Here is a 115,343-nt window from a genome sequence, read left to right as displayed (position 1 = left end):
GATTGTGCCGCTACGATGGCCGTGCCTTCCGCACATATGGCAGCGAGAACGGACTGCCGAACAAGGGCATCCACAGCCTGCTCGAGGATCCGCGCGGCGTGATCTGGATCGGCACGCGCGGCAAGGGGCTCAGCCGTTGGGACGGCAAGGCCTTCCGCACCTTCACCGAAGCCGATGGCTGCGCGGCAGAGCATGTGTATTCGATGGGCATCGACCGGCATGGCCTGCTGTGGCTGGGCACGGAGAAGGGCTTGATGCGCTACGATGGCATACGCTTCACCACTTATGGCAGGGAAAAGGGCGGACCGTTCAACGGCGCGCGGGTGCTGTGCTTCACGGCCAACGGCGACCTCTGGCTCGGCGCCTGGGACGGCAAGGTGGTGCGCGCCCGCATGCCCCAGAGCACGACCGATGCGCCCGTATTCGAAGAGGTGCTCGACCTGGGCGATGGCGCGCGCAGGATGAACCGCATCGCTCAAAGCCCGGATGGCGACCTGTGGTTCGCCACCGAAGGCGCAGGCGTCGCCATGATCGAAGCCAGCGAGTTGCAGAGCGCTGCCCCGAAGGCCACGCGCTGGTCCACCGCGAATGGATTGCCGATCGATGCGGTTGAGGACGTCATCACCGACGCCTATGGCGATTGTTGGTTCGTCACCAGTGGCGGCGGCGTTTGCCACTACCGGGGGCGTTCCTTCACCACCACGCCTGGGCTTCACGTCTACGGCATTGCAGGCGCTACGGACCAAGGACTGTGGTTGGCGGCGGAGAAGGGGTATCAGCATTGGGATGGCAGCACCTTGAGCACGGTGGGCGCAACAGCGAGGAATACGAACGTTGCTTACGCAGTGAGCACGGATCGGCATGGGCGCATGCTCTTCGGTGATGACCCCTTCGATCCGAAAGGCACAGGGTTCGCGATGGTGGAGAACGCAACGTGCACGACCGTCCACTCCGCCCCCGATGACAACTTCAGCTATGTGTTCTGGGTGATGGAGGACAGCAAGGGCCACGTCTGGAAGGCGGGCAATGGCGGCGCCTGCCGATTCGAGCGCGATGCCTCGGGCAAGTTCACGCGTCGGGTGAAGTTCACGGAGAAGACGGGGCTGCCGAATCCCATCGTGCTCGGCATGCTCGAGGACAGCAAGGGCAACCTCTGGTTCGGTACGGATGGAGGGGGCATCGCCCGCTACGATGGAACAACCTTCACCACCTACGATGAGCGCGACGGCCTGCCGAACGCCGTGGTCTGGAGCATCGTGGAGGATGCGGGCGGCAACATCTGGTGCAGCACCTTCAAGGGCGTGTGCCGCTTCGATGGCCGCTCCTTCCTTACGCTCGATTCCGGTGACGGGCTCCCGGAGAACACCGTGACGCAATTGCTGCTCGCCGGCAGCGAGGGCCGAAAGGAGCTATTGGTCGGCACGCTGCAAGGCCTTGCCGCCCTTACGGGTTGGAAGGACGCCGACGGCCGCTCCATCCCTTTCGATGGCGAGGCCGCACGCCTATCCAATGAGCAGCTGCATGCCCGCATCCCGGTCTTCGCCATGTACAACAGCGCCACGGGATATCCGGTCAAGGATGTGGAAGTGGGCCAGAACGGCCTTTTCGAGGATCGCGAGGGCGTGCTCTGGATCGCCAACGGCTCCACGCGCACGGGCCTCGTCCGCTTCGACCGCAGCGCTCTCCATCCCGACACTTTGAAGCCCACCGTGCGCATGCAGGACATCGCTGTGAATAGCGAACGCATCTGCTGGTACGCGCTGATGGGAGGCGCGACGGACAGCCTCACGCTGGCGCAGCAGGAGTCGGGCCTGTATGGCAAAGCGCTCTCTGAGGAAGAACGACGCGCCCTCGTCGCTTCCATGGAAGGCGTGTCGATCACGGGAGTGTCGGCGGGCTTCGCGGTGCCCGAAGGACTCACGGTCGATCACGCGCACCGGCAGATCACCTTCAGCTACATGGGCAGCGGAGCCGCGCAACCTGAGCTGCTCGAGTACCAGTACCAGCTCGATGGCTACGATGGGCAGTGGAATCCGCCCACGCTGAACACGAACGTCACCTACGGCAACATCCGTGAGGGCGATTACACCTTCCGGGTGAAGGCGCGCACGCGCGACGGGGATTGGGGGCCGGAGCTCACGTACGGCTTCAACGTGCTGCCGCCTTGGTACCGCACGTGGTGGATGCTGCTCGTTTACATCGTGGGGTCGGCTGCAGCGATCCTCGCCTTCGTGCGGCGCCGCACCGCAGCGCTCACGGAACAGAAGGAGAAGCTCGAGGCCACCGTGAAGGAGCGGACAGCGGAACTGATCGCTGCCAAGGAGCGCGCTGAGGAGAGCGAGCAGGTGAAGCAGCGCTTCCTCGCGAACATGAGCCACGAGATCCGCACGCCGATGAACGCGATCATGGGCATGAGCGGCATCCTCAGGCGCAAGCCCCACAACGAAGAGCAGAAGCCCTACCTCGATGCGATCGCCCAGAGCAGTGAGAACCTCCTGGTGATCATCAACGACATCCTCGACCTGAGCAAGATCGAAGCGGACCGCATCACCTTCGAGCAAGTGCCTTTCGCGCCCCGCGAGGTGATCGCCAACGTGGAGCGCATCATGCGCTTCAAGGCCGATGAGAAAGGCCTGTCGCTGAGCGCGCAGGTGGACGATAGCGTGCCCCTGCAACTGATCGGCGACCCAACGCGCCTGAGCCAGATCGTGCTGAACCTCGCAGGCAATGCGGTGAAATTCACGGAACAGGGCAGTGTCATGATCCATTGCACCTGCACCGTCGATCCCATCATCCCGGCCTCGAGCCGGGAAGGCCGACCTGCCGGACTCATCATCGACGTCACCGACACCGGCATCGGCATCCCCGAGGACCGGCAGGGGAAGATCTTCGAGGAATTCACGCAGGCGTACAGCGACACCACGCGCAAGTACGGCGGCACGGGCCTCGGCCTCACCATCAGCAAGCGCCTGGCCGAGCAGCAGGGCGGCAGCATCAGCGTGAAGAGCGCGCGGGGCGAAGGCAGCACCTTCACCGTACGGATACCGTATGGGATCGCACTGCCCACCGTCAGCGGTATTCCCGCGGATGGTCGTCCGATGGCGGTGCTCCGCGACCTCCGCATCCTGCTCGCCGAGGACAACGAAGCGAACATCATCGTGGCGCAGGACGCGCTACGCGAGGCGATCCCTGGGGCTTTGATCGACGTAGCGCGCGACGGTCGCGCTGCGCTGCGCATGGCCACGGCGAATCCGTACGACGTGATCCTGCTCGATGTGCAGATGCCCGAGCTGAACGGCTACGAAGTGGCGCAGGCCATCCGCGCGCTCAGCGGGCAACGGTCGCGCGTGCCCATCCTGGCCATGACGGCCAACCCGATGCAGGAAGAGATCGATCGCTGCCGGGAAGCAGGCATGAACGGCCATGCGGCGAAGCCCTTCAAGCCGGAGGAACTGATCGCACGGATCATCGAGCTGGTATCGGCGTAACTCGAAACCGCCAACAACGAATGAGGCGGGGCCGCGAAGTGATCGCTCCATCGCGCAACGCTGATCGAGCACTTGCCCGCTGCATCACCGGCGCCGCCACCAGAGCACCAGCAGCACAGCGGGCAGCAGCCACCAGATAGCGGGCTCGCTCATGTTGCTGATCTCCTGGTCCATGGTATCAAGGCCCTGGTTGCTGCTGAGCACCTCTTCCTGCTTCTTGAGCAAGGCGTTGCGCTGCGCTTCGTCCTCCAGGCACACCCAAGCCGTCTGCGGTGTGAGCACTTGGGATCGGAAGCTGCCGCGCACCACATCGCGCCAGCTCACGCCGCTGTGCAGCGCCCGTAAGGCCAGCGCGCGCTGACGCCCCTCGAGCGCCAGTGCATGCCTCCAATCGCGCTCTCGCGGAGGGCTATGGCCACCCAGATGCGCGTAATCGACCGACACGCTTCCGTGCGGCGTATCGGGCAGGTACGCCAAGGGCTTGCTGGCTTCGGGCCACACACGCACTTGCGGATGCTCAAGCACCACCGGCTCCACGTTCACGCTGCGCACCGGGTCGCTGAAGCGGCGCTCCTCGAGCATGCCGGTATCATAGAGCATGAAGAACCGATCGCCTTCGGGCATCAGCGCGGCGAGGTCGGCGAGGCCTGCGAGCCAGATGCCCCGTGAACGCTCGTCGTGCGGCGGCCAACTCGGCACCACAACGATGAAAGGCGCTGCCGGGCCCGGCTCGGTCAGTGCGTCGGCGATCACGCGCCTGATGGGGCGGTCGGTGAAGAAGCCGCCGTGGCCTGCGTGGTGGGCGAAGGCATCCAGGGCATCATCACCGTAAGGCATGCTGCTTCCATATCCATCCGTGATGTGCAGCGTGGCATTGCCCGTATCCAACCCATGCGTTGCCGCGAACCGATGCACCCGCTCGATCACTTCTTCGCGCATCCCGCGCTGCGCTTCCGTGGCATCAACAATGAGATGCACGTGCGGCACCCTGCGGATGGCATCCAGCCGCTGCTTCAGTGCAGCAGGCATGAAGACAACTCCGGGCTCACCGCTCCCGATGGGCTCAGGCGCGGGTTCGCGCGAAGCATCGCCCAGTTGCACGACGCGCTCACCGAAGCGCATCGGCAACGCTTCGCGGTGCAAGAGCTCGAAGCCCGTTTGCCGGACCTGCTCCGCCTCGAAGGGGAACACCCTTAGCTGCACGCGATTGTGGCCCGTGTAACGCAGGATGCTCGGATCGCGCCGGTAGGTGACGATGTTGTTGTACACCCACAGCGCGGCCTTCTTCTCAGCAAGGATGCCCTTGGCCGTATCGCCTTCGATCACCAGGTAATGGTCACTGATCCACGCGCCATCGGGCAGCCCGATCTCGGTCACGTACTCCTCCTGGGATTGCGATGTGTTGCGGATGCTCATATGGACCCAAGACCTCCAAGCCTGCTGCTGCTCATCGAAACGGCTCTCGGACCAGGCGCTGTCCAGCACCGTGTGCACGCTTGACGGCATGCGCGTGCGCCAGCGATCGCTGTGCTCGGCCGGCTTGCCAAGCACCACCTCGCTCAGCAGCCCGGCCTTCTCATCGCTCAGCGTCAAGTGGTCCAGGACGATGCGGTTGTACAGCGGCGTGAGGAAGGGCGTGTTCCCGGGAAGGTCGCCGTTCCCGCGCCAACGGTTGCGCGACCGGTTGGCATCGACCCGCTCCAGCACCTGCGCGAGCGCTTCCGCATCGAGCGGCTTCATCGGCTCGTGGGGGTCGCTCTCGTACAGATACCGCATGGCGCCGTGCAGCGTGGATCGGTGACCGAGGTAGCTGATCACGATCGATGCCGGGAGCACGCTCATGGCCACCGCGAAAAGGCCCGCCACGAATCGCCATGACCGATGCCCCATCAGGAAGCGCGCATCCTGGAACAGCATGGCGCCCTGGAGAGCGAAGAGCAGCACCGGCGCCAGGAGCAGGAAGCCCATGCCTACCGCTATGATGGCCACGATGCTCAGCGGCAGCAAGGGCACGAAGAGCACGAAGAAGTAGATAACGTACGGGAAGAAGGCGGCGCGCAATCCGAATTGCACAAGCCGCACCGTATGGTCCGTGCTCGATGGCCAGATCACCGCTGCCGCATTCATCACGCAGATGATGTAGAAGGCCGGATGGGAGAGGTCGCCGAAGATGCCGACGGCCTCGCGCGTGAATCCGCCGAAGAGCCCGTTGTTGAGGGCAAGTCCCCAGAGCGGGAGCACCAGTGCCACCAGCACCCGGGCCGCATGCGCAAGTGCCGATCCGCCGCCCACGCGCAGCACCAAGGCCGTCACGCCCCGGAACAGAAGGAAGAGGAACCCGATGGTGAGGCAAACCATCACCACCGCCCAGGCGTGCTCCTCGAAATCGCTTGCGCCGCGGAAGGGCTCCACCACTTGCACGAAGAGGAAGACCGCGAGCGGGATCGCCGCCGCGATGAGCATATCGCGCACCGGCCTGCTGCGTTCGCCCTCGGGCAGCGAGCGCGCCACCATCACGAAGAGCGCATGCACGAGCGGGATGCTCAGCAGGCGGAAGGCGTAGAGCTCAGCGTCCTCAGGCACCATCCAGCGCGGGATGTCCCACGGGAACAGGACGCTCATGTTCTCGCCGATCATCCACAGCAGCGGCACGTATGCGATGAAGATCAGCGCACTGTAAGCCGCATGCACCTGGCCGCGCTTCCACCAGGCCAATGCCGCATATGCCGTTGAAGCCAGCACCACGCCCCCGAGGCTAAAGCCGAGCAAGCGCCAAGCCTCGATGCTCTCCGCATTCAACAGCGGATGGATCACGCCCAGCGCATCGGCGTAGAGCATGGTCAGCACCAGCGAAGGCAACGTGTGCGCGATGAAGATGCCGACGGGGTGAAGAAGTGCGCGCATGCGGATGATGGAGGTGACTGATCAGGCCGGATCGGTGCGGTGCATGAGGCGGTTGAGCAGCAGCACGGCCACCAGCAAGGCGCCCAGGAAGAAGAAGGCGCCCACCGCCTCATGCGCTCGTGGAGCCAAGTGCAGGCCGCCCTGTTTCGCGAAGGCCATGACGGCGATGCGCCCGCTGTTCACGGCGATGGTGAGCAAGTAGGCTCCGCCCGCCGCGAGCACGGCCAGCAATGGGCGCGCGCAACCTCCATCGGACCGCTTGAGGATCACCAGTGCGAAGCAGGCCGTGGCGATCGCCAGGAAATTGATGCCCGAGCACGAGCGGTCGATCCGGATGGCCAGCTCAGGGAAGAGGTAGCTCCCATCGGCTTCGGGCATCGAGGAAGCACCCGTGAGCGCTGAGACCAGGATACTCACCGGCTCCAGCACAAAGGTCAGGTCTTCGGCGGTGGCACTGCGGTACCACCACTTCAGCGCAAAGGCGGCCCCCACGAGCAAGATGGCAAGGGCCATCGTTGCGCGGCGATCGCGTGGCGAAGGGATCATGGGACCAGGATTGCGGATGCTCAGCGGCGAAGTAACCGATGCCTGCAACGGGGCGGGGCTTCACTTGGTATGGAAGCCTTAGGAATCGTTGTGAACAAGATCGAAATGGCGGGGTCGGCGGGTTCTGGCCGCAGGGGTAAATTCGCCGCGCCATGCAACCAGCCACCTTCGCCAAGACCGCCCCGGTCTTCTTCCAGCGCCTCCGTGAGGTCACAGAGGCCTACTTCAAGGAGAACAACATCCGCAAGACCGGCGATCTGCGCCTCTACACCAAGACGGCCGTGCTCGCAGCAGCACTGGTGTCCCTCTACGTGGTGCTCGTGTTCTTCACTCCGGCCAGCGCCTGGCTCGCACTGGGCCTTTGCGCGGTCATGGGCCTGGTGGTGGCCAGCATCGGCTTCAACGTGATGCACGATGGCGCGCACGGCAGCTACAGCCGCCGCAAATGGGTGAATGAGACCATGGCGCACAGCCTCAACTTCCTCGGCGGCAACGTGTACCTCTGGAAGCTCAAGCACAACGAGAACCACCACACCTTCACCAACGTGGAGGGCATGGACGATGACATCGACATCAAGCCCTTCATCCGCGTGCATCCCGGCCAGAAGCGCTACTGGTTCCACCGCTTCCAGCACATCTATAGCCTGGTGCTCTACGGCAGCACCTACCTGTTCTGGATCTTCTACAACGACCTGCGCAAGTACTTCGGCGGCAAGATCGCCGACCACACGCCGCTCAGGCCCATGAACCGCAAGGAGCACATCCTCTTCTGGGGGTCGAAGGTCTTCTACATCGGCCTCTTCCTGGTGCTGCCCATGCTCATGGCAGGCGTGCTCCCCGTGCTCGCGGGCTACGGCGTCATGGTCTTCGTGGCGGGCGTGGTCATCAGCGTGGTGTTCCAATTGGCGCATGTGGTGGAGCCGGCGGAGTTCGTGCACCCGCCCACGGACGGAAGCACCATCGAGGCGGAATGGGCGGTGCATCAAGTGGAGACCACCGTCAACTTCGCAACGCGCAACAAAGTGTGGAACTGGCTCTTCGGCGGCCTCAACTTCCAGATCGAGCACCACCTGTTCCCGCGCATCAGCCATGTGCATTATCCCGAGCTGAGCAAGCGCCTGAAGCAGGTCTGCGCCGAATTCGATGTGGCCTATCGAGAATTCCCCACCATGCGCAGCGCTCTGCTGAGCCACCTGCGGCACCTGCGGCAGGTAGGCATGGCGTGAGGCATAAGGACCTGCGCGGCTCGAGCAGCCGAGATCATCAACGCCCTTTCGGACCGCTCCGGCGCAGCACCGTTCGCTCCCGGCACTGAACTTGGTTACTTCGTGCCCAACTCATCCGTTGACATGAAAACCGCTTCCATCGCCCTGCTCCTCCTCATCACCCTCAGCGCCAACAAATGCGTGAAGAAGGCAGGACCCGACCTCGCTGCCATGAAAGAGAAGAAGTGGGTGGTGGAAACGCTGAACGGCTTGCGGCCCGAATTGCCCGATGGCGCTGAACGGCCGTGGCTGAAGCTTGCAGGCGATCAGCTGCAGGGATTCGGCGGGTGCAACAACCTCATGGGCAGCTATGTGCTCGACGGCGGGAAGCTGAGCTTCTCCGGCATCGGCAGCACCAAGAAGTACTGCGAAGGCATCCAGCCCACCGAGAATGCGGTGAAGGAGATGCTCGGCAAAGTGGACAGCTTCAAGCTCGATGGCGATCAGCTGCGCCTGCTCGGCGGTGGAAAGGAATTGGCTGCGCTTCGCGGGGAGTGATCCCAGGGGTGAATTCTGGCAATCCGTGTGGTGGCGCGGCAACAGGCGATCTGATTAATCTATGCCCATGCTTCTGGGCCTCACGCCGCCCCCAGGCTGGGAGCGTAACCGCCAGAATCCGTATACTTTTGATGCAATCCCTTGGGGTTGTGACGACCTCGGCGCCATGAAAACAGGTCTTGCCCTTTCATTCGCCTTTTCAGCGGCGGTCTCGAGCGCCCAATTCACCTATCACCATGCATTCGCTTTGAGCAGTGGGGCTTATTATCCTTATGTGGCCGTAGACGGGAGCGGGAACATTTATGTGGCGAGCTCTTTCGAAGGCAGTTTCGATGTTGACCCAGGACCAGGCGTCCATACCCTCACTCAGACTGGCGGAACGGGCCCCGACCTCTTTGTAGCCAAATACGCGGACACTGGCACCTTGATATGGGCTTTCAAGCTGGGCGACTTAGGCCAACAAAGTGCTGTTGGCATCGCCGTCAATAGTTCGCAGGTGTGCATCCTCGGCACAACGAACAGTCCTCTAAGCTTCGACCTAGACCCCGGACCTGGCGTTACCAATGCATCCTCTGGCTACGTCGATCCGTTCGTAGCGCGCTATGACCTCGATGGCAATTTCCTATCGTCGTTCTCGGTAGGCGGCATCGAGGTTGATTTCAGCCATGACCTGGTACTCTACCCGAATGGAGACGTTGCCATTTGCGGCAGCTACCATAGCAACGACTTCGACGCAGATCCGGGGAGCGGGAGCACGGTGCTCCCTCCGGCCAACAGTCTTAACGCCTTCGTCCTGAAATACAATGCGAGCAATGAGCTCCTTTTCGCGCAAGGGATTGGCGGAAACATATCAACGGAGTCTGCTGTAGCACGAGCGCTTCATCGCCCGGTGAGCAGCGGCCTTCTGGTTACAGGCCAATTCGGTGGTGCCGTCGTGGATTTCGACCCAGGGCCCGACACCTTCACATTCAACTCGGCTGGCGCACATGACATCTTCGTGCAGCGCTTGGACGCGAATGGTGATCTGCTATGGGCCAAGAGGATTGGTGACATCGACACCGATATCGGCTATGGCGTTACGACTGATAGCAACGAAAACGTCTACCTGTGTGGATCGAGCAATAGCGCGACCATCGATTTGGACCCCGGACCCGGTGTCCAAGCCTTCAGCGGCTCGAGTGGAGATATCGTGGTAGTGAAACTCGACTCAGATGGCGACTATGTCTGGGGCATGCGAATCGGTGGTGAAGCGAACGATAGAGGCAACACTATTGCAATCGACTCTGAGGACCACCTCTTCATCGCTGGAGTCTTCGGTGACATCAATGTGGATTTCGACCCTGGTGCAGGCCAGGTATTGCTCAGCAGCAGTTCAGCCTCCGAGAATGACATCTTCATCACGCAGTTCGACACGGATGGCACCTTCGTGGATGCGTTCGATATCGGCGGCACCGGCATTGATGATATCGAGAGCATGGCATTAACAACGACTGGCCGACTGTGGGTTGTCGGCAGGAAACGAGGCATTGTGGACGCCGATCCAGGGTCTGGCTTGGCGCTTCTCGATTCGCTGAGCTCGATGGATTTTTTCGCAGCCGCATACGATCACGCGCATCCTGTCGGTGAGGTGGAACATGAAAAGCCACTGCCAACGCTGCAGCCAAATCCGGCATTCGACCACGTAGTCCTGAATTTGCCTTGGCAGGGACCTGCGCTGATCGAGTTGTCAGATTCCAACGGGCGGTTGCTTAGAACACATGCAATCGGTGCATTCCCCGCTGAAGTGGATTTGCGCGATGTACCATCAGGTATCCTTACCGTAACAATCACGACCGCCGGCAGAACCGTTACCCGCAAGCTCTTGAAACTGCGGTGAGGGCAATCGGCAAGGAATTGGCGGCGCTGCGCGGGGAGTAGCGGCTCAGTCCTGATCCCAAGTAGTGCTCACGTTCCCGGGCCGCTCTGCACGCTCGGCCAGCTTGCGCTTCCACGCTAGTTCGTGCTCGTCCACGGCATCACCGGCATCGTCCTCGAGGTAGGGCGCGGGCGGCTCATCCTCCTCTTCATCAAGGAAGGCCGGGCGCGGATCGCTCACCGCTGGCGGCACCTGGCGGTGAACGAATGCGAGCACCGATCCAACGAAGGCGCCGCACAGGTGGCCCTCCCAGCTCATGTCCACAAGTATGGGGAAAATCCCCCATACCAAGCTGCCGTAAAGGAAGACCACGAGCAGCGAGAGGGCCATGAGCGTGCGCTGCCCGCGCAGCATGCCGCTGGTGAAGAGGAAGGCCGCCATGCCGTAGATCACGCCGCTGGCGCCCACGTGCGGCGCACCTCCCCGGCCAATGAGCCAAACGCCGATGCCGCCGAGGATCCATGTGAGCAGCACCACGCGGCCCGCCATGCGCGGGTAGAAATACATCAGGCACCAGCCGAGCATGACCACCGCGGTGCTGTTGTTGAAGATGTGCTCCCAATCGCCGTGCAGCAGCGGCGACGCCGCGATGCCGATGAGGCCCTTCACCTCGCGCGGGTACAATCCGAATTGGCGCAATTGCAGGTCGAGGCCCTGATCGAGCAGCCAGATGCACCAGATCAACAGCGCCGCCAGCGCGGGAAGCACCAAGGCCGTGGCCATGCGGTTTCGCTTCACGGGCGCTTCAGGGATCAGGTCATCGGCCATGCAGCGAAGGTGGCAAGCATTGCGCCCGGAGCGGCGGCCTGACGGAACGGCACCTGCGGCCTGTCATGGACCCATGCCCTCGTGCGGGCTTTCTTTGCGGCTGAAGCCAATCAGCACCAAGCCCATGCGCAACGCACTCATCGCCTTGTCCGTTATCGCCATTGTGGCTTGCGGGGCACGGAACGCCCAAGAGGATGTGGTCAGCGGCGACCAGGACCTTACGCCGCCCAGTGAGCTGGCGTTGCTGATGCGCACCATGGCCGCGCACGCCGATAGCGTGAAGGCCGGGCTCGCGCGCGGCGATAGGAAGCTGCCGCCCTACCCCGCTGCCATCAAGAAGCTGCTCACGGCCACACCCACCAAGGACATGCACATCGACCCCATCACCTTCCCCACTTTCGGCACGGACTACCAGGCCAAGGTGAGCGCTCTTTACAAGGCCGCCCGGAAGGACCGGACCCGCGCCTACAATGCATTGGTGCTGAGCTGCGCGAACTGCCACACCACGCATTGCCCGGGGCCGATGATGCGGATCAAGAAGATGTACGTGGCCTTGGAAGAGTGACCGGCGCCTGTCCTGAAGCCGGATCCGCGGTTCTCGTGCAACGCACAGGATCAGCTCCTCAGCAGCACCAGTGAATGATCCTTCAGTTGGAAGTGATCGCAGAGCAGCGCCGTGCGGAACGGCCTATCCGGAACGCTTCGCAGCAAAGCCTCCGATGGTAATGATCCTGTGGTGAGCGCGCTCCACGCCAACCAGGTCCCGAAGGCATTGGCCGCGTAGAACTCCCCGCATAAGTGCTTGAAAGCCGCCACGGTGGCATCCGGGAAGAGCGCCTCAACGGGCACGTAGGCCTGATCCAACTCCGCATCGCCTCCGCGACCGACCATCAGGAGATCGATGTCCGCTGATCGCAACCCGTTGCGCTGCAGGAATCCCTCGATCCGATCCGTCATCCCTTCAGCGCCGCCGCGATACGCGATATCCGCATCGGCTAAGCGCACCGGCCGCTCGCCCTTCGGCTCCGCATCGAGCACGAAGAAGGCCGCACCTTCGCCGCAGAGTGCTCCACGGTCCATGCTGCCGAGCACTTCGAGATTCGTGACGCTGCCCTGTTTCCAGATGCCGGAATGGCGCTGCGTGATGAAGTAATCCTCCGTGATCACTTCGGCGCCCCCCACCAGCACATGGCGCGCGCCTTCCAGGCCCACCTGCACCAGCCCGTCGAGCAGCGCGCTGGTGAACGAGAGCCCGCGGTGCAGGTAGGTGAAGTTGGCACCGGTGCATTTCACGGCCAGCGCCAGCTGCCCCGCCACATTGTTGTGCGTGCTCTGGATGAAGGCCGTGGGATTCGGCAGCATCTCGTCCTGCTGGATCATGGATCCGAAGAATCGCTCGGTGCTCTCCATGCAGCCAAGCCCGGTGCCCACGATGATGGCCTCCGGCACCTTCACGCCGGCCCGCTCCAGTGCATTCAAGCCGCAGCCTATCCCGATCCTGGCCACCTTGGCCATGCGGCGCCCGCGCATGGGATCGATGTAGCGCTTCAGATCAGGCTCGATGGCCTTGAGCGGATGCGCATCGTAGCGCACCACGCGCTCCAAGCAGTCACGATCGAAACCGGGCTGCGGACCGATCATGCTCGCTCCGGTGATGTACACAGGCTCTTTCATGGAGCAGAGAGGACCAGTGCCGTGTTGTTGCCGCCGAAGCCGAAGGAATTCGAGAGCACGTGCCGGATGCGATGGCCGCTGGATGAGCGAAGCACCGGGGTGAGCGGGGCCTCTTCCAGCGGCTCACCGAAGCGCAGCGTGGCGAAGTGCGCGCCTTCCATCAGCGCGAGCACGCTGTAGATGGCCTCCACCGCGCCGGCGGCGCCGAGCGTATGCCCGGTGAAGGACTTGGTGCTGGTGAAGGGCGGCACCGCATCGCCGAAGAGGCGCACCATGGCTTTCCCTTCCGAAGAATCGTTGTTGTGCGTGCCGGTGCCATGCACGTTCACATGATCAATGTCCTTGGCGGTGAGCCCGGCCTGATGAATGGCCCGGGTCATGGCGAGGAGCGCACCCTCGCCATCCGGTGAAGAAGCCGTGGCATGAAAAGCCTCGTTCGTGTTCGCGAAGCCCGAGACGACGGCCAAGGGCCGCGCAGCTCGAGCCCGTGCGAGGTCTTCACGCTCGAGCACGAGGTAGGCGCCCGCCTCGCCCAGATTGAGCCCCGCGCGCCTGCGATCGAATGGACGGCACGGCCCGCGATCCAGGATCATGAGGCTGTTGAAGCCGTTGACGGTGAAGCGGCACAATGCATCGGCTCCGCCCACGATGGCTGCATCCAACAGGCCAGCGCGGATGAGCCGGGTCCCGAGAATCATGGCATTCGCCGAGGAGGAGCACGCCGTGCTGATGGTTGTGACCATGCCGCTCATGCGCAATTCGCGCGCGATCCGCTCAGCATGCTCGCCGGGGTCATGCGTGCCGATGTATTGCCGCACCTCGTCGGGCGGGTCCTCCTCGAAGAAGCGCGTGTAGATCGGCTCGCTCTTGTCGATGCCGCCAGCCGTTGTGGCGGAGATCAGTCCCACACGCGGAGACCGGTGATCGATGCCTGATTGTCCGAGCGCCTCCTTGATGGCGGCCAGGCCGAGCAGCGCGGTCCGGGTCCAGCCGCGCATGGACGATGGCGCAGCCGATTCACCCAATGCATCGTCGGTCAATAGGACCTCACCAGCGGGGATCTCGCCGCGGAAGCGCGTGTTCAGGCGTGTGATGGGACCGATGCCTGAACGCTCTTCCATAAGCGCGCGCAGATTGCTGGGCGCATCGAGCCCGATCGCGGATACGATGCCCATGCCCGTGATGCAGACCCGATCCTGGCTCATCGCGATGAAGCTATCCGTTCGGAGGCAATGGCCAACCCAATGCACACGGCGGCAAAGAGCACCAGCGGCAAGAACAACGGCAGCAGATCGCTGATGCCGCCCCCGCGCAGCAGCACGGCGTTGTATGCTTCCATGCCCCAGTGCAATGGCGACAACCGGCCAACCACTTGCATCCCGGCCGGCATGATGTACAAGGGCACCCAGATGCCGCCGATGGCCGAGAGGATCACCACGCAGGTGGAACCGAGCACCGCGCTCTGCTGCTGTGAACGGCTGAGCGCGCCCACCAGCACGCCGAAGGAGGTGGCCGCAAGAGCAACCACGCCCGATATCATCAGGAGCAGCGCCAGCATTCCCGGGCCTTCGATCCACAGCTGTGGGAGCCCGAGCAAGGGGAGCACCCATCGTCCGACGATGCCCAAGAGGACGGCTTGCATCAGGCAGACCAGCAGGTAGGCCATGATCCGGCTCGCGATCCGTTCGGCGGTGGCACCCGGCATGGTGAGCAGGCGCACCATGCATCCCGATTGGCGCTCCTTCACCAGGTTGCCGCCGAGCAGAACCACCGTGAAGAACATCGCGAAGACCGTCCACGCCGGGACATTGTGCTGCGTGGAATCCTGCGCCACGCCGACGCCGATCAATTCGCCCGCCGCGATCTCTTGCCGGATCGTGATGAACGGATCACCCAAGGCGATGCGGGGCAAGGGATTCCCTGTCGCCGATTCAAGGCTGTTCCGGATCTCGTCCAATAACCGCTCCGCGCTCAGTTCGGTGATGATCGCGCCAACCGACGCCTGCACCAGCTGGCGGAAAGCGTGCTTCACCGTGGGATCGATGAGCAGTGTGATGGCTGTGCTGTCTGCAGGACTCCGCTCCGGCAGCGAATCGAGGGGCGCCGCCGGGAAGAGCTCCATGATCGCTGACGTGGACCGGGACTCAAGCGCTGCGGAGGCCTCGCGCGGCACGATGATGCCCACCTGCTGATCGCCGCGTCGTACGGCATCGCGGAATGCGCCTCTGGAAAGGCCTTGCGCATCGGTCACGATGAACGATGAAGAATCGAGGCGATCGCGCAACCGCTTCCCAACAGGGCCGCCGTCCTGATCGAGCAGCAGCACCTTGATGCGGTGCTCGCTGAAATCGCGGAACGGCGCATCCTGCACCACCGCCATGATCATCACCAGTGCCACGGGCATCAGGAAGAGCAGCGCAAGTCCGGCGCGATCGCGCAGCAAGAGCAGCAGCTCCTTGGTGATATGCGCGCGCAGCCGTTGCAGCATCGGTCAATCGCGAAGGGCTTTGCCCGTGATGCGGAGGAAGGCCTCCTCCAATCGTTCGTGACCGGTGAGGGCGCGCGGATCGGCCACCTCGCCTACCAAGCGACCGCGGTCCATGATCACCACGCGCGAGCAGAGCCGCTCAGCTTCTTCGAGATGGTGCGAGGTGTACACGATGGTGGTGCCCGCCGCATGGATCTCCTGCAACAGGTCCCAGATGGCCGACCGCGACTGCACATCGATGCCCACGGTCGGTTCATCCAAAATGAGGATCGACGGTTGATGCAACAGCGCCACCATCAGGTTCAAGCGGCGCTTCATGCCGCCCGACCATTCCTTGACTTGATCATGCGCGCGTGCGCTCAGCCCCGCGCGTTCGAGCAATTCGGCTCCGCGCTCCTGCACCGCTCGTCCATCCAATCCTTGCAGCGCACCGAAGAAGGCCAGGTTCTCCCAAGCGCTGAGCGACTCGTACAGTGCGGGCTCCTGCGGCACCAGTCCGATGATCCGGTGCACCCGCCCAGGATCGGTGAAGAGGTCCATGCCGTTGATCGCAACGCTGCCTGCCGTGGCGCGCATCACACCGGTGAGGATCGAGATGAGCGTGGTCTTGCCCGCCCCATTCGGACCGAGCAAGCCAAGGAACTCACCAGCGCCTACGCGCAGGTCAACGCCATTCAACGCAGGCTCCGCGCTCTTCCTGTAGCGCTTCACCAAGCCTTCGACTCGGATGATCGGATCGCTCATGCCTTGCCGGAGCGGGCCAGTTCACGGAACAGCGCGGTCTCCATCTTGCCGAGCTCCACGAGCCTATCGGCCAGCGTATCGTAGGTGCTGCCCGCTTCTGCGCGGCCCTTGCACATGCGGCCAGCCTCGAAGGCGAACTCGCGCCACTGATCACCGATGCGTGTCATGGCTTGCGCTTGCTCGCGGAGCGAGGGCCGATCGAGCAGCGCAGCCGCCTCCTGCAGGAATGCCGCGAACATGAACCGGAAGCCTGCGCCGCCGGTGCCGATCTCCTCCTGCATGCGGATGAGGTTTCCCAGTGCGAGGCGTGCATCGCGTTCACCCAAGCGGCGCTCGTAGTTGCGCAGCTTGCCGGCGAGGTAGGGAATGCCCTTCGCGCCGAACATGGGCAGCGGCGTATTCACCATATCGCGGGCGGTGCGCCGCAATCCCTTGGCGGCAGCAGTGCGCAGATCGGCATCGGTGGGCACGCGCACCGGGTAGTACATGCGGCCGCTGGTGTTGGGCATGCCCTTGGCGAAGCGCGCGCGCACCAGCGCATTCCGATGGATGCGCGTGGTGGCGTCCATCACCGGGTCGCTCACCAGGTATTCATCGCCCTCACGGCCGAAGACCACGATGTTGTGCGCATTGAAATGGAAGCGGAAGGCCTTGGGGAGGTAAGGCAGGTAGAAGACGCTGGTGAGCATGCCCACCGGGAGCCCTTGGTCGAGCACGCGGTCCAGGGCATCCATCGCCGTGGCCGGATCGCGGAAGCGCATCCTCCGCATCTCCACGCCCACGCTGCGCGAGAACCGCTTGAAGATGTGGCCGGGCAGGATCCGGTAGCTGGTGACGGGGATGCCGTTCATCTTGATGAAAGGCATGTGGCTGTAGAAAAGCCCTGATCCAATGCCGAAGGCCATCGGCTCAGAGACGCGCAGCCCGTGGAAGCGCATCAGGTTGCTGATCACGCCGGTCTCGCAGTGCGCGCTCTGCTGATGCTCGAAGGGGATGATGAGGTCCTTGCTCATCGCGGCACCTGTTTCAACTCAGCCACGCTCACCAACAAGGCTTCTGCATAATGCTCCAAGGTCGATTGGTCCAAGGCGTTGAAGCCTTCAGGCTCCAGATGGCGCTTCACCTTGCGTGCCGGGATGCCCACGTGCTTGGCGAGCAGGGCCGCATCCATCATGTTCTTCTCCATGTGGTAGGCCAGCGATGAGGCTGCGCCGCGAAGCACTTGCTGCCGGGCCTCTTCCACGCGCTCGTTCACCACCTCCCAGGCCTGTCCGAGGGCGACGTTCTCCGGCTCCCAGCCCACGCTCGGCACCTTCTCGTACTCGCCGTTCTCATTCACGGCGTACTTCACCACCTTGAACTTGCCCTCCAGCAGGTTGGCATCGTCCTGGGGCACTTCCTCCTTCTTCATGAAATCGCGGTTTGTGCCGATGGATGCGGCGAAGTGCTGGCGAAGGTAATCGGGGCCTAAGGACGTGGCGGATCACACCGCCGTGAACAGCGCGACTGCATACGAAAAGCGCGCGCTCTCGGGCACCGCCAGCAGGATACGCTGGCCCTTGCGCACCTTGCCTGAACGCAGTAGGCCATCGAGCATGAGGAAGGCCGACGCCGCGCCCACGTTGCCCACCTCGGCGAGGTTGATGAACCACCGGTCCTGCGGAATGTCGAGGCCTTGCTCTGCCAGCCCCAGGGCGAGCTTGTCACGGAAGTACATGGAACTGATGTGCGGGAGGATATGATCGATGTCCTTCGCGCTCAACCCATTCTCACGAACCACCTCACTCACATAGCGTGAACCCACTTCGATGATGTGGCGGCCCAAGAGCTTCACGTCCTGCTTCATGCTGAAGACCGATCGGCCCGCCAGTTCCTCTGGTGCGAATCGCTTCCAGCCGAGGAATGCCCCTTGCTCATCCTTATCTCCTCCTGAATACATGCAGACATCGAGCTCATGGGCGAAGGACCGCGACCTTATCCAATCCACCTTCAGGCTCATCGGCCCCCGCGGGGCATTCTCCACCAGCACGGCGGCAGCCCCATCTGACAGCATCCACCGCAGGAATTCCTTTTCGAAGCCGATGATCGGGTCGGCCTCCAATTGACGGAAGCGTTCCGTCTCGCGCTCGAAATTGGAAGCGCGCATCATCGGCCCCACGAGCTCGCTGCCGGCGGCTATGGCATTGGCCGAATTGCCGCTGGCCACGCTCATCCACGCGTACTTGAGCGCATGCATGCCCGAGCAGCAGGCGCCGCTGGGCGACACCACCTCCATGGCGTGGCCGAGCTCTCCGTGCACCTGGCTGGCATGCGAGGGCAGGAACTGATCCGGTGAGGAGGTGCCGCAAGCGAGCACCTGCATCGCCTGCAGGTCGATGCCATCGCCAGCAAGTCCCTCCACCGCGCGCGCCACGAGCTGTGCGTTGGTGTGCGTGATGCGGCCCTGGCGATCGAGCGCATAGTGCCGCTTCAGGATGCCATTGTTGCGCAGCACGATGGACCGGGCGCGCGATGGCTTCCCGTCGATCATCCCCAGGAAATCGGTCATCTCGTCATTGCCGATGGGATCGTTCGGCAGATAGCCCGAGACGCGTGTGATGAATGCTTCTTGCAAGGCGACTGGAAATCGGTGCGAAGACGAAGGGCGCCAAAAGTAGCGCACGACCAATACCGGCGGGCGTTTCTGATGGAGCGTGCGCAGCTCAGTAGCGCAACAGCGCGTCGATCTCCTGGCGCAAGGCGCGGCCTTTCAGTGCCCCGAGGATCCTCACGGAGAGCGCGCTCAATGGGGCCACCAGGAAGATGAGCACGGGCAATGCGATGGAGAAGAACTTCACCCGGCGGATGCGGCTCTGGGGATCGGTGCGGGCGCGCGCCAGGATGAACCGGCGCCATTTGCCGAAGACGAAAGTGGCCCTGCGCTCAAGGACCAACAAGGTGGGCTTGATCCGCGCCGATCCCAGCCTCAGCAACCCCTCGTTGATGCCTTCGAGTGAACCGCGCTCCAAGCGCTCGGCGATCAGGTCCCCGAAGCGCGAGGCGCCTTCGATGTCCGCAGCGCGGATGCCTGCATGCGGGAACACGAGGAAGGGATCCTTGCGGCCCCAGAACATCCACCGGATGATCGTGATCACGCTGGTGAGGTTGCCGCTGCGATCCACCACGGCGATGTTGCCCACCAATGACCCGCCGAGAGCGGCGATGCGCTCACGCACGTACTCCTGCGCCATCACCCACATATTGCGCGATCCGATCACCGTGAGCACCGGTCTGCCCTGGATGATCTCGCGCGCCTGCGGATGGAGCAGGAAGGATGTGATCGGGATCGAAGGATTCAGGTACCAGATGGTGTAGCCGAGGATGATCAGGTCGTAAGGGCCCTCCGCAGCACTGAACGGACGCAAGGGCATGGGCTCCCTGCCCGTGGATTCCGGGAAGGTGTTGAAGAAGGCCACGCGCGACCACGGAAATGGAAAGGGCACCAGCGGCTCAATCGGCATGTGATCAACCTGCATCCCCGCATCCACGAGCGGGCCGGTGATCCGCTGCAGCAGCTCGGTGAGCTGGCCCGTCTGGCTGTAGTGGATGACTAGGACGCGTTTCGGTGCCATGCGCTGCGGGTGGTCGGAGGTCGGCCGATTTCAGATGGCGTTCAAGGACGCGCCACGCCCCGCACGCCTTCCGGGAAAATCACGGCATCATTCTCACGTTCACGGTCGGCGGTGCGCTCGAAAGGATCGAGGGTGATGCCCGCGAGCGATGCGATATCGCCCTTCACGCTGAAGGTGTAGCGCGGATCGGTCCATTGCCAGGAAGGCAATTGAATGAATGGCGCACGGTCGCGATCAGGCCGCTTAGCTCCGCGTGCCAGGGAGAGCGGCACATGGAAGAGCTGCTGGCCACCGTCGCGCCCGACAAGCATCACATCCACCGGCATCAGCATCTCTCCCTTGCGGTGCAGGGTGATCCGGATGGAGTCGCCTGCCTGCATCACCTCGGCGATGGCGTAGTCGAGCGCACGCGTGGTGCCAACCCATTCATCGAAGTACCAATCGAGCTCCAGGCCGCTCTGCTTCTCGAAGGCGCGCTCCAGATCAATGGGCTCGGGGTGCTTGAACCGGCACGCGGCGTAGTACCGCTTCAATCCTTGCGCCAGGTCCTTCTCACCCACTACCGAGCCGAGCTGGTGGATGAGCATCTCACCGAAGCTGTAGGCCGTGGCGCCATAAGCTGCATTGGTGATGAAGTGATCGGCATGGATGCTCGCGGGCTCGTGCTTCCCGCTCTCAGCAAGGCCGAGGTAGCCATCGATGGACGATGCATGCGGATCGCCATCGCCGCCGAAGAGGTGCTGCATCACCTTGCTGCTCGCGTATTCGGTCATGCCTTCATCCATCCACGCGAAGCGGCCCTCGTTGCTGGCCAGCACGCCATAGTACCAGCTGTGCACGCTCTCATGAACGCTCACGCCCACGAGGCTCCCGATGCGCCGGTTGCCGGTGATGAGCGTGAGCATCGGGTATTCCATGCCGCCATCGCCGCCTTGCACGAAGCTGTACTGCGGCCATGGATACCGCCCGAATCGCTCATTCATGAACCGGAAGTTCTTCTCCATGTAATCAGGCAGCTGGCGCCAGACTGCTTCAAGCTCTGGCGTGTCCTTGTAGAAGAAATGCAGCTCGGGTCCGTCATTCATTGGGCGCACCACATGCTTGTAGTCCTTGTCCGCTGCCCAAGCGAAGTCGTGCACATCCTTCGCGCTGAAGCGCCAGGTAAGGGTATTGCCCGCAGGTCGCTTCAAGGTCTTCTTCGAAGGATAGCCGTGGCCCACCTGCTCCGGATTCTGCAGCACGCCTGTGGCGGCCACGGTGTAGGCGCTATCGAGCGTGAGGCGCACGTCGAAATCGCCCCACACCCCATGGAACTCGCGGCCGACGTACGGTATGGCATGCCAGCCGCGGTGATCGTACTCCGCGAGCTTCGGGTACCACTGCGTCATGCTGTACGCCACGCCCTCAGCGTTGTCGCGGCCGCTGCGGCGGATCTGCACCGGCACCTGGCCCGCGAACGCATACGCCAGCGTGGTGCTCTTGCCCGGGAGCAAGGGTTGCGCGAGCGTCGCGCGAAGCACCGTCCCGAGATGCTCGAGCTGCATGTCCTTGCCGCACTGAGCCATGCGCTGCACGCGCAATTCGCCCACTTCATCCGGCTTCAGTGCGGCAATACGGTCCGCCACGCGCGCGTCGGGGTCGGCGATGGTGCGTGACCGCACATCCATTTCGCTGCCGGGCCTGAAGGCGTTGAAGTAGAGGTGGAAGAACAGCTCGCGAAGCGTATCGGGGCTGTTGTTCGTGTAGGCCAGCGAGGCCTTGCCGGTGAACCGGTGCGTGCTCGCATCGAGGGCGACATCCATGTCATATTTCACGCGCTGCTGCCAGCGGTCGCATTGCGCGTGAGCGAGGAATGAAGCGGAAACGATGGTCAGCAAGGTTGCTGCGCGGAGGGCTTGGCTCATGGTGTCAGGCCGCGCAAGATCGCACGCGCGCACCGTCCGTCAGCGCACGGCTTGAGCCGGAGTGCATTGATCGGCATCCTCCCATGGGATATGCCTGCCCAATGTGCCGCGGAATCGCCTCCAGAACGACTCGCGCTCCACGATGGAAACGAAATCGGGCACAAGCGCGACTTTCGGATCGAAGTCGGGGTTGGTGGCCGCGAAAAGGTCGGAAACGCTATCGCGAACCAGCGGCAGAAGATCGATGTGGACCCCCAATTCGCGCTTCATCCGCCGACGCATGGGCTTCAGCATCTTCACTTGGAACTCATCGCTGGCAAGAGCCACATCCCTCAGCCCTGCAGCACAGGCCATCTGATAGCCGTAATACATGTTCTCCGTGCTATGCTCAGCGCACTCATCCAAGATGATATGCTCGCGCGGAACGCCCATGGCCACGGCGTACTCGCGCATGATCCGAGCTTCGCTGTAAGGCGTGTATACCGCAGCGCCCGACATGATCAAGCGCTTGGCGAAGCCCTTCCTGTAAAGATGAACGGCCCACACCAGACGTGCCTTCAGTCCGATATGCACACCGCCTTCGTCGGTGTACGGCATTCCCGGCACTATCAGCGCGTCGTAGGGCATCTTCGCTTCCGCCCTGCTGTAGTATCTGGCTGGATTGGCAACGGTGCAGCCGGTGAGCAGCAGGATCAGCAAAGCGGAGGAATGGAGGAGCGTCCTGGAGCTCATGGAGCAAAGTTGTGCTGACTGAACAACATTCGCGGCAGAAGGTTCGGCGGGACGGGCTGCCGTATCGTCAGGAAACCGGACGCGGCAGTGGAATTGCCGCTCCGGGCGCCAAACAGAACAGGCCATGCTGATGGGAGGCAATCCGATGATGGGCGCGTATGTGATCGGCATCGTGATGATGCTGGTGAGCTGGCTGGTGAGCAATCAGCTCAAATCGCGCTTCGAGAAATACAGCCGAACGCCGTTGCGCAACAACATGAGCGGGCGGGAGATCGCGGAGCAGATGCTGCGCGACCACGGGATCGCCAATGTGAAGGTGGTGAGCGTGCCCGGCGCGCTCACCGATCATTACAACCCGGCGAACCGCACCGTGAACCTGAGCGAACCCGTATACCATGCGCGCAATGCCGCCGCCGCAGCGGTGGCCGCTCACGAATGCGGCCACGCCGTGCAGCATGCCACGGCCTACCAATGGCTCAACATGCGCAGCAAGCTGGTGCCTGTGGTGAGCGTGGCCTCGCGCTTCATGCAATGGGTGATCCTCGGCGGAATCCTGCTGCTGTCGGCAGCCTCACCGCTCGGTGAGCCGGTGCTGCTGGCAGGCATCGTGCTCTTCGGCGCCACCACGCTCTTCAGCTTCATCACCCTGCCAGTGGAATACGATGCGAGCAACCGTGCCTTGGCGTGGATCCAGCGCACCGGCATCGTCACCCAAGGCGAGTACGAAATGAGCGCCGATGCGCTGAAGTGGGCCGCGCGCACCTATGTGGTGGCGGCGATCGGATCCCTGGCCACCTTGCTCTACTACATCATGATCTTCATGAACCGCAGGCGCTGACCGTTTGGATCGGCGCATGAGAGCCCCGGCGATGCCGGGGCTCCGTGTTCAATAACGCCTGCGTCGCGCGGTGGTGCGGATGCCCAGCACGCCGAGCAAGCCCCGCGTGAGTTCCCGCACGATGGTGTTGCCGACCTGGCGCGCCATCGGGTTCTTCGTCATTCTCTCCAAGGTGCTCGGCTCTTCGCGCTCCGGCCTCGGCTCCTCCACCCCTTTCTCCTCCTTCGCATCATCCTCCTCCCTGCCCTTCATCCGCTTCTCCAGGATCTCGAACGCGCTCTCCCGGTCGATCGCTTCGTTATAGGTCCTCACAAGCTCGCTGCGCGCCACCAATCCATCGATCTCCAGTGGGCTCAGCACATCCATGCGGCTGATGGGCGCACGCAGCAAGGCGTGCGCGAGCGGCGTAGGCGTGCCCTTCTCGCTCAGCGCGGTGACCAGTGCTTCACCGATGCCGAGCGAGGTGATCAGCTCCTCGACATCGTAGAAGGGAGTGAGCGGATAGTTCTGCGCGGTCTTCTTGATGGCGGTGCGGTCCTTCGCCGTGAAGGCGCGCAGGGCATGCTGCACCTTCAGACCCAGTTGACCGAGCACGCCCTCCGGCACATCGCTGGGATCCTGGGTGCAGAAATAAACGCCCACGCCCTTGGAGCGGATCAGCTTGATGATGGTCTCGATCTGCTCGAGCAGCGCCTTGGTGGCGGTGCTGAAGATCAGGTGCGCCTCATCGATGAAGAGCACGAGCTTGGGTTTCTCCGGATCGCCGACCTCCGGGAACGTGCTGTAGATCTCCGCCAGCAGGCAGAGCATGAAGGTGCTGAAGAGGCGCGGCCGGTCCTGGATATCGGTGAGGCGCACGATATGCACCACGCCTTTGCCATCGCGCGATTCGAGCAGGTCGTTCACATCGAAGCTGCGCTCCCCGAAGAAGCGGTCGGCGCCTTGCTGTTCGATCTCGATGAGCTTGCGCAGGATGATGTTCACCGTGGCGCCGCTCACCTGGCCGTAGACCTTCTTGATCTCGTCCTTGCCCTCATCGCTCACGAACTGCAGCATGCGGCGCAGGTCCTTCAGGTCGAGCAGGGGCAGGCCGTGGTCATCGCAGTACTTGAATACGAGCGCCAGCACGCTCTGCTGGGTGTCGTTCAATTCGAGGATGCGGCCAAGGAGCACAGGTCCGAACTCGCTCACCGTGGCGCGGAGGCGGGCTCCCGGCTCCTTGCTCAGGCTCAGCAATTCCACCGGCAGGCCTTGCGGCTCATAGGGGATCCCGAGCTTGGCATGACGCGCTTCGATCTTCTCATTGCTGGCGCCGGGCGCCGCGATCCCGCTGAGGTCTCCCTTCACATCCATCAATAGGGAAGGCACGCCGTTAAGTGACAATTGCTCAGCGAGCACCTGAAGCGTCTTGGTCTTGCCGCTGCCCGTGGCGCCGCAGATGAGGCCATGGCGGTTCATCGTGCGGAGGGGCACCTTCACGGCGCAGCCTGCGGGCACTTCGCCGTTGTAGAGCGCACCGCCCAGCTCGATGGCGCTTCCTTTGAACGTGTTGCCTTCTGTGATGGCGCGGATGAAATCGTCTGGTGCGGGCATGCGTGCGGGATTGCCCGCAAAGGAAAGCGCCTCGGCCGATGCTTACTTGAACGAGATGCGGTCCATGGCGAAGCGGCCGCTGCCCGTGAAGAGCAGCGCGAGGTAGCCCATGAGGTAAACCAGCGCCAATTCGCTCTCGCCGAATGGCTGGCCGCGATCAACCACGAAGATGATCACGCCCATGGCGATGATCAGCGGGACCAATGAAACACGCGTCCACAGGCCGAGCACGACCAGTGCCGAGCAGATCACCTCCGCGAATACGATCAGTGCCAGGCTCACCGGACTGCCCAGCCCGATGGGGTCCGCGAAGCTGTCCATGCGCTCTCCGAATCTCATGAGCTTGGGCCAGCCGTGCTGCCAGAGCATGGTGCCTCCGAAACCGAGGCGCATCAGCAAGTAACCAAGGTCTTCGGAAATGGGTTGACTGTTGAGGAGCATGGTCGGAGCAGAGGTTGGGCGGTGAGCAGCCACAGCTGCATTGCGCGCCGAAGGTGGCCCTCCGGATTGAGGGCTCGCTCGCTCAGAGCATGCAGTTTTCCACGAGGCGTTGGGAACCTTTCACTGCGCCGTCCGTTGCACGCCCCGCCATGAAGACCTTGACCACATCCTTCCTGCTTGCCGTAACCGCGCCCTTGCTCGCCCAGCAGAATTCAGACATGCTCGCAGGCATGAGCGCCATGCGCGCCCAGATGCATAACGAAGCCGAAGCTTCCTTCACCAAGGCCGTATCGGAGGCGCCGGCTGACATGAAAGCCTGGTACTACCGCGCGGTGAACCGGATCGGCATGAACGACCTCGGCGGTGCCTTGAAGGACCTGGACCAAGCCCTCGCGCTTAGCCCCGACGATGCCCATGCCCTTCTGCGTCGCGCTGAAGTGAAGAGCCGCCTTGGTGCTGATCACAGCGCCCTGGCCGACCTGACGAAGATCCTCAGCGTAAGGCCCACAGGACCCGCCGCCGAGCACGCCCTGCTGCAACTGGGCCACTTCGCCATGAGCAGCAACGACTACATGGGCGCCAAGGCTCACTACGACCAGCTGGTGCGCATCGCGCCGTACAACGCGCTGGGGTGGTGCGACCGCGGTATCGCACTGGCTGCCATGCACGAGGACGACCTCGCACTGAACGACCTCGACCATGCTGTGGAAATCGACCCCGACCTGGACCAGGCCCACGTGCAACGCGCCATCGTCCTGCTGCGCATGGACCGCAAACAAGAAGCTTGCGCCGCTCTGCATCAGGCCCATGACCTAGGCAACCTCAGCGTGGAAGAGATGCTGCTCATCTACTGCGAATAACCGGCCTTCCTGTGCCGACAGCCCGGATGGACCCCCGGGCGGCGACGGGGCTTCCGCAAGGAGGCCCCGCTGCGTTGCTGATCATTGCTTCACTACACGGCTTGCGAAGCTCCGGCCATCGGCCATAGCCGTTACCGTGTAAACCCCGCCAGGGAGCGAACTCAAGTCGAGCGGATGCTCACGGCCAACCAAGCCGTTCCGCAACAGGACCACCCTGCCCTGCGGATCACTGATGGCGAGATCGACCAGGGCGCTCAAGGGAACACGCAGCAGCACGGTGCTTGAGCCAAGTGTCGGCGATGGGAACAAGCGGAAGTCCGATTCAATCAGCTGGCGGAACTCAACCGCCTTCGCCGAGCTGCGACCTTGTCCGGAGAAGGCGATGCGGAAGTGCACCGTGCTCAATTCAGGCGGTGCCTCGTCGTACCAATCGTAGAGCACAGGGACCGCGGGGTCGCCGCAAAGGCCATCGATGCGATGCACAACGCTGAAATCGACCCCATCCGTGGAGCGCTCCACCTGTGAGCCATCGCAAGTGCTCCCGCCGGTCATCACCCACTCCACATGGATCCGGCCATCGAGCACCGTGAGCGTGAAGGATTGGATGAACGGATGCTCGCCATCCTGAGCGCGGCTGGCCATGCAGGCCGCCAAGGCGAGGAACAACGAGAGCGCGCGCATGGTCCGAAGGTAATGGCAACGAATGCCGAGCTTCGTCGCATGCCCGCTCACGCCCTGACCGGATGACCACGCTCGCCGACCGATTGCTCGACCTCACTTTCAGCTTCAAACCCGAGCGCGTGCGACTGCCCCTTGGCGTAAGCCTGCTGGATCCTTTCGTTGGTGGGCATGGCTTCGAGGTGCAACGCCTCGTCACCGCTTTCCACCGCAGCTACTTCGACGACAACAATCCGCGAACGCTGCTGCTGGGCATCAATCCCGGGCGCTTCGGAGCAGGCCTCACCGGCATTGCATTCACCGATCCGAATGACGTGCGCGAGGTGCTCGGCATCGCACATGACCTGCCCGACTCTCGACCGGAAACCAGCAGCCGCTTCTTCAAGCAACTCGTTCTTGCCGCTGGCGGGCCTCATCAGTTCTACGGTCGGGCGTATGTGCATTCAGTGTTCCCGTTCGGATTCATCGCCGCAGGCAAGAATGGAAACATGGTGAACCTGAACTACTATGACCGGATGGACCTCTCAACTGCTGTTCGTCCAATGGCCGCCGAATGGCTGAAGGGATTGATCGCCGCCGGTTGCCGGAGCGACCATGCGCTCTGCCTGGGCAAGCGTGAGAACTTCCGGTTCCTGGTTGAGCTCGGGCTATTCAAGCGCATCACGCCTTTGGACCATCCGCGCTTCATCATGCAATACAAGGCGAAGAGCGTGGAGCGATACGTGGCGAGTTACCTTGATGCGCTCCAGGATGCGTGAATGCCAGGGCCAACTATTCGTCCCAGGCCCGTAACCTCTCCTTTGCTTCGGCGACATTCCTTGCACCGAACCCGCCACCGTGCCCGAAGACAAGCGCAGCGCATTCATGCAGGCATACCAGCCTTGCCACGAGCCCTTCGTCCGGTATTGCTCGGCGCTGGCCCATGGAAAGATGGACGCTCAGGACCTCGTGCAGGACGTGCTGCTCAGCGCGTTCCAGCGATTCGATTCCATCCGCAAGAAGCATGAGCTGCTGCATTACCTGATCCGCGCGGCGAAGAACCGGGCGGCAAGTGCCTGGCGAACGAACAAGCGCAGCTCCGATCTCTTTGAGAAGCAAACGGCACGCTTGCAGGCGCGGGGCGCCAATGCCGAGATGCTCCTCGATGTGGAGATCCTCTACGCCACGCTTGAGCGCCTTCCCACCGAACAGCGTGACGCCCTCGTGCTCTTCGAGGTCAGCGGATTGTCCATGGCAGAGATCGCTGCGATACAAGGCACCAACGAGAATGCGATGAAGACCCGCGTGAGCCGAGCGCGTGCGGCTGTCCGCGAAATGCTCGGTCACGGAACTCACCAGAAGACGGACGCTGCGCTCGACGCATTCAAGACCCTGATGCTATGAAAGGCCCCATCGATGAAGCGCCCGTTCTGAAGCCGCTGCGCGAGTTGCCGGCGGAGCTCTCCTTGGATCAGGTGGGGCTCATGGTGCTCGCCTTCCCGCTGGCAGGCGCTGGTGCGGGCTGGCTCGCTTGGTGCAAACTCCACATGAACTCCATAGCCATGACAACCACTGGATCGATCATCCTGGCCGGCGGCCTTTACCTCGCTTCACCAAGCGAATCGGCCATGCCCAGAGCCGAAGCCGCAATGCCGGAAACCGCACCTGCAGAACTTCCGATCACTGAGCCAATGGCAGAGGAGGCCGCAGCCGTTGTGCTCGATCTGCCTAAGGTCAATGCGCTCCCCGCCAAGGAGCCTGAGCCCACCAAGGCACCGCCCGCTCCAATGAAAGCCGAGCCAATAGCGCCTCCATTGGAATCCGAATCCCAGGAAGGAGGAGTTGTTCTTCTGGCAAGCCTGAACACCGAGACCGCCGGGGGCTTCCCTGCCGTAGTGCTCACTATCGACCGGAACAGCCGTAGTTATGATCTGAAGGGATTCACCGGAGTGCAGCTCGCGACCAGCATCGACGTGACGGTAAGCGAAGGCGAATTCTCCGTGACCGCAATGGGCGATCAGCAAGCCCTGGATCGACTGAGGATTTCCGTCGAGAAAGGTCTGTTGCGGATCGACAAGGACCATGAGAAGTGGTCGAAACTGAACTGTGAGAGCTCGGTCAGCGTGTCCATCCGAATGCCCGTGATCGATCGGTTCGAGGTGCTTGGATCCGGGAACCTCGCTGTGGGTGAGTTCAAGCGGGCGGAAGAGCTCACGCTCGGATTGGCCGGCTCCGGCGATATGATCGTGGCGGCCATGGGCGAAGCCCGATCGCTTCGCATGAACATCGCAGGTTCTGGCGATATCGTGCTTGGCGAAGTGAACGTATCGGGCGCCACCACCATCCGCATCGCCGGCAGCGGTGATGTGCGCGCAGCCGGCCGAACGGGCAGCCTTGACATCGGCATATCCGGTTCGGGCAATGTATCCGCGGGTGATCTTGAATCCGGCACCTGCAAAGTGCGGATCTCCGGTTCGGGTGACGTGATCGTGAACTGCAGCGGCGAAATGGACAGCAGCATCTCTGGCTCCGGCCAGGTCGTGCAATCCGGGAGCGGCGGCGCCCGGCCACGAGGGGTTGGCACCATGAGTTATTAGGTCCAATCGGTTCGGCGGCCGCGCTCCCGGTAGCGCATCAGCGAGGCGCATGATGCACGGGCACGCGCAATGAGCGCGCTGCTATCTTCGTCGCATGCCCATCGAACGCCTTTTCGACATCCCGCGCCACCAACTCGCCCACTACCCGAAGGCCGACGCCATCGCCACGAAAGAGAACGGCCAATGGCGGCCCTACTCCACCCAAGAGCTGATCGACATCAGTGAGCGGCTGGCGCTCGGACTGATGGCCTTGGGCGTTGCGCCAGGCCATAAAGTGGCCATCTGCAGCGGCAATCGCAGTGAGTGGGCCCTAGTGGACCAGGCCATCCTGCGCATCGGCGCAGTCACCGTGCCCATCTACCCCACGAGCAGCAAGGACGATTACGCTTTCATCCTGAAGCATGCCTCCGTGAACGTGTGCTTCAGCAGCAACAGTGATGTGCATGCGAAAGCAGCCGGTGGAGGGATCGCATCGCATTGCTTCACCTTCGACCGCATCGGTGGAGCGCGGCATTGGAGCGAGGTGCTCGACCTTGGCGATGCCGCGCAAGCCGGCACGCTGCGCGCCTATGAGGCCGGCGTGAAGGGCGGCGACCTGGCCACCATCATCTACACCAGCGGTACGACGGGCAAGCCCAAAGGGGTGATGCTCACGCACTCCAACGTGATCAGCAACCTGCTGGCCAGCATCGAGCGCTTCCCGGTTGACAGCAATGCGCGCTGCATCAGCTTCCTGCCGCTCTCGCACATCTATGAGCGCATGCTCATGTACATGTACCTGTACGTGGGCGTGAGCATCTACTTCCAGGAATCGCTCGAGGACCTGGGCGATCGCATCCGCGAAGTGCAGCCCGATGTGTTCACCGCAGTGCCGCGCCTGCTGGAGAAGATCTTCGACAAGATCATCGCGAAGGGCGAGGCGCTCTCGGGAATCAAGCGCAAGCTCTTCTTCTGGGCGCTGGAATTGGGCTTCAAGTATGACGTGCATGGCCGCAGCTGGTGGTACAACGTGCAGCTCGCCATCGCCCGGAAGCTCATCTTCAGCAAGTGGCAGGCGGCGCTCGGCGGCAGATGCCGCGTTGTGGCAAGCGGCAGTGCTGCCTTGCAGGAGCGGTTGGCGCGCGTCTTCAATGCGGCAGGCGTGCCCGTGATGGAAGGCTATGGCCTCACCGAGAGCAGCCCCGTGATCAGCGTGAACGACTTGCGCAACGATGGACTCCGATTCGGTACCGTGGGGCGGCCTATTCCCGGGGTGGAAGTGCGCATCGCGCCTGATGGTGAGATCTTGGCGCGCGGGCCCAACATCATGGTGGGCTATTACAACGAGCCCGAATTGACCAAGGAGGCGCTGGACGCCGATGGATGGCTGCATACCGGCGATATCGGCGAACTGACCGCTGAAGGGTTCCTGCGAATCACGGACCGCAAGAAGGAGATCTTCAAGACCAGCGGCGGTAAGTACGTGGCACCACAAGTGCTGGAGAACCGACTCAAGCAATCACGCTTCATTGAACAGGCCATGGTGATCGGAGAGAACCGGAAGTTCCCGGCTGCGCTCATCGTGCCTGATTTCGCTTTCCTGAAGGACTATTGCGCGCTGAAGGGCATCCCCTTCGAGAGCCGTGAGCAGGTAATCGCCGATAAGAGGATCGTTGATCGGATCTTCCGGGATGTGGAAGCCGCCAATGCCGATATGGGCAATTGGGAGCGCGTGAAGAAGATTGCTCTGCTTTCGGCCGAACTCACGATTGACGGCGGCGATCTCACACCATCCTTGAAGCTCAAGAGAAAGCCGATAATGGCCAAGAACCAAGCGCTTGTCGAGAGCATATACGCGGAATAGCCTCAATAACGTCAAGCTCACGCAACCCACTGGTAATCTAAGCGTAACAGGGCATTCAGCCACCTGGGCGCCGGTTTGGCGTCTTATATTTGTCGCGCTCGTTCCATGGATCTGTTTTCATTGCCCCTCGTGAGGACCCAAATGAGCCTTCGCACTGTTGCGCTCCGTTCCTCGTTGGGGTTCCTGTTGACCTGTGCCTGCGCCTTGGCTCATGGGCAGACAGCAGGCGATTATGGCTCGTGGGTGACGGGAGCTTGGAACACCGTCGCCACTTGGAGGGTCTATGACGGGGTCAGTTGGGCAAGTTCGCCAGCGGCGTCCGCCGTTCCGAATGCCAATAACCGGGTCTGGATCAGGACCGGCACCACCGTCACTGCTGCATTCGGCAGCACCTACCATTGCGCAGAGCTGTTCATTGAACCCACGGGGCGGCTCTACAACAACAACACCGGCGCAACCAACCTGAGCTATGTGCACGTGTACGGTGTGGCTCCGGCGCACACCGGCCAGATCCTGGTGAACGGCAACTTGGGCAATGGCGCCACATTGGATGGCATCAGCCTGAGCATCGATGGAGCGAACATCACCATGAGCGGAACCGGGGCAGCCAATGCAGCCCGGATCAGGAAAACGGTGACCACGCATCCCATCAGCGGCGCAGCGCTCGGCACCACGAATTTCACCATCGGCATGAACGTGAACCTGCGCTTCAGCGCGGGCAGCACCACCATGCTATACAATGGCTGCACTGCGGCGAGCAATTTCCATGTGACCATCAACGCGGGCAGCACCCTGGCGCTGGTGGGTGCCGCCGGCACAGGCAACGTGAGCATCGATGGATTGGCAGGCGCCGATGCCGCACAATTGGGGGGGTCTATCACGGTGAACGGCAGCTTGATCATTCCCGGCATCCTTTACGCGACCACGAATAACACGCTCGTGGCGAACGAGTGCCGCATCACTATCGGCCCCGGTGGTTACGTGCGCGCCACCCAAGTGCACGCGGCTGGTTCTGGGACGGCCTGGCACCGGATGTTCGTGAACGCTGGCGCCACGCTCGAGATCACCGGCACCCCGGTAGCTTGGCCAGCGTACATCGTGAACAACAATCAGTACGCCTTCGACGCTGCGAGCCTCACGATCTACTCCGGGGCAGGCATCCAGAATGTTCCGAATGTCGTAGGGGGATATGGCAACTTGCGAATCACCGGCACGGGCACCAAGACCATCCTCGGCACGCTGCTGATCAAGGGCAACCTGGATATCCTCAATGCCACGGGCACGCCGGAGCTCGATGTCACCATCTCTAATTTCCAGGTGACCGTGTACGGGAATTGGACGAACTATGGTACAACCGGCTTCAACGAACGCACCGGGCTGGTGCTCTTCAGTGGCACCACAAGCACACAAGTGATCAACACCGCAGGTGGCGAGGACTTCTTCAATTGGCGCATCGCCAAGACCGCAGGGCAGCCCTTGGTGCAGATGAACTCAGATGTACGTGTGGCGCAGGTGCTCAACCTGAACACTACGGCAGCGATCCTCGATCTGAATGGGCGGATGCTCACCTTGCTGAATTCATCCGTCGGCGCCATCGCATCGAACAGCACATTCGGCACCACGCGGCATATCCGCAGCGAGCGCACCGACAACGCCAGCCGCGTTCGCTGGGCCATCGGCACAACTACCGGTGCGCATCTGGTCCCCTTCGGCACGGCCACGGCGTACATCCCTTTCACCTTCGACCTGCTCAGTGGCGATGCCGGCAGTGTAACCATGGCGACCTACGGCACGCCCCCGGATAACATGCCTTTGCCTGTTACGCCCACCTTGGTCACCGCTTTGCCCAGTGGCTACGGGTTGCTGCCTGATAACGCCGAAGCCACCGTCGATCGGTTCTGGCAGATCGATGTGACCGGCACTCCGAACACGCTGCTTACCTTCTCGTACATGGCCAGTGAGCTGCCGAGCGCTCCTTTGGCCGATCCGCTGAGCCTGCGCGCCCAACGATACAATAGCGCAGTGCCTTATTGGGAAGACCAATTGGAATCAGTGGGCAATGGCTCCTATTGGGCAACGGCGAACAATGTGAGCGCCTTCGGCCCTTTTACCCTCACGCACATCCTGAGCCCGCTGCCGGTTGAGTTGCTCCGTTTCGATGCCATGGCCGACAACAGCCTGGTCCGGCTCGACTGGACCATCGCTTCCGAATTGAACAATGACCATTATGAAATCCTAAGGAGCCGTGATGGCGTGGCCTATGAATCCGTGACGACCGTTCCCGGGGCAGGCACGAGCCAATCGCAACTCACCTATCGCGCCTTCGACCGTGCCCCGTGGCCTGGCCTGAGCTATTACAAGTTGCGCCAATTCGATACGGATGGCCGCTGGTCCGATAGCCATGCGGTGCCGGTCCGGTTCGAAGCCGATGGCCCGGAACCAGCGCTCTACCCGAATCCGGTGCGGGAGATGGCCTTCATCCAAGGCCTTCCTGCCGGCCGGACCGACCTGCGCATCGTTGACGCAACCGGCCGGTTGGTGGCCCAGGCGCGCAAAGAAGGGGATGGCGACCGGTTCGAATGGCCCCTTGGTGGCCTTCGCGCTGGGGCCTACCAGCTCCATGTCATTCAAGGTGAGCGTTCATGGACGCTGCGCCTGCTGCGCGACTGAGGCGCTCCGCATTTCATTTATCAACAAGTTGTGCTCCCCGATTCGCGGTTGAGCGGATTCATTGCACCTTCGGATCCCCTTTACCTGCAGTTGACGCTGCACCATCAATTTCGGCCCGTGAAACCCAACTCCCCGACCATGAGACTCTTCAACCCTACACCGCATCGGCTTCGCGCTGCTTGGGCCCTTTCGGCCTTCGTCATCCTCATCGCATCAGCATCCGCGCAGCACAGCTACACCACGCTCGGCTCACCCTACACGCAGGATTTCAGTGCCTTGGGCACCGCGAACATCTCCGTGGCCGGTGGCGACCTCAACCTGCACAGCAGCGCTGTGAACGGCTGGTATTTCCTCGAATCGAGCGGCAATACCCAGATGGACGCTGGCACCGGGAGCTCTAACGGGGGTAATTCATTCCACTTCGGCCTGAGCGGCAATACGGAGCGTGCGATCGGCGGCCTTCAGAGCGGAAGCAACATTCCGACGATCGGTTTCTTCCTGGTTAACAATACCGGCTCCACCATCACCAACGTGGCCATCGCGTATACCGGCGAAACTTGGCGCATCGGGGCTATCAACCGCTTCGATCGGCTCGACTTCCAGTACAGCACGAATGCCACGAGCCTGACCACGGGCACTTGGAATGATATTGATGCATTGGACTACGCGAACGTGGCCGCCTTGGCCACCGCCAGCGGCAGCATGCTGCACAGCGCGGCCATCAGCCACACGCTGACCGGACTGAGCATCGCCAATGGTGCCACGCTCTTCATCCGCTGGACCGATTTCAACGCATCTGGAGCCGACGATGGCATGGGCGTGGATGATTTCTCGCTCACCGCGACGGCCGCACCTGCCATCAGCACCAACCTTACGGGCTTCACAGGCGCTTTCGGCAACGTGAACGTGGGCAGCAATAGCACTGCGCAGACCTTCCTGGTGAGCGGAAGCAACCTGACTGATGACCTCGAAGTGCTGGCCCCGGCTGGATTCGAAGTCTCGCTTGACGGAAGCGATTGGAGCAATAACCCCGTAGCCATCACACCGACCAGCGGCACCGTGAGCGCCACCACGATCCATGTGCGCTTCAGCCCTGCTGCAGCCATCGCTTACGGCGCCGATGTGACCTGCTCGAGCACGGGTGCATCGAACCAACCGGTGCCAGTGACCGGAACGGGCATTGCGGTCTCTGGTCCTACGCAATTGGCGATCACCAGCATCAATGGCGGCGGCAACGTGATTGAGAACACGGGGTTCAGCGTGACGGTGCAAGCGCAGGACGGAAGCAACAATCCGCAGAACGTTGCGGCTAATACCAACGTGCTCATTACGGTTGATCAAGGCGCTGGCTCGCTCAGCGGCACTTTGACAGGAACGATCCTGGCAGGCACGCACACCGTCGTGATCACAGGCTTGCTCTATGATATCACCGACGCCGGCGTCGTGCTGAATGCTGAGGTAACGACCGGTGATGCGCTCACCGACGGCCTCAGCGCGCCGTTCGATGTGTTGGGAGCCGCGCAGGATCTGAGCTTCAGCAACATGCCGCCCAGCGGCCTCACCAATCAGGTGGTCGCAGCCTTCCAGGTTGATGCGCTCCGCGGGGATGCCACCGTGGCTACCGAATTCGGCGGCGCGGTAACGATCAGCGTTTTCATCGGCCCCGGCAACATCGCCGGAACGCTCACCCAGACTGCGGTGAACGGCACGGCCACCTTCAACGACATCAGCTTCGATGCGCCCGGCACCTATGTGCTCACCGCGACAGCAACCGGCTTGAATGACGGCAACAGCCCGGCGATCGTTATCACCGATGAGCCGACGCTCACGGAGATCATCCTCCCTCAGTATGCCGTGAACGGAAGCACCTCAGGCACGCGCCTCCCATACCTCTGCAGGCTGCAACTGGACAACCTGGTTCCGAACGCGAATTATCGCTACATCGTGGGTGCAAGCACGAATGCGAGCCTGGGCCTGGCCTCATCAGCGGGCAACATGTACGCGATCAACAATACGGCTGGCGCCTTCGGGCATATCACCGGCCAGACCTCGAGCAAGGGCGTGAACGCCCCTGTGCTCGACGGGGATGAGTTCACCACGAACACGCGCAGCGCCGAACTCACCACCGATGGTACCGGCAGCTACACGGGCTGGTTCAGCATGGTGCCAACTGGCAACGCGGTGTTCAATGATGGCAACGACGTGTACTTCTACGTGCAGCTCAACAACGGCTTCGGCGGGCTCGCGATCACCAATTCGGTGCGGACCACGAACACCATCCGCATGATCGTGCCGACAGGCACCGCTCGCGCGGCGCGCGGCGAATCGAGCGCTGCTGCCGAGAACATGGTGTTCCTCTACGACAATGAGGCCGGCACGGGCCGCCCCGTCTGGGGCACTTGGGCGGAGAGTGACGGCATCGACCAGACATACACCACTTGGCATGATGCAGGTGTTGATGGCCAGGTCGGCCGTTGGGGCGCCTACCTGCCCACCACCCTTCCTGATGGCATCCGCCGGATCGAGCAGCGCGATGTGGCAACCGCGGCGCTGGTGAACTGCCCCGGCCTAAGCAGCAACGGCACGTGGTCCGGAGCAGGCAGCACCGTGAACCCGGCCTCGGGCACCACGCCCATCGTGTTCACGACGAGCGATGCCAACTTCGATGCGCCCACCACTTGGTACGCTGATACTGAAGGCGATAACCTTGGCGATCCCAATGACAGCCAAATTGCCTGCGTGCAGCCAGTCGGCTACGTCGCGGACAACACCGACCTCTGCCCTGCGGTGGCAGGCACCGTGGGCTCTTCCTGCGATGATGGCAACAACAGCACGATCAATGACGTGCTGCAAGGCGATTGCAGCTGCCTGGGCCAGACCGTGGATTGCGAAGGAACTCCGAACGGCCCCGCGTTGCCCGGCACGCCTTGCAACGACAACGACGCCAACACCGGCAACGATACATGGAGCCCAACATGCCTGTGCGTCGGCCAGCTGATCGACTGCCTCAACGTGCCCGGTGGCAGCGATCTGCCGGGCTCACCCTGTGATGACCTGGACCCGAATACCGGCAACGACACATGGAGCGCCGGATGCGCCTGCATCGGACAACCGCTCGACTGCCTTGGAGTGCCAGGCGGATCGGCCATCCCCGGATCACCCTGCAACGATGGCCAGGCGAATACCACGAACGACACCTATCAGCCCAATTGCAGCTGCACCGGAGTCCCAGTGCAGTTCACGAATGGCAACATCGTGGTGCTGCAAGCAGGCAACGGCAGCGGCGCGCTCACCAATACGGGCAATCCGATCGTGCTGCGTGAATTCACCGGCGCCGGCGCGAGCACCATCAGCATCGAATTGCCCTCTGGTGCAACTGATCCGCTTGTCGTGAGCGGCACCGCGACCACCGAAGGCGCTCTGTCGCGCTCCGCTGACAAGGCCAAGCTCGTGTTCGCTGGCTATGCGCAAACGCTTCCTGGAGCAGGGAACCTGACCTCAAGCACCTCGGCCTCCGTGAATCGCGCGATCGGCTCCATGGATAACGCCGCATCCTTCGTGCGCGAAGCCACGAGCGCGAGCTTCTTCAGCGGCGGCAGCGTCCGTGGCGCCGCCAGCCAAGGCACCGACTTCTGGAGCGCGGGCGCCAACACCGGAATCGCCTACTTCGGTCCTGGCGCACCGGCTACCGTGAGCACCACGCTCACCAACAACCGCGCGATGGAGGTGCACAACGGTCAACTGTATTTCTCAACCGGCTCCGGCGCAAGCCGAGGGGTTTGGGCCGTTGGAAGCGGATTGCCCACCACGACTGGTCAGACCAGCACCGTTGTGATCAATGCTGGAGGAAGCGCTAGCCCTTATGAGTTCACCTTCAACCCCGCCACCACCATCTGCTACATCGCTGATGACCGGGCATTCTCTTCCGGTGGCGGCGTGCAGCGTTGGGACTTCATCGCAGGCAACTGGGTGCTCAGCTACACCTTGGCGGTTGATGGCACAACAGGAGCGCGCGGATTGGAGGTGGATTTCAGCGGCGCGGATCCAGTGATCTACGCTACCACCACGGAAGGAACGAATCGACTGGTGCGCATCGTGGATACCGGCGCAGGCAGCACAGGAGCCACGATTGCCACGGCGCCCGCGAATACCGCGTTCCGTGGTGTGGCCCTTGCGCCTGAGGCGCCCTGCGTTGCCGATGCCGACAATGATGGTGTTTGCGATATCGATGACAACTGCGTGAGTGTTCCCAACCCTTTGCAAGAGGATGGTGACAGCGACGGCGACGGCGATGCCTGCGACGTGTGCCCCACCGCGGCGAACACCAACCCGGGTGATGCCTGCGATGATGGCGACTCGCAGACCGTGCTCGATGTGATCGGCACAGGGCCAACCTGCGGCTGCGCTGGCGTTCCCTGCACCACCGATTTGGACTTCGTGTACCAGGCTGATGGCTATGACGACCTGACTTGGCAACTGTTCGAGCAAGGCACCAACATCCTTGTGCAGAGCGGTGGCGGCGCCCTGGTCGGCAATGGTTCTGAGGCTACTTGCCTGCCCGATGGCTGCTTCTACCTCGTGGTCACTGATGGTGCCGGCGATGGCATCGTGAACGGCGGCTACCTCCTTAAGGTCAACAGCAGCGTGCGCCTGATCGACAACCTCCACGACCAGTACGGCAACGGCGGCTTCACCAGCGGAGCCACCAGCCAGATCGCGGGCAACGAGGGCTTCTGCCTGCCCGTGGGCACCGACCGCCTGATCTACACCAGCTGCGATAAGCTCGACTGGGCGCCATACGCATGCGGCCAAGCCTTCATCGTGGCCAACGCCAATCCGTTGGCGACCGGTTACCAGTTCTGGTTCTATGATCCGAACGGGGGCTCAGCTTCAAGCGCGCCCAAGCCTCCACGCACTGCTTGCTCAGCACCCTCCCGCTTGCCCAAGGCGTATTGTACAACGTGAAAGTGCGCGCCCTCGTCGGCGGGGTGTACAACAACTGGGGCCCCGCTTGCCGCATGATGCTGAACAACGCTCTGGCATCGTGCCCCCGCACCAAGCTCCTGGACCTGCCCGGCAACCAGTACCTGAGCTGCGGCCAGAGCCGCACGATCGGCTCCACCCAGCTCGTGCATGCGCGTCCGGTGAAGCGCTTGGTGGAGCCAGGCCCCACCTGCTCAAGCGCATTCTGGCAGAACGCGAACCGCTACCAGTTCCGCTTCCGCATCCCATCGGAGAACATCACCATCGTGAAGACCAGCGCCACGGGGCAGTACTGGGTGAACACCAACGGCCTCACCTGCGGCAAAACCTATGAGGTGGATGTGCGCGCGAGCTTCAACAATGGCTCCACCTGGTGCCACAGCAGCGACCCCTACGGCGACATCTGCCTGCTCACCACCACCTGCAGCTTCGGCATGGCTGAAGAGGGCGGCAGCACCACGGCGAGCGAGGCCCGCGTGGCGATGTACCCGAACCCGAACCGCGGCGATCAGCTCTTCTTGAGCCTGAGCAGCGTTGAGGAGGGCGTGGAGTCCATCAACCTGGACATCTACGACAGCTTCGGCAAGCGCGTGGCCCAGCGCACCATCGGGGTGCAGGACGGCTACGTGAACACCGCCATCGCCCTGAACGGGGAGCTGGCCAACGGCATGTACCTGGTGAGCATCGCGGCCGGCAGCGCGATCCACACCGAGCGCCTGGTGATCCAGAAGTAGTCGCGAGCGAGACGCATTGAAGAGAAGCCCCGGCCATGCCGCTGTGCAGCGGGAGGCCGGGGCTTCTTTCGTTCAAGGCTTGAAGTCGGGATACAGCAAATACTTGGAGCGGATCCTCATGAAGCGCTCCAAGCCCGGCTTCCATGACGCGCGGATCGCCTCTTCGCTATCGCCGCGCTGGATCCGCTCGCGCAAGTCCTTGCTGCCGGCCAGCTTATCGAAGAAGGGCGTGAAGAAGCCGGCCTTCTCCGGTGCTTCGGCATGGAGCCCAACGAGCCACTGCAGGTTGATGCGCTTCTCCATGCGGCTCTGGAAACCACCGTAAGCCTCGAGGTCCAGTCCTTTGCACTCATGTCCCTTATGCGGCGGGTCCTTCGCTCCGGGCATAGCACGCGGCGTGAAGCGGTGATCACCTACGGGATTGCCTGGATACCCGATGCACTGAAAAGGCTTCTCCGTGCCGCGGCCCACACTTACCACCGTGCCTTCGAATAAACAGAGCGACGGATACAGGTAAACAGAAGCCATGTTCGGCAGATTCGGCGATGGGCGCTCATCCAGCTTGATGAACAGGTCGTGCTCATAGCCCTCGCACGCGATCACCGTCAGGTCACAGCGCATGCCATCGGGAAGCCAGCCCTCGCCGTTGATCATGCGCGCATACTCGCCGATGGTCATGCCATGCACGATCGGAACCGGATGCATGCCTACGAATGAGCGGTACGCGGTATCGAGCAAAGGGCCATCGACGTAGAAACCGTTGGGGTTAGGGCGATCGAGCACGATCACCTTCTTCTGGTGAGCGAGCGCGGCCTCCATCGCATAGTGCAGGGTGCTGATGTAGGTGTAGAAGCGCGCACCCACATCCTGAATGTCGAAGAGCAGTACATCCACATCCGCGAGCTGCGCGGCGCTCGGTTTCTTGCTCTTGCCGTAAAGCGAAACGATGGACAGGCCGGTGCGCGGGTCTCGGTGGTCCTTCACCTGCTCACCGGCATCGGCATCACCACGGAAGCCGTGCTCCGGAGCGAACACCTTAACCACTTCCACCTTGAGCGCCACCAGTGAATCGACCAAGTGGATGCGGCCAATCCGGCCCGTATGATTGGTTACGACACCAATGCGCTGGTTGGCCAGCAGCGGCAGGTATTCCTCGGTTCGTTCTGCTCCAACGCGCACCTCAGGTTCGCCCTTGGCCACGAGCTTCGGCGCTTGTGCCGTGGCGTCCAAGGCATTGCCGATGAGCAGCACAAGGCCCAGCCATGACGCACGGTCTATCTTCGGCCGCATCGCATCCGCAGTGGCCTTCGCGCACTTCATCGCCCGGCGCATCGTGCGCGGCAGCTCCACAGGCACATCGAGCTTCTCGCGCCCGATCGTGGCCATTGCCATAGGGGGCGTCGTGGTGGGCATGGCGGTCATGATCCTTACTGTGGGCATCACGCGGGGCTTCCAGCGCGAGGTGCGGGCGAAAGTAACCGGAGCCTCGGCGCACCTGCAGATCGCGGCAATCGGCCAGACCGATCCGAAGGAGACCCTGCGAATTCCCATTGAGCAATCGTTCTATCCCTGGCTCGATACCGTTCCGGGCATCGCGCATATCCAAGTCTATGCCACCCGCCCCGGCATCATCGAGACGGAGAACGACATCGAAGGCGTTGTCCTCAAGGGCATCGGCGCCGATTACGACACGAGCTTCCTGTCCGCGCACCTGAGATCCGGCAGCTTGCCGGCCATCGCCGATAGCGCGCGGCCCATCGATCTGCTTCTCTCGAAGCACCACGCCGACCGGTTGCGCATCGGCACGAACGACACCATCACGACTTACCTCGTGCGCGGGCGCGACGACATACGCCCTCGGAAGTTCCGGGTGTGCGGCGTGTACCAGACGGGCCTGGAGCAGATCGACCACAATCTCGCCTTCGTCGACATCGACCACTTGCAACGCTTCGCGCAATGGGGACTGAAGGCGGAGATCAGCGTGGGCGAATTGGAGTACGGCAGCTTCGTGGTGCTTCAAGGGCACGCATTCGGCGGCGATAGGATCTACGAATACGAATGGCCGGGCACTGACCTGAAAGGACCTGGGCCGCACCGCGTGCAGCTCTACGAGCGCCATGTCCCCGATTTCCCGCACGCGCCCATGGGAAGAGCGCCACGCGATACGAGCTTCACCCTTGTGGTGCACGATGCCGACCGCACCATCCCCGATACGGCCATCGTGCTCATCACGCCGGACCGGATCATGCCGCATATAAGCAGCCTCGGAACGGAAATGATCGTGACCAGCATCAGCGTGCAGCGCAGTGGCAGCGGCGGCAGCTACCGCAAGTACTGCGGCGGCTTCGAGGTAATCCTCGAACGCTTCGAGGATGTCACGCGCCTTGACGACCTCGTGTACACCGAGTACCTGCCCAGCAACCTGCGCTCGCTCAGCGTGCGCGATCGCTTCCCCGAGATATTCGCTTGGTTGGAGCTGCTGGATAAGAACGTGGTGGTCATCATCGTGCTCATGGTGATCGTTGCCATCATCAACATGACCAGCGCCTTGCTCATCATCATCCTTGAGCGCACACCGATGATCGGCACCTTGAAGGCCATGGGCGCCAGCAACGGAGCTATCCGGCGGATCTTCCTGGTCAACGCTTCCTACATCCTCGGCATGGGCATCCTGTTGGGCGACCTCTTGGGCATCGGTCTCGCACTGGTGCAGCAGCGCTTCGGTATCGTGAAGCTTCCCGTGGAGACCTACTATGTCGACCGGGTGGTGGTTGACCTTGACCTGATGCCGATCATCGCCCTCAACGTCGGCACCTTGTTCATATGCGTGCTTGCGATGGTCCTGCCCAGCATGCTGGTAACCCGCATCGCGCCGGCCAAGGCGATCCGGTTCGCGTAGCGCACGTCACTCCAGGCAAGCGAGGCTCTGCCAGCGCGACCCGGAATCCCACCAATCACTGCGTTCCGTGCTCCGTGAGACCCTGGATGCGCTGTCGCCCACGGCCCCGCAGTTCCTGCGCTCCGGAGTGACGTTACACCTACGCGACCGGCTGGGCGATCCTACCTTCGCCAGCGCCATGAAGATCCACGAGAACATCCTCACCACCATCGGCAATACGCCCATGGTTCGCCTGAACAAGATCACCAAGGACGTCGCCGCAACCGTGCTGGCCAAGGTGGAGACCTTCAACCCCGGCAACAGCATCAAGGACCGCATGGCCATCAAGATGGTGGAGGATGCGGAAAAGGCAGGCCTGCTGAAGCCCGGTGGCACCATCATCGAAGGCACCAGCGGCAACACGGGCATGGGCCTGGCCATTGCGGCCATCATCAAGGGCTACAAGTGCATCTTCACCACCACCGATAAGCAGAGCCGGGAGAAAGTCGATATCCTGCGCGCCTTCGGAGCCGAGGTGATCGTGTGCCCCACCAACGTGGATCCCGAAGACCCCCGCTCCTATTACTCGGTCTCGTCGCGCTTGGTGAATGAGACACCGAACAGCTGGAAGGCCAACCAGTACGACAATCCGAGCAATGCGCAGGCGCACTACGAGAGCACTGGCCCTGAGATCTGGGAGCAGACCGGCGGCAAGGTGGACCACTTGGTAGTTGGCGTGGGCACCGGCGGCACCATCTGCGGCACTGCACGCTTCCTGAAGGAAAAGAACCCCAAGCTGAAGGTCTGGGGCATCGATACCTACGGTTCGGTCTTCAAGAAGCTGAAGGAGACCGGGATATTCGACAAGAACGAGATCTACCCGTACATCACCGAAGGCATCGGCGAGGACTTCGTGCCGAAGAACGTGGACATGGACCTCATCGACCACTTCGAGAAAGTGACCGACCGTGACGCCGCGATCTTCACCCGGAAGATCGTGAAGGACGAAGGCATCTTCGTGGGCAACAGCGCGGGCAGCGCCATGGCAGGCCTATTGCAACTGAAGGACAACTTCAAGAAAGGGGAGGTCGTTGTCATCATCTTCCACGACCACGGCACGCGTTACGTGGGCAAGATGTTCAACGATGACTGGATGCGGGAGCGCGGCTTCCTGGTGGAAGAGAAGCCCACCGCCGGTGACCTGCTCAAAGGCAAGGACCTGGGGCTGATCTCAGTGGAAGCCGAAGAGCCCGTGCTCTACGCCATCGATCGCATGCGCAAGCACAACATCGACCAGTTGCCGGTGATGGAGAACGGTAACCCGGTGGGTACGATCACCGATGCGCGGCTGTTCGATGCGATCCTGGAGGACGCCGATGTGCGCACGCAGAAGGCCCGTGTGGTCATGGGCCCTGCCCTGCCCGTGATCGGCGCGGATACCACTCTGGAGGACATCGCCAGCAAATTGGGCAATGGCTCACCGGCCGTGCTCGTGCAGATGCCGAACGGCTTGGGGATCCTGACGAAGCAGGATATCATCGGGAAGCTGAAGTAACCGGAGGAGCCATCTAGGTGATGTCTTTGAAGGGGCTTGGACCTTGTTGGACATGCTTGGGGGTTTCGCACGGAAAGGCATAAGCGGTATGCGGACGACTGTCTATCGGGAATGGCGCTCACGTGACAACGCTTGGCTTGGCCTACTTAAGCTCGTATTGATTGTCTCTCTGATGGCTTTCCTCCTTTACCCATAGTCCGGCGAACATGGCACGCTTAATCGACCAAATGGATCGCCAGGTCGAAGCACCAGATATGCCACGGCGCATCATCTCCCTCGTCCCTTCACAAACCGAACTGCTCTACGACCTCGGCCTGGGTGACCGCGTCGTCGGCATCACCAAGTTCTGCGTGCATCCGGAAACCTGGTTCAAGACCAAGCACCGTGTGGGCGGCACCAAGAAGGTGGACATCGAGAAGGTGCGCGCACTGAAGCCGGACTTGATCATCGGCAACAAGGAAGAGAACGAGCGGAAGGACATCCATGAACTGGAGAAGGAATTCCCGGTGTGGATGAGTGATGTGCGTGATCTTGAGGGCGCGCTGGACATGATCCTTCGCGCGGGCGAACTCACCGGAACAACGGCCAGAGCCGTGTCCATCACTGCTGGCATAAGGCAAGCTTTCGCCACCCTTCGACCTTTGGAAGAGCCTCGCACGGTGGCGTTCTTCATCTGGCGTGCGCCCTTCATGGTGGCCGGTCATGGCACTTTCGTGGACGATATGCTCAAGCGCTGCGGGTTGATCAATGTCTTCGATGAAGGCGATGCCCGCTATCCGGAGATCACCGCGCAGGAAGTGGCGGAGGCCGACCCGGACGTGATCCTGCTCTCATCAGAGCCATACCCCTTCATGGAGAAGCACATCGCTGAGCTCAACATGATCTGCCCAGGCACGCCGGTGCGGCTGGTCGATGGCGAGGCCTTCAGCTGGTACGGCAGCCGCTTACTGAAAGCACCAGCCTATTTCAGCGGGCTGATCGCCTCGTTGCGGATCGAAGGGTGCGTGACCTGAGTGGCAACGGCCAAAGGATCACATCGGCGGCAAAGGCACGAATGGTGCAAGGCTACTTTTGCGTACCGCCGCATGCACCGCCTCTTGACCGCCGTCCTGCTCCTGCTCGCCGTTGCGCGCATGCAGGGCCAGCGCGTTGGCGTGGTGCTCAGCGGCGGCGGCGCCACGGCCATGACCCACATCGGCGTGCTGAAAGCGCTGGAAGAGAATGGCATTCCCATCGATTGCATCACCGGCAGCAGCATGGGCGCGTTGGTAGGGGCCATGTATGCATCAGGCTATTCACCGGCGGAGATGGATTCGCTCTTCCGCACCGACCTCTACCGCATCATGGCCGAGGGCGGCCCAGAGGCCAAGCACACGTACTACTTCAAGCAGGACCGTCCAGACGCCTCCCTGATCAACCTGCGCTTCGATGTGGATACGCTGATCCAGACCTCCTTGCCGACCAACCTGCGCAGCCCTGCCCTGCTCGATTTCGAACAGATGCGCGGCTTCGCCCCTGCTGCGGCGGCCTCGGGCTACAACCTCGACAGCCTCTTCGTGCCTTTCCGGTGCGTGGCCAGCGACATCACCGCGCAACGTTCGGTGGTGTTCCGAAAAGGGGACCTGGCATTGGCCGTGCGAGCGAGCATGAGCTATCCGTTCTATTTCAAACCCATCCGCGTCGACGGCCACCTGATGATGGACGGCGGGCTGTACAACAACTTCCCGAGCGACGTGATGTACTCTGATTTCTTCCCTGACCTGATCATCGGGAGCAACGTGAGCAGCAATTCATCGCCCCCCGACGAAGACGACCTGGTGAGCCAGTTGCGGGCCATGATGCAGGAGCCCACCAATTTCTCCGTGATCTGCGAGAACGGCGTGATCATCGAGCCCCGCACCGAAGTCTCGCTCTTCGACTTCTCGGATCCCGGGCGAGCCATCGACGATGGGTACCGTGCAGCTCAGGAACGCATGCCGGAGATCCTTGCGCAGATCCATGCACGTGCTGATCCGGACCGATTGCGGGCACGACGCATGGCCTTCCGCGCGCGCATGCCCAAGCTGCTGTTCGACCAAGTGAGCATCGTCGGCCTGCGGCGCTCCGCCACGCGCTACGCCTCTCGCGTGGTGGACCGCTCCGGAAAACCTCTCGAGGCTGAGAATCTCAAGCGCGCGTACTTCCGCCTGCTCGCGGATAACAACATCGCCTTCATGCATCCGCGGGCCACTTTCAACGCCGCGACCAGCCGTTACGACCTCACGCTCACGGCGAAGCGCCAGAAGCGGCTGGAGGTGCGCTTCGGGGGCATGTTCTCCTCGCGCCCCATCAACACCGGCATGGTCGCGTTGCGCTACAATCTCCTCAGCCGCGCGAGCATGTACGCTCAGGCCAGTTCATACTTCGGCAAGTATTACCAATCGGCCCATGTGCGCGTGCGCAGCGATCTGGCCACGCGCGTTCCCATGTACCTGGAGCCGGTATTCGCCCTTCAGCGCTGGGACTACTTCAGCAGCTTCAGCACCTTCTTCGATGAAGTGCAGCCCAGCTTCGTGGTGATGAAGGAGACCTGGGGCGGCCTGAACGCAGGCATTGGCATGGGCAACAAGGGACTGATCCGCTTCGATGCCAAGGTGGCCGAAACGCGCGACAGCTATTACCAGACCGACGCCTTCACCGGCCGTGATACGAGCGACGTCACTTACTTCGATTACGGAACGAGCGGCCTGTTCCTAACGCGCAACTCGCTCAACCGCAAGCAGCACCCCAATGCCGGCGAGGCCTTGAGCCTCTGCATTCGCGGCTACTCCGGGAAGGAGCGCACGGTTGCCGGGAGCACGCAAACGGAGCCGGGCCAGCGATTCCTTGACCAGCATGATTGGTTCTCGGTGAAGGCGCAATGGGACCAGTATCTCCTTCCGCGCGGGAAGGTGCGATTCGGCGTGCTTGCCGAAGGCGTGTACAGCACCATGCCGATGTTCCAGAACTACACGGCCAGCATCATCCGGGCGCCTGCGTTCGAGCCAACTCCCGAGAGCCGCACATACTTCATGGAGCAGTTCCGCGCCCCCAAGTACATCGCCGGCGGATTGCGGTCGATCATCGCGGTGGCGCGTGAGCGCCTCGACCTGCGGCTCGAAGCGTACGTGTTCCAGCCTTACGAGCCCATCGTGCGGGGCGAAGGCAATGAAGGCACAACCGCCCCTGCCTTCACCGAGCGCTATTACATCGGTTCCGGCTCGCTCATCTACCAGAGCCCGATCGGGCCGGTCTGGTTCAACCTCAGTTACTTCGACCAGTTGCGGGAGCCTTGGGCCTGGAGCCTCAACTTCGGCTACATCCTCTTCAATCAGCGGCAGCACGAATGATCACGCACGACCTGCTCGACGCTTACGAATCCGTGAAGGGCGATTACACGCTGCTCCCTTGGGGCCTTCGGCCGGACGAAGCGTTGTGGGAAGCCGTGGATGGCCTGGTGCTCGAACTGCATCTGATCGAGCACGGCTATGCAAGCGATGGTTACGCGAAGCACGTGGAGCGCGAGCTGCGGAAGCTGTGCGCCGATGCGGGCGTTGCTCAGCGCATGAAAGCGATGCGGCTCTGACCGGAACGAAGAAGCCCTCGGTGAAGGAGGGCTTCGTGACCGGCTATGCGCAGGTCACGCCTGAGCGGCCGGGCCGCCGAAGTTCATCGGGATCTCGGGCATCTCGGTATCGCGGATGGGGCCATGCACCTGCTCGAACTTGCCGATGTTATCGGCGAGGGCGCGCATGAGGCGCTTCGCATGCTGCGGCGTGAGCAGGATGCGCGAGCGCACCTTGGCCTTGGGCACACCGGGCATCACGCGCACGAAATCGAGCACGAACTCGGAGTTGCTGTGGGTGATGATCGCGAGATTGCTGTAAACGCCGTCAGCCACCTCTTCGCTGATCTCGATGTTCAGCTGGTTGGGGCGGGGTTGGTCTTTCTGGTCAGCCATGATGTTCCATTGATGGAGCGGCAAGGTTCAAGCAGCGAGCGGCAAGTCCAGGACTCGCCGCTCGCTGACTCGCTAACTGAACGCTCCTGGGTTACTCATCGATCTCCTGCTCCTCAAGGCGCTCTGACACAAGGCGCTGGTACTCTTCCTTGTTGGCCACGAAGGTGTTCTGGTAGCCGCGGGCGCCGGTACCGGCGGGGATCAAGTGGCCCACGATCACGTTCTCCTTCAGGCCCTTCAGGTGGTCCTCCTTTGCATTCACGGCGGCCTCATTCAGCACCTTGGTGGTTTCCTGGAAGGAAGCCGCGCTGATGAAGCTCTCGGTCTGCAAGCTGGCGCGGGTTATGCCTTGGAGCATGGTGCGCGCCGTTGCGGGCTTCGCGGGGTTGGCTTGCACCAGCTTGGCGTCGCGGCGCTTCAGTCCGCTGTTCTCATCGCGCAGCTTGCGCATGCTCACCATCTGGCCCACCTTCAGCGTGGTGCTATCACCTGCATCGGAGACGACCATCTTATCATAGATGGAATCGTTCTCCTCCATGAACTCGATCTTGTTCACGCTCTGGCGCTCCAGGAAGCGGGTATCGCCCGGATCCTCGATCTCCACCTTGCGCATCATCTGGCGCACGATCACCTCGAAGTGCTTGTCGTTGATCTTCACGCCCTGCATTCGGTAAACCTCCTGCACTTCGTCCACGAGGTACTCCTGGACGCGGGTGGGGCCTTGGATGTCGAGGATGTCACCAGGGCTGATGGAACCATCGCTGAGCGGCTGTCCGGCTTTCACGAAGTCGTTCTCCTGCACCAGGATGTGCTTGCTCAATGGCACCATGTAGGTCTTGCGCTCGCCGGTCCGGCTCTCCACGAAGATCTCACGGTTGCCGCGCTTGATCTTGCCGTAGGAGATGATGCCGTCGATCTCGCTGACGATGGCCGGGTTGCTCGGGTTACGAGCCTCGAACAGCTCCGTGACGCGCGGCAGGCCACCGGTGATATCACCGCCCTTGCCTCCGGTGCGCGGGATCTTCACCAGCACGTCGCCCGCCTCGATCTTCTGTCCCTCTTTCACGATGATGTGGGCGCCCACAGGCAGGCTGTAGGTCTTCAGCTCCTCCTTGCCCTTGGGATCCATGATGCGGATCGTGGGGTTCTTGCGCTTATCGCGGCTCTCGATGATCACCTTCTCAGCGAAGCCGGTCTGCTCATCGATCTCTTCACGATAGGTTGCGTTCTCCTCGATGCTCTCGAACGCCAGCGTACCGGACAGTTCAGAGATGATCACCGCGTTGTACGGATCCCAGTTGCAGATCAGGTCGTTCTTCTTGATCGCCTTGCCGCCCTTGGCGTAGAAGTAGGCGCCGTAGGGCATGTTGCTCGTGGTGAGCACGATGCCGGTGTTTGCGTCCACGATGCGCATCTCGGTGCTGCGGCTGATCACCACCTCGGCGTCCTCGCCCTTGCGGTCCTTCTTCTTCACGGTGCGCAGCTCATCGAGCTCGAGGATGCCGTCGTACTTCGCGCGGATCTCGCTCTGCTCCGTGATCTTGCCGGCCACACCGCCGACGTGGAAGGTGCGCAGGGTGAGCTGCGTGCCGGGCTCGCCGATGGATTGGGCGGCGATCTCGCCGACCGCCTCGCCCAGCTGCACGTTGCGGCCGGTGGCCAGGTTGCGGCCATAGCACTTGGCGCAAACGCCTTGCTTCTGCTCGCAGGTGAGCACGCTTCGGATCTCCACCTCCTCGATCGGGCTCTTGCCGATGATGGCTGCGATGTCCTCGTTGATGAGTTCGCCGCTGCGCACGATCAGGTCGCCGGTCTGCGGGTGGTACACATCGTGAACCGTCACGCGGCCCAGGATCCGGTCGGCGAGCGATTCCACCACTTCCTCGTTCTTCACGAGGGCCGTGGCGATCAGGCCGCGCAAGGTCCCGCAATCGTGATTGGTGATCACCACGTCCTGCGCCACATCGACAAGTCGGCGGGTGAGGTAGCCGGCGTCAGCGGTCTTCAGCGCCGTATCGGCCAGGCCCTTACGCGCGCCGTGCGTGCTGATGAAGTACTCCAGGATGGAAAGTCCTTCCTTGAAGTTCGAGAGGATGGGGTTCTCGATGATGTCCTGGCCGCCGCCGCCGCCGCTCTTCTGGGGCTTGGCCATCAGGCCACGCATGCCGCTGAGCTGCCGGATCTGCTCTTTGGAGCCGCGGGCACCGCTGTCCATCATCATGTAGATGGAGTTGAACCCTTGCTTGTCGCTCTTGATGCGCTCCATCAGCGAGAAGGTCACCTTCGAGTTGGTATGCGTCCAGATGTCGATGGTCTGGTTGTACCGCTCGTTGTTGGTGATGAGGCCCATCTCGTAGTTGTTGGTCACCTCATCCACTTCGGCCTGGGCCACCTTCACAACCGCTTCCTTGTTGTCGGGGACAACCACGTCATCAAGGTTGAAGCTCAGGCCGCCACGGAAAGCGCTCATGAAGCCCAGGTCCTTGATGTCATCGAGGAACTGCGCGGCACGGGCAACGCCGGTCTCCTTCATCACCATGCCGATGATGTCCCGGAGAGCCTTCTTGGTGAGCACGTCGTTGATGAAGCCGCACTCATCGGGCACCACTTCATTGAAGAGCGTGCGCCCGCAGGTAGTCTCGATCATCTCCGACTTGCCCGTCTTCGGATTGTGCCAGCGCAGCTTGAGCCAGGTGTGCAGGTCAAGGCGGCCTTCGTTGTAAGCGATGATCACCTCTTCCGGGCTGTAGAAGGTCATGCCTTCGCCCTTCATGGCGCGCTCGCTATCGGTCTTGCGGCCTTTCGTGATGTAGTAAAGGCCGAGCACCATGTCCTGGCTGGGCACCGCGATGGGCGCGCCATTGGCCGGGTTCAGGATATTATGGCTGGCGAGCATGAGCAGCTGGGCCTCGAGGATGGCCGAGTTGCCCAAGGGCACGTGCACGGCCATCTGGTCACCGTCGAAGTCGGCGTTGAACGCGGTGCAGACCAGCGGGTGCAGCTGGATGGCCTTGCCTTCGATGAGCTTGGGCTGGAAGGCCTGGATACCGAGGCGGTGCAGTGTGGGTGCACGGTTCAGGAGCACCGGGTGGCCCTTGAGCACGTTCTCCAGGATGTCCCACACCACAGGCTCCTTCTTGTCCACGATCTTCTTGGCGCTCTTCACCGTCTTCACGATGCCCCGCTCGATGAGCTTGCGGATGATGAAGGGCTTGAAGAGCTCGGCAGCCATGTCCTTAGGCAAGCCGCACTCATGCAGCTTCAGCTCAGGGCCCACCACGATCACGGAACGTGCGCTGTAATCAACGCGCTTGCCGAGCAGGTTCTGGCGGAAGCGGCCCTGCTTGCCCTTGAGCGAATCGCTCAGTGACTTCAGCGGGCGGTTGCTCTCGCTCTTCACGGCGCTGCTCTTGCGGCTGTTGTCGAAGAGGCTGTCGATGGCCTCCTGCAGCATGCGCTTCTCGTTGCGCAGGATCACCTCGGGGGCCTTGATCTCCACCAAACGCTTGAGGCGGTTGTTCCGGATGATCACGCGGCGATAGAGGTCGTTGAGGTCGCTGGTGGCGAAGCGGCCGCCATCGAGTGGCACCAAGGGGCGCAGCTCGGGCGGGATCACGGGCACCACCTTCACGATCATCCATTCCGGATGGTTCGGGCGGCGGGTATTCGCATCGCGGAAGGCCTCCACGACATTCAAGCGCTTGAGGGCCTCGTTCTTGCGCTGCTGGCTGGTCTCGGTGTTGGCCTTGTGGCGCAGGTCGTAGCTGAGGCTGTCGAGGTCGAGGCGCTTGAGCAGGTCGTGCAATGCCTCAGCGCCCATCTTGGCGATGAACTTGTTCGGATCGTTCTCGTCGAGGTACTGGTTGTCCTTGCCGAGCTGCTCGATGATGTCCAGGTACTCCTCTTCAGTGAGGAAGTCGAGGTACTGCACCGGATTGCCCTCCTTGTTCACGGCCTTACCGGCGCTGATTACCACGTACCGTTCGTAGTAGATGATCTGGTCGAGCTTCTTGGTGGGCAGGCCCAGCAGGTAGCCGATCTTGTTCGGCAGGCTGCGGAAGTACCAGATGTGGGCCACGGGGACCACGAGCTGGATATGCCCCATGCGCTCGCGGCGCACCTTCTTCTCAGTGACCTCCACACCGCAGCGGTCACACACGATCCCTTTGTAGCGGATGCGCTTGTACTTGCCGCAGTGGCACTCGAAATCCTTCACCGGACCGAAGATGCGCTCGCAGAACAGGCCGTCGCGCTCGGGCTTATAGGTGCGGTAGTTGATGGTCTCAGGCTTGATCACCTCGCCATGGCTGCGCTCGAGGATCTGCTCGGGGCTGGCCAGGTTGATGACGATCTTGCTGAAGTTGCTATTGAGCTTGACGTCCTTCTTCATGTGCTCGCGGATGTGCTTACGTTCTTTCGGACAACTGCTACCGATGGGGTCACTCGAGTGACACGTTCAAGGCCAGGCCACGGAGCTCGTGGAGCAGCACGTTGAACGACTCCGGGATGCCCGGTGTGGGCAGGGGCTCGCCTTTCACGATGGCTTCGTAGGCCTTGGCGCGGCCCATGACGTCATCGCTCTTCACGGTGAGGATCTCCTGCAGGATGTTGGCGGCGCCGAAGGCCTCGAGCGCCCACACTTCCATTTCACCGAAGCGCTGGCCACCGAACTGGGCCTTACCGCCCAACGGCTGCTGCGTGATGAGGCTGTAGGGGCCGATTGACCGTGCGTGCATCTTGTCATCGACCATGTGCGCGAGCTTGATCATGTAGATCACGCCCACCGTGGCAGGTTGATCGAAGCGCATGCCGGTGCCGCCATCGGTGAGGTAGGCTTTGCCGCTGCGCGGAATGCCGGCCTCGTCCGTCTCTGCATTGATCTGATCGATGGTGGCGCCATCGAAGATCGGCGTGGCGTACTTGCGGCCCAGCTTCTTGCCGGCCCAGCCCAGCACGGTCTCGTAGATCTGCCCCAGGTTCATGCGGCTCGGCACGCCCAGCGGGTTCAGCACGATATCGACCGGAGTGCCATCTTCGAGGAAGGGCATGTCAGCGTCGCGGACGATCTTGGCCACGATGCCTTTGTTCCCGTGGCGGCCGGCCATCTTATCACCCACGGTGAGCTTGCGCTTGGCAGCCACGTACACCTTGGCCAGCTTAACGATGCCTGCAGGCAACTCGTCGCCGATGCTCACGGTGAACTTCTTGCGCTTGAAGGCGCCGCTGATGTCGCTGTAACGGATGGTGTAGTTGTGGATGAGCTGGCGCACGAGCTCGCTCTTGCGCTTGTCTGCCACCCAGTCCGTGGGGTCAACGGTGATGAAGTCGATGCCCGCTAGCACCTTCGGGCCGTACTTGGTGCCCTTCTTCACCTGCTCTTCCTTGTACTTGTTGAAGACGCCGTTGCTGGTCTCGTTGCCCACGAGCTGCATGAGCTTCTCCACGAGCAGGTTCTTCAGGCTGCCGAGCTCCTTCTCCTCATCCTTATCGATCTGCTCGAGGATGCCCTTCTCATTGCCCTTGGCCTTCTTGTCCTTCACTGCCCGGCTGAACAGGCGCTTGTCGATGACGATGCCCTTGGCGCCGGGTGGCGATTTCATGCTGGCATCCTTCACATCGCCGGCCTTATCGCCGAAGATGGCCCGGAGCAGTTTCTCCTCAGGGCTGGGGTCGGTCTCGCCCTTGGGCGTGATCTTGCCGATGAGGATGTCGCCCTCCTTGATCTCGGCACCGATGCGGATCAGGCCGTTCTCATCGAGGTCCTTGGTGGCCTCTTCTGAAACGTTGGGGATGTCGCTGGTGAGCTCCTCAAGGCCGCGCTTGGTGTCGCGCACCTCCATGATGTACTCATCGATGTGGATGGAGGTGAAGATGTCCTCGGAGGCTACGCGCTCACTGATCACGATCGCGTCCTCGAAGTTGTAGCCCTTCCAAGGCATGAAGGCCACCTGCAGGTTGCGGCCGATGGCCAATTCCCCGTCCTGGGTGCCATAACCTTCGCAGAGCGGCTGTCCCTTGGTCACCTTTTCGCCTTTGCGCACCGTGGGGCGCAGGTTCATGCAGGTGCTCTGGTTGGTCTTGCGGAACTTGGTGAGGCGGTACTCCTTCTCGTCGCCATCGAAGCTCACGATGCGGTCCTCGTCGCTGCGCTTGTATTCCACCACGATGCGGTCGCTGTCCACATGCTTCACGGTTCCTTCACCTTCGGCGGTGATCAGCACGCGGCTGTCGCGCGCAACGAGCTCCTCAAGCCCGGTGCCCACGATGGGCGCCTCGGGCAACAGCAACGGCACGGCTTGGCGCATCATGTTAGAGCCCATCAGCGCGCGGTTGGCGTCATTGTGCTCCAGGAATGGGATGAGCGATGCGGCGATGGAGGCGATCTGGTTGGGGCCCACATCCATGAGATGCAGCTCCTTGGGCTCAACCACGGGGAAGTCGCCCATGAGGCGTGCTTTCACGCGCTTGGTCTCGAACTCGCCCTTTTCGTTGATCACGGCATTGGCCTGGGCGATCATGAGGTTGTCCTCTTCTTCCGCGCTCAGGTAGGTCACGTCGCCCTTCATGTCAACGCGGCCATCCTTCACGGAACGGTAAGGGGTCTCGATGAAGCCGAGGTTATTGATCTTGCTGTAGACGCAGAGCGAGCTGATCAGTCCGATGTTCGGTCCTTCAGGCGTCTCGATGGTGCAGAGGCGGCCATAGTGCGTGTAATGCACGTCTCGCACTTCGAAGCCGGCGCGCTCACGGCTCAGGCCACCGGGTCCAAGCGCCGACATGCGGCGCTTGTGGGTGATTTCGCTGAGCGGGTTGGTCTGGTCCATGAACTGGCTCAGCTGGTTCGTTCCGAAGAACGAATTGATCACGGAGCTCAGGGTCTTGGCGTTGATCAGGTCGGTAGGCGTGAACACCTCATTGTCGCGCACGTTCATGCGCTCGCGGATGGTGCGGGCCATGCGGGCCAGGCCCACGCCGAACTGCGCGTGCAACTGCTCGCCCACGGTGCGCACCCGGCGGTTGCTCAAGTGGTCGATGTCGTCCACATCGGCCTTTGAGTTCACCAGCTCGATCAGGTACTTGATGATGAAGATGATGTCCTCCTTGGTGAGCACGCGCACGCTGAGCTCGCTTTGCAGGCCCAGCTTCTTGTTGATGCGGTAGCGGCCCACCTCGCCAAGGTCATAGCGCTGCTCGCTGAAGAAGAGCTTGTCGATCACGCCCCGGGCCGTTTCCAGGTCGGGTGGCTCGGCATTGCGCAATTGGCGGTAGATCACCTCGACGGCTTCCTTCTCGGAGTTCGAGGTATCCTTCTGCAGGGTGTTGTAGATGAGCGCGTAGTCGGCCGCATTGATGCCCAGCTTGTGCAGGATCACGGTCTTGGCACCGCTCTCCACGATCTGGTCCACGTGGTGCTCTTCGATCACGGTCTCGCGGTCGATCAGCACCTCATTCCGCTCGATGCTCACCACTTCACCCGTGTCCTCATCCACGAAGTCCTCCACCCAGCTCTTGAGCACGCGTGCAGCGAGCTTGCGGCCCACGGCCTCTTTCATGGCCGCCTTGGTGACCTTGATCTCGTCGGCCAGGCCGAAGATCTCCAGGATCTGCTTATCGCTCTCGAATCCGATGGCGCGGAGCAAGGTGGTGACCGGCAGTTTCTTCTTCCGGTCGATGTAGGCGTACATGACGCCATTGATGTCGGTCGCGAACTCGATCCACGAGCCTTTGAACGGGATCACGCGGGCGCTGTACAGCTTGGTACCGTTGGCGTGGCGGCTCTGGCCGAAGAACACGCCGGGGCTGCGGTGCAGCTGGCTCACCACCACGCGCTCAGCCCCGTTCACCACGAAGCTGCCGCGCGGGGTCATGTAAGGGATCTGGCCCAGGTACACGTCCTGCACGATGGTCTCGAAATCCTCGTGCTCGGGATCGGTGCAGTAGAGTTTCAGCTTGGCCTTCAGCGGCACGCTATAGGTAAGGCCGCGCTCGATGCACTCGTCGATGGCGTAGCGGGGGGGGTCGATGAAATAGTCGAGGAACTCGAGCACGAACTGGTTGCGCGTGTCCGTGATCGGGAAGTTCTCGCTGAATACCTTGAAGAGGCCTTCCTGTTCGCGATGCTCCGGGAGCGTATCGATCTGGAAGAATTCCTCGAAGCTCTTGAGCTGGATCTCCAGGAAGTCGGGATAGTCGATGCCGAACTTGCTGGAGCCGAAGTCGATGCGCTTGCCTTTCTTGGTGGTCTTCGCCTGGGCCATGTGGGGTGATCGGGGAATGGAAGACGTGCGTTTCGTTGATCCTCATTGATGCTGGCCGAACCGCGCTGGATCTGGGCGCGGGCGGCGGCGGCGCTAGGCGCCGTGATAGGTCCGCGTAATCACAGCACGGCGGGGAAGGTCCCGTGCGGGACCCTCCCACGCCGCAGTGATGCGGAAAGGCTGAGGTTCTTACTTAACCTCAACTTCGGCGCCGGCTTCCGTGAGTTGCTGCTTCAGGCTCTCGGCGTCCGCCTTGGACACGCCTTCCTTCAGCGGCTTGGGAGCGCCGTCCACCAGGTCCTTGGCCTCTTTCAGGCCCAGGCCGGTGAGCTCCTTCACGAGCTTCACCACGGCGAGCTTGTTAGCTCCGCCGGCCTTGAGGATCACGTCGAAGCTGGTCTTCTCTTCAGCAGCAGCGCCACCGCCAGCGGCGGGGCCAGCAGCCACGGCTACGGCTGCAGCAGCCGGTTCGATCTTGTACTCGTCCTTCAGGTAAGTGGCGAGTTCGTTCACCTCTTTCACGGTGAGGTTGACGAGCTGGTCGCCAAGTGATTTGATGTCTGCCATTGTTCGGGGGTTGTTGCGGTTAGTTCGTGGAAGCGGACTGTGCGTAACGCGTTCGTGGGAGCGTCCGCCGGGCGAACGCTCTCGGTATCTCTTATGCCTGGGCGCGCTCTTCGAGTGCCTTCACCAAGCCGGCGATCTTCTGGCCACCGCTGCCCTGCAGGCCGCCGATGACATTCTTGATCGGGCTCTGGAGCAGAGCGATGATGTCTCCGATGAGCTCATCCTTGCCCTTGAGCTTGGCCAGCATGGCCACCTGATCGTCGCCAATGAAGACGGCTTCATCGATCCATGCGCTCTTGAGCTGAGGCTTGGGCACCGAGTCCTTCGCTCCGGGGTTCTTCTTCCGGAATTCCTGGATCAGCTTGGCGGGCGTGTTGCCTTTCTCGGCGAACATCACAGCGGTCTGTCCGGCCAGGGTGGGGAACAATGCGCTGTAGTCCTTGTCCTCGATGCGCTCCATCGCCTTCTGAAGAAGGGTGTTCTTCACCACCTTCATGCGGATGCCCTGCGTATGGCAGGCTCGTCGCAATTGGCTGGTGGTCTCAGCGTTCAGGGCGCTGGCGTCGGTCAGGTAGAGCACATTGGTGGCCTTGATCTCGGTCACGAGCTCAGCGATGGCCTCGTCTTTCTGGATGCGGGTTGCCATGGTCGTTCAGGGATTAAGCCACTTGGACGGTTCGTGTATCAACCTTCACGCCTGGGCTCATGGTGCTGCTCACGGTGATGCTCTTGATGTAGGCGCCCTTCGCAGTGCTGGGCTTCAGCTTCACCAGTGTCTGCAACAGCTCGTGGGCGTTCTCGCTGAGCTTGGCCGCATCAAAGGAGGCCTTGCCGATCACCGCGTGGATGATCCCGGCTTTGTCCACCTTGAAATCAATCTTGCCCGCCTTCACCTCCTTCACGGCCTTGGCCACATCCATGGTCACGGTGCCGGTCTTGGGGTTGGGCATCAGGCCGCGAGGACCGAGCACACGGCCCAGCGCGCCCACCTTCGCCATCACGGCTGGGGTGCAGATGATCACATCAACAGCGGTCCAGCCGCCTTTGATCTTATCCACATAATCATCGAGGCCAGCCATATCCGCGCCGGCAGCTAAGGCTTCCTCGCACTTGGCGGGGTCAGCCAGCACCAGGACGTTCACGGTACGGCCGGTGCCATGAGGCAGGCTCACGGTTCCGCGCACCATTTCGGTGCTCTTCTTGGGGTCCACGCCCAAGCGCACCGCGATATCCACGGTGGCGTCGAACTTGGTGGTGCTCACTTGCTTCACGATCTGCGCAGCCTCCGGGAGACTGTAGATCTTGGCGGTGTCGAACTTGCTCAACGCCGTCTTACGCTTCTTGGTGATGGTGCTCATGGCGCTGTGATCAGAAGGGTTTCTCGCCAGTGACCGTGACACCCATGCTCCGGGCCGTGCCGGCTACCATGCTCATGGCGCTGTCTATGTTGAAGCAATTCAGGTCGGGCATCTTGTCCTGCGCGATCACGCGGATCTGATCCCAAGTGATGCTGCCCACCTTCTTGCTATGAGGGGTGCCGCTGCCACCTTGGATCTTGGCAGCATCAATGATCTGCACGGCCGCAGGGGGTGTCTTGATGATGAAGTCGAACGACTTGTCGGCGAATACCGTGATCACCACAGGCAGCACCTTGCCAGCCTTGTCCTGCGTGCGCGCATTGAACTGCTTGCAGAACTCCATGATGTTCACGCCCTTGGCGCCGAGCGCTGGGCCGATGGGTGGGGACGGGTTGGCCGCTCCCCCCTTTACTTGCAGCTTGATCAGCGCTGCGATCTCCTTTGCCATTGTTCTTGGTTTGTGTCCTGTTGGCGCCTTCCTTGCGGTTGGCTCGGACGGGTTTGCTTTCGTTGGGGCGAGAAATTCCGCGCCCTTGCATTGATCGTCAGACTTCCTTTTCCACTTGCATGAAGCTCAGTTCGAGCGGGGTCTTCCTTCCAAAGATCTTCACCATCACTTTCAGCTTCTTCTTGTCCTCGTTGATCTCTTCCACAACGCCGTTGAAGCCATTGAACGGCCCATCAATCACCTTCACGCCCTCGCCGATATGGTAAGGATTCACGCTGGTGGCCTCGGCATCAGCCAAATCATCCACGGTGCCCAGGATGCGGTTCACCTCGGATTGGCGAAGCGGAACGGGGTCACCGCCTTTCTCCGATCCCAAGAAGCCGATCACGTTGGGCAGGTTCTTGATGCTATGCGCGATCTCTCCGGTGAGGTCGGCCTCCATCAGCACGTAGCCAGGGAAGAAGTTCCGCTCCTTGCTCACCTTCTTGCCGTCGCGGATCTGGTAGAACTTCTCCATGGGGATGAGAACCTGCGCGATGCGGTCCTTCATGCCCTTGGTCCGTCCCACTTCCATGTCGATGAGCTCCTTGACCTTCTTCTCCTTGCCGGAGATGGCCCGCACCACGTACCACTTCTTTGTGATCGCCTCAGCCATGGCCTATGATGCGAGGAATTTGTAGATGAAGCCGAGCATCCCCTTCCAGAAGCCCGTGTCGTTGGCGCCCATGTTCTGCGCGCCGAACACGAAATCCATGAGGAAGATGATGAGCGAAAGGAGGAGCGCGGAAACGAGCACCACGATGGCACTGCCCTGGAGCTCCTTCCAGGTAGGCCAGCTCACCTTATTCATGAGCTCGTTGTAGCTCTCGCTCAGGTATGTCTTGAAGCTTGCCATCGGAGGTTGTGGTTCGGCTTGGGCACGGGTGGCAGGAATCGAACCCGCAGCCTAAGGTTTTGGAGACCTTCGCTCTACCAATTGAGCTACACCCGTGTGTGAGGTCGCTTCGTTCATTTCGGCGGCGAAGGCCGGCCCGGTTGCCCGAGCCGGCCTTTCCACCTGGGTTCGCTTGATTACTTGATGATCTCGGTAACCTGTCCAGCGCCCACGGTGCGACCACCCTCGCGGATGGCGAAACGCAGGCCCTTGTCCATGGCGATCGGGACGATCAATTTCACCGTGATGCTCACGTTGTCACCGGGCATGATCATCTCGCGTCCGGCCTCCATCGTGATCTCGCCCGTCACGTCCGTGGTGCGGAAGTAGAACTGCGGGCGATACTTGTTGTGGAAGGGGGTGTGTCGGCCACCTTCTTCTTTCTTCAGCACGTAGATCTCCGCCTTGAATTCGGTGTGCGGAGTGATGCTTCCGGGCTTGGCGATGACCATGCCGCGGCGGATCTGGTCCTTCTCGATGCCGCGGAGCAGGATGCCCACGTTATCACCAGCCTCGCCGCGATCCAGAAGCTTGCGGAACATCTCCACACCAGTGCAGGTGCTCTTCATGCTCTGCTCCTGCATGCCGATGATCTCCACTTCCTCGCCGGTCTTCACCACACCGGTCTCGATGCGTCCGGTGGCCACCGTGCCGCGGCCGGTGATCGAGAACACATCTTCCACGCTCATCAGGAACGGCTTCTCGGTCTCGCGCGGGGGCACTGGGATCCAGTTATCCACGGCGTCCATCAGAGCCATCACGGTATCCACCCACTTGGGCTCGCCATTCAGGCCGCCAAGGGCACTGCCGCGGATCACGGGAGTGTTGGTGCCGTCGTACTGGTAGAACGTGAGCAGCTCGCGAATTTCCATTTCCACGAGGTCGAGCAGCTCAGGGTCATCCACCATGTCCACTTTGTTCATGAACACGACGATCTTGGGCACGCCAACCTGACGGCCGAGCAGGATATGCTCGCGGGTCTGGGGCATGGGGCCGTCCGTGGCGGCCACCACCAGGATGGCGCCGTCCATCTGAGCGGCACCGGTAACCATGTTCTTCACATAGTCAGCGTGGCCTGGGCAGTCCACGTGCGCGTAGTGACGGTTGGCCGTCTGGTACTCCACGTGCGCGGTGTTGATCGTGATCCCGCGCTCTTTCTCTTCGGGCGCATTGTCGATGGAATCGAAGCTGCGCACTTCGCTGAGGCCCTTGGAGGCCAGCACGGTGGTGATCGCTGCGGTAAGGGTGGTCTTACCGTGGTCAACGTGGCCGATGGTGCCGATGTTGACGTGGGGCTTATCCCGCTTGAAAGTCTCCTTTGCCATGGTCGTTCGGTCGTTGTAGTGTTCGTTACTGATCAGTCCTTTCGTTCTGCTGTACTGGCCATCCCGCGCAAGCGAGGGGTGTTGTCAATGCTGCTCTCCAGTTGCTCGCTGACGGAGCCTTTGACGGGAATTGAACCCGTGACCTCTTCCTTACCAAGGAAGTGCTCTACCCCTGAGCTACAAAGGCCTGACTTCCTTCTTTCTTGGTTGAGCGGGAGACGAGATTCGAACCCGCGACATTCAGCTTGGAAGGCTGATGCTCTACCAACTGAGCTACTCCCGCGTTCATTCCGATTCTCTGCGGGGTTCCGGTCCGTAGGTGCCTGGAAGCGGCACCGGTGGCTCCGTGTGAAGTGGGTGGGGAGAGCAGGATTCGAACCTACGAAGCTGTGAAGCAGCAGATTTACAGTCTGCCCCCGTTGGCCACTTGGGTATCTCCCCTGTTCGGCATCACGGAGCCAATGGACGGATTCGAACCCCCGACCTGCTGATTACAAATCAGCTGCTCTACCAGCTGAGCTACATTGGCCTGTACAACAAGGAAAAGAACGGTTCCTTTCCCTCCTCTTCACCAAAAGGTTCCGATTTGGGCGGGCAAATGTAGAAAAGAACCGTTCGCTCCCAAACGATTCGGACGCTTTTGGCACGCGCCGTGATGCGCGCGGTGCTTTCGCGGGGCCCAGCAAGGGCTATTGGCGGTCTCGGCTGCGCAGGATTTGGCTGCGCAAGGCCTCGGTTACATCGCTGGTGGCCTCCTCGAAGGTCTTGCCTTGGCGCTTCGCGAAGAGGTCGTTTCCAGGAACCGCCAAGCGCACTTCCACCACTTTGTTCTGGCGCTCTTCCCCATCATGGTCAAGGCGCAGGAACACATCCGCGGAGTGGATGCCGTCCGTGAACTGGGTGAGCTTCAGGAGCTTCTCTCGGACATAATCGATGAGTTTGGAATCGGCGTCGAAATGGATGGACTGCACGTTGAGCTTCATGTTCACGAGTTCAGTTGGTTTATCCGGCCCTGCGCCCTCCGCGCGGATGTGCCTGAGCATGGGCCTTTTTGAGCCTCTCTGAGGTGTTATGGGTATATACCTGAGTGGCGGCAAGCCCTGCGTGGCCCAGGATCTCTTTCACGGCATTAAGGTCTGCGCCGTGGTCGAGCATGTGCGTGGCGAAGGTGTGCCTCAGCACGTGGGGGCTCCGCTTCTGTTGGGTGGTGACCTGCTCAAGGCGGCGCCTTACCAGGCGCTGCACACCGCTTCGCGACAACGGCTTGCCGCTGGGTTGCAGGAGCATTGGATCGCCCAAGGCTGCAGCTTTGGATGGCCTCAGGGCGATGTGCCGGCGCAAGCGGTCCGCCAGACCCGGGTGAATTGGCACGATCCGTTCCTTGTTGCGCTTACCTGATAAGCGCAAAGTTCCCGACCGCCCATCGAAATCACCCACTCTGAGCGCGATGAGTTCGGCAAGGCGCATACCCGTTCCATAGAGCAGCTCAAGTACCAGCAATTCAAGCTCATGCTTGGGGTCATCGCTCGAGGCTTCCGATGCAAAGACCATCGCCATTCGTCCTTCCTCAACGAATTCAGGCAGCCGCTTCGATGTCTTGGGTGCTTCAATCAGGTCCGTAGGTGCCTCATTCACCGCCCCAACTTGACGGGCGAAGCGGTAGAAGCCACGAACAGCGCTCAGCCTTCTGTTCAGGGTGCGCGCCGATTCACCGGCCTCCATGCGCGCCATCACCCAATACCTCAGGTACTGGCCATCGGCCTGCTCTAAGCGTGTTATGCCGCTCTCGCTCAAATAGGCCAAGAACAGGTTCAAGTCCGCCTTGTAGGCTGCCACGGTGTGCGGACTCGACCGGCGTTCGTGAGCGAGGTGCTCCAAGTAGCGGTTGATTAACATGCGGCGCAGGCGAAAGGTAAGCGCCTGGAAAGACGAAGGCGGAAGAGCCATAGCCCTCCCGCCTTCAGGAAGTGGAATCACGATTACTCTTGGTCGGTCTGCAGCTTGAGCTTGTAGGCGGCGCGGATGATCTCCTTGCGGCGCGCCACGGAAGGCTTGGTGAAGCTCTGGCGCTTGCGCAGCTTACGCATGGTGCCGGTACGCTCGAACTTCTTCTTGAACTTCTTGAGCGCCTTATCGATGCTCTCGCCTTCCTTGACCGGGATGATCAGCATGGTCGTGGTCCGTTTTTCAATCGGGGCGGCAAATATAGATGCACAGTTGGAAGTCGCAAACGATTTAACCTATGGCAGGAGTTCCTCGAGCCGTTCCTCGAGCGCTTCACTGCGGAGCCCCTTGTCCAGCACCTTGCCCTCGCGGTCAATCAGCACGGTGTAGGGAATTCCGCTCACCCCGTATTCCTGCGCCGCCGCGTTATTCCAGAATTGAAGGTCGCTGATGTGCTTCCACGGCAGCCCATCGGCCTTGATTGCCTCTACCCACGCCGCTTGATCACGGTCGAGCGAGACCCCAAGGATCTCAAAGCCCTTCTTGTGGAAGCGCTCGTAAACCCGCTTCACATTCGGATTCTCTATGCGGCAGGGTCGGCACCAGCTGGCCCAGAAATCAATCAGGACCACCTTCCCGCGCAACTGGCTGAGGGCGAAGGTACCGCCATCTGGCGTATTCTGCCGGATCTCGGGGGCTTCGCTGCCGATGGGCAGCAGATTGGCCAAGCGCTTCATCTCCTCTTCCTGCGCTTTCATCATCACCATTTCCTGCTCGTAACGGTCCACATTCTCGCGGAAGCTCTGGAAGAACCCGGATTGCGGCATCGTTCTGCGCAACTCGTCACGCACCTCCTTGAAGAGCTCGAACTCCTGCTGCAGATTCATGCGGCCCAGCACGCTGATGGCCACGGGCGATCCTTTGTTCTCGCGCACGAACTGCACGCAACGCTCGTAATAAGCCACGTTGCTGGCGTTCAATTCATCGAGGTTGGCGGTGTTCTGAGGGTCCTGCGCGAGGGCGGCGCGAAGTCCTGCCACCTTGGCTTCATAGCCCTGCGATTCGGCCTGGAACCGTTGCATGGCCTCAGTGTGCTTCGAGCCGCTGAGCCCTCGCGGGGTGGCGAACAGCCCTGCTTGCGCATCGATGCTCAGTTCCTCCGTGCTGTCGAGCACCACGATCAATTGCTCATTGCCCACGGTGATGCGGTAGAAATCCAGCGGCAAGCTGGGGGCGTAGATGATGCCCTTGCCGGACCCATCGAGCTTCACCGAATCGACATGGTAGGGCCGGCCATTCCGGAATTCGTCGAAGAAGGCCATCTGACCTCCGGCGCCCTCAACGCTCAACGAGATGGCGCGGCCGCCGCCACCCGGACCGGAGCACGCTACGATCAATAGCGCAGCAGCGATGGTACTGAACCTGTGATTCATGTTCAACCGTTTTCCTTTTCGAGAAGTCGGCGCACCACTTCATTGGCGCGCTTGGGGTCGGCCTTGCCTTTCGTTCCCTTCATCACTTCGCCCATGAAGAGGCCGAGAAGTCCTTTGTTGCCATTGCGGTATGCAGCCACCTTGTCCGGATACTTGGCCATCACGTCGTGCACCAGGCGCTCAATGAGGCCTTCGTCGGTGCTCTGAACCAAGTCGTGCTGGATGGCAAGCTCTTCCGCCGTGCTGCTCGAATCTTCGAGCATCAGCGGGAAGAGCTTCTGACTGGCCACGGTGTGGCTCACCTTGCCAGCGTCAATCAAAGCGATGAGGCCCGCGAGCCTATCCGCGCTGATGGGGAACTCGCTGATCTCAAGGCCACGCTCATTCAGCCAACCTCGCACGTCGCCCATCACCCAGTTAGCCGCGCCCTTGAAATTGCTGGTCTTCGCGATCACTGCTTCGTAGTAGAGCGCGGTGCCCTTGTCATCCGTGAGGATGCTCGAATCGTAATCGCTGAGGCCGAGCACCTGCGTGTACTTGGCGCGCAGCTCGCGCGGAAGCGGAGGCATTCCTTCACGTATGGCCTCCTTCATGGCCTCGCTCACGGTGATGGGCTGCAGGTCGGGCTCGGGGAAGTAGCGGTAATCGTGCGCGAGCTCCTTGCTGCGCATACCGATGGTGATGCCCTTGCCCGCATCGAAGGTGCGCGTCTCCATGTGGATGGCTCCGCCTGAATCCAGCACTTCGCTCTGACGCTGTGCCTCGTATTCAATGGCACGCGTCACGTTGCGGAAGCTGTTCATGTTCTTCACCTCGCAGCGAGTGCCGAATTTCTCCTGGCCTATGGGCCTCAGGCTGATATTGGCATCGCATCGCAAGCTGCCCTCTTCCATGTTACCGTCGCAGATGTCTAGGTAGCGGACCAGGCGGCGGATCTCCACCAAGTAGTCGTAAGCCTCCTGTCCGCTCCGGATATCCGGCTCGCTCACGATCTCGATCAGCGGAACACCCGCGCGATTCAGATCAACCAGCGTGTTGAAGGGATCCACGTCGTGGATGCTCTTGCCGGCATCCTCTTCCATATGGATACGGGTGATGCCGATGGGCTTGAATCCCGTTGCCGGATGCGGAATCAGGACTTTCCCGTTCGTGCAGATCGGCGTTTGGTCCTGCGTGATCTGGTAGCCTTTCGGGAGGTCGGGGTAGAAGTAGTTCTTGCGCGCGTAGTGCATCCAAGGTGCGATGGTGCAGTTGGTGGCCAGTCCCATGCGCACGGCCAGCTCCACCACCTTCTTGTTGGCCACAGGGAGCGTTCCCGGATGCCCTAGCGTTACCACGCTCACATTGGTGTTCGGATGATCACCATATGCGTTGGGATCGCTGCTGTAGGCCTTGCTGCTGGTGATCAGTTGAGCATGCACCTCCAAGCCCACTACCAGCTCGTATTTCTCGCTCCAGTGGGGCGCGCCGGTACCTGTAACCACCTCCTTCTTCGTGCTCATCTCAGCAGCTGGCGATGAGTTCCTTCATGATGTGCGTGAGATTGGGCTCTGCCTTCTCCGCCACGCGCTGCACCATTTCGTGCGTGGTCTTCTCGATCCGGCCTTTCACGCCCATGTCGGTGATCACACTCATGGCGAAGCAAGGGATGCCCATCTGCCGTGCGGCGATCACTTCGGGCACGGTGCTCATGCCCACGGCATCGCCCCCGATCACGCGCACGTAATGGTACTCGGCAGGCGTCTCCAACGTTGGGCCGGTGAGCCCAACGTAGCAGCCTTCCTGCACTTTGATCGATGCACTCGATGCGATGCCCTTCGCATCGGCGATCAGCGCGTGATCGTACGGCTCGCTCATGTCCGGGAAGCGCGGACCGAGCTCGTCGATGTTCCGGCCGATGAGCGGATTCGGGAACAGGCAGATATGGTCGTTGATGATCATCAGGTCGCCCACCTCGAAAGCCGGGTTGACACCACCGCATGCGTTGCTCACAAAGAGCCGATGGATGCCGAGGAACTTGAAGACGCGCACCGGAAGGACCACCTCGTCCATGGTCCAGCCCTCGTAGAAATGGAAGCGGCCTTGCATGGCCACCACCGCCTTGCCGCCGAGCTGGCCGAATAGCAATCGGCCCGGATGGCCCTGAACCGTGCTCACCGGGAACTCGGGGATCGCGCTGTACGGAATAGCGAACTTCACTTCGATCTCCTTGCCCAAGCCGCTCAGCCCCGTGCCGAGGATGATGCCGGTCTCAGGCACGAAACCGCCGGTGGCCTTCTTCAGATGGTCAGCGATGCGTTTGATGCGGTCCAACATGGCGGCGGATGAGGTCGGCGAATCGTTCCGGTTCGTTCAAGATGACGGCCCGCATGCCGATGGTCGCCAGCGGAATGCCTTGGAGCGGAGTGCCTTGCAGCGAACCCAGCCTGGCGGCATCCTTCTCCGTGGTGACCAGCGTTTTCGGGCCGGGCGCGAAAGTAGCGTAGTGATCAGCGATGCGTTCCATGTCGGCACGAGTGAACGCATGGTGGTCGGGAAAGGCGAGGTGCTCTACGATGGCGGTCTTCCGCAGATGGTCGAGGAGGGGTTGCGGATCGGCGATGCCGGTGACGAGGAGAATCTGACCGGTCGAAGGTTGCAGGTTCTTGCCTGACTGAGGATTGCTACCAGCATTCAACCCCCAACCATCAACCTTCAACCTGAGTTCCTCATGCTCAATTCCTGCGAAGAACAACCCTTGAGCCCCCGACAGGCCCAAGCGCTCACGCCAACGAGCTTGCTCCTCGGCCGAAGGCAAGGCCGGGCACTTCGTTACCACCACGATGTCGGCTGCTCTGCGGCGCGATGGCAGGTCGCGCAAGCGCCCAGCCGGCAATAGCGCATCATCGCACCAAGGACGCTGCCAAGTGGTGAGCAGGATCTTGAGGTCCGCATCCAAACGGCGGTGCTGCAGAGCATCGTCGAGGAGCACGGCCTGCACATCGGGCAAATCGCGGATGATCTGTTCGATCGCTGCTACCCTATCCGCGCCTACGAACACACGCGCTTCAGGGAACTTACGCTTCACCTGTAACGGCTCGTCGCCGCTGCGCTCGGCAGCATCAGTGGCCTGCACTTCGTGGATGTCGCTGCCTTTGCGGCCGTAGCCACGGCTCAGCGTGGCAATGAGCGATGTGCCATGCAGCGCGCGCAACATCAGTTCCAGCATCGGCGTCTTGCCCGTCCCGCCCAAAGCAAGATTGCCGATGGCGATGGTGGGCACGGCAGGCTGGATAGAGCGGCGCAAGCCAGCATCGTACACCACATGCCGCATCCGGAGCACCAGGCCATAGAGCCAAGCGAGGGGTGCAAGTGCAAGGCGTTGAACGACCATGATTACTTTGCCGCGAACCCGCGCGAGATGCGCGAAGCGTCAAAGATGAAGATCAAAGACCTCATCGCCCCGCTAGAAGCATGGGCGCCGCGCTCACTTCAGGAGGATTACGACAATTGCGGCCTCCAAGTGGGCGAACCAGAGGCAGAGATCGATTCGGCGATGATCTGCATCGATTGCACGGAAGCCGTGGTGGAAGAAGCAGCGGCCAAGGGCTGCGGCCTCATCATTAGCCACCACCCGGTGATTTTCCGCGGGCTTAAGAGCCTGGTGGCCAAGAGCCATGTGGAGCGAACGGTGCTCGCGGCCATCAAGCGCGGCATCGCCCTGTACGCTTTCCATACCAACCTGGATAATGTGATCCACGGCGTTAACGGCGAGATCGCCGAGCGCCTCGGGCTGAAGCCAGTGCGCGCCCTCGTCCCGAAATCGGGTCAATTGAGGAAGCTGGTGGTCTTTGTGCCCACGGAGCATGCCGATGCCGTGCGCAATGCCGTGTTCAATGCCGGCGGTGGGCACGTAGGCAACTACGACGAATGCAGCTTCACTGTGGGCGGCATTGGCACCTTCCGACCCGGGCCCGGGACCAACCCCTACTCAGGCGAGCATGGCGTGCGCAGCAGCGATGCCGAATTCCGGCTCGAGTTCATCTATCACGCCCCGCGCGAACAGGCCATCCTTGCTGCCATGGTGGCCGCGCACCCGTATGAAGAGGTGGCCTACGACCTCTATCCGATGGTTAACGTCCACCCCGGCATCGGCAGTGGCCTCTTGGGCGAATGGGATGCGCCGATGACCGAGACCACCTTCCTGGCCAAGCTGAAGCAGGTATTCGGGCAGCAGGCCATCCGGCATACCCGATTGCTCGGCGGGCCCATCCGCCGGGTGGCCCTTTGCGGGGGCTCCGGGGCCTTCCTCATTGGCGCCGCCAAGGCCGCCGGGGCCGATGCCTACCTCACCGGCGACGTGAAGTACCATGAGTTCTTTGAGGCCGATGGGCGCCTGCTCCTGGCCGACATAGGGCACTACGGCAGCGAGCAATTCACCATGCACCTGATCCAACGCAGGTTAGGGGAACATTTCCCTACATTTGCCGTCCGTTTGACGGAAACCGTCACGGACCCCATACATCATTATTGACATGGCGAAGAGCGACGTGAAGGCCCCGGCAAAAGAGAAGGAGGCCAAGAAAGCCCCTGTGCTCGGCAAAGCCGAGATCACCATTGCCGAGAAGCTGGTCGAACTGTACCGGTTGCAGACCATCGACTCTGAATTGGACCGCATCAAGGTGCAACGGGGCGAATTGCCCTTGGAAGTGCAGGATCTGGAGGACGAGGTTGCCGGCTTGGAGACGCGCCTGAAGAAACTTCAGGATGAGTTGGCCGAAATCGAAGGCCAGGTGACCGACCGCCAGAACCAGATCAAGGAAGCCAAAGCGCAGATCAAGAAGTACGAAGGCCAGCAGGCCAAGGTGCGCAACAACCGAGAGTACGATTCGCTAACCAAAGAAATCGAGTTCCAGAACCTGGAGATCCAATTGGCTGAGAAGCGCATCAAGGAATTCAAGGCACAGATTGATGCCAAGAAGGGCGTGGTAGATGAGAGCAAGGCCAAGCATGATGAGCGCCGCAAGGACCTTGATGTGAAGAAGAAAGAACTCGACGAGATCGTCGCGGAGACCGAGAAGGAAGAGAAGGATCTTTCGAAGCGAAGCGCCGCTGCGAGCAAGAGCATCGAGGAGCGCCTGCTGAGCGCCTATCACCGTGTTCGCAGCAATACGCGGAATGGCCTCGCTGTGGTGCCTGTTGAGCGAGGCAGTTGCGGGGGCTGCTACAATTCAATCCCGCCCCAGCGGCAGCTCGACATCGGCAGCCACAAGAAGATCATCGTTTGCGAGCACTGCGGCCGCATCCTGGTGGATGAGTACGTGGTGGACCGCGTGAACGGAGCGGCGTGACCCGCTCGATAGGAACCGCTGAATGACCGAAGGCCCGCAAGGGCCTTCGTCCTTAAGGCCTCAAGGCAACTGTGATCATGGCCCCGAAGCGGCTGCGGTCAATCACCACGGCATCGACTAGCTCAGCGGCGTACGGTTGATAGCGCACACCCTGCACAGCGTAGTTCGCGCTGAAATCGACGGTGATGTGCTCCCCGCGGTAGCCTAAGCCCGCTGCGTAATTGCGGCGAGCCTGGCCACGAAGGACGTCACCTGCGCGATAGGGATCGGACAAGAAGCCCCAGCCCGCGCGATAGTACCAGTTCGAGAATCGCCACTCGGTGCCAACGCGAACACTGTGCTGCGGAACGAAACGGCTGCGTATCGCGAGGTTCTCGAGCTCGAAGTCATACGGGTCGTCCAGGGTCGCCGAGCGGCGATACCGCATGCGCGTGGCATCGGAATACTCATAATCCACGCTGACCAAGCCATTCGACCCGGCCACATAGGCAGCGCTGACCACCGCACGCCACGGTGCCGTGAGCCGATACGCGAAGTTGCCATCAGGCGATGCGGACTCCTGGTCGAAATCGCCTGCCGCGCCTACGCCCGTGTAGCCTGCACGCATGCTGGTACTGTACACATCGTTGAGGGAAATCCATTGCGGGCTGAAAAAGGCCGCGCCGGCCCGAAGGCGCTCGGTGATCCGGAACAAAGCGCCCAGAGAAAGCTCGAAACCGCTTGCCCCGGTCTGCAGAGTTTCCTGGAATTCGATCTGCTCGATATCATTCGTGGGCGAAAGACCGTATTCGGTGTGGGTGATCGTTCGCCGGTACCGATGACCAATGATGTTCATCGACCCTCCGATGTACACGCGGTCATCGAAATTGGCGGAGTAGAAGAAGCCGGTTCGCGTGGCAGCGCCGCTCGATTCGATGAGGTCGCGCTGTCGGGTCTCTCCATCCGCGGGCAGGCCACTGAAGTATGAGAGGGTGTCTCCTGGAACAGTATCGATCGCGAAGAGGTCCCATGCTAGTGCGGCCCCGAAAGGAAATGCGTCGTAGATGGAGTAGGACGGAGTGCCGCTGGCCTGGTTCACGAATTGGGTAAGCATGGTGCCGGGCACGCGCTCAGCCAACGCATCGGTGCGCACGTGGTGCGAAGCGATGCGATCGTAAACCAAACCGTAGGCAGCGCCTTTGTAACTGCCTTGTCCCTTCCCAACGGTGCGCAGCACCAACGCCATGTTGGGAATGGTCACCTTGCCATTGGTAGTACCGGAGGTGCTGCCATAATGCTGGCTCCGATCGCTTCCGACCTCCAGCCCGATGCTCATGCTCAAGCTGCTGCTGCGATAAAGCGCCAGCCCTGCCGGATTGATGCTGATTGACACCGGATCAGCACCGACGGCACCGAACGCATTGCCCAAGCCGTTGCTCCGCGCCGTGCCACCGGGTTGTTGCGAGACTGTGCGCAAGGCGTCCTCTTCGCTTTGCGCGAAGCCCGGGTCCGGCGCAATCGCCAAGAGAAGCGAAACGCAGGCACAGTAGCCGTATCGCCCCCGATGGATCATCGTGAGCGGTGGCGAGTCGGTGATGAACCTCCGCCCCCATCCCTGGATGGCGCGGGGGAAGGCGACGAACGCTCAAAGGTGCGCTCATTCGGACGTTCGATTCCGGGCTGACGCTCGCGGTTCGGTCCCACCGATGGTTTTCGCTCCATCGGGCGCTCCACTGGCCTGGGCTCACGGACCCTGATAGGCTCTGTCAATGGCTGCGCCGGTCGCAGTCCAGGTCGTGATTGCTCGCCTATAGAACGGGATGGCTCTGAAAGAGGCTTATTTGGTGCGAGCCCAATGGGGTCGCGCGCCATGCGTGGAAACGAACCACTGGAGCCGGTGTTGCTCGATCGGTTCGAGGGTGGCCGATGGCCTACGTAGGTATTGCTGCTTCCGCCAATGACCACCGGCACATAGCAGGTGCGGCACGGGCCATATGGCCCCCAATAGGAACCATAGCCGTAGTCCCAATTGCCCCAGCCCCAGCCCGTATAGCCGCCATAACCCCAGCCATTGTAGCCACCGGTGCCCCATCCGCCATATCCCGGATAGCCCCAACCACCATATCCGCCATTGTACCAGTTCATGTTACCGCCATAGTTCCAGCCGCCAAAGCCGCCCCACGGGTTATTCATGCCCCACGGCTGGTTCCAAGGGTCGTTCCAGCCATTGTTCATGCCCATGCCACCATTGCCCCATCCCATCCCCATTCCCCAGCCCGGACCGTTCCAGCCGCTCTGCCAGCCCATGCCAGAGCCGAAACCGAAGCGACCGTAGTTGTAATAATGCGGATCATTGTAAGCCATGTCATAATAACCCCGTTGGGCACCTGATGCGGCAGCAGCATCCGGATCATAGTAGTCATCATTGGCGGGTTCCTCTGCCTCAGGCTTGCTTGCTGATGGTTCCGGCTCTTGGGCGTTTGATGCAGCCTTGGCGGTCGATGGCATGAAGTAGACGTCGTCGTCGTGCTGCACCAATGGCTGGGTCGTTGTGCACGACCCGAGGATCAACGCGAACGCGACCAGGAGTGGGGTGATCGGGCGAACTGCCATGGTTCCTTCGGGTTTGGGTGAACGGATCGATGAGGCGCCGGAATGGCGATACGTACTTTCGGCGCGTCCCGGCTGGAACAAAAATAGTACCGGGCTGCACCGATGGCCGACCTGTTAACGAAGCGCGCCGACGATTACGCGCAGTGGTACAATGACCTCGTTCTGAAAGCCGATCTGGCCGAGCACAGCGACGTTCGCGGTTGCATGGTGATCAAGCCGCATGGCTATGCCATCTGGGAGAAGATGCAGCGCGCGCTCGACGACATGTTCAAGGCCACGGGGCATGTGAATGCCTACTTCCCGCTGTTCATCCCCAAGAGCTATCTGGCCAAAGAGGCCAGCCACGTTGAAGGCTTCGCGAAGGAATGCGCCGTGGTTACGCATTACCGCCTCAAGAGCGATCCCGTTCATGGTGTGATCGTCGACCCTGACGCGAAACTGGAAGAGGAGCTCATCGTTCGGCCCACGAGCGAGACCATCATCTGGAACACCTATCGCGGCTGGATCAACAGCTACCGCGACCTGCCGCTGCTGATCAACCAATGGGCGAACGTGGTTCGCTGGGAGATGCGCACGCGCTTATTCCTGCGCACCTCGGAATTCCTCTGGCAAGAGGGCCACACCGCCCACGCCGCCAAGGAAGAGGCGATCGCCGAGACCGAACGCATGCTCGAAGTTTACGCGCGCTTCGCCGAGGAATGGCTGGCAATCCCGGTGATCAAGGGCATCAAGACCGCCAGCGAGCGCTTCGCCGGAGCTGAGGAGACCTATTGCATAGAGGCGCTGATGCAGGATGGCAAAGCGCTGCAGGCCGGCACCTCACACTTCCTTGGGCAGAATTTCGCCAAGGCATTCGATGTGCTCTTCACGAATAAGGAGAACAAGCAAGAGCATGTGTGGGCGACGAGCTGGGGGGTGAGCACCCGACTGATGGGCGCCTTGATCCTCACGCACAGCGACGACCACGGGCTGGTGCTGCCCCCGAAGCTGGCACCCGTGCAAGTGGCCATCGTGCCCATTGCCAAGAACCCGGAGCAGTTCAATGCCATCCGCACCTATGCCGCACCCATGATGGAATCGTTGCGAGCCAAGGGCATTTCAGTGAAATTCGACGATGACGATACGAAGAAGCCGGGCTGGAAATTCGCGGAGTACGAATTCAAGGGCTATCCTGTCCGCATCGCCATCGGCCCCCGTGACTTGGAGAACGGAACCGTTGAAGTGGCCCGGCGCGACACGCTGGAAAAGCAGGTGATGCAGATGACCGATCTCGCGGAAAAGGTGGAGCATCTGCTAGGCCATATCCAAGACAACCTTTACCAGAAGGCACTCGCCATGCGCGAGGCGGGCACACGTGCAGTGGACTCCTACGATGAATTCAAGGTCGAGATCGAGAAGGGCGGGTTCCTTCTCGCGCACTGGGATGGCACCCCGGAGACGGAAGCCCGCGTGAAGGAAGAGACCAAGGCCACCATCCGGTGCATCCCGCTCGACGGCGATGGTGCTCCCGGCACATGCATGGTGAGCGGGAAGGCAAGCGCTCGCCGCGTCATCTTCGCAAGAGCCTACTAGCATGAGCAAGCAGAAGACAGCACCGGATGCGCGTGACCTGATCCTGGGCCTGCTGCGCACCAAATCCTGCATGAAGCAGGATGTCTATCGGAACACCGCCCAATTGTTCGAGCTGGTCAAGGAACTCCTGCAAGAGATCGCGGGCGACCTGGAAGCGCAGGTGAAGGCCCACGACGAGCGACTCGCCGTGGCTTTCACTGATAAGGGAGCAACGGCGTGCGAACTGCGGGTCGCTGGGGATGTGGTCATCTTCCACATGCACACCAACGTCTTCAAGCTTGACCAGAGCCACAGCCTGTGGAAGACGAGCTACCTGGAGGAGGATGACTGCGCGGCTATTTCGGCGTGGTGAACATGTACAATTTCCTGAGCGACTCATTCAAATACAATCGGGAGCGAGATCTAGGGTACCTCGTGGCCCGCCTATTCCTCAACCGGGACAACAAGTTCTTCGTGCAAGGCAAGCGCCAGCTCGGCTTCCTCTACGACGACCTGGAAGCCAATGACCTGGAGCGCAGCCGGATCAAGGATGTACTGCTCTCCGTGGTGCTCTATGTGCTGGAATTCGATCTGCTCGCTCCGCCTTACGATCAAGTGAATCAGGTTACGGTGAGCGAAATGAACGAGCTCAATGCCAACCTCACCATCAGCACGGGCAAGCGCCTCGGCTTCCGCTTCCAGAGCGACTTGGACGATCCGACCTGAAGTGCATTGCGGTTTCAGCCGTCTGTTTACATTTGCGCCCCCTCCGGGGAATTTTCATCATGGCCCGTTCGTCTAGGGGTTAGGACGCGTCCCTTTCACGGATGAAACAGGGGTTCGATTCCCCTACGGGCTACGCCGCATCGCCGGAGCCTTTGCAATAGCAAGGGTTTCCGGCGATCATCGTTTACTGGTCTTCGGTTCGTCCGTTGGTGCCTGGACCTTCGGCGAGCCCTGCAAACCTTGCGCTCAGAGCAAGGGAACTAACTGCTCCAATCGCATCCCGCGCGAACCCTTGAGCATTATGAGCATGTCCCTAGGTGCAGAACCAGCCCATGACGCAAGCAGGGCATTGATGTCCTTGAAAGCACCTTCCCCGACTGCTTCGGCGTAAAGGGGCCCAACGAACACAACCGGCAGGGCCAGTGAATCACACAATTCTGCCATTCGAACATGCTCGCCTTTGCCCTCGGGCCCGAGTTCGAGCATATCTCCGAGCACGGCGAGCTTCGGCCGATCGGTTTCCATGGAAGCGAAATTCCGCAATGCAACCTCCACACTGGAAGGATTCGCATTGTAGGCATCCATGATAAGCTGATTGCGTCCGGTATCCTTCCACTGCGATCGGTTATTCCCGGGTGAATACATCTCCAAGGCTCGCGCAATCAATCTGTCCGGGACTCCGAATGCCTGGCCAACGGCAATGGCGGCCAGTGCATTGGGCAGATTATAAGACCCAATTAGCTGCGTTCGTGCTTCGAAACGTTCGCCACTCACCCCCCGAAACCATAGCGACAAACAAGATCCGGAGTCGAGCAAGCCGCCTTGCGTTCGGCAGGCCTGACCGTTGCCGTAGGTGATGCACTTCTCAAAGCCCCCAGCCTCCCGCATGAGCAATGCATCGTCCGCATTGACCAATACGGCCCCGCCATGTCCGGCCAACCAGCGGAAAAGCTCCGTCTTCGCGCGTACAACGCCGTCAAGGCCTCCGAATCCTTCCAGGTGCGCTTTACCGATGTTGGTGATGACCCCGTGGGTGGGTTCGGCTATTGACATCAGCTCAGCGATGTCACCGGGCTTGTTGGCGCCCATTTCGATGATGGCGAATGAATGGTCCTTATTCGCGCGGAGCAGGGTCAAGGGCACACCAATGTGATTGTTCAGATTGCCTTCTGTGGCCAGGGTGCATCGATCGGTGGAAAGAACAGCATGCACCAGCTCTTTCGTCGTGGTCTTCCCGTTCGAGCCGGTAATGGCGAGCACGGGAAAACCGAACTGCCTTCTATGGTACCGACCAAGTTCCTGCAACGCGGCCAGCACGTCAGGCACCAGGATGCAACGCTCGTCCGTGGCGAATTCCGGCTCGTCAACGACTGCGAAACGCGCGCCCTTCTCGAGTGCTTCCGACGCCAGCGCATTAGCGTTGAAGCGCGGACCCTTCAATGCGAAGAACATGCAGCCAGGAGCAATGGCCCTGGTATCAGTGCATGCTCCGGTTGATTCCAGGAAACATCGATGCAGCGTATTCGCGTTTATCATTGAATGAAAGACCCCCGGACTCAGCCGGGGGTCGAATGTATGCGGACGAGCAGGCGGTCAGAGCTTCTTCGCTTGATCGAGCTTCTTGCGGCGCTTATCGTCTCCGAGGCCCTTGGGACTTCCAACCCGCGTCATGGCGCATCGGAATCCGATGGTTGAAGTGCTCTGCCGTTCATCAAGATGGCGGCGTGTGGCAGGACCAGCCCAATAGATGCGATCGGCCCAAGATGCTCCCTTATACACCCGGCTCCTGTCGTTCACGAGAGTGGTCTTGCCCCAATCGTACATCGCATTGCCTTCGAAATCGGGTGTTTCGTAATAGATGCTGCTCTCTACATCACCATCGCGGAAATCGATGTTGTCGCTCTGGCGATAGTTCCGGCGATCGATATTCTCTTCGACGGTGACATTCCGCATGCGCACTTCGCCTGGCTGGTCGTTCTGGTAATCGCTGATGCCGGAAAGCAGTTTCGGGCAGATCTCCAGGTCCTTGCCCTTGATGTTGTCGATCATGTCCTGAACACGCTGCATGGCCGCATCGTGCTTGCGGGTGCTCACGAATTCAATGGCCTGGTCAATCTGAGTGAGCAGCTCGTCGATGAGCGCGGCTTCTTCATCAATGGCGCGGCCCTGCATCGCCAACTGGAACTCGGTGAGGTAGTACTTGATGCCATCCACGTCGTAGATCACCAGATCGTGCTTGTCCTGCACAACGCCATCGCTGTTCAGCACCTTCGTCTTGAACACGTTGCCGCGGAAGGCGCGGAAATCATCCTTGTCCTCTGGGCTCAGGTTGCGATAAACATCCATCACCCATTCGCTCACATTGCCGGCCATGTTATACAGCCCGTAATCATTCGGCCAGTAGCTGAAGACCGGGGCTGTGATATCGGCATTGTCATTCAAACTGCCGGCAACGCCCATGTAATCGCCGCGGCCACGCATGAAGTTCCCCCGGAAGTCACCGTAGAATGCACCTCCGCTCTTGCGGCTATCATAACGCACCCAGTGACCGTTCCACGGGTAGATCCGGCGCTCCACCACACGCTCATCGACCGTGTTACCGATGATCCCATAGGCGGCATATTCCCATTCCGCCTCAGTTGGCAGGCGATAGCGCGGGAGGAGCACGCCGTCCTCCATCTTGATGTTCCGGCGGTCCTTGTTCGGATTGAAGTCCACCACCCCATCGACCTTCTTGCCGCTCTCGTACTGGCCAGCCAAGTACGAATCCGTGGTGAAGTGGTCTTCGTTGATCTGGTTGGTGTAGTGCTCGAATAGGCCCTCACGGATGAGGATAATCTCGTTCACGCGGTCAGTGCGCCAAGCACAGTAATCGTTCGCTTGCAGCCAATTCACGCCTACCACTGGGTAATCACGATACGCCGGGTGGCGCAGGTAATATTCCACATAGGGCTCATTGAAGGCGAGCTTGTTGCGCCACACCAAGGTGTCAGGAAGGGCCTTCTTGTAGATCTCCGGGTAGTCGGCCGCAAAGACACGGTCGAGCCAATACAAGTACTCGAGCCAGTAGAAGTTCGTCACTTCAGCCTCATCCATATAGAAGGACGATACCGTGACCGTGCGCGGGATGTGGTCCCATTCATGGCGCAGGTCATCAGACACCCGGCCCATGGTGAACTGACCGCCCTCGATCAGTACCAAGCCGGGCCCATTCTCCTGGTCCTCGTAGCTGGCCTTCTCGAACCCTCCGTTCTTGGAGTCGTTGTAGTTCCAGCCAGTGGCACCGCTCTTCTCGAAATTGCAACTCGAGAAGAAGGCGCTGGCCAGCACCAGGATCCCTGTCTTCCTTGCAAGGCTCATGTGCTTGGTTTTTTTGGTGGTGATGAAGAGGCTCAGAACGTGGGGCACGCCACCACGCGGAATCTCCGCTTCTTGGGTTTGCACTTGAACTGCAGCTGCATGCTCACCTCATGAGATCCAGCGGTCCGTGTGGTGAGCTTGCTCGTGGTGAGGTCGTAGCTGTATCCGAACTTGAACTTCTCGGTATGGAACCCGATAAGCATGATGAACGAGTCCCGTGTACGGTACCAAACCCCGGCGGTTATCGGACCGTGGTCCACGTACATGCCGAGGTTCAATTGACGGAACGCCGCTTGTTGCTGGTATAGTACGTTCGGTGAGATCTTCGTTCGAGCATCCCCATACTTGCCGCGCATGCCGATGGGGATGGCAGCTCCTGCATGGCCCGTGATCTTCATCGGCAACCGGCTGGTGCCGACAATGAGCGACTCATTGGGCTGGGTGAGGTGGTGCACTGCGAATCCCACAAAGTAGATATCCGTGTAACCGAGGAGGCCTGCGCTGAAGTCGGCATTCCCAACTCTGCCGCCCCGTGGAACATCATTGGTGTTGTAAATGAACCCTCTTCTAGGATCGATCTGGTCACCGAATGTGAGCTTGTTCCAATCGAGCGACTTCTGGAAATAGGTGGCCTGGAACCCGGCCTTCAGCGAGAACTTCCTCGATATCGGCTGCTGGTATGAATAAATTCCGCTCACCGTCGTGGTGCTCAAGGTGCCTTTGCCTGCCTGGTCATTGGTTACAATGAAGCCCAATCCGCCCTGCATGGCATCGATATGCTGATCATAGCTGGCGCTGGTAGTGACGAAGGTGCCGGTGAGGGCGGGCCACTGGTTGCGGTAATTGAGCACGACCCGCGGGCAGCGAGCGGTGCCGGCAAAAGCCGGATTCAGGTAGAGCGGGTTCGCGTAGAATTGGGTGAACTGCGGATCCTGGGCCTGAGCGGCAAGCCCGACCAGCATCGACCATCCGAATACTACGCGCACGCGCCAAAGAGTGATTCTCTTCATGCTCCTATTGCGGTCTAGCCCAACTGCAAGCGCCAATTATACGCATCCCTTCCGAACCGGTTCTCCACCCCTTGGCAATAATGCTCGCCTGAGGCCGTTGGTCCCCTGCCCGAAAGCCAAGGGTCGAAGGTAGTAACTTCGATCCGAATTGTTGAAAACCTGTTGATTGAGGTTCATGAGAACGAGTTCGCGAATCTTCGCCCTTCCCTTGATGGTAACCGCTTTCAGCGCGGCTATTGCCCAATTGGACCCTTGGCGGACGCTAGAATGGAAATTGCCTCCGGCCGAGGGCAAAACAGTCCTGGCCCCTCCATCGCCCGTGCTCAGGAGCGGCGAACCGGACCATGAACGCGGCGGATTGCCCGTGCATGTTGAAGTCCTTCCGCTCAATAGAGGTTCGCGCATCGCAGGGGCGCGCGTTGTCGATGCCGAGTACGATGAGGTTTCTCGAACTGAGCTTTCCGCGTGGCCGACATTGGCTGTCATTGGTCCCGAGCCCGATGTGCATGCTCAGGTGAGGCTGCTTCGAAAGCGCCCCTTCCTGCTGGTCTCCGTTTTCCCGTTCAGGCGAAATCCAGCTACGGGTGCGATCGAACGACTGAGGAGGTACCGCTATGAATGGGTCGAGGCAGCAACTTCAGACCTAGGCAGCCGAAAGATGGACTACCCCGACCATTCGCTGATGGAGACCGGCGATTGGTATCGCATGACCTTGGCCAAGGACGGCGTTTACCGGGTCACATACGATTTCCTCAATTCGTTGGGCGTGAACACCTCGGGGTTGAACAGCGACCGAATCAACGTGTATGGGAACAACAACGGCCTGCTTCCCTTCGTGAATAACCTGCCGGTGCCTACCGACCTGAAGGCCCATGCGATCGAAATGGTTGATGGCGGCGACGGCGTATTCGGCCCAGGTGACTATCTCCTCTTCCAAGCCAACGGCTCCTTGAGGTGGACATTGAATGGGAACTTGTTCAGCCATACGAAGCATGTCTACACGGATTCGGCATCTTACTTCATCGGTATCGACGTGGAGCCCCCAGTGCGCATCTCATCCATCGCGTCAACGACGGATGCTCCCACACAGACTGTAACCCGGTTCAACGACCGGCAGGTCATTGACCGCGACTTGGTGAACCTGATCAAGAGCGGCCGCACCTGGTTCGGCGAGGTCTATGACCTCGTGACCACGTATACCTACGGCTTCGATGTGCCCAACCTTGCCATCGATGTGCCCGTGACGCTTGAAGTCTGTGTTGCGGCCCGCACCTACAGCAGTGGGACTGTCCAGAATACGAGCACCTTCACCCTGAACTCGACCAACGGATTCGAAGGTACCTTGCCGGTGACGAGCATCACCAACAGTCCAACGGGCGCTGTGGCCAAGGAAGCCTGTCAGACCTATACGTGGACCACGGCGGGCAACAACCTGCCGATTACCGTGACCTTCAATAAGTTCGATCCGGTGAGCTCAGCGGGCTGGATGAACTACCTACGGTTGAATTGCGTTCGCGAACTGCGGATGAGCGGAGACCAGATGCAGTTCCGGTCGCTCGCATCGGCAGGCTCCGGCGAAATCAGCGAGTTCGTGATCGATCAAGCGCAGCAGGCACAGCGGATCTGGGACATCACCGACCCCACGAGCCCCATGGCAGTCCAATACACAACGGTGGGCAACCAGAAGACATTCAGACTGCCCACGGAGAGCCTCAGGGAGTTCATTGCCTTCCGCGATGCCAACTACTTGACGCCAACCAGCATCGGCCGGGTTCCGAATCAGGACTTGCACGCCACGGCATTGCCCACGGACCTGGTCATCGTCTCTCACCCGGCGTTCCTCTCGCAGGCGCAACGCTTGGCCGACCGACGGATGAACGAGGGATTGACCGTGCGTATCGTTACTCCGCAGGAGGTATTCAACGAATTCTCTGGCGGATTGCGTGACGCCACTGCGATCAAACGGTACATGCGAATGCTCTATGACCGTGCGGGTGATGATGCCCCCGAGCTGCTCCCGCGCTACTTGCTGCTCTTCGGTGACGGCTCGTACAACAACATATCCTTGAGCGCCAGCAATCAGAACTTCATCCCGAGCTACCAGACTGCGGATGCTATCGACTTCTCGCGCTCTTACACCTCCGACGACTACTTCGGCCTGCTCGATGAGAATGAAGGCGAAGGCACGGGCGACCTGGTCGATATCGGGGTGGGGCGCATCATCGCCCATACCACCGAGCAGGCCAGGCAGGTGGTCGACAAGATCCTGGGGTACGACGCCCTGCGCGGGATCCCGTCATCTGGGGGCAGCTGCGGAAATGACGGGGATGGTGGAATAGCGGATTGGCGCACGCATGTGCTCTTCGTGAGCGATGACCAGACCGGGGACGGCTTCGAGGGCGTTATCCACATGGATCAGAGTGATTCGTTGGCCCGACGCGTGGACCGCGAGTACCCGACCCTGAACGTGGACAAGATCTACCTCGATGCCTACCAGCAGATCGCCACGCCCGGTGGGCAGCGCTACCCGCAGGCCACCATAGAGCTGCGCGACAAGGTGCAGAAGGGTGCCTTGGTGGTGAACTACATCGGCCATGGCGGCGAGGTGGGTTGGGCGCATGAGCGACTGCTCGATAACACGACCATTCTAGAGTGGTCGAATAAGGACCGCCTGCCGATCTTCATGACCGCCACCTGCGAATTCAGTCGCTGGGACGATCCAGGCCGCACTTCTGCTGGTGAATTCGTGCTGCTCAATCCAAGCGGTGGTGGCGTTGCGCTCATGACCACCACCAGATTGGCTTATTCCAGCCAGAACTTCAGGCTCGCCAATTTCTTCTATGACCACATCTTCCAGCCGCTCGATTCGCTCAACCGGGAAGCCCGCATCGGCGATGCCTTCCTCTATACCAAGTTCGATATCGCCTATGCCCAGTCCACCCTGCGCAACCACCGCAACTTCAGCCTCCTCGGCGACCCAAGCATGCGCCTGGCGATGCCGCGCAAGTCGATCCAGATCACGGCACTTACGGACACTCTTGGTCAACAAGTTGATACTTTGAAGGCTTTGAGTGTAGTGCGCATCTCCGGATTCGTGGATGATGGCAATGGGCAGCCGATGCAGGATTTCAATGGCGTGGTGGTGCCCATCGTATACGATAAGCAGACGACGCAGAGCACACTTGCCAACGATGGAGGCGGGCCCTTCAACTTCAAGGTGCGCAAGAACGTGATCTACCGCGGGCGAGCCACCGTGACCAATGGCAGCTTCAGCTTCACCTTCGTGGTGCCCAAGGACATCAACTATCAGTTCGGCAAAGGGCGGGTGGCGTGCTACGCGGAATCGCTCTCGGATAACGCCAGCGGCTACGACAACGACCCGATCGTCGGCGGTACAGCAACCGACGTCCCCTTGGACAACGACGGACCGCGCATCGAGGTTTACCTGAACGATGAGCAGTTCGTGCGCGGCGGCATCACCAACGAGACGCCCTTGCTCTTCTCGAAGATCTTCGACGAGAATGGCATCAACACCGTGGGCTCCAGCATCGGTCACGACCTGCTCGCCACCCTGGATGAGAACACGGAGTAGGCCATCGTGCTGAACGACCTTTACGAGTCCGATGTGGACACCTACAAGAGCGGTCAGGTGCGCTACCGTTTCGGCAAGCTGGCTGACGGCCCCCACACCCTCACCGTGAAGGCCTGGGACACGCACAACAACAGCAGTGAAAAGAGCACCGAATTCGTTGTGGCCTCCAGCGCGGAGCTGGCACTTGCGCACGTGCTCAACTACCCCAATCCCTTCACCACGCGCACCGAGTTCTACTTCGAGCACAATCGCCCCTGCAACACGCTCGAGGCCCAGGTCCAGGTGTTCACCGTGAGCGGACGATTGGTGAAGACCTTGAACCGCCGGCTCACCTGCGACGGCTTCCGCACCGAACCGCTCGCTTGGGATGGGCGCGACGACTTCGGCGACAACCTCGGTCGAGGTGTTTATGTGTACCGCCTCAGCGTGGCGGCTCCCGATGGCGCCAAGGCCGAGCAATTCGAGAAACTCGTGATCCTCCGCTAATACCCCAACCGTCGGACCGCCAGTATATTCGCACCCCTTTCCACGACCCGAACGATGACCCTTCGCCGCCGATCGCACCTGCCCCTTCTTGCACCGCTCCTTCTCATGGCGGTGCCGGGTAAGGCTCAGAATAACGCCTGCGTGAACCAGATCAACGGTCGCGACTGCAAGGAAGGGAACATGAACACCATCACCACGGCGGTGCCGTTCCTGATGATCAGCGTGGACAGCCGCGCAGGCGGCATGGGCGATGCCGGGGTGGCGGTTTCACCGGATGCCAACTCGATTCACTGGAACCCTTCGAAGCTCGCCTTTGCTGAGAAAGAGGGCGAATTCAGCATCAGCTACAGCCCATGGCTGCGCAAACTGGTGCCAGACATGAGCTTGGCCTACATCGCCGGTTACAAGAAGCTGTCGAACGATCGCAGCGCTATTGGCGGGAGCCTTCGCTACTTCAATCTGGGCAGCATCACCTTCACGGACATCAACGGCAGCACCATCCGCGAATTCAAGCCGGCCGAGTTCGCCATTGATGTGGCCTTCGCGCAGAAATTCAGCGACAACTTCAGCGGAGGCATCGCCATCCGCTACATCAACAGCAACCTCACTGGCGGCATCAGCGTGCAGGGCGCCAACAGCAAGGCGGGCCAGAGCGTGGCGGCCGATGTGAGCTTCTTCTACCAGAAACCGGAACTGCAGATCGGCGAGAAGGAAGCCACCTTCGCCTTTGGCCTCAATGTGAGCAATGTGGGCGCCAAGATGAGCTACACCTCATCGGCCAATAAGGACTTCATCCCGATCAACCTGCGCTTAGGCCCAGCCTTCACCGTGAACCTCGACGAGTACAACAGCCTCACCGTGAACCTCGATGCCAATAAGCTCCTGGTGCCGACACCACCGATCTACGACCCCAAGCAGCGTGACCCCGCCACTGGCGAGTTCCTCGTGGCGAGCGGTCGCAACCCGAACGTGGGCGTTGCCGAAGGCATCTTCGGCAGCTTCAGCGATGCTCCCGGATTCGGCGAATGGAACGCGGACAGCTCCGCTTTCACCGTGTATGAAGGCAGCAAGCGCCGCGAGGAGCTGCAGGAGATCAACCTGGCCGGCGGGCTCGAGTACTGGTACGACAAGCAGTTCGCCTTCCGTGCAGGCTACTTCCACGAGCACTTCAACAAGGGCAACCGGCAGTACTTCACCGTTGGATTGGGCCTGCGTTACAGCAAGTTCGCGCTCGACATGAGCTACTTGATCGCCAACCAGCAACGCAGCCCGCTGGCCAACACGCTCCGCTTCACGCTGGGCTTCGTGTTCGATGGCAAGGGCTCCAAGAAGAAAGCCGGTTGATGGCCCCATTGGGCAGCCTCCCCTATCGCATCGGCCTCGGTTACGACGCGCATCAACTGGCAGCCGGCCGAGAGCTCTGGCTGGGCGGGGTGCGGATCGATCATGGAACCGGCCTCGATGGCCACAGCGATGCGGACGTGCTCTTGCATGCCTTGTGCGATGCGTTGCTCGGCGCCGTTGGCCTTGGCGACATCGGCCAGCATTTCCCCAACACCGATGCCACCTGGAAGGGGGCAGATAGCAAGCGCCTGCTCGAAGCAGTGGTGAAGCAACTCCATGAAGGTGGCTGGCGAGTGGGCAACGTGGACTGCACGCTGGTGATGGAGCGCCCGAAGGTGATGCCCCACGTGCCTGCGATGCGCGCCGCCATTGCGCCCTTGCTCCAAGTAGCTGAAGACGCGGTGAGCATAAAGGCCACCACCAACGAACGGATGGGATTCGTGGGCCGTGAGGAAGGCGCCTGTGCATATGCCGTGGCGATGGTACGGCGCTCTGAAGCGGTGAGCGGGTAGCTTCGCCGCTCATCCTTTCCCCATGCGCATCCTCGTTACTGGATCGAACGGCCTGCTCGGGCAGAAACTCGTGGACGCCTTGCGCGATGATGCGGGCGTTGAGCTGATCGCCACAGGACGCGGGCCGGACCGCACACCGGATCCGCTCGGCAACCGCTACCATGCCATTGATTACACCATCCAGTCCGATGTGTATCGCGTATTCGAGGCGACACGTCCCGATGCGGTGATCCACGGCGCGGCGATGACGAACGTAGATGCCTGTGAGACCGACCCGGAAGCGTGCCGCTTGCAGAACATCACCGCGACGCACAACTTGATCGAAGCGGCCAAGTTGCATGGCAGCCACTTCATCTTCCTGAGCACCGACTTCATCTTTGATGGGAAGAACGGCCCGTACCGCGAAGAGGATGCGCCAGCTCCGCTCAGTGCCTATGGACATAGCAAGCTGGACGGCGAGCGCCTCGTGATGACATCAGGCCTCGCGAAGTGGAGCATCGCGCGCACCATCATCGTGTTCGGCGTGGCCCCAGGACTGAGCCGGAGCAACGTGATCCTCTGGGCGAAAGGCGCACTGGAGAAAGGCCAACCGATCAAGGTGGTGGACGATCAATGGCGCATGCCAACGCTGGCCGAGGACCTCGCTGATGGCTGCATCCGCATCGCCAAGCAAGGCGCCACCGGCATCTACCACCTGAGCGGCCCAGATGGCATGAGCATCTTGGAACTCGTGCAGCGCGTTGGCGCCTACTTCAAGCTCGACACCTCCGTTGTGACACCGGTGAAGAGCGACACTTTGGGCCAACCAGCCGCACGTCCGCCGAAGACCGGCTTCGTGATTGACAAGGCGCGGAACGTATTGGGCTGGAAGCCGCGCAGCTTCGAGGAGGGGCTCGCTTTGGTGGCAGCGCAGTTGGCGCGCGGTTAGTCATCGGTTCTCGGAGGCTCGTTGAGTTCCATCCGGACAACGAAACGCCGGCAACGAACAACCTATCAGCAGTCCGACTACATTGGCCAGCCTCAACCCAGTTGCATGGCGATCGCACAAAAAGAAGCTTGGGGCTCCCGTGTCGGTTTGGTCCTGGCCATGGCCGGCAATGCCGTAGGCCTCGGCAACTTCCTGCGATTCCCGGTGCAGGCCGTGCAGAACGGCGGCGGCGCCTTCATCATCCCCTACCTCGTGTGCTTCGTGCTCATGGGCATTCCGTTGCTCTGGGTGGAATGGAGCATGGGCCGATTCGGCGGGCGCCATGGGCATCACAGCACGCCTTTCATCCTGCACCAGATGGATCCGAAGCGCGCCCTATGGAAGTACATCGGCGTGTTCGGCATATTCACCAACCTCGCGGTGGCCTCTTACTACTGCTACCTGGAAAGCTGGACGCTGAGCTACATCTGGCACAGCGTGGTGGGCACCTTCCAAGGGCAGAGTGCCGAGGAGGTGGCTTCCTTTTTCGGCAACTATGTGGATGTGAGCACCACCACCACGGGCATTCCCTATGAGGCCATCCTGTTCTGGGTTCTCTGCCTGGCGCTCAATACATGGATACTCGCTCGCGGCTTGCAGGGCGGGGTGGAGAAGGTGGCCAAGGTGGGCATGCCCCTGCTGATCTTGTTCGGCATCTTCCTCGCGGTGCGCGGCATCACGCTCCAAGCCGGTGAGCATGGCGCGGTGAACGATGGCACCCTCGGGTTGAATTTCCTCTGGACACCTGATTACAGCAGCATCTGGAGCGGCAAGGTCTGGCTCGCCGCCGCTGGGCAGATCTTCTTCACGCTGAGCGTGGGCATGGGCTCGATCCATTGTTACGCCAGCTATGTGCGCAAGAAGGACGATATCGCCCTGAACGCCATGACCGCGGGCTGGATGAATGAGTTCGTGGAAGTCGTGCTCGGAGCTGCCATCATCATCCCGATCAGCATCGGCTACCTGGGCATCGAGAAGGTGGTTGAGCTGACCCAGACCGGTGGATTGGGCCTGGGCTTCCGAACGCTGCCCTACCTGTTCACGCAGTGGGGCCCAGGGCTCGCAGCTGTGGCCGGCATCTGCTGGTTCGGACTGCTCTTCTTCGCCGGCATCACCTCTTCGCTCGCCATGGGCACGCCCGTGATGGGCTTCTTGAAGGACGAGTTCGGCTGGAAGCACAGGCCAGCCGCTTGGTTCTTCGGCCTGCTCGTGCTGCTTCTCGGACTACCCTGCGTGATCTGGTTCGAAGAGGGGGTGTTCGACGAGTACGACTACTGGGCAGGCACCGTGAGCCTGGTGGTGTTCGCGCTCTTCGAGATCATCCTCTTCGCTTGGGTCTTCGGGATGGACAAGGGTTGGAAGGAAATCAACGATGGCGCTGATATCAAGATACCCATTGTCTTCAGGTTCATCATCAAGTTCGTCACGCCGCTCTTCCTGGGCTTCGTCTTCTTCAAGTCGATGCCCACCATCTGGGAAAACCTCACCAAGCCTGTACCATGGCAGGTCTGGGTTGGCCGTGCCATCCTGATCGCGCTCTTCCTTGCCATCGCTTGGTTCGTCCGCATGGCCTACTTGAAACGCAAGGCACAACTCGACCGCGTGACCCCATGAAAACCGAAGCGCTCACCTTGATGCTCATCGCTGTGTGCAGCGTCACCGCCATCACTGCCTATTTCTTCTTCCGCATGCTCACCGCCAAGCCCAAGCCCGAGCCGGACAGCTACTCGGAGAACGACGACGACCCACGCTGATGCCATTGCCATGGCCTCCCCTCAAGAACGTGAGCAGGAGCGGCAAGAGTTCGCCAGCAGGCCCTTCAAGGAGCAGCTGAAGGATCTGCTGCACCTGCACAAGGCGGAGAGGCGCGGCAACGCCATGATGATGGTGCTGCTCCTGATCGCAGCAGGGGCATTCTACTATTACCGCCTTCACTACAAGCCCGACGCTTCGGATCTCGAGCCGCTGCGCAACGAGATGGAAGCTTGGATGGCCGCGCGTGATTCAGCGCGCAACGAGCCTGAAGCCGCTCCCTCCGAGACATTCCCTTTCGACCCGAATACGATCAGCGTGGAGGACTGGCAGCGGCTCGGGCTCTCACCGAAGCAAGCGGCTTCCATCGAACGGTACCGGGCCAAAGGCGGCCGCTTCAGGACCAAATCGGATGTGGCCCGGATGTACACCATCAAGCCCGATGTCTATGACCGCCTCAAGCCTTTCATCCTCCTGCCTGACAGTGCACCGAAGCGTGAGCGGTACCAGCCACGAAACGAGTGGCCTGGGCGCGATAGCGCAAGGACCTTCCCACCCCGTCAGAATGAATCGCGCGAGGCACGACGTGCCCATGTCAAGCTGGAGGTGAACAGTGCGGACACCAACGCACTGATCGCACTCCCCGGCATCGGGCCGGCATTCGCACGGGGGATCACCAAATACCGCGAGAGCCTGGGGGGCTACCATTCCCTCGACCAGCTCTCAGAGGTTTATGTGCTGAAGGATAAGCCGGACGCCGTGGCACGGCTGAAAGAGCTGCTCGCGGTGGACACGTTGCTGATCCGTCGCATCCCATTGAACACATGCACCGTGGAGGACCTCGCCGCGCATCCCTATATCCGATGGAAGCTGGCCAAACCCATCATCGCCTACCGCCAGCATCACGGCCGGTTCGCGGAAGTGGCCGCAATCAAGGGCATGCACCTGATCGATGAGGACCTCTACCGTAAACTTGCGCCCTACCTCAGCGTGGAGTGAGCGCCCTGCAGCAACGCCTCGAGGCCGCCATACGGGCGGTGCCCGATTTCCCGAAGCCCGGCATCCTCTTCCGAGACATCACTCCTGTCCTCGAGGACCCGCTGCTCTGCCGCGCCATCACCGAAGGCTTCCGGGAGCGTTTGCAGGACGTGCCCATCGATGCCATAGCCGGGATCGAGAGCCGCGGCTTCCTCTTCGGGATGCCACTCGCCCTCTCCCTCGGCGTTCCTTTCCTCACCGTTCGAAAGAAAGGCAAGCTCCCTTGGAAGACCGTGAGCCACAAGTATGACCTGGAGTATGGAAGCGCGGAAGTGGAGATGCACGTCGATAGCGTGAAGCCCGGCATGCGCGTCCTGGTGCATGATGATCTCTTGGCAACAGGCGGCACCGCTACAGCAGCAGCTGAGTTGGTCCGCATGCAGGGGGGCACCCTGGCCGGTTTCTCCTTCTTGATCGAACTGAGCTTCCTGCACGGCATGCGGAAGCTCGAATCGTACAATACCAAGGTGGTTACCTTGCTCACCTACTGACACCGATGGAATTCGCCACTACCGAGAGCCAGACCATGATCGCGCAAGCCGTGCGCGACTTGTGCGAACGCGAGCTGCGCCCGAACCTGATGGATTGGGACGAGAGCCAGCACTTCCCCAAGGACCTCTTCCGGAACCACTTCGGCCCTGCCGGCATGCTAGGCGTGCTGGTGCCGGAGGAATACGGTGGTGCAGGCCTGGGCTACTACGAGTACATCAGCACCATCGTGGAGGTCGCCAAGATCTGCGGCAGCGTGGGCCTGAGCGTGGCCGCGCACAACAGCCTCTGCACGGGTCACATCCTCTATTTCGCTAACGATGAGCAGAAGCGCCGCTGGCTGCCCAAGCTCGCCACCGGCGAATGGATCGGCGCTTGGGCCCTCACTGAGCCCAACACCGGCAGCGACGCCATGCGCATGAAATGCACGGCGCGGCAAGAAGGCAACGAATGGGTGCTCAACGGCACCAAATGCTGGATCACGCATGGCATCAGCAGCGATGCGGTGGTTGTGATCGCGCGCACCGGCGAGCTGCTCGACAGCAAGGGCATGACCGCCTTCGTGGTGGAACGCGGCACGCCTGGCTTGAAGGCAGGCAAGAAGGAGAACAAGCTGGGCATGCGTGCCAGCGAGACCGCTGAAGTGATATTCGAGGAATGCCGCATTCCTGAGGCGAACGTGCTAGGCAATGTGGGAGAAGGATTCCAGCAAGCCATGAAGATCCTCGACGGCGGCCGCATCAGCATCGCAGCGCTCAGCCTCGGCATCGCGAAAGGGGCGTACGAGGCCAGCGTGAAGTACGCCAAGGAGCGCGAGCAATTCGGACAGCCCATCGCGAACTTCCAAGCCATCGCCTTCAAGCTCGCCGACATGGCCACGCGCATTGAGGCCGCCGAGCTGCTCACCCTGCAAGCCGCCGACCTCAAGAACCGCGGGAAGAAGATGACCAAGGAGAGCGCCATGGCGAAGTACTATGCCAGCGAGGTAGCCGTGTGGGCCAGCAATGAGGCCGTGCAGATCCACGGCGGCTACGGCTACACGAAGGATTTCCCGGTGGAGAAGTTCTACCGCGACAGCAAGCTCTGCACGATAGGTGAAGGAACCAGTGAGATCCAGAAGCTGGTGATCAGCCGGCAGGTGCTCAAGGGCTGACGACGGTAACACGTCGGGGCCTACAGCGGCGCGGGAATCCCGCAATCACAACTTGTGCAATCGTTCAGTGTTTTTATGTTTGGCATGACCCTTGGCAATGCCACCTTGAACCACCAACCAAACCCAACCTAGCCATGAAACGCCTATTGCACGCATCCTTTGCCGCATCCCTTGCGGTGCTCGCATCACCGGCAGCCGCGCAAGAGCTGGAGCTCCCGATCAAACTCAAGACGAACGCGGCCCGTGATTGGTCGAAGTACCACAAGATCGCGATCGGGGACTTCGTCGGGCAGGACCGAACCGTCACACCTAGGGCGCTGGATATCTCTGAAAAAGTCGGTCAAGCATTCTTCAAGCAACCCACGCAGTTCACGGTCTTTGACCGGAACCGGCTAGAGGGCATCATGAAGGAGCAGAAAATCCAGCACAGTGGCGCCTTCGATGAATCAACGGCTGTGCAATTGGGCAAGCTCATCGGAGCAGACTTGATGCTTGTTGGCCGCGTGCAGCAGGACCAGGTCTCGAACTCGAACAACAACTCGAGGATGCCAAGCGGCATGCGAATCGCCGTGAACACCACATACTACGTGCTAACGGTTAACGTAATGCTTATCGACCCGAAAACCGGCGCCACCATCGATCAATTCCCGATTGAAACCAGCATCAAGGATTCGAAAGTCGGTGTGGCTTTCACACCCGGAAGTCCCCAACATTCAGTGATGCAGATGAACGCCTTGAACGATTGGGCGGCGAAATTCGATTGCATGGTGAACCCTTGCGAAACAACGGAGATCATCAAGCTGAAGAGCGACCCCAGCTTCAAGAAGGACCTGGAGAGCGCTGTGGCGCGTGCCAATATCGATGAACCGGAGGAGGCGGTGCGCATCATCAAAGAGGTGCAGGCCCGTGAACTCAAGCCTGCAGCAAAGCACAAGGCCACGTACAACTATGGACTTATCCTACTTGCCCAGGGACAGTGCAAGGAAGCCTTGGCGCTTTTCAAGGAAGCCTATTTGGCGAATGCCGATTCCGACGATTACAAAGAAGCATTCGACAAGGCTAAAAGCCAGTGCGCGCTCGAGGGCAAGGGGAATTGATTCTCACATCCTCTACAAGCGAGAGCCCCACGGTAGCCGTGGGGCTCTCGCCTTTAGCTGGGCCGCCATCAAGCCTCAACTCCAACCGATCCACCTTGTACTCTTAACCAAGCAGCTGGAAGCTCCAATACCAGGTCCATCGAGGTCATTGCATGCTGCCCGAGCCGATTCGCAGCCAGGTCACCGGCGAGGCCATGCAGATACACCCCCAGTGTCGCCGCATCTATCGTTGAATAGCCCTGTGCGAGCAATCCGGTGAGGAGCCCGGTGAGCGCATCGCCGCTGCCGCCTTTGGCCATGCCCGGATTACCGGTGGTATTGAAGCGCACATGGCCCTCCGGCGAGCAAATGGCCGTGAAAGCGCCCTTCAGCACAATCGTGCAACGCCAGGCTTGGGCGGCCTCACGTGCAGCTTGAAGCCGATCGTAACCAGTTGCGAATGCGCGTCCGGCGAGCCGCTCGAACTCCTTCGTGTGGGGCGTGAGCACGGCGCGGTCCGGAATCGACTTCAACAGCTCACGATGCGCGGCCAACAGGTTGAGCGCATCGGCATCGAGCACCAGCGGCACGGCAGTTCGCTCAATCAATCGGCGCAGGGCCGAGGCCGTGGCCGCATGCATGCCCATTCCCGGCCCAGCACCGATCGCTGCATGAGCCGTGAGGTCTGGTAGCTCAGCAAGCCATTCACTACCACAGCCAAGAGCACACATTGCTTCCGGAGCCGCAGCTTGAAGGATGGGAACGCCAGCTTCTGGAACAGCGGCTGTAACCAGACCGGCGCCGCTGCGCAATGCAGCCCGCGTGGCCAGCACCATCGCGCCCATCCTGCCTGGCGATCCGCCCATGAGCAGTGCATGCCCGAAGCTGCCTTTGTGCGCGAATCGCGGACGAGGACGGATCAACGACCGTGCATCCGCGGCTTGGAGCACATGGTATGGCGTGGTCCTCGATCGAACGAACCCGGCATCCAAGCCGATCGGTACCAGCTCCCAATCCCCAACGAACTCATCGTTCTCCGGGAGCAGCAGGCTCAGTTTGGGCACTTCGAGGGTGAGCGTAAGCGATGCCCGCGTGACTCCCTGCAGGCCATTCAGAGCGTTCGATTCGGCGAATAGGCCCGAGGGCATATCAATGGACACGATGGGCTTGCGGCTCGCGTTCATCCATTGCACCGCTTCCAAGGCCAATCCATCCAGCGGGGCATTCAAGCCGGTGCCGAACAAAGCGTCGATGACCAGATCCTCCTCAATTCGCCGGAGATGCTCGGCAGCGCTGCAATCGACCAGCTGCACGCCGGCGTCCTTGGAATTGATCGCCTCCAAGCGGTTGTCGGAGGCTGGTTCCGCCCGATGGGCAATGCGCACAACTGCAACCGCGTAGCCCGCACGCTTCAATAAGACGGAAAGGGCCAGTCCATCACCCCCATTGTTCCCCATTCCGGCCACCACAAGCACGGAGCGCACCGTACCGAATCGCCCTTTCGCTAAGGCGCTGACCAACCGATCCGCGCATGCGGCCGCGGCCCGCTGCATCAGCGCTTGCGATGAAATCGGCTCATTGGCTATGGTCCATGCATCGGCCTCGCGGATGGCCTGCGGGCTGAGGACGGGGACCATGGCGCAGGGCTACTCCGTGAAGACCGCCCACTTCAGGTTGAAGGTGTAGCGGTCGTTGTCGGCCGTTCCATCCACATCCAGGATGTCGGTGATGCGGATGAGGGCGTAATGGCTCACATTCGCCGGTAAGCTCCCCAAGCGGACGATGATGATATCATTCACCGCGATGCTGCTCATCTCCTCCAATGGCACACCCGAATTGAAGGCATTGCGCACGCTCACGTTCGTGGCATTGGCGTAATCGAAGCCGTTGAACCGAACCATGCGGCCGCCAGCGGGCGAGATCCAGGAACGGCTGAGTTGGGTATCCGAGGCTGAGGCAGGGTTATCCTGGATATCGCGGCGTGTGCTATCGACCGTGTAGAGCACGGGCACGCGCTCTTCCAAGTCGAAGGCCGATTCACCTTGGATCGCGGAGTTGCGGGAATAGAGTTGATGCCCTGTGGTCTCCGTGAGCAACGTGGCGCCCAAGCTCACGCTGAGTGTTCGACGCGCCGACATCCGGTCTCCATCCTCCTCGTAGAGGTCGAATGTGAGCTTGGTGGAGTAAGCGGCTGCAGCGTGCGGCACTTCGTATTCCCAATCCCAGCTGAAGGCACTCCCCGATAGGCTGGTATCGACAACCGTGACCGTGAAATCGTTGTCGCGCTTCGAGGTAATGGTCAGTCGGCTCAACGAGGATTTGTCTGAACTGCCCAAGATCCGGAAAGCAACAACATTCCCTGAGGTCACGGCGATCACTGGTGAACTAGGCGATACCGTGAGCACCGGAATATCGTTGCCGCGCTTGCAAGCGCTGAATGCAAGGGCGAAGCAGAGGGCGGCAAGGGCCCCGATGGATGAAGTGCGCATGGGTGCGAAGGTATTGGCCGGAAGCACGAGAGCCGCGACCTCTTGGCCGCGGCTCTCGCCAGGATTTCGAGCCGATTACTTTGACTTGATGCGGAAGGCCTTAGCACGCACCGTGAGGGTGGTGCGGTTGCCCAGGAACATCTGGTCGCGTACGCTGCTGGAGTTGATGGGGAGCACGAAATCGGCATCCTCACGCTGCATCAGAGCGTCATAAAGGGCGTTATTGGTCATACGGTCCTGCGGGATGAGCCCGCCGCCGCCGATGGTTGCCACATGGAAACGACGACCGCCGATCGGGAGCACTCCGAACAGGAAGCTCTGCGTGGCTGTGCCGCTCACATCACCGATGTACTCGAGGTCCTCCATCTTGAAGTGGATCTGCGTCTGCACCGAAGTTCCAGCGATGGACTTGGTGTAGAAGGTGCAGGAGGAGAACAGCAGCACTACGGCCAGTGGCAGCAGGATGATGGCTTTGATCTTCTTCATTGCTGCGTGTGGTTACGTAGTGGTTCTTAGTTGAAGTAGATGTTGAGCACCAAGCGCACCTGATCGTTGGTGTCCATGGTGTTGTACTTCTGCTTCACGCTGCTGTATTGCGTGTTTGCGCCGCCAGCAGTGTTGGGGTCGCCGCCCACGGTGTAGTATTCCCATGAATCGGTGCCCTGCTCCACCTCATGCTTGGTCTTGTTGCCGAGCTGCCAGAAAGCGCTCCAGCCATACTCAACGCCAAGGGCGATGGGAAGGTCAAGCACGAAAACGTTGAAGCCGACGATGCCGCCCAAGCCAACGATGGTGTAGGGGGTGGTCATCGTGTGAACGTCGTTGTCGTCGGTATCGCGGAAGATGTAGGATTCCACCATCCGATCGCGGCCGAAACCGAGGTACAGGTCAGCACCAGCGTACACATCGAAGATGTTCGAGTTGCTGAAATGCTTCTCGATACCGGGCACCAGCATGTATTCGCGGGTGCTCTTCTTGTATTCGAACTCAGCCAAGGTGGCAGGAATGAACTGCGTCGAATCAACTTCGCCCTTGATGGAACGTGAATCACGAGCCAAGCGGAAGCCTGCACGGATCGCCAAGTCATCCTGGATGAACTTCTTGAAGGTCAGCAGATTGCCTTTGCTCAGGCGATTCCAAGTCGAAATGCTCCGGGCCGTTGAATCCGACCCGTCGCCGAAGGAGGCGTTGTTCAGGGTGAGACCGAACACCAGGGCCATATCGCCGGCCACAGGGCGACCGCCGAACTTGTACCGGGTATCCTGGTTCTCCCGGGTAGAGAGCTGGGCGCTCGCCACGGAGCAGAGACCCAGCAAAGCGAAGGACAGTAGCGTCTTTTTCATTGGGCTTAGTTTGGTTTTTTTGCCTTTTGAACTCGGCCAAAAGTAGGTCCGAGCGGCCGCAAACATAGGTGGACCGAGTCGCATTACCAACCTAATGTTGTTGGTCCGAGGGCTTAATGTTCATAACGCTGGCCCGTGGAACCGGCGCCGGTGGGCAGGTCATTTCACCTTTTCGGCCAGCATCGGCACGAACTTGAAGCGGCCGCGATGAGTCACCTCGACGGCTCCATCGCCCGACTTCTTCAGCACTTGCATCTCTTGCACATCGCCTTCGCCAACCGGGATTACCAGTGAGGCGCCGGCTTTCAATTGCTCAACCAGGGCTTGGGGCACGAAGGGAGCGCCACAAGTCACCAGGATTCCGTCGAACGGACCTTCGCGCTTGAGGCCGGCGAAGCCATCGCCATGGGAAAGCGAGGCGGAATAACCCAAGCGAGCCAAGCGCTCCTTGGTCTGCAAGTACAACGGTTTGTGGCGCTCGATGCTGAAAACGCGGGCGCCCAATGCGCTGAGCACCGCCGTTTGGTATCCGCTGCCTGTGCCCACTTCCAAGATCCTGTTCCCCGGCTTGGGATCGAGCAAGGCTGTTTGGAAAGCAACCGTATAAGGCTGGGAAATGGTCTGGCCGCACGGGATGGGGAATGCGGTATCCTCATAGGCGCGCATCTGGAAAGCGCTGTCGTCGATGAAGAGATGGCGGGGCACCTTTCCGATGGCCGCGAGCACAGCGTCGTTCGAGATGCCTTTATCCCGCAGGAGCGCAACCAGCCTGCGGCGCATCCCCTGATGCCTGAAGTCGTCGTTGGCGTGCATGCGCGGAGCCTGCAAATGTACCGGTGGGATGGCGGGGCATCCGGCTATTTTTGCGCGCTTTTCACCAAAACGGCTCCATGGGTCCAGAACGCATTCGCATCGGAGTACTGGGCTCAGGACACTTGGGTCGCATCCATGTGCAGCAACTGCTGAACGTGCCTGCCTTTGAAGTGGTCGGGGCCTTCGACCCGCATCCGGAGAAGCGTGCGGCGATCACCCGTGAATTCGGTACGCCGGGCTTCGATTCGGCAGAGGAGCTCCTGGCTCAAGTGGATGCGATCGACATCGTGACGCCCACGGTAGCGCATCATCGCTTGGCCAAGCAAGCGCTCGAGATGGGGCTTCATGCGTTCATCGAGAAGCCTGTCACCGTCACCGTAGAGGAGGCGGAGGATCTGCTGTGCACCGCCGCAGCCCGCGGGTGCGTGGTGCAGGTCGGCCATGTCGAGCGGTTCAATCCAGCCTTCCAGGCAGCGCTGCCGTTCTTCGGCGAGCCCATGTTCATTGAAGGCCATCGGCTCGCGCAATGGAATCCGCGCGGCACGGACGTGAGCGTCGTTTTGGACCTGATGATCCATGACATCGACATCATCCTCCATGTGGTGAAGAGCCCTGTGCGATCGGTGCAGGCCAGCGGCGTGGCCGTTGTGAGCGATACGCCCGACATCTGCAATGCGCGCATCGCCTTCGCCAATGGATGCGTGGCCAACCTTACAGCCAGCCGCATCAGCCTGAAGAACATGCGCAAGAGCCGGTTCTTCCAGCGAGACGCATACATCTCGGTGGATATGCTGGACAAGGTTGCTGAGGTGGTGCGGATGCGGCCGGTTGATGGGGATGCCGATCCTTTCGCAGTGACCATCGACCTTGGTGAAGGCAAGGGCAAACGAGAGATCTCCTTCGAGAAGCCTGCGGTTCCGTCCATCAATGCCATCCGCGAGGAACTCGCATCTTTCGCCGGGAGCATCCATAGCGGCAAGCCGCCGAGTGTGACCCTGGCGGAAGCCACCGAGGCCCTGCGCACCGCGCTGGCCGTTCTTCAGAGCATGGATTCGCGGAATTCATGAACACGCATACTGATCGGTCCCGCACTGCGTTGGCCCCGTGGCATTGCATGAACAATCGCTACGCGCTTACGCTGCTGTTCCTGATCTTGGCCACCGCTTGCTCCAAGGGTGACAAAGTGCCCGCTTTCGTGGACATCGGCGAAGTGGCCATGACCACGTCTTCGGGACAAGGCGGGGCCACGGTCAAGGTCACCGACGCGTGGGTAACCCTGAATGAGGAACTCTTGGGCGTTTGGGAATTGCCTGCCCGGATCCCGGTCCTGGCCGAAGGGCCGAATGTGATCGGCCTTGTGCCTGCGATCAAGCGCAACGGCACCTTCGATGATCGGCTCCGGTATCCGTTCTACACCCCATATAGCACCACCGTGAACCTGGTGCGCGAGGGCACCGCGGCCCTGAATCCAGTCACCAGCTATACGGAGGAGACGCTGGTCTGGCAAGAGGGCTTCGAAGACCCCTTCAGCCAATTCGCGATCACCGCCAACAGCGACACGCAACTGCTCCGGTTCACCCCCATCACGAACCCTGAACTGATCTACCTGGAGAACGGTCCATGCGCCGGCTTCCGGCTCGATGCCTCGCACCGCTACATCAGGATCGAATCCGATGAGGATTTCCTGAGCTACGGCGGCCCGGCCTTCATCGAACTCGACCACCGCAGCGATCTGCTGGTCACGGTCGGGGTGAAGTACTTCGCCGATGGCCTCGAGCGCTATGAGCCCTTCGTCTATCTGCCGCCCACGTACCGTTCCGATGGCACCATGCCTTGGAACAAGGTGTACCTTGATCTGAGCGCCTTCTTCAACAGCGCGGTGTCGGAACGCGACGTGTACATCGAAGCCACGCTGCCCGATGGCCGCAGCAGCGCTGAGATCTATCTGGACAACATCAAGCTGCTGCGCATACCGTGATGAGCTCCCGCCGAATGCAAGTGGCCAAATACGTCATCGCCGATGTGGCGGGGGCGGCTCTTGCATGGACGCTCTTCTTCCTCTATCGCAAGGCCGTTCTCGAGCCTATGAAGTATGGCGTGGAGGTGCCCATTGACCTCGACGGGAACTATTTCAAGGGACTCTTCCTGGTGCCGCTGTTCTGGTTCGGCTTATACACCGCCATCGGGGGTTACCGCGATGTGTTCCGTCGCTTCCGCACGAAGGAGCTCGGCCAGACCTTGCTGGTCACTACCATCGGCGTGCTCGTGATCTTCTTCGTGCTGCTGCTCGACGACAAGGTGCCCAGCCCGAGCTACCACTATCGTTCGTTCCTCGCGCTCTTCATCCTGCACTTCGGCATCACCTTCCCGCTGCGCTTCCTGATCACGAGCGCCATCGTGCGCAAGGTTCACCAGCGGCGCATCGGCTTCAACACCGTGCTGGTGGGCGGCAATGAGCGCGCCTTGGCCATTTACCAGGAGATCGAGGCCATGCCCAAATCACCGGGCAATCGATTCGTGGGCTTCGTGAACGTGAACGGGGGCGACCAGCAATTGGCGGGCACGCTGCCGCGGCTGGGCAAGTGGCACGAGCTCCGGCAGGTGATTCCGCAGCATGGCGTCGAAGAGGCCATCATCGCCGTCGATAGCACCGAGCATGAGCACATGAACCGCATCATGAACGAGCTCGAGGGCACAGGGGTGCGGATCAAAGTGATTCCGGACATGTACGATATCCTCTCCGGCTCGGTGAAGATGACCAGCATCTTCGGCACGCCCCTGATCGAGGTGAACCCGGAGATCATGCCGGCCTGGCAATTCTCCGTGAAGCGGGTCCTGGACATCGTGGTGAGCGCGATCGCCCTGCTCTTGCTCACGCCCATGCTGCTGACGATCGCCGTCCTCGTGAGATTCTCAGGCCCCGGACCCATCTTCTTCACCCAGGAGCGCATCGGGAAGCACGGCAAGCCCTTCCGCATCGTGAAGTTCCGCAGCATGGTGAGCAATGCCGAGCAGGACGGACCGCAATTGAGCAGCGCCAATGATCCGCGCATCACCCCGATCGGCCGCTGGCTGCGCCGTACACGGATGGATGAGCTGCCGCAGTTCTGGAACGTGCTGAAGGGCGAGATGAGCCTTGTCGGGCCACGACCGGAGCGCCAGCATTACATCGATGCCATCACCGAAGTGGCCCCGCACTATCGGCATCTGAACAAGGTCCGGCCCGGCATCACCAGTTGGGGCCAGGTGAAATTCGGGTATGCCGAGAACATCGACCAGATGGTGCGCAGGCTGAAGTATGACATCTTGTATATCGAGAACATGAGCCTGGCGGTTGATCTGAAGATCCTGGCCTATACCGTCATCATCATCCTGAAGGGGGATGGCAAGTAGGGGGGCTGGTTCAGGTTGCAGGTTGGGGGCCGCCTAGGTTGCAGGTTGAAGGTTCATGCCCAACCCTCAACCACACCCAGCCTCCAACCCTCAACCTTCAATGCATCACGCAACTACATTCGCCGTCCACCATTCCAAGAACATGAAGATCTCCGTCATCGGTGCCGGCCAGATGGGCAATGGCATCGCGCATGTGTTCGCGCAGAGCGGGCACGCCGTCACCCTCATCGACATCGCGCAGGCCAGCCTCGACAAAGCACTGGCCACCATCGGCAAGAACATGGACCGCCAAGTGGCGAAGGGCTCGCTCACCGAAGACCAGAAGAAAGCCGCTCTGGCCTCAATCGCCACGAGCACCGATCTGGCAGCAGGCGTGAAGGAAGCCGAACTGGTGATCGAGGCCGCCACGGAGAGCATCGACCTGAAGCTCCGCATCTTCAAGGACATCGATGCGAGTGCTCCGGCTTCGGCGATCCTGGCCACCAACACCAGCAGCATCAGCATCACGCGCATCGCCGCGGTGACGAAACGCCCCGGCCTGGTGATCGGCATGCACTTCATGAACCCTGTGCCGGTGATGAAGCTCGTGGAGGTGATCCGCGGGTACGATACCACCGATGCCGTGACGAAGACCGTGGTGGACCTGAGCACAGCGATCGGCAAAGTGCCCGTGACCGTGAACGACTACGCCGGATTCGTGGCCAACCGCATCCTGATGCCCATGATCAACGAGGCCGTGCAGGCACTCTGGCAAGGCGTGGGCGGCGTAGCGGAGATCGACACCATCATGAAATTGGGCATGGCGCATCCCATGGGCCCCTTGCAGCTCGCGGATTTCATCGGGCTCGATACCTGCGTTGCCATCCTGCGCGTGCTGCACGAGGGCCTCGGCGATCCGAAGTACGCCCCCTGCCCGTTGCTGGTGCAGATGGTGACCGCCGGCAAGCTGGGCGTGAAGAGCGGTGAAGGCTTCTACCAGTACACCGCCGGCAGCAAGGATCTGGTGGTAACGGCGGCATTCAGGAAGTGAACCGAATGCGCGCGCAGATCCTGATCGGATTGCTTTCGGCGCACGCACCAGCGGTCGGTCAAGCCGGAACTCAAGGCTCACGTTGGGCCATAGGCGCCAGCGCATCAGTGGACCGTTGCTTCCGCACGCTGATCAATGCAGCGGGGGATGAAACCCGCGCGGGCATCATCCGCTTCCGGAATGAGCGCGAAACCTATCGCATCGGATTCAGCGGCGGGGTCGATGTCACCTACGCTTTAGACGCAAGCCGCGAGCGATGGCTGATATCAACCGGACTCCAGTTCTCTGACCGAGGCTACCGGTTCGAGGATGAACTGGTGCTCATCAGCACGGACGGGCTGGATCCTGCCATCCCCGGGAGCACCCTTCGTTTGGATTACAGGGACCATTACCGCTATCTGAGCCTCCCGCTCATGCTGCACTTCTCCGTGGGCGGCAGGTGGCGCTTCGAGCCGGGTGCCGGACTGTGGGGGGATCTCTTCATCGGTCAAACCACCGTTCAGCGCCGCGACTTCAATGGAAGCGTGCAGACGAGCCGGGTGAAGGACGATCTGACGGAGTTCCGCCTTGCCGGGGCAACGGCTTGCGTCGAGTTGTGCACCAGGCTCCGCCTCAACGAGCTTTGGTCCATGCGCGCAGGTATGCGAAGCCGTTACCAACTCAGTGCATTGGCAGACACACCGATTGAAGGCTTCCTCTGGGAGGCTGGTTTCCTGGCCGGCGTACAGTATCACTTCCCCTGATCGGCCATGCACCGGTTGCGTCAAGCGACATCGGATGACATCTTGGTAATTCGCGCCATCGCGCACGCCGCTTGGCCGGTCGCCTACTCCGCCATCCTCTCATCGGAGCAGCTCGCTTACATGCTGGAGTTGATGTACAGCGAAGCAGCGCTGCTCGAGCAGGTTTCAGTGAAAGGCCATCGCTTCCTGTTGGCCGAGCGGGAAGGAACAGCCATCGGCTTCGCGGGCTTTGAGCATGGCTATCGCAGCACGAAGCGAACACGATTGCACAAGCTTTATGTGCTCCCTGAGGTGAAAGGAACAGGTGCCGGTGCGGAGCTGCTCCGAGCGGTAGAATCGACGGCCCGTTCAGCCGGCGATGAGCGCATCGAGCTCAATGTGAACCGTTTCAATCCGAGCAAGGACTGGTACCTGCGCCGGGGCTTCGTGATCGAACGCGACGAGGTTCTCGACATCGGCCAAGGCCACGTGATGGACGACCACGTGATGGTGAAGGATCTTGCTTGACCGGAGCGATCAGTTCGCACGGGCCGTGCCGCTGATCCCGTACTTCTTGTACAATCGCGCCTTCCTCTTATCCAGGCGCGCTTGCGCCTTGGCGGTGCGTGGGCCCCGGTCGGCAACGGCCAACTCCCCTCGCTCCACGCGCTGCACGATCAGCTCCACGAGCTTATCATCACCGTCGGGATCATAGGTGCCACGCAGGTCGTGCCCGAACATGCGGGCCATGCCTTGCCACATGAAGGCCGTGAACGAGCCGCGCAGGGTCTTCACCAGATCGTAGCTGGTGCGGCCCGTCTCCCGGTCAATGAGCTTGATGAGCACTTTCCCCTGGCTGATGGTGAGGTCCTTCACCTCGGCCTCGAACTCGGCGCGGAGCTCGGCCTCAGCGAGTTTCAGGTAGAGCTCTTGATCGCTCCCGCGATCCATCTGGGCGAGGTCGTGCTCGTATTCGCGCAGCAGATGTCCGGTGATGCGCGCATAAGGATAGACCCGGAGCACATTGCGCGTGAGCCTGTCGTAGCGTTCTGCCTGCCGTCTGCTGCGGGCAGTCCAGCGGCTCTCGACGTGAGTGGTGGCCAGGTCGACCATCGGCACGGTGTCGCCATCGATGATCACCGCACGGTAAACCTGCGGGACCTGCTCGCCTTGCCCGAAGCACATTGCACAAGCCAACACGCCTGCGGGAACCAGGCCCCATCGATGACGACTGCGCATGAAGCTGGAAAGCATGGCGATACGAAGCTACAACGGCAGAAACCGCGCGGCCTTATACCGGCTCACCGTCTCCTTAGTTTCCAGGCACTTGCCGGAGGGGCCACCGGCCTGGCAGACCCGCTTGCCCCCACCTGCGCGCGATCCACGGCCGCCGCCACGAGCGCCGCTGCATGCGCTTCGCTTGCATCCAGGCCTTCGAGCATCTCCGGCTTGAAGTGGTCGCGCACGAAATGCGTGTCGTATTCACCACTGCGGAAGGCTTCGTGGCCCATGACATAGAGGCAGAAAGGGAGGGTGGTCTCAACCCCGGTGATGGCGTAATCGTCGATGGCGCGCTCCATGCGCGTGATGGCCTCCTCGCGCGTAGCGCCATGCGTGATCAGCTTGGCGATCATGGGGTCGTAGTGGATGGGGATCTCCATGCCCTCCTCGAAGCCGTCGTCGACGCGGACGCCTGGGCCTTGCGGCGGCCGATAGGTGGTGAGCGTGCCGATGTCGGGGAGGAAATTGTTCATGGGGTCCTCGGCGTACACGCGCACCTCGATGGCATGCCCGATGATCTTCAGGTCTTCCTGCTTGAAAGGCAGCTCCTCCCCTTCCGCCACGCGGATCTGGAGCTTCACCAGGTCGAGGCCCGTGATCATCTCGGTGACGGGGTGCTCCACTTGCAAGCGCGTGTTCATCTCCATGAAGTAGAAGTTCATCCTCTCATCGAGGAGGAATTCAACCGTGCCCGCACCAGTGTAATCCACGCTCCTGGCCACGGCCACTGCAGCTTCGCCCATGCGCCTGCGCAGTTCAGGCGTGAGCACCGCGCTCGGCGCTTCCTCCACCACCTTCTGGTGCCTGCGCTGAATACTGCATTCGCGCTCGAAGAGGTAGCAGGTGTTGCCGTGCGCATCGGCCATGACCTGCACCTCGATGTGGCGAGGCCCTGCCACGTACTTCTCTATGAAAACGCTGCCATCGCCGAAAGCGTTCTGCGCCTCGCTGATGGCGCGCTCCAAGCCTTCCTTCAGCTCGCTCTCCTTCTCCACGATGCGCATGCCCTTGCCGCCGCCGCCAGCAGCGGCTTTGATCAGGATCGGGAAGGAGATGGTCTTCGCGACCTCAATCGCTTCCTCCAAGCCGCTCACGGCTCCTTCGGTGCCCGGCACCAACGGCACCCCATGATCCTTCACGGCCTCCTTGGCGGCGAGCTTATCGCCCATCACTTTCATGGCCTTCGGCGATGGCCCCACGAAGACCACGCCGGCCTTCTCCAGCGCTCGGGCGAAGTCGCCGTTCTCGCTGAGGAATCCGTAGCCCGGATGGACGGCGTCGACCTTCAGGTCCTTGCACACCTTCACGATCTTGTCGATCACCAGGTAGCTCTCCTTGCTCGGGGGCGGACCGATGCACACGGCCTCATCGGCGAAGCGCACGAACGGTGCGTTGCGATCCGCCTCGCTATGAACGGCTACGGTGCTGATGCCCATCTCACGGGCTGAGCGCATCACGCGCAGGGCGATCTCGCCGCGGTTGGCGACGAGGAGTTTCCGGATCTTCTTGGTCTTGGCCATCGGTCTCGATCGAGGGAGCGCGAAGATGCAACGGGCTGGCCCGAACTTTGGCTTCCATCCGCCATGCGACTGCTTGCCTCCCTGCTCCTGCTCACTCTCGCCGCGGCTTCTTCGGCCCAGCGAAATGAGCGGATCCTCAAGACCGATACCGGGACCCTGGTGCTGCGCTACTTCAACAGTGGCCAGGTGAGCACCAAGGAATGGCGCGACAAAGATGACCGCTGGGGCCGCAGCTGGGCCTATAAGAAGAACGGCGAAGTGATCTTCGAAGGACAGACCAGGCGCTTTGCCGGCCATTCATCGGTCCACTTCAGCTACCATGCGAACGGTGCCGTGAGCAAGGCGGAGACGAGCGATGCCCCGGACGGCGGCATACAGTGGCACCGGAGCACCACCACATTCGACGACCAAGGGAACAAGACCGGCTTCTCTGAGCAGGGCCACGACGACCATGGCATCATCCCACGACCGGGCACACATGTGCAACGGTGGCCACCGGAGCCGGAACAGCCCAAGCAGCAAGAGGTGGTTGTGTGCCAGCGGATGTTCGTGAACGAACTCTTCGTGGTGAACCCGACGAACGCCGCAGCACGTGTTGCAGCCACACCGAAGGAGCCTTCGCCCGCACTCCCCGGTGGCACGTGGACCATGGCTCCTGGCGATACCATCCGCATCGGCACATATAGCAAGGGAGAGGCATGGCCGGATTGGAATGGCCTCGTTGACCTGAACATCGTGCAGGTGGTCCTCGGCGACCGCAACAAGGCCGTGGCGCGCATCCGCACCGAAGAGAGCAAGATGAGCTCGGAGCACCGCAAGCTCTTCGTGGTGGTTGAAGGATGGACGGAGACGAAGGTCGCGCCAGGGCAAGAGCATCTGCCGGGGCTGCCGAAGCCTCCGAAGGAAGGGAAGAAGAGAAGGCGTTGGCTCTTCTTCCGTTAGCGGATCGCGACCCAGAACCCCATCAAGCGCGGGACGAGGAAGTCCAGATCCACCTTGCTCATGGGGTGCGGCGTGTTGGGGAGGATGAGCACCTCAGCGCCTTTCACCCTTCGCGCGAAGAGGCGCGTGTCGTCGGGGACGGCCGTATTGTCGTTCTCGCCCACGCAGATGAGCGCCGGGCATTGGATCCGCGAACAGACTTCCGGCGTGAGCAATGGCATCCGGGCGAGCTCGCTCATGCTCTGCGCAATGGCACGCACCACATCCTTCCAGCGCTCGACGCCATGCGCATCGGCCAAGGCCTGTGCGAATACCGGCACCTTCTGCTGCATCGCATCGGGATCGAGCATGCGCAGCTCCTTCTGCAAGCCTTCTTCGGTCCAGAGGTACTTGGTGCCCAGCGTGACCACCGACCGAACACGCTCCGGGCGCTGCGCTGCATAGAGCATGGCTGCATAGCCGCCCATGCTGTAGCCGAATAGATCCGCCCGGTCCCACTTCTGCTCCTCGAATGCGCGATCGATATCGCTGATGAATTGCTCGAAGCGGATGCCCTCGGAGTGGATCCCGCGATCGCCGTGGCCCGAGAGGTCGATGGCGATTCCTCCGATGCGTTGCTGGAGATCCGCCAATTGGCGCGCGCTGCCAAGGGCACCGTGCAACAGGAGCAGGGCCATCGCTCAGGCCAGCACCTCCTTCACCCGGTCCGCCGCCTCTTGCAGGGCCACCGCGCTCAGCACCTTCAAGCCGCTCTTGTCAATGAGCTCCTTCGCTTCCACCGCATTCGTGCCCTGCAAGCGCACGATGATGGGCACCTGGATGTCACCGATGTTCTTGTAGGCATCCACGATGCCCTGCGCGACGCGATCGCAGCGCACGATGCCGCCGAAGATGTTCACCAGGATGGCCTTCACGCGCTCGTCCTTCAGGATGATGCGGAAGGCCTTCTCCACGCGCGCCGCATCGGCCGTGCCGCCCACATCGAGGAAGTTGGCCGGCTCGCCGCCGCTGAGCTTGATGATGTCCATGGTGGCCATGGCGAGCCCCGCGCCGTTCACCATGCAGCCCACGTTGCCATCGAGGCGCACGTAGTTGAGGCCCGCTTCGCCGGCCTCCACCTCTATGGGATCCTCTTCGGTCTTGTCGCGCATCTCGGCATAGTCCGGATGGCGGTAGAGCGCATTGCCGTCAAGCCGCACCTTGGCGTCCACGGCGATGATCTTGTCGTCGCTGGTCTTCAGCACCGGGTTGATCTCGAACATGGCGGCATCGCTGCCCTCGTAGGCCTTGTAAAGGGAAGCGATGAATTTGCCCATCTCTTTCTTCGCAGCCCCGGTCACACCGAGCTCGGTCGCGATCTTGTTGCACTGGAAAGGACGCAAGCCCACGCGCGGATCGACCACCTCTTTCTTGATCTTGTCCGGGTGATGCTCGGCCACTTCTTCGATGTCCATGCCGCCCTCTGTGCTGTACACGATCACGTTCTTGCCGCTGGCGCGATCGAGCAGGACGCTCATGTAGTATTCCTTGGTCTCGCTGGCGCCGGGGTAGTACACATCCTCTGCGATCAGCACTTTGTGGACCTTCTTGCCTTGAGGCGGCGTCTGCGGGCTCTTCAGCATCATGCCGATGATGGCATCGCTCTTCTCGCGCACCTCGTCGATGGTCTTCGCCAGCTTCACCCCGCCGCCCTTGCCGCGGCCGCCCGCATGGATCTGCGCCTTCACCACCCACCATTTGGTGCCGGTCTCCTGGCTCAGTCGCTTGGCTTGGTCAACGGCTTCATCGGCGTTGTAGGCCACCAGCCCGCGCTGCACGCGCACGCCGAATTGGGAGAGGATGCTCTTGCCTTGGTACTCGTGGAGGTTCATGCGGGGCTTTTCTGATGCGCGGCGAAAGTAGCCCGCGGCCCGATTCAAGCCCCGTGGCTTCCTTTACGCCATGATCGAAGCCACCGGGATCCGCAAGCGCTACGGCGCGCTGGAAGTGCTGAAAGGCGTGGACCTGCACGTGGCCAAGGGCGAAGTGGTGAGCATCGTGGGTGCCAGCGGAGCCGGAAAAACCACGCTCTTGCAGATCCTCGGCACCTTGGAGCGATCCGACGAGGGCACCCTTCGCATCAACGATCAGGAAGTTTCGAGGATGTCGCCGAGCGCGCTTTCAGCCTTCCGCAACGCGCACATCGGCTTCGTGTTCCAGTTCCACCATTTGCTGCCGGAGTTCACCGCACTGGAGAACGTGATGATGCCGGGCCTGATCGCCGGCAAGAGCAAGAGCGAATGCGCGCCGCGCGCTGAGGAGTTGCTGAAGCGCTTGAACGTGCTCCCTCGTAAGGAACACAAGCCCGCCCAACTGAGCGGTGGCGAGCAGCAGAGAGTGGCCGTGGCGCGTGCGCTCTTCAACAGCCCCAGCGTGGTGCTGGCCGACGAGCCCAGCGGCAACCTCGATAGCGCGCACGCCCGCGAGCTGCACCAGCTCTTCTTCGACCTGCGCAAGGAGATGGGCCAGACCTTCGTGATCGTGACCCACAACGAGGAACTGGCCGACATGGCCGACCGGAAGCTGGTGATGCGGGATGGGGTGATCTGAGCGTTTCTGCCGGTGTGGCGTGAGGCCACCATTTTCGCAGTGGTGCGTCAATACTAGCGGAGACCAGACCCATTCAGCCGACATGCGGACTCATTTATTCTTCATCGCATTCTGCGCATTGGCACCGAGCGGAGCTCGGGCGCAGGAAGGCGCCCTTGACCTCACGTTCGATATTGGCGCTGGTGCGAACGGCACGGTGCATGCGATAGCCGTGCAATCGGACGGTAAGATCATCATCGCCGGGGATTTCTCGAGCTACGATGGCAATGCCTGCGGCCGTGTGGCCAGGTTGAACGCTGATGGCAGTTGGGACAGTGGTTTCAACACCGGCACGGGAGCGTCAGCTTCCGTTCGGGCGCTGGTCATACAACCTGATGGCAAGGTGCTCATCGGTGGCTACTTCACTTCGGTTAATGGATCGAACCGGGGGCGCATAGCACGACTGCACAACGACGGCAGCCTGGATACAGGGTTCGATACGAGCGTCGGAGCGAACGGTGCTGTGCTGACGATCGCGCTCCAGCCGGATGGCAGATCCATCATCGGTGGCTGGTTCTCCACCTTCAGCGGCTTCGCGCGCGGTCATCTGGCCCGCCTGAACACGAACGGAACACTGGATACGGGCTTCAACCCCGGCACTGGTACCAATGCTCCGGTGTTCTGTGCGGTAGTACAGCCCGATGGACGCATCCTGATCGGAGGCTCGTTCACCACCTACAATGGCAACGGACGCATCCATATCGCGCGGGTCATTCATTCCGGTGCCATTGACCCCGGTTTCCTCCCGGGCACTGGAACGGACCTCGGGGTGGATGCGATCGGCCTGCAGCCTGATGGCGATATCATCATTGGAGGTTCCTTCACCACCTACAATGACATACCGCGAGAGCGCCTTGGGCGCATCCTTACGGATGGCATGCTCGATGCTTCCTTCGATCCAGGGCTGGGCGCGATCGGCGGGACGGTCTATTCCACCGTGCTGCTGCCCGATGGCCGGTCATACATCAACGGTTACTTTGTCCAGTACGACGGGGTTGTTCGCCAGCGCATCTGCAGGGTGGAACCTGACGGCAGCGTGGATCCCTCGTTCGACCCCGGGACCGGTGCCAACGATTTGGTGAAGGCTTTGGCAGTGCAGCCCGATGGAAGGGTCCTTGTTGGCGGCGATCTCACCCAGTACAATGGCACCGGCCGCAACCGCATCGCCCGACTGATAGGCACGGCTCGCACAACCATCCGTGTATTGCTCGAAGGCCCTTACAACGGCAGCCTGATGACCGATGCGCTGCGCAGCCTCCCCTCCTTCCCGCTCACCGAGCCCTTCACGGCCATGGGTTATGCGGAGACCGCGTTCGTTCCAGGTGCTTCGATCCCGCCAAGCCTGCTCACCACAACCGGCAACAACGCCATCGTGGATTGGGTGATCGTGGAGATGCGGCCTGCGGCAACGCCCAACGTGGTTGCCGCTTCACGCGCCGTGCTGCTGCAACGCGATGGCGATGTGGTGGACCTGGATGGCGTGAGCACCGTGGGCTTCGCGGGCCTTGCGCACGGCAACTATTGCGTGGCCGTGAAGCCGCGCACGCACCTGCCCGTGATGCTCTCAGCTTCAACGCCTTTCGCCTACGGCACCTCGACCACCGCAGTTGATTTCGCGCTGCCCGCTACCCAGGTACACGATGCCGATGCACGCAAGGATGCGGGTGGTGTGATGGTGCTGGCTACGGGCGATGCCACCTTCAACGAGGAGTTGAGTTACGTGGGCAACGGCAACGACCGCGACCCGATCCTGTTGCGCGTTGGCGGCAGCACACCCTCCAACGTCGTAAGCGGTTATTGGCCGGAAGACGTGAACATGGACGGCGTGGTGAAGTACGTGGGAGCCAACAACGACCGCGACCCCATCCTGCTGAATGTCGGCGGCTCCACGCCAACGGCCACGCGGAACGCGCAGCTGCCGTGATCGCGGCGCAAAACGAGGAACTGGCCGACATGGCGGATAGGAAGCTGGTGATAGGATGGGGTGATCCAGCCCTGAGCCCTTCTACCTTTCGGCCAAATCCCCTCGGCCATGATGCGCGCCATATCCCTCTGCCTGCTGATCACCGCTGGCCTTGTCACCAGTGCCTCCCTGACTCCTGCCGGCAATGATGCATTCATCGGCAGCTTCCGTATGGAGATGCACACCTTCAAGAACGACAAGGAAGACAAGCATAGCCCGGTGAACATCCGTTTCTGGGGCCGCGCGGACATGATCCTCTATGAACTGATGATGCCCGACCAGGCACAGCAGATGCGCATGCTCACCGACCTGCGCGGCAATTGGAGCTACACCCTGATCGATAACGGCCAAGGCAGCCGCATGGCCATGAAGATGAAGCGGCCCGAGCTCCCCGCCGACGGCAGCGCGAAGGGCGAGCAGCCGGTGGTCACCGTGACCAAGGAGACGAAGGTGATCGAAGGGCACACCTGCACCAAGATGATCGCCACCAGCAAAGAGGGGACATGGACGGCATGGGTGGCCACTGGCCTTCGCAACGCCTTCATCGACATGGCGCGCGGCATGGACGGACAGGCCGCCCAGCAGAATCGCCATGCCCGCACCGATGTGGAGGGCTTCCCGCTCGAGTTTGAGTGGGTGCCCGCGCAAGGCGATGAGCGGGTCGTCTGCTACATCAAGGAGCTCGTCGTTGGCAAGGTGGATGAGTCGCTCTTCGACATCAGCGGGTACCAGCTGATGGAGATGCCCAGCTTCGCGATCCCGCAGCGCTAGCGGCTGCCAATGCCGACCAAGCTCGACGGGCTCGATCAAGTGGAAGTGACCAGGCGCGCGCAATGGCGCTCGTGGCTGAAGAAGAACCATGAGCGCCCTGACGGCATCTGGCTCGTAACCTGGAAGAAGGCTGCGCCGGAAAAGCACCTGCCTTACGATGCCATCGTGGAGGAAGCGCTCTGCTTCGGATGGATCGACAGCCTGCCGAGGAAGCTCGATGAATCACGGACCATGCTGTACCTCTCCCCGCGCAAGCCAAAGAGCGTCTGGAGCAAGCTGAACAAGGAGCGCATTGAGAAGCTCATCGCCACGAAGCGCATGACTGCCGCCGGGCTGAAGAAGATCGAAATCGCCAAGCAGAACGGATCGTGGACGCGCATCGATGCGGCTGAGGCCTTCGAGATGCCGGCGGATCTCCAGCGCGCCTTGAAGAAGAACAAGAAGGCACTTTCCCACTATGAAGCCTTCCCGCCCGGCGCGCGCAAGCAGATCCTCACCTGGGTGCTCGATGCACGGACCAAGGAGACGCGCGCGAGACGCATCGCGATCGTCGTGGAGCTGGCAGCAAAGAACATCCGGGCGAATGGCCAGACCGTGAAGGCGCATGCAAGCAAGGATCTGGGCTGATGCCGAAGCGACTGGTGAACCGGAATGGATTGAAAGCGCTCCTCGATGAAGCGTACGACCGGTTCGCGCGTCCGTCGTTCATCGCCGACGACCCTATCCAGGTGCCGCGCGCCTTCAGCAAGCGGGAAGATGCGGAGGTGATCGGCTTCCTCACCGCCACCATCGCTTGGGGGCAGCGCAAGACCATCATCAGCAACGCGTGGAAGCTGGCGCGCCTCATGGATGAGCGGCCCCACGAGTTCGTCATGAACGCCGACGCCACGGACCTGAAGCACGTGAGCGGCTTCGTGCACCGCACCTTCAACGGCATCGACCTCAAGCACTTCGTGATCGGCCTGCGGCATCTCTACGCGAACCATGGTGGCATTGAGCAGGCCTTCCTTGAGAATGGCGCCGTCGGGGACATGGGCTTGGCCATCGCGCGCTTCAAGCAGCGCTTCTTCGAACCGGGGCATCAGCCGCGCACGCGCAAGCATGTGGCCGACCCCGCCAAGGGCAGCAACGCCAAGCGCATCAACATGTACCTGCGCTGGATGGTGCGCCCCGATGACCGCGGCGTGGACCTCGGCCTCTGGAAGCGCATCAAGCCTTCGGACCTCATTGTGCCGCTTGATGTCCACACCGGCCGCGTGTCCCGCGAGCTGGGCCTGCTCACCCGCAAGCAAGATGATTGGAAAGCGGTGGAGGAACTCACCAACGCGCTGCATTCATTCGATGCGAGCGACCCCGTGAAGTACGATATCGCGCTCTTCGCTTTGGGGGTGGAAGGCGCGAAGGCCGTTTCGAGTTGAGGAGGGCCTCACTCTGCGTCATCCGCGACGTCCGGTTCCGTTAGCGGCTTCGCATGGGTGTAGGTGCGCCACTTCTCCAGCACGGCCTGCATGTCGGCGGGCAAGGGGCTCTCGAAGCGCATGCGCTTGCCCGTGGCGGGGTGGTCGAAATCGAGCGTGCGCGCGTGCAGGGCCTGGCGCGGCAGCAGCGCGAAGCAGTTCTCCACGAATTGGCGGTACTTGGTGAAGGTGGTGCCCTTCAGGATGCGGTCGCCGCCATAGGCCGCATCGTTGAACAGCGGGTGGCCGATCCATTGCATGTGAGCGCGGATCTGGTGCGTGCGGCCCGTCTCGAGCTTGCATTCCACCAGCGTCACGTAGCGGAAGCGCTCGATCACGCGCCAGCGCGTCACGGCGGCTTTGCCATGCTCGCCTTCGGGGAAGACCTGCATCACCGTGCGGTCCTTGTTGCTGCGGCCGATGTGCCCCTCGATCAGACCTTCGTCCTCGGCGAAATCGCCCCACACGAGCGCGTTGTACCGCCGGTCGCTGGTGCGGTCGAAGAATTGCCGCGCCAGGTGCGAGAGCGCTTCCTCGGTCTTGCCCACCACCATCACGCCACTGGTGTCCTTGTCGAGCCGGTGCACCAGTCCTGGGCGCGGGATCTCCGCACCGGGCACCGGTGGCAATTTGCCGAAGTGGAAGAGCAGCGCATTCACCAGCGTGCCGGTCCAATTGCCGTGGCCCGGATGCACCACCAGGCCGGCGGGCTTGTCGATCACCACCAAGTGCTCATCCTCGAAGAGCGTCTTGAGCGGAATGTCCTCCGGCAGCAATTCCACTTCGCGCTGCGGATAGGGCAGCACGATGCTGATGGCATCCCCAGGCTTCACCTTTTGGCTGGGCTTGGCGGGCTTCTCGTTCACGAGCACATTGCCGGCCTTCGCAGCGGCCTGGATCCGGCTTCGCGAGGTGTTCGCCAAGCGATCGAACAGGAACTTATCGAGCCGGATCAGCGATTGCTTCGGATCGCAAACGATGCGATGGTGCTCGTACAGCTCTTGCTCTTCGCCGAGCGATTCGATCGGATCCTGATCCATCAGCGCTGGATCAGCAAACGCTCTTGCGCGATCAGTGAGCCATCGGCATGGGCGATCCGCACCACGTAGAGGCCGCTGGCCAGCGCGCTCACATCAACGAAGCGGCCGTCCGTGAAGCGGTCATCCGCCACGGTGCGGCCCATGGCATCATGGATCAGCAGCCGCGCGCCTTCAACCGGGAAGCTGGTCCGTGCCATTACCGCCTCATTGGCCGGGTTCGGGAACAGGAGCATGCCTGGGCCATCCGCAACTTCCGGCACGCTCGCGAAGGGATCCACCGCCGCTACGAATACGGGTCGCAGCATCAAGGAGCCCTGTTGCGTGCTCGGTCCGAAGTTGAGCGTGAGCCTGCGGAAGAGCTTGTCCTGGTTGTTGCGGTTGCGGTCGAAGCCGACGTTGAGCTTCACGTTGTTGGTCTGCACCCAGCCCACATAGATGGTGCCCTCGACCATGATCGTGCTGTCGAGCGGGATCTCCACGAAATGGTCGATGCCGTCGAGTCGATAGGTGGGCGATGAGAAGGTGAAGTTCTGGTGCTGGATCACCTCCGGGCTGAGGCTCTTCCAAACAGTGATCAGGAACCGGCCTTCTTCCGGGTTGGGCGAGTCGTTCGGGTCGTTCGCTTGCGGATTGAAGTACATGCGCACGGCGCGCAGGCTGTCCTGTCCGCTGATATCGAAGCGCAGGGCAGCGGCGGCACCCGCTGCGGTGATGCCATAGCCCATCTCCGCGCTGCCGTCGTCATAGGCCATGCAGTTGCTGATCTCCTGCACGAAGTTGACCGTGTCGTTGTACTTGCAGATATCGGGCGTGGTGTTGGTCCAGAGCTTCACGCGCCAGAAGGCGGCATCGGTGCTGAGGGTGGGGTCGTACACGAAGTTGTTCGGTGCGGCTGCGATGGGATGGTCGCTCGGGAAGATGGAACTGGCGTTGCCGCTGGAGTTGAGCCCATTGCTGAATGCCACCGGCCCATTGCCGTTCTCCTCGCGGGCGAGCATGCCGTAGGTGATGAATCGGTCCTCGGTGTCCAAGTTCCGCTGCAAGGCGGTGATGCTCTGTGCCATGTAGGTCGAAGGCGCCTCAGCGAACTTCTCGAACGTGACGCTGGTGTAGGTCTGCAGCAAACTGGTCTCCGGGTACATGTAGGCCACATCGATCAGGCGCGTATCGTCGAAGCTGCGCTGTTGATCAAGGCGCACGTAATCGAGGTGCCAGTGGTCATAGGAGCCGCTCAGGGTGCCATAGTTGAGGAAGCGGAACTTGAAGCCTTCGTGGAAGAACTGTGCGAGCTTGATGGGCACCAGCACTTGCTGGAAATCCTGAAACGGAACATACGGCGTGCTCCAAACACGGCTCCAGTACTGCAATTGGGGCGCCCAGAACTCGAGCACAAGGCTGTCCAGCGGCTGCACGGCATTGTCGCCGCTGAGGCCCTGGGGCTGGTAGAAGAAGCTCACGTAAAGGGAGTCCTCTGGTCCGAAGGCGGAGAGGTCGATGTCAACCGAGGTGAGGTGATCAGCGATGCCGTAAGCCGTGAATTGATCGTAGTTGTACGGGTACCCCGTGCGCGCCAATCCATCGAAGGTGGCCACGCCGATCGTTGGGGGCTCAATGGGATAGTTGCCGTTGATGTAAACATCGTCATCCTCCCAAAGGATCAGCGGGCGCACGCTGTTATCCGGGTTGATGTAGGTGCGCGTATCGGCGGGAACCTCATAGACCAGGAGCGAATCCTGGATCAGCTCCGGGCTGGTGAGGAAGAGGATGTCGGGCGACGGGCTCTGGATCGTATCGAAGATGTTGTAGGCCGGCCAGGCTTCCACGACGAGGTCCGTAGGCGGATAGACCGTGACATCGCGCACGAGGACCGTGGTCGGCGCAAGCGGTGTGCGCGTGGTCACCGGCGGCACGGGATCCATATCGGTGAGGTAGGTGAAGGTGGTGTCGTCGCTGAAGACCATGTCCCATGTGCTCACGCCGGCCACTTCCAAACGGTAGATGGTCTCTTCGAGCGTGACGCCGGGATCCGTGGCCTGTGCCCATCGCTTGCGGGTGCGGTCGATGGAGAAATCATCGACGATGGGCAAGGTCTGGGGGTCGTAGAGGTAGATGAAGTGCTCGTTGAGCCCATCGGCCTTCTGCATGGCGCGGACAGCTTCGGGCACAGGACGCGCCTGCAATGGCGTAAGCACTTCGCCTTGCGCGCTTGCCTGCCGGGGCAGGAACAGCGCAATGGCTGCAAGCAACGCGATGCCGACGAAGAGTATCCGGCTACGGTTCATTGAGGCTATCGGGGCTAGTGTAGCGGGAGGGGTCATTCCAGCCTTCAGCGGGACGCAGGCCGGTAGTATCGGAAGTGAGCCAAAGGTCGATGGTACTGCCCAAAGCAATGCGGTTGTTGGCGCCTGCGGCTGGACTTTGCCTGCGCACCCGCGCAAACGCGGAATCCGCTCGGGTATTGCAACCCTGGCACTCCACCAGCACCCCGAGGTTCAAAGAGGCCATGTTCAGCAACAGCTGCACGTCGGCCATGGATAACCC

Annotated in this window: 97 protein-coding genes, 6 tRNA genes and 1 pseudogene (2 of these 104 cut by a window edge); 48 read left to right on the top strand and 56 right to left on the bottom strand. The window is 61.3% G+C overall.

The window, feature by feature from the left end; genetic code table 11:
• A protein-coding gene (locus IPK70_04510) for a response regulator (protein MBK8226417.1) crosses the window boundary here: on the top strand, positions 1-3,488 show its 3' portion. It extends 298 nt beyond the left edge of the window; 3,488 of the gene's 3,786 nt are visible here — the last part of the coding sequence; the start codon falls outside the window, past its left edge; the stop codon is at positions 3,486-3,488.
• A gap of 84 nt (positions 3,489-3,572) precedes the next feature.
• On the opposite strand, the gene IPK70_04505 is transcribed toward IPK70_04510, so the two are convergent.
• Both IPK70_04505 and xrtK read right to left on the bottom strand, forming a co-directional pair.
• Positions 3,573-6,392: an MSEP-CTERM sorting domain-containing protein gene (locus IPK70_04505; protein MBK8226416.1), complete on the bottom strand. Its 2,820-nt coding sequence runs from the start codon at positions 6,390-6,392 to the stop codon at positions 3,573-3,575.
• A 21-nt stretch (positions 6,393-6,413) separates the two neighbouring features.
• Positions 6,414-6,905 carry an exosortase K gene (gene xrtK, locus IPK70_04500; GenBank protein ID MBK8226415.1) on the bottom strand — a complete coding sequence of 164 codons (492 nt, stop codon included), beginning with the start codon at positions 6,903-6,905 and terminating at the stop codon, positions 6,414-6,416.
• Positions 6,906-7,090: 185 nt separating this feature from the next.
• On the opposite strand from xrtK, the gene IPK70_04495 reads away from it, so the two are divergent.
• The 3 genes from IPK70_04495 (at position 7,091) to IPK70_04485 (ending at position 10,577) form a co-directional block, all read left to right on the top strand.
• Positions 7,091-8,164 carry an acyl-CoA desaturase gene (locus IPK70_04495; protein MBK8226414.1) on the top strand — a complete coding sequence of 358 codons (1,074 nt, stop codon included), beginning with the start codon at positions 7,091-7,093 and terminating at the stop codon, positions 8,162-8,164.
• A gap of 123 nt (positions 8,165-8,287) precedes the next feature.
• Positions 8,288-8,701: an META domain-containing protein gene (locus IPK70_04490; GenBank protein MBK8226413.1), complete on the top strand. Its 414-nt coding sequence runs from the start codon at positions 8,288-8,290 to the stop codon at positions 8,699-8,701.
• 166 nt (positions 8,702-8,867) lie between these two features.
• A complete protein-coding gene (locus tag IPK70_04485) occupies positions 8,868-10,577 on the top strand; it encodes an SBBP repeat-containing protein (GenBank protein ID MBK8226412.1) in 1,710 nt (569 codons plus the stop codon).
• A 45-nt stretch (positions 10,578-10,622) separates the two neighbouring features.
• On the opposite strand, the gene IPK70_04480 is transcribed toward IPK70_04485, so the two are convergent.
• On the bottom strand, positions 10,623-11,384 hold the full coding sequence (locus IPK70_04480; GenBank protein ID MBK8226411.1) for a rhomboid family intramembrane serine protease: 762 nt from the start codon (positions 11,382-11,384) through the stop codon (positions 10,623-10,625).
• 124 nt (positions 11,385-11,508) lie between these two features.
• On the opposite strand from IPK70_04480, the gene IPK70_04475 reads away from it, so the two are divergent.
• Positions 11,509-11,949: a hypothetical protein gene (locus IPK70_04475; GenBank protein ID MBK8226410.1), complete on the top strand. Its 441-nt coding sequence runs from the start codon at positions 11,509-11,511 to the stop codon at positions 11,947-11,949.
• Between the two features lie 50 nt (positions 11,950-11,999).
• On the opposite strand, the gene IPK70_04470 is transcribed toward IPK70_04475, so the two are convergent.
• From IPK70_04470 to IPK70_04425, 10 genes are all read right to left on the bottom strand, one after another.
• Positions 12,000-13,058 carry a beta-ketoacyl synthase chain length factor gene (locus tag IPK70_04470; protein ID MBK8226409.1) on the bottom strand — a complete coding sequence of 353 codons (1,059 nt, stop codon included), beginning with the start codon at positions 13,056-13,058 and terminating at the stop codon, positions 12,000-12,002.
• Complete coding sequence (locus tag IPK70_04465) at positions 13,055-14,263, bottom strand: beta-ketoacyl-[acyl-carrier-protein] synthase family protein (protein ID MBK8226408.1); 1,209 nt, start codon at positions 14,261-14,263, stop codon at positions 13,055-13,057. Before IPK70_04465 ends, IPK70_04470 begins: the two co-directional genes overlap by 4 nt.
• A complete protein-coding gene (locus tag IPK70_04460) occupies positions 14,260-15,546 on the bottom strand; it encodes an ABC transporter permease (GenBank protein MBK8226407.1) in 1,287 nt (428 codons plus the stop codon). The genes IPK70_04465 and IPK70_04460 overlap by 4 nt, the downstream gene beginning before the upstream one ends.
• A gap of 3 nt (positions 15,547-15,549) precedes the next feature.
• Complete coding sequence (locus tag IPK70_04455; GenBank protein ID MBK8226406.1) at positions 15,550-16,290, bottom strand: ABC transporter ATP-binding protein; 741 nt, start codon at positions 16,288-16,290, stop codon at positions 15,550-15,552.
• Entirely contained in the window at positions 16,287-17,303 is a 1,017-nt protein-coding gene (locus IPK70_04450) for a BtrH N-terminal domain-containing protein (protein ID MBK8226405.1), read from the bottom strand. Before IPK70_04450 ends, IPK70_04455 begins: the two co-directional genes overlap by 4 nt.
• A complete protein-coding gene (locus IPK70_04445; protein MBK8226404.1) occupies positions 17,300-17,701 on the bottom strand; it encodes a hypothetical protein in 402 nt (133 codons plus the stop codon). Before IPK70_04445 ends, IPK70_04450 begins: the two co-directional genes overlap by 4 nt.
• Before the next feature lie 72 nt (positions 17,702-17,773).
• Positions 17,774-18,904, bottom strand: coding sequence for a beta-ketoacyl-ACP synthase III (locus tag IPK70_04440; GenBank protein MBK8226403.1), 1,131 nt, complete (start codon positions 18,902-18,904; stop codon positions 17,774-17,776).
• A gap of 88 nt (positions 18,905-18,992) precedes the next feature.
• Entirely contained in the window at positions 18,993-19,901 is a 909-nt protein-coding gene (locus IPK70_04435; GenBank protein MBK8226402.1) for a dialkylresorcinol condensing enzyme DarA, read from the bottom strand.
• 41 nt (positions 19,902-19,942) lie between these two features.
• A complete protein-coding gene (locus IPK70_04430; GenBank protein MBK8226401.1) occupies positions 19,943-21,805 on the bottom strand; it encodes a M1 family metallopeptidase in 1,863 nt (620 codons plus the stop codon).
• A 39-nt stretch (positions 21,806-21,844) separates the two neighbouring features.
• Positions 21,845-22,537 (bottom strand): YdcF family protein, encoded by a 693-nt coding sequence (locus IPK70_04425; GenBank protein ID MBK8226400.1) that lies wholly within the window; start codon positions 22,535-22,537, stop codon positions 21,845-21,847.
• Positions 22,538-22,682: 145 nt separating this feature from the next.
• Between IPK70_04425 and IPK70_04420 the strand changes: the two genes are divergently transcribed.
• On the top strand, positions 22,683-23,375 hold the full coding sequence (locus IPK70_04420) for a zinc metallopeptidase (protein ID MBK8226399.1): 693 nt from the start codon (positions 22,683-22,685) through the stop codon (positions 23,373-23,375).
• 48 nt (positions 23,376-23,423) lie between these two features.
• Here the strand turns inward: IPK70_04420 and IPK70_04415 are convergent, their stop codons facing one another.
• Both IPK70_04415 and IPK70_04410 read right to left on the bottom strand, forming a co-directional pair.
• Positions 23,424-24,968 (bottom strand): DUF853 family protein, encoded by a 1,545-nt coding sequence (locus IPK70_04415; protein ID MBK8226398.1) that lies wholly within the window; start codon positions 24,966-24,968, stop codon positions 23,424-23,426.
• Positions 24,969-25,010: 42 nt separating this feature from the next.
• On the bottom strand, positions 25,011-25,409 hold the full coding sequence (locus IPK70_04410) for a DoxX family protein (protein ID MBK8226397.1): 399 nt from the start codon (positions 25,407-25,409) through the stop codon (positions 25,011-25,013).
• A gap of 149 nt (positions 25,410-25,558) precedes the next feature.
• Here IPK70_04410 and IPK70_04405 point away from each other — a divergent pair, with 149 nt between their 5' ends.
• A complete protein-coding gene (locus IPK70_04405) occupies positions 25,559-26,269 on the top strand; it encodes a hypothetical protein (protein MBK8226396.1) in 711 nt (236 codons plus the stop codon).
• Between the two features lie 81 nt (positions 26,270-26,350).
• Here the strand turns inward: IPK70_04405 and IPK70_04400 are convergent, their stop codons facing one another.
• The gene (locus IPK70_04400) at positions 26,351-26,950 is read right to left on the bottom strand and encodes a T9SS type A sorting domain-containing protein (GenBank protein ID MBK8226395.1); all 600 of its coding nucleotides are present in this window, start codon (positions 26,948-26,950) and stop codon (positions 26,351-26,353) included.
• A gap of 62 nt (positions 26,951-27,012) precedes the next feature.
• Between IPK70_04400 and IPK70_04395 the strand changes: the two genes are divergently transcribed.
• The 7 genes from IPK70_04395 (at position 27,013) to IPK70_04365 (ending at position 39,753) form a co-directional block, all read left to right on the top strand.
• Positions 27,013-27,705 carry a DUF4918 family protein gene (locus IPK70_04395; protein ID MBK8226394.1) on the top strand — a complete coding sequence of 231 codons (693 nt, stop codon included), beginning with the start codon at positions 27,013-27,015 and terminating at the stop codon, positions 27,703-27,705.
• A 79-nt stretch (positions 27,706-27,784) separates the two neighbouring features.
• A complete protein-coding gene (locus tag IPK70_04390; protein ID MBK8226393.1) occupies positions 27,785-28,330 on the top strand; it encodes an RNA polymerase sigma factor in 546 nt (181 codons plus the stop codon).
• Positions 28,327-29,523, top strand: coding sequence for a DUF2807 domain-containing protein (locus IPK70_04385; protein ID MBK8226392.1), 1,197 nt, complete (start codon positions 28,327-28,329; stop codon positions 29,521-29,523). Before IPK70_04390 ends, IPK70_04385 begins: the two co-directional genes overlap by 4 nt.
• Before the next feature lie 94 nt (positions 29,524-29,617).
• Positions 29,618-31,366 (top strand): long-chain fatty acid--CoA ligase, encoded by a 1,749-nt coding sequence (locus IPK70_04380; GenBank protein ID MBK8226391.1) that lies wholly within the window; start codon positions 29,618-29,620, stop codon positions 31,364-31,366.
• A 186-nt stretch (positions 31,367-31,552) separates the two neighbouring features.
• A complete protein-coding gene (locus tag IPK70_04375) occupies positions 31,553-34,036 on the top strand; it encodes a hypothetical protein (protein ID MBK8226390.1) in 2,484 nt (827 codons plus the stop codon).
• A gap of 138 nt (positions 34,037-34,174) precedes the next feature.
• Positions 34,175-39,001 carry a hypothetical protein gene (locus IPK70_04370; GenBank protein MBK8226389.1) on the top strand — a complete coding sequence of 1,609 codons (4,827 nt, stop codon included), beginning with the start codon at positions 34,175-34,177 and terminating at the stop codon, positions 38,999-39,001.
• Entirely contained in the window at positions 38,956-39,753 is a 798-nt protein-coding gene (locus IPK70_04365) for a T9SS type A sorting domain-containing protein (GenBank protein ID MBK8226388.1), read from the top strand. Before IPK70_04370 ends, IPK70_04365 begins: the two co-directional genes overlap by 46 nt.
• Positions 39,754-39,825: 72 nt before the next feature.
• Here the strand turns inward: IPK70_04365 and IPK70_04360 are convergent, their stop codons facing one another.
• Positions 39,826-41,043: a DUF1343 domain-containing protein gene (locus IPK70_04360; GenBank protein ID MBK8226387.1), complete on the bottom strand. Its 1,218-nt coding sequence runs from the start codon at positions 41,041-41,043 to the stop codon at positions 39,826-39,828.
• Between the two features lie 88 nt (positions 41,044-41,131).
• Between IPK70_04360 and IPK70_04355 the strand changes: the two genes are divergently transcribed.
• The 5 genes from IPK70_04355 to IPK70_04335 all read left to right on the top strand — a co-directional run bounded on the left by IPK70_04355 (position 41,132) and on the right by IPK70_04335 (position 47,790).
• On the top strand, positions 41,132-42,652 hold the full coding sequence (locus IPK70_04355) for an ABC transporter permease (GenBank protein MBK8226386.1): 1,521 nt from the start codon (positions 41,132-41,134) through the stop codon (positions 42,650-42,652).
• Between the two features lie 178 nt (positions 42,653-42,830).
• Positions 42,831-44,186, top strand: a complete 1,356-nt coding sequence (locus IPK70_04350) for a pyridoxal-phosphate dependent enzyme (GenBank protein ID MBK8226385.1) — start codon at positions 42,831-42,833, stop codon at positions 44,184-44,186.
• A 227-nt stretch (positions 44,187-44,413) separates the two neighbouring features.
• Positions 44,414-45,199, top strand: a complete 786-nt coding sequence (locus tag IPK70_04345) for an ABC transporter substrate-binding protein (GenBank protein MBK8226384.1) — start codon at positions 44,414-44,416, stop codon at positions 45,197-45,199.
• Positions 45,200-45,271: 72 nt separating this feature from the next.
• Complete coding sequence (locus IPK70_04340) at positions 45,272-47,554, top strand: patatin-like phospholipase family protein (protein MBK8226383.1); 2,283 nt, start codon at positions 45,272-45,274, stop codon at positions 47,552-47,554.
• Positions 47,551-47,790 carry a hypothetical protein gene (locus IPK70_04335; protein MBK8226382.1) on the top strand — a complete coding sequence of 80 codons (240 nt, stop codon included), beginning with the start codon at positions 47,551-47,553 and terminating at the stop codon, positions 47,788-47,790. The genes IPK70_04340 and IPK70_04335 overlap by 4 nt, the downstream gene beginning before the upstream one ends.
• Positions 47,791-47,844: 54 nt before the next feature.
• Here the strand turns inward: IPK70_04335 and IPK70_04330 are convergent, their stop codons facing one another.
• From IPK70_04330 to lpxK, 22 genes are all read right to left on the bottom strand, one after another.
• Positions 47,845-48,165 (bottom strand): DUF3467 domain-containing protein, encoded by a 321-nt coding sequence (locus IPK70_04330; GenBank protein MBK8226381.1) that lies wholly within the window; start codon positions 48,163-48,165, stop codon positions 47,845-47,847.
• Between the two features lie 91 nt (positions 48,166-48,256).
• A complete protein-coding gene (gene rpoC / locus IPK70_04325) occupies positions 48,257-52,555 on the bottom strand; it encodes a DNA-directed RNA polymerase subunit beta' (GenBank protein MBK8226380.1) in 4,299 nt (1,432 codons plus the stop codon).
• Positions 52,556-52,604: 49 nt separating this feature from the next.
• The gene (gene rpoB, locus IPK70_04320; protein ID MBK8226379.1) at positions 52,605-56,423 is read right to left on the bottom strand and encodes a DNA-directed RNA polymerase subunit beta; all 3,819 of its coding nucleotides are present in this window, start codon (positions 56,421-56,423) and stop codon (positions 52,605-52,607) included.
• Positions 56,424-56,612: 189 nt separating this feature from the next.
• Positions 56,613-56,990 (bottom strand): 50S ribosomal protein L7/L12, encoded by a 378-nt coding sequence (gene rplL, locus IPK70_04315; protein ID MBK8226378.1) that lies wholly within the window; start codon positions 56,988-56,990, stop codon positions 56,613-56,615.
• Positions 56,991-57,081: 91 nt separating this feature from the next.
• Positions 57,082-57,636, bottom strand: coding sequence for a 50S ribosomal protein L10 (locus IPK70_04310; GenBank protein MBK8226377.1), 555 nt, complete (start codon positions 57,634-57,636; stop codon positions 57,082-57,084).
• A 13-nt stretch (positions 57,637-57,649) separates the two neighbouring features.
• A complete protein-coding gene (locus IPK70_04305) occupies positions 57,650-58,348 on the bottom strand; it encodes a 50S ribosomal protein L1 (GenBank protein ID MBK8226376.1) in 699 nt (232 codons plus the stop codon).
• A 10-nt stretch (positions 58,349-58,358) separates the two neighbouring features.
• Positions 58,359-58,796, bottom strand: coding sequence for a 50S ribosomal protein L11 (gene rplK, locus IPK70_04300; protein ID MBK8226375.1), 438 nt, complete (start codon positions 58,794-58,796; stop codon positions 58,359-58,361).
• A 97-nt stretch (positions 58,797-58,893) separates the two neighbouring features.
• Positions 58,894-59,451, bottom strand: coding sequence for a transcription termination/antitermination factor NusG (gene nusG, locus IPK70_04295; protein MBK8226374.1), 558 nt, complete (start codon positions 59,449-59,451; stop codon positions 58,894-58,896).
• 3 nt (positions 59,452-59,454) lie between these two features.
• Complete coding sequence (gene secE / locus IPK70_04290; GenBank protein MBK8226373.1) at positions 59,455-59,691, bottom strand: preprotein translocase subunit SecE; 237 nt, start codon at positions 59,689-59,691, stop codon at positions 59,455-59,457.
• A 23-nt stretch (positions 59,692-59,714) separates the two neighbouring features.
• Positions 59,715-59,787 (bottom strand) — tRNA-Trp (locus IPK70_04285).
• An 80-nt stretch (positions 59,788-59,867) separates the two neighbouring features.
• On the bottom strand, positions 59,868-61,055 hold the full coding sequence (gene tuf, locus IPK70_04280) for an elongation factor Tu (GenBank protein MBK8226372.1): 1,188 nt from the start codon (positions 61,053-61,055) through the stop codon (positions 59,868-59,870).
• A gap of 115 nt (positions 61,056-61,170) precedes the next feature.
• Positions 61,171-61,242 (bottom strand) — tRNA-Thr (locus IPK70_04275).
• A 23-nt stretch (positions 61,243-61,265) separates the two neighbouring features.
• Positions 61,266-61,338 (bottom strand) — tRNA-Gly (locus IPK70_04270).
• Between the two features lie 75 nt (positions 61,339-61,413).
• Positions 61,414-61,496 (bottom strand) — tRNA-Tyr (locus IPK70_04265).
• Between the two features lie 15 nt (positions 61,497-61,511).
• Positions 61,512-61,584 (bottom strand) — tRNA-Thr (locus IPK70_04260).
• Positions 61,585-61,744: 160 nt separating this feature from the next.
• Complete coding sequence (locus IPK70_04255; protein ID MBK8226371.1) at positions 61,745-62,038, bottom strand: HPF/RaiA family ribosome-associated protein; 294 nt, start codon at positions 62,036-62,038, stop codon at positions 61,745-61,747.
• Positions 62,039-62,057: 19 nt separating this feature from the next.
• Positions 62,058-62,951: a tyrosine-type recombinase/integrase gene (locus IPK70_04250; GenBank protein ID MBK8226370.1), complete on the bottom strand. Its 894-nt coding sequence runs from the start codon at positions 62,949-62,951 to the stop codon at positions 62,058-62,060.
• A gap of 83 nt (positions 62,952-63,034) precedes the next feature.
• On the bottom strand, positions 63,035-63,226 hold the full coding sequence (locus tag IPK70_04245; protein MBK8226369.1) for a 30S ribosomal protein S21: 192 nt from the start codon (positions 63,224-63,226) through the stop codon (positions 63,035-63,037).
• A gap of 69 nt (positions 63,227-63,295) precedes the next feature.
• Complete coding sequence (locus IPK70_04240) at positions 63,296-64,321, bottom strand: TlpA family protein disulfide reductase (protein MBK8226368.1); 1,026 nt, start codon at positions 64,319-64,321, stop codon at positions 63,296-63,298.
• 113 nt (positions 64,322-64,434) lie between these two features.
• Complete coding sequence (gene gatB / locus IPK70_04235) at positions 64,435-65,934, bottom strand: Asp-tRNA(Asn)/Glu-tRNA(Gln) amidotransferase subunit GatB (protein ID MBK8226367.1); 1,500 nt, start codon at positions 65,932-65,934, stop codon at positions 64,435-64,437.
• Between the two features lies 1 nt (position 65,935).
• Positions 65,936-66,748: a purine-nucleoside phosphorylase gene (locus IPK70_04230; GenBank protein MBK8226366.1), complete on the bottom strand. Its 813-nt coding sequence runs from the start codon at positions 66,746-66,748 to the stop codon at positions 65,936-65,938.
• Positions 66,720-67,805, bottom strand: a complete 1,086-nt coding sequence (lpxK, locus tag IPK70_04225; GenBank protein MBK8226365.1) for a tetraacyldisaccharide 4'-kinase — start codon at positions 67,803-67,805, stop codon at positions 66,720-66,722. The genes IPK70_04230 and lpxK overlap by 29 nt, the downstream gene beginning before the upstream one ends.
• A 45-nt stretch (positions 67,806-67,850) precedes the next feature.
• On the opposite strand from lpxK, the gene IPK70_04220 reads away from it, so the two are divergent.
• Positions 67,851-68,945 (top strand): Nif3-like dinuclear metal center hexameric protein, encoded by a 1,095-nt coding sequence (locus tag IPK70_04220; GenBank protein ID MBK8226364.1) that lies wholly within the window; start codon positions 67,851-67,853, stop codon positions 68,943-68,945.
• Position 68,946: 1 nt separating this feature from the next.
• Entirely contained in the window at positions 68,947-69,762 is an 816-nt protein-coding gene (locus IPK70_04215; protein ID MBK8226363.1) for a hypothetical protein, read from the top strand.
• A 52-nt stretch (positions 69,763-69,814) separates the two neighbouring features.
• Here IPK70_04215 and IPK70_04210 read toward each other — a convergent pair whose 3' ends face one another.
• Both IPK70_04210 and IPK70_04205 read right to left on the bottom strand, forming a co-directional pair.
• Positions 69,815-71,218, bottom strand: coding sequence for a hypothetical protein (locus IPK70_04210; protein MBK8226362.1), 1,404 nt, complete (start codon positions 71,216-71,218; stop codon positions 69,815-69,817).
• A 92-nt stretch (positions 71,219-71,310) separates the two neighbouring features.
• Positions 71,311-72,354 (bottom strand): hypothetical protein, encoded by a 1,044-nt coding sequence (locus IPK70_04205; GenBank protein ID MBK8226361.1) that lies wholly within the window; start codon positions 72,352-72,354, stop codon positions 71,311-71,313.
• 102 nt (positions 72,355-72,456) lie between these two features.
• Here IPK70_04205 and IPK70_04200 point away from each other — a divergent pair, with 102 nt between their 5' ends.
• The 4 genes from IPK70_04200 to IPK70_04185 all read left to right on the top strand — a co-directional run bounded on the left by IPK70_04200 (position 72,457) and on the right by IPK70_04185 (position 74,764).
• Positions 72,457-73,926, top strand: coding sequence for a proline--tRNA ligase (locus IPK70_04200; GenBank protein ID MBK8226360.1), 1,470 nt, complete (start codon positions 72,457-72,459; stop codon positions 73,924-73,926).
• Position 73,927: 1 nt separating this feature from the next.
• Complete coding sequence (locus IPK70_04195; GenBank protein ID MBK8226359.1) at positions 73,928-74,278, top strand: hypothetical protein; 351 nt, start codon at positions 73,928-73,930, stop codon at positions 74,276-74,278.
• A 2-nt stretch (positions 74,279-74,280) separates the two neighbouring features.
• Positions 74,281-74,631 carry a hypothetical protein gene (locus IPK70_04190; GenBank protein ID MBK8226358.1) on the top strand — a complete coding sequence of 117 codons (351 nt, stop codon included), beginning with the start codon at positions 74,281-74,283 and terminating at the stop codon, positions 74,629-74,631.
• 61 nt (positions 74,632-74,692) lie between these two features.
• Positions 74,693-74,764: transfer RNA gene (locus IPK70_04185), tRNA-Glu, on the top strand.
• Positions 74,765-74,877: 113 nt separating this feature from the next.
• On the opposite strand, the gene murF is transcribed toward IPK70_04185, so the two are convergent.
• The 3 genes and pseudogenes from murF to IPK70_04170 all read right to left on the bottom strand — a co-directional run bounded on the left by murF (position 74,878) and on the right by IPK70_04170 (position 79,001).
• Positions 74,878-76,083 (bottom strand): UDP-N-acetylmuramoyl-tripeptide--D-alanyl-D-alanine ligase, encoded by a 1,206-nt coding sequence (murF, locus tag IPK70_04180; protein MBK8226357.1) that lies wholly within the window; start codon positions 76,081-76,083, stop codon positions 74,878-74,880.
• A gap of 783 nt (positions 76,084-76,866) precedes the next feature.
• A pseudogene (locus IPK70_04175) lies at positions 76,867-77,991 on the bottom strand (SUMF1/EgtB/PvdO family nonheme iron enzyme).
• A 32-nt stretch (positions 77,992-78,023) separates the two neighbouring features.
• A complete protein-coding gene (locus IPK70_04170) occupies positions 78,024-79,001 on the bottom strand; it encodes a type IX secretion system membrane protein PorP/SprF (GenBank protein ID MBK8226356.1) in 978 nt (325 codons plus the stop codon).
• Positions 79,002-79,659: 658 nt separating this feature from the next.
• Here IPK70_04170 and porU point away from each other — a divergent pair.
• From porU to IPK70_04115, 11 genes are all read left to right on the top strand, one after another.
• Positions 79,660-82,593, top strand: a complete 2,934-nt coding sequence (gene porU / locus IPK70_04165; GenBank protein ID MBK8226355.1) for a type IX secretion system sortase PorU — start codon at positions 79,660-79,662, stop codon at positions 82,591-82,593.
• Positions 82,594-82,599: 6 nt separating this feature from the next.
• Positions 82,600-83,079 (top strand): T9SS type A sorting domain-containing protein, encoded by a 480-nt coding sequence (locus IPK70_04160; GenBank protein ID MBK8226354.1) that lies wholly within the window; start codon positions 82,600-82,602, stop codon positions 83,077-83,079.
• A gap of 141 nt (positions 83,080-83,220) precedes the next feature.
• Entirely contained in the window at positions 83,221-84,423 is a 1,203-nt protein-coding gene (gene porV / locus IPK70_04155; GenBank protein ID MBK8226353.1) for a type IX secretion system outer membrane channel protein PorV, read from the top strand.
• On the top strand, positions 84,423-84,935 hold the full coding sequence (locus IPK70_04150; protein MBK8226352.1) for a 2-C-methyl-D-erythritol 2,4-cyclodiphosphate synthase: 513 nt from the start codon (positions 84,423-84,425) through the stop codon (positions 84,933-84,935). The genes porV and IPK70_04150 overlap by 1 nt, the downstream gene beginning before the upstream one ends.
• A gap of 22 nt (positions 84,936-84,957) precedes the next feature.
• A complete protein-coding gene (locus tag IPK70_04145; protein MBK8226351.1) occupies positions 84,958-85,863 on the top strand; it encodes an SDR family oxidoreductase in 906 nt (301 codons plus the stop codon).
• 105 nt (positions 85,864-85,968) lie between these two features.
• Positions 85,969-87,516, top strand: a complete 1,548-nt coding sequence (locus tag IPK70_04140; GenBank protein ID MBK8226350.1) for a sodium-dependent transporter — start codon at positions 85,969-85,971, stop codon at positions 87,514-87,516.
• Positions 87,513-87,656 (top strand): hypothetical protein, encoded by a 144-nt coding sequence (locus IPK70_04135; GenBank protein ID MBK8226349.1) that lies wholly within the window; start codon positions 87,513-87,515, stop codon positions 87,654-87,656. Before IPK70_04140 ends, IPK70_04135 begins: the two co-directional genes overlap by 4 nt.
• 10 nt (positions 87,657-87,666) lie before the next feature.
• Positions 87,667-88,653, top strand: coding sequence for a helix-hairpin-helix domain-containing protein (locus IPK70_04130; protein MBK8226348.1), 987 nt, complete (start codon positions 87,667-87,669; stop codon positions 88,651-88,653).
• On the top strand, positions 88,650-89,183 hold the full coding sequence (locus IPK70_04125; GenBank protein MBK8226347.1) for an adenine phosphoribosyltransferase: 534 nt from the start codon (positions 88,650-88,652) through the stop codon (positions 89,181-89,183). Before IPK70_04130 ends, IPK70_04125 begins: the two co-directional genes overlap by 4 nt.
• Positions 89,184-89,188: 5 nt before the next feature.
• Positions 89,189-90,334 carry an acyl-CoA dehydrogenase family protein gene (locus IPK70_04120; protein ID MBK8226346.1) on the top strand — a complete coding sequence of 382 codons (1,146 nt, stop codon included), beginning with the start codon at positions 89,189-89,191 and terminating at the stop codon, positions 90,332-90,334.
• 134 nt (positions 90,335-90,468) lie between these two features.
• Positions 90,469-91,431: a hypothetical protein gene (locus IPK70_04115; protein ID MBK8226345.1), complete on the top strand. Its 963-nt coding sequence runs from the start codon at positions 90,469-90,471 to the stop codon at positions 91,429-91,431.
• Between the two features lie 68 nt (positions 91,432-91,499).
• Here the strand turns inward: IPK70_04115 and IPK70_04110 are convergent, their stop codons facing one another.
• The 5 genes from IPK70_04110 to IPK70_04090 all read right to left on the bottom strand — a co-directional run bounded on the left by IPK70_04110 (position 91,500) and on the right by IPK70_04090 (position 96,055).
• Positions 91,500-93,047, bottom strand: a complete 1,548-nt coding sequence (locus IPK70_04110; protein MBK8226344.1) for an NAD(P)H-hydrate dehydratase — start codon at positions 93,045-93,047, stop codon at positions 91,500-91,502.
• Between the two features lie 9 nt (positions 93,048-93,056).
• Complete coding sequence (locus IPK70_04105; GenBank protein ID MBK8226343.1) at positions 93,057-93,899, bottom strand: hypothetical protein; 843 nt, start codon at positions 93,897-93,899, stop codon at positions 93,057-93,059.
• A gap of 75 nt (positions 93,900-93,974) precedes the next feature.
• Positions 93,975-94,385 (bottom strand): hypothetical protein, encoded by a 411-nt coding sequence (locus tag IPK70_04100; protein MBK8226342.1) that lies wholly within the window; start codon positions 94,383-94,385, stop codon positions 93,975-93,977.
• Between the two features lie 26 nt (positions 94,386-94,411).
• Positions 94,412-95,242, bottom strand: coding sequence for a hypothetical protein (locus IPK70_04095; GenBank protein MBK8226341.1), 831 nt, complete (start codon positions 95,240-95,242; stop codon positions 94,412-94,414).
• A gap of 159 nt (positions 95,243-95,401) precedes the next feature.
• Entirely contained in the window at positions 95,402-96,055 is a 654-nt protein-coding gene (locus tag IPK70_04090; protein MBK8226340.1) for a protein-L-isoaspartate(D-aspartate) O-methyltransferase, read from the bottom strand.
• A gap of 77 nt (positions 96,056-96,132) precedes the next feature.
• Between IPK70_04090 and IPK70_04085 the strand changes: the two genes are divergently transcribed.
• The 6 genes from IPK70_04085 to IPK70_04060 all read left to right on the top strand — a co-directional run bounded on the left by IPK70_04085 (position 96,133) and on the right by IPK70_04060 (position 101,728).
• Complete coding sequence (locus IPK70_04085) at positions 96,133-97,122, top strand: Gfo/Idh/MocA family oxidoreductase (GenBank protein ID MBK8226339.1); 990 nt, start codon at positions 96,133-96,135, stop codon at positions 97,120-97,122.
• A gap of 47 nt (positions 97,123-97,169) precedes the next feature.
• Positions 97,170-98,033 (top strand): hypothetical protein, encoded by an 864-nt coding sequence (locus IPK70_04080; GenBank protein MBK8226338.1) that lies wholly within the window; start codon positions 97,170-97,172, stop codon positions 98,031-98,033.
• A 14-nt stretch (positions 98,034-98,047) separates the two neighbouring features.
• Complete coding sequence (locus IPK70_04075) at positions 98,048-99,448, top strand: sugar transferase (GenBank protein ID MBK8226337.1); 1,401 nt, start codon at positions 98,048-98,050, stop codon at positions 99,446-99,448.
• A 142-nt stretch (positions 99,449-99,590) separates the two neighbouring features.
• Positions 99,591-100,478: a 3-hydroxybutyryl-CoA dehydrogenase gene (locus tag IPK70_04070; protein MBK8226336.1), complete on the top strand. Its 888-nt coding sequence runs from the start codon at positions 99,591-99,593 to the stop codon at positions 100,476-100,478.
• A 5-nt stretch (positions 100,479-100,483) separates the two neighbouring features.
• Positions 100,484-101,221 carry a PorT family protein gene (locus IPK70_04065; GenBank protein MBK8226335.1) on the top strand — a complete coding sequence of 246 codons (738 nt, stop codon included), beginning with the start codon at positions 100,484-100,486 and terminating at the stop codon, positions 101,219-101,221.
• Positions 101,222-101,227: 6 nt separating this feature from the next.
• Positions 101,228-101,728 (top strand): GNAT family N-acetyltransferase, encoded by a 501-nt coding sequence (locus tag IPK70_04060; GenBank protein MBK8226334.1) that lies wholly within the window; start codon positions 101,228-101,230, stop codon positions 101,726-101,728.
• 9 nt (positions 101,729-101,737) lie between these two features.
• On the opposite strand, the gene IPK70_04055 is transcribed toward IPK70_04060, so the two are convergent.
• Together IPK70_04055 and accC are read right to left on the bottom strand one after the other, a co-directional pair.
• Positions 101,738-102,439, bottom strand: a complete 702-nt coding sequence (locus IPK70_04055) for a DUF4294 domain-containing protein (protein MBK8226333.1) — start codon at positions 102,437-102,439, stop codon at positions 101,738-101,740.
• A gap of 62 nt (positions 102,440-102,501) precedes the next feature.
• Positions 102,502-104,001 (bottom strand): acetyl-CoA carboxylase biotin carboxylase subunit, encoded by a 1,500-nt coding sequence (gene accC / locus IPK70_04050; protein MBK8226332.1) that lies wholly within the window; start codon positions 103,999-104,001, stop codon positions 102,502-102,504.
• 63 nt (positions 104,002-104,064) lie between these two features.
• Here accC and IPK70_04045 point away from each other — a divergent pair, with 63 nt between their 5' ends.
• Positions 104,065-104,943 (top strand): hypothetical protein, encoded by an 879-nt coding sequence (locus tag IPK70_04045; protein ID MBK8226331.1) that lies wholly within the window; start codon positions 104,065-104,067, stop codon positions 104,941-104,943.
• Here the strand turns inward: IPK70_04045 and IPK70_04040 are convergent.
• Together IPK70_04040 and sucC are read right to left on the bottom strand one after the other, a co-directional pair.
• Entirely contained in the window at positions 104,940-105,620 is a 681-nt protein-coding gene (locus IPK70_04040; GenBank protein MBK8226330.1) for an alpha/beta fold hydrolase, read from the bottom strand. The two genes, IPK70_04045 and IPK70_04040, sit on opposite strands and share 4 nt — an antisense overlap.
• 3 nt (positions 105,621-105,623) lie before the next feature.
• Complete coding sequence (sucC, locus tag IPK70_04035) at positions 105,624-106,814, bottom strand: ADP-forming succinate--CoA ligase subunit beta (protein MBK8226329.1); 1,191 nt, start codon at positions 106,812-106,814, stop codon at positions 105,624-105,626.
• A 70-nt stretch (positions 106,815-106,884) separates the two neighbouring features.
• On the opposite strand from sucC, the gene IPK70_04030 reads away from it, so the two are divergent.
• From IPK70_04030 to IPK70_04010, 5 genes are all read left to right on the top strand, one after another.
• Positions 106,885-107,532 (top strand): ABC transporter ATP-binding protein, encoded by a 648-nt coding sequence (locus IPK70_04030; protein MBK8226328.1) that lies wholly within the window; start codon positions 106,885-106,887, stop codon positions 107,530-107,532.
• Between the two features lie 82 nt (positions 107,533-107,614).
• A complete protein-coding gene (locus IPK70_04025; protein ID MBK8226327.1) occupies positions 107,615-109,495 on the top strand; it encodes a delta-60 repeat domain-containing protein in 1,881 nt (626 codons plus the stop codon).
• Between the two features lie 108 nt (positions 109,496-109,603).
• Positions 109,604-110,305 carry a DUF4412 domain-containing protein gene (locus tag IPK70_04020; protein MBK8226326.1) on the top strand — a complete coding sequence of 234 codons (702 nt, stop codon included), beginning with the start codon at positions 109,604-109,606 and terminating at the stop codon, positions 110,303-110,305.
• Positions 110,306-110,314: 9 nt separating this feature from the next.
• Positions 110,315-110,932, top strand: a complete 618-nt coding sequence (locus IPK70_04015) for a YdeI/OmpD-associated family protein (GenBank protein MBK8226325.1) — start codon at positions 110,315-110,317, stop codon at positions 110,930-110,932.
• The gene (locus tag IPK70_04010) at positions 110,932-111,723 is read left to right on the top strand and encodes a TIGR02757 family protein (protein ID MBK8226324.1); all 792 of its coding nucleotides are present in this window, start codon (positions 110,932-110,934) and stop codon (positions 111,721-111,723) included. Before IPK70_04015 ends, IPK70_04010 begins: the two co-directional genes overlap by 1 nt.
• A gap of 8 nt (positions 111,724-111,731) precedes the next feature.
• Here the strand turns inward: IPK70_04010 and IPK70_04005 are convergent, their stop codons facing one another.
• The 3 genes in view from IPK70_04005 to IPK70_03995 are tightly spaced (each overlapping or abutting the next) and all read right to left on the bottom strand, a layout consistent with a single transcriptional unit that may run on beyond the window.
• On the bottom strand, positions 111,732-112,802 hold the full coding sequence (locus tag IPK70_04005) for an RluA family pseudouridine synthase (protein MBK8226323.1): 1,071 nt from the start codon (positions 112,800-112,802) through the stop codon (positions 111,732-111,734).
• The gene (locus IPK70_04000) at positions 112,802-115,084 is read right to left on the bottom strand and encodes a T9SS type A sorting domain-containing protein (GenBank protein ID MBK8226322.1); all 2,283 of its coding nucleotides are present in this window, start codon (positions 115,082-115,084) and stop codon (positions 112,802-112,804) included. Before IPK70_04000 ends, IPK70_04005 begins: the two co-directional genes overlap by 1 nt.
• A protein-coding gene (locus IPK70_03995) for a PASTA domain-containing protein (GenBank protein ID MBK8226321.1) crosses the window boundary here: on the bottom strand, positions 115,074-115,343 show its 3' end. 549 nt of this gene lie beyond the right edge of the window; 270 of the gene's 819 nt are visible here — the last part of the coding sequence; the start codon falls outside the window, past its right edge; it ends in the stop codon at positions 115,074-115,076. The genes IPK70_04000 and IPK70_03995 overlap by 11 nt, the downstream gene beginning before the upstream one ends.

The sequence above is a fragment of the Flavobacteriales bacterium genome, assembly GCA_016712535.1.
Lineage (GTDB): Bacteria > Bacteroidota > Bacteroidia > Flavobacteriales_F > PHOS-HE28 > PHOS-HE28.
Note: the sequence above shows the minus strand (reverse complement) of the source record. Positions and strands in the feature narration are given on the sequence as shown.

Coding starts and splice junctions, on each gene's coding strand:
- IPK70_04505 (MBK8226416.1), bottom strand. CDS start 6,392: ATGCGCGCACTTCTTCACCCCGTCGGCATCTTCATCGCGCACACGTTG.
- xrtK (MBK8226415.1), bottom strand. CDS start 6,905: ATGGCCCTTGCCATCTTGCTCGTGGGGGCCGCCTTTGCGCTGAAGTGG.
- IPK70_04495 (MBK8226414.1), top strand. CDS start 7,091: ATGCAACCAGCCACCTTCGCCAAGACCGCCCCGGTCTTCTTCCAGCGC.
- IPK70_04490 (MBK8226413.1), top strand. CDS start 8,288: ATGAAAACCGCTTCCATCGCCCTGCTCCTCCTCATCACCCTCAGCGCC.
- IPK70_04485 (MBK8226412.1), top strand. CDS start 8,868: ATGAAAACAGGTCTTGCCCTTTCATTCGCCTTTTCAGCGGCGGTCTCG.
- IPK70_04480 (MBK8226411.1), bottom strand. CDS start 11,384: ATGGCCGATGACCTGATCCCTGAAGCGCCCGTGAAGCGAAACCGCATG.
- IPK70_04475 (MBK8226410.1), top strand. CDS start 11,509: ATGCGCAACGCACTCATCGCCTTGTCCGTTATCGCCATTGTGGCTTGC.
- IPK70_04470 (MBK8226409.1), bottom strand. CDS start 13,058: ATGAAAGAGCCTGTGTACATCACCGGAGCGAGCATGATCGGTCCGCAG.
- IPK70_04465 (MBK8226408.1), bottom strand. CDS start 14,263: ATGAGCCAGGATCGGGTCTGCATCACGGGCATGGGCATCGTATCCGCG.
- IPK70_04460 (MBK8226407.1), bottom strand. CDS start 15,546: ATGCTGCAACGGCTGCGCGCGCATATCACCAAGGAGCTGCTGCTCTTG.
- IPK70_04455 (MBK8226406.1), bottom strand. CDS start 16,290: ATGAGCGATCCGATCATCCGAGTCGAAGGCTTGGTGAAGCGCTACAGG.
- IPK70_04450 (MBK8226405.1), bottom strand. CDS start 17,303: ATGAGCAAGGACCTCATCATCCCCTTCGAGCATCAGCAGAGCGCGCAC.
- IPK70_04445 (MBK8226404.1), bottom strand. CDS start 17,701: ATGAAGAAGGAGGAAGTGCCCCAGGACGATGCCAACCTGCTGGAGGGC.
- IPK70_04435 (MBK8226402.1), bottom strand. CDS start 19,901: ATGGCACCGAAACGCGTCCTAGTCATCCACTACAGCCAGACGGGCCAG.
- IPK70_04430 (MBK8226401.1), bottom strand. CDS start 21,805: ATGAGCCAAGCCCTCCGCGCAGCAACCTTGCTGACCATCGTTTCCGCT.
- IPK70_04425 (MBK8226400.1), bottom strand. CDS start 22,537: ATGAGCTCCAGGACGCTCCTCCATTCCTCCGCTTTGCTGATCCTGCTG.
- IPK70_04420 (MBK8226399.1), top strand. CDS start 22,683: ATGATGGGCGCGTATGTGATCGGCATCGTGATGATGCTGGTGAGCTGG.
- IPK70_04415 (MBK8226398.1), bottom strand. CDS start 24,968: ATGCCCGCACCAGACGATTTCATCCGCGCCATCACAGAAGGCAACACG.
- IPK70_04410 (MBK8226397.1), bottom strand. CDS start 25,409: ATGCTCCTCAACAGTCAACCCATTTCCGAAGACCTTGGTTACTTGCTG.
- IPK70_04405 (MBK8226396.1), top strand. CDS start 25,559: ATGAAGACCTTGACCACATCCTTCCTGCTTGCCGTAACCGCGCCCTTG.
- IPK70_04400 (MBK8226395.1), bottom strand. CDS start 26,950: ATGCGCGCGCTCTCGTTGTTCCTCGCCTTGGCGGCCTGCATGGCCAGC.
- IPK70_04395 (MBK8226394.1), top strand. CDS start 27,013: ATGACCACGCTCGCCGACCGATTGCTCGACCTCACTTTCAGCTTCAAA.
- IPK70_04385 (MBK8226392.1), top strand. CDS start 28,327: ATGAAAGGCCCCATCGATGAAGCGCCCGTTCTGAAGCCGCTGCGCGAG.
- IPK70_04380 (MBK8226391.1), top strand. CDS start 29,618: ATGCCCATCGAACGCCTTTTCGACATCCCGCGCCACCAACTCGCCCAC.
- IPK70_04370 (MBK8226389.1), top strand. CDS start 34,175: ATGAGACTCTTCAACCCTACACCGCATCGGCTTCGCGCTGCTTGGGCC.
- IPK70_04360 (MBK8226387.1), bottom strand. CDS start 41,043: ATGCGGCCGAAGATAGACCGTGCGTCATGGCTGGGCCTTGTGCTGCTC.
- IPK70_04350 (MBK8226385.1), top strand. CDS start 42,831: ATGAAGATCCACGAGAACATCCTCACCACCATCGGCAATACGCCCATG.
- IPK70_04345 (MBK8226384.1), top strand. CDS start 44,414: ATGGATCGCCAGGTCGAAGCACCAGATATGCCACGGCGCATCATCTCC.
- IPK70_04340 (MBK8226383.1), top strand. CDS start 45,272: ATGCACCGCCTCTTGACCGCCGTCCTGCTCCTGCTCGCCGTTGCGCGC.
- IPK70_04335 (MBK8226382.1), top strand. CDS start 47,551: ATGATCACGCACGACCTGCTCGACGCTTACGAATCCGTGAAGGGCGAT.
- IPK70_04330 (MBK8226381.1), bottom strand. CDS start 48,165: ATGGCTGACCAGAAAGACCAACCCCGCCCCAACCAGCTGAACATCGAG.
- rpoC (MBK8226380.1), bottom strand. CDS start 52,555: ATGAAGAAGGACGTCAAGCTCAATAGCAACTTCAGCAAGATCGTCATC.
- rpoB (MBK8226379.1), bottom strand. CDS start 56,423: ATGGCCCAGGCGAAGACCACCAAGAAAGGCAAGCGCATCGACTTCGGC.
- rplL (MBK8226378.1), bottom strand. CDS start 56,990: ATGGCAGACATCAAATCACTTGGCGACCAGCTCGTCAACCTCACCGTG.
- IPK70_04310 (MBK8226377.1), bottom strand. CDS start 57,636: ATGGCAACCCGCATCCAGAAAGACGAGGCCATCGCTGAGCTCGTGACC.
- IPK70_04305 (MBK8226376.1), bottom strand. CDS start 58,348: ATGAGCACCATCACCAAGAAGCGTAAGACGGCGTTGAGCAAGTTCGAC.
- rplK (MBK8226375.1), bottom strand. CDS start 58,796: ATGGCAAAGGAGATCGCAGCGCTGATCAAGCTGCAAGTAAAGGGGGGA.
- nusG (MBK8226374.1), bottom strand. CDS start 59,451: ATGGCTGAGGCGATCACAAAGAAGTGGTACGTGGTGCGGGCCATCTCC.
- secE (MBK8226373.1), bottom strand. CDS start 59,691: ATGGCAAGCTTCAAGACATACCTGAGCGAGAGCTACAACGAGCTCATG.
- tuf (MBK8226372.1), bottom strand. CDS start 61,055: ATGGCAAAGGAGACTTTCAAGCGGGATAAGCCCCACGTCAACATCGGC.
- IPK70_04255 (MBK8226371.1), bottom strand. CDS start 62,038: ATGAAGCTCAACGTGCAGTCCATCCATTTCGACGCCGATTCCAAACTC.
- IPK70_04250 (MBK8226370.1), bottom strand. CDS start 62,951: ATGTTAATCAACCGCTACTTGGAGCACCTCGCTCACGAACGCCGGTCG.
- IPK70_04245 (MBK8226369.1), bottom strand. CDS start 63,226: ATGCTGATCATCCCGGTCAAGGAAGGCGAGAGCATCGATAAGGCGCTC.
- IPK70_04240 (MBK8226368.1), bottom strand. CDS start 64,321: ATGGCCTTCTTCGACGAATTCCGGAATGGCCGGCCCTACCATGTCGAT.
- gatB (MBK8226367.1), bottom strand. CDS start 65,934: ATGAGCACGAAGAAGGAGGTGGTTACAGGTACCGGCGCGCCCCACTGG.
- IPK70_04230 (MBK8226366.1), bottom strand. CDS start 66,748: ATGTTGGACCGCATCAAACGCATCGCTGACCATCTGAAGAAGGCCACC.
- lpxK (MBK8226365.1), bottom strand. CDS start 67,805: ATGGTCGTTCAACGCCTTGCACTTGCACCCCTCGCTTGGCTCTATGGC.
- IPK70_04220 (MBK8226364.1), top strand. CDS start 67,851: ATGAAGATCAAAGACCTCATCGCCCCGCTAGAAGCATGGGCGCCGCGC.
- IPK70_04215 (MBK8226363.1), top strand. CDS start 68,947: ATGGCGAAGAGCGACGTGAAGGCCCCGGCAAAAGAGAAGGAGGCCAAG.
- IPK70_04205 (MBK8226361.1), bottom strand. CDS start 72,354: ATGGCAGTTCGCCCGATCACCCCACTCCTGGTCGCGTTCGCGTTGATC.
- IPK70_04200 (MBK8226360.1), top strand. CDS start 72,457: ATGGCCGACCTGTTAACGAAGCGCGCCGACGATTACGCGCAGTGGTAC.
- IPK70_04195 (MBK8226359.1), top strand. CDS start 73,928: ATGAGCAAGCAGAAGACAGCACCGGATGCGCGTGACCTGATCCTGGGC.
- IPK70_04190 (MBK8226358.1), top strand. CDS start 74,281: ATGTACAATTTCCTGAGCGACTCATTCAAATACAATCGGGAGCGAGAT.
- murF (MBK8226357.1), bottom strand. CDS start 76,083: ATGTTCTTCGCATTGAAGGGTCCGCGCTTCAACGCTAATGCGCTGGCG.
- IPK70_04170 (MBK8226356.1), bottom strand. CDS start 79,001: ATGAAGAGAATCACTCTTTGGCGCGTGCGCGTAGTATTCGGATGGTCG.
- porU (MBK8226355.1), top strand. CDS start 79,660: ATGGACTACCCCGACCATTCGCTGATGGAGACCGGCGATTGGTATCGC.
- IPK70_04150 (MBK8226352.1), top strand. CDS start 84,423: ATGGCCCCATTGGGCAGCCTCCCCTATCGCATCGGCCTCGGTTACGAC.
- IPK70_04145 (MBK8226351.1), top strand. CDS start 84,958: ATGCGCATCCTCGTTACTGGATCGAACGGCCTGCTCGGGCAGAAACTC.
- IPK70_04140 (MBK8226350.1), top strand. CDS start 85,969: ATGGCGATCGCACAAAAAGAAGCTTGGGGCTCCCGTGTCGGTTTGGTC.
- IPK70_04135 (MBK8226349.1), top strand. CDS start 87,513: ATGAAAACCGAAGCGCTCACCTTGATGCTCATCGCTGTGTGCAGCGTC.
- IPK70_04130 (MBK8226348.1), top strand. CDS start 87,667: ATGGCCTCCCCTCAAGAACGTGAGCAGGAGCGGCAAGAGTTCGCCAGC.
- IPK70_04120 (MBK8226346.1), top strand. CDS start 89,189: ATGGAATTCGCCACTACCGAGAGCCAGACCATGATCGCGCAAGCCGTG.
- IPK70_04115 (MBK8226345.1), top strand. CDS start 90,469: ATGAAACGCCTATTGCACGCATCCTTTGCCGCATCCCTTGCGGTGCTC.
- IPK70_04110 (MBK8226344.1), bottom strand. CDS start 93,047: ATGGTCCCCGTCCTCAGCCCGCAGGCCATCCGCGAGGCCGATGCATGG.
- IPK70_04105 (MBK8226343.1), bottom strand. CDS start 93,899: ATGCGCACTTCATCCATCGGGGCCCTTGCCGCCCTCTGCTTCGCCCTT.
- IPK70_04100 (MBK8226342.1), bottom strand. CDS start 94,385: ATGAAGAAGATCAAAGCCATCATCCTGCTGCCACTGGCCGTAGTGCTG.
- IPK70_04095 (MBK8226341.1), bottom strand. CDS start 95,242: ATGAAAAAGACGCTACTGTCCTTCGCTTTGCTGGGTCTCTGCTCCGTG.
- IPK70_04090 (MBK8226340.1), bottom strand. CDS start 96,055: ATGCACGCCAACGACGACTTCAGGCATCAGGGGATGCGCCGCAGGCTG.
- IPK70_04085 (MBK8226339.1), top strand. CDS start 96,133: ATGGGTCCAGAACGCATTCGCATCGGAGTACTGGGCTCAGGACACTTG.
- IPK70_04080 (MBK8226338.1), top strand. CDS start 97,170: ATGAACAATCGCTACGCGCTTACGCTGCTGTTCCTGATCTTGGCCACC.
- IPK70_04075 (MBK8226337.1), top strand. CDS start 98,048: ATGCAAGTGGCCAAATACGTCATCGCCGATGTGGCGGGGGCGGCTCTT.
- IPK70_04070 (MBK8226336.1), top strand. CDS start 99,591: ATGAAGATCTCCGTCATCGGTGCCGGCCAGATGGGCAATGGCATCGCG.
- IPK70_04065 (MBK8226335.1), top strand. CDS start 100,484: ATGCGCGCGCAGATCCTGATCGGATTGCTTTCGGCGCACGCACCAGCG.
- IPK70_04060 (MBK8226334.1), top strand. CDS start 101,228: ATGCACCGGTTGCGTCAAGCGACATCGGATGACATCTTGGTAATTCGC.
- IPK70_04055 (MBK8226333.1), bottom strand. CDS start 102,439: ATGCGCAGTCGTCATCGATGGGGCCTGGTTCCCGCAGGCGTGTTGGCT.
- accC (MBK8226332.1), bottom strand. CDS start 104,001: ATGGCCAAGACCAAGAAGATCCGGAAACTCCTCGTCGCCAACCGCGGC.
- IPK70_04045 (MBK8226331.1), top strand. CDS start 104,065: ATGCGACTGCTTGCCTCCCTGCTCCTGCTCACTCTCGCCGCGGCTTCT.
- IPK70_04040 (MBK8226330.1), bottom strand. CDS start 105,620: ATGGCCCTGCTCCTGTTGCACGGTGCCCTTGGCAGCGCGCGCCAATTG.
- sucC (MBK8226329.1), bottom strand. CDS start 106,814: ATGAACCTCCACGAGTACCAAGGCAAGAGCATCCTCTCCCAATTCGGC.
- IPK70_04030 (MBK8226328.1), top strand. CDS start 106,885: ATGATCGAAGCCACCGGGATCCGCAAGCGCTACGGCGCGCTGGAAGTG.
- IPK70_04025 (MBK8226327.1), top strand. CDS start 107,615: ATGCGGACTCATTTATTCTTCATCGCATTCTGCGCATTGGCACCGAGC.
- IPK70_04020 (MBK8226326.1), top strand. CDS start 109,604: ATGATGCGCGCCATATCCCTCTGCCTGCTGATCACCGCTGGCCTTGTC.
- IPK70_04015 (MBK8226325.1), top strand. CDS start 110,315: ATGCCGACCAAGCTCGACGGGCTCGATCAAGTGGAAGTGACCAGGCGC.
- IPK70_04010 (MBK8226324.1), top strand. CDS start 110,932: ATGCCGAAGCGACTGGTGAACCGGAATGGATTGAAAGCGCTCCTCGAT.
- IPK70_04005 (MBK8226323.1), bottom strand. CDS start 112,802: ATGGATCAGGATCCGATCGAATCGCTCGGCGAAGAGCAAGAGCTGTAC.
- IPK70_04000 (MBK8226322.1), bottom strand. CDS start 115,084: ATGAACCGTAGCCGGATACTCTTCGTCGGCATCGCGTTGCTTGCAGCC.